The 110845-nt window shown below is 65.9% G+C and carries 108 protein-coding genes, 1 other RNA gene and 2 pseudogenes (1 of these 111 cut by a window edge); 59 read left to right on the plus strand and 52 right to left on the minus strand.

From position 1 onward, the window contains the following. A pseudogene (locus tag A7D17_RS23175) lies at nt 1-434 on the minus strand (transposase); the annotation flags it as partial. A 95-nt stretch (nt 435-529) separates the two neighbouring features. Here A7D17_RS23175 and A7D17_RS23180 point away from each other — a divergent pair. Continuing rightward, nucleotides 530-920, plus strand: a pseudogene (locus tag A7D17_RS23180) (IS3 family transposase); the annotation flags it as partial. Between the two features lie 64 nt (nt 921-984). Here A7D17_RS23180 and A7D17_RS16645 read toward each other — a convergent pair. Further along, on the minus strand, nt 985-1842 hold the full coding sequence (locus tag A7D17_RS16645; RefSeq protein ID WP_064510108.1) for an NmrA family NAD(P)-binding protein: 858 nt from the start codon (nt 1840-1842) through the stop codon (nt 985-987). 119 nt (nt 1843-1961) lie between these two features. Between A7D17_RS16645 and A7D17_RS16650 the strand changes: the two genes are divergently transcribed. From A7D17_RS16650 to A7D17_RS16675, 6 genes are all read left to right on the plus strand, one after another. Beyond that, the gene (locus A7D17_RS16650) at nt 1962-2948 is read left to right on the plus strand and encodes a GlxA family transcriptional regulator (RefSeq protein WP_064510317.1); all 987 of its coding nucleotides are present in this window, start codon (nt 1962-1964) and stop codon (nt 2946-2948) included. A 154-nt stretch (nt 2949-3102) separates the two neighbouring features. After that, on the plus strand, nt 3103-3648 hold the full coding sequence (locus tag A7D17_RS16655; protein WP_064510109.1) for a cysteine hydrolase family protein: 546 nt from the start codon (nt 3103-3105) through the stop codon (nt 3646-3648). 209 nt (nt 3649-3857) lie between these two features. After that, nucleotides 3858-4283, plus strand: coding sequence for a DUF2946 family protein (locus A7D17_RS16660; RefSeq protein ID WP_064510318.1), 426 nt, complete (start codon nt 3858-3860; stop codon nt 4281-4283). Nucleotides 4284-4346: 63 nt separating this feature from the next. Further along, entirely contained in the window at nt 4347-4562 is a 216-nt protein-coding gene (locus A7D17_RS16665) for a hypothetical protein (RefSeq protein ID WP_064510110.1), read from the plus strand. 185 nt (nt 4563-4747) lie between these two features. Then, nucleotides 4748-5209 (plus strand): SCO family protein, encoded by a 462-nt coding sequence (locus A7D17_RS16670; RefSeq protein ID WP_230439875.1) that lies wholly within the window; start codon nt 4748-4750, stop codon nt 5207-5209. A gap of 99 nt (nt 5210-5308) precedes the next feature. Continuing rightward, complete coding sequence (locus A7D17_RS16675; protein WP_064510320.1) at nt 5309-5854, plus strand: copper chaperone PCu(A)C; 546 nt, start codon at nt 5309-5311, stop codon at nt 5852-5854. Between the two features lie 4 nt (nt 5855-5858). On the opposite strand, the gene A7D17_RS16680 is transcribed toward A7D17_RS16675, so the two are convergent. Continuing rightward, nucleotides 5859-5934: non-coding RNA, sX9 sRNA (locus A7D17_RS16680), on the minus strand. A 147-nt stretch (nt 5935-6081) separates the two neighbouring features. On the opposite strand from A7D17_RS16680, the gene A7D17_RS16685 reads away from it, so the two are divergent. Then, complete coding sequence (locus tag A7D17_RS16685; protein ID WP_064510111.1) at nt 6082-6480, plus strand: winged helix-turn-helix transcriptional regulator; 399 nt, start codon at nt 6082-6084, stop codon at nt 6478-6480. Nucleotides 6481-6658: 178 nt separating this feature from the next. Here the strand turns inward: A7D17_RS16685 and A7D17_RS16690 are convergent, their stop codons facing one another. Together A7D17_RS16690 and A7D17_RS16695 are read right to left on the minus strand one after the other, a co-directional pair. Continuing rightward, a complete protein-coding gene (locus tag A7D17_RS16690) occupies nt 6659-8806 on the minus strand; it encodes a TonB-dependent receptor (RefSeq protein ID WP_425479638.1) in 2148 nt (715 codons plus the stop codon). A gap of 191 nt (nt 8807-8997) precedes the next feature. Next, nucleotides 8998-9363 (minus strand): DUF2946 family protein, encoded by a 366-nt coding sequence (locus tag A7D17_RS16695; protein ID WP_161946556.1) that lies wholly within the window; start codon nt 9361-9363, stop codon nt 8998-9000. Between A7D17_RS16695 and A7D17_RS24475 the strand changes: the two genes are divergently transcribed. From A7D17_RS24475 to map, 3 genes are all read left to right on the plus strand, one after another. Further along, complete coding sequence (locus A7D17_RS24475; RefSeq protein ID WP_161946557.1) at nt 9362-9619, plus strand: hypothetical protein; 258 nt, start codon at nt 9362-9364, stop codon at nt 9617-9619. The genes A7D17_RS16695 and A7D17_RS24475 overlap by 2 nt on opposite strands. Nucleotides 9620-9857: 238 nt before the next feature. After that, nucleotides 9858-10085 (plus strand): ParD-like family protein, encoded by a 228-nt coding sequence (locus A7D17_RS16700; RefSeq protein ID WP_064510114.1) that lies wholly within the window; start codon nt 9858-9860, stop codon nt 10083-10085. Further along, the gene (gene map / locus A7D17_RS16705) at nt 10082-10858 is read left to right on the plus strand and encodes a type I methionyl aminopeptidase (RefSeq protein ID WP_064510115.1); all 777 of its coding nucleotides are present in this window, start codon (nt 10082-10084) and stop codon (nt 10856-10858) included. Before A7D17_RS16700 ends, map begins: the two co-directional genes overlap by 4 nt. Before the next feature lie 37 nt (nt 10859-10895). Here the strand turns inward: map and A7D17_RS16710 are convergent, their stop codons facing one another. Then, a complete protein-coding gene (locus A7D17_RS16710; RefSeq protein ID WP_064510116.1) occupies nt 10896-11441 on the minus strand; it encodes a hypothetical protein in 546 nt (181 codons plus the stop codon). A 230-nt stretch (nt 11442-11671) separates the two neighbouring features. Here A7D17_RS16710 and A7D17_RS16715 point away from each other — a divergent pair, with 230 nt between their 5' ends. Further along, on the plus strand, nt 11672-13468 hold the full coding sequence (locus tag A7D17_RS16715) for a chloride channel protein (RefSeq protein WP_064510117.1): 1797 nt from the start codon (nt 11672-11674) through the stop codon (nt 13466-13468). Between the two features lie 121 nt (nt 13469-13589). Here A7D17_RS16715 and A7D17_RS16720 read toward each other — a convergent pair whose 3' ends face one another. Further along, nucleotides 13590-13805: a hypothetical protein gene (locus tag A7D17_RS16720; protein WP_064510118.1), complete on the minus strand. Its 216-nt coding sequence runs from the start codon at nt 13803-13805 to the stop codon at nt 13590-13592. Nucleotides 13806-14112: 307 nt separating this feature from the next. Here A7D17_RS16720 and A7D17_RS24630 point away from each other — a divergent pair, with 307 nt between their 5' ends. The 3 genes from A7D17_RS24630 (at nt 14113) to A7D17_RS16735 (ending at nt 15143) form a co-directional block, all read left to right on the plus strand. Next, nucleotides 14113-14277, plus strand: a complete 165-nt coding sequence (locus A7D17_RS24630; protein ID WP_064510321.1) for a hypothetical protein — start codon at nt 14113-14115, stop codon at nt 14275-14277. Nucleotides 14278-14538: 261 nt separating this feature from the next. Continuing rightward, nucleotides 14539-14769, plus strand: a complete 231-nt coding sequence (locus A7D17_RS16730; RefSeq protein ID WP_064510119.1) for a DUF1653 domain-containing protein — start codon at nt 14539-14541, stop codon at nt 14767-14769. 38 nt (nt 14770-14807) lie between these two features. Continuing rightward, nucleotides 14808-15143 (plus strand): hypothetical protein, encoded by a 336-nt coding sequence (locus A7D17_RS16735; protein ID WP_064510120.1) that lies wholly within the window; start codon nt 14808-14810, stop codon nt 15141-15143. Between the two features lie 95 nt (nt 15144-15238). Here A7D17_RS16735 and A7D17_RS16740 read toward each other — a convergent pair whose 3' ends face one another. Together A7D17_RS16740 and A7D17_RS16745 are read right to left on the minus strand one after the other, a co-directional pair. Next, the gene (locus tag A7D17_RS16740) at nt 15239-15523 is read right to left on the minus strand and encodes a YciI family protein (protein WP_064510121.1); all 285 of its coding nucleotides are present in this window, start codon (nt 15521-15523) and stop codon (nt 15239-15241) included. Nucleotides 15524-15526: 3 nt separating this feature from the next. Further along, nucleotides 15527-16168, minus strand: coding sequence for an FMN-dependent NADH-azoreductase (locus A7D17_RS16745; RefSeq protein ID WP_064510122.1), 642 nt, complete (start codon nt 16166-16168; stop codon nt 15527-15529). A 129-nt stretch (nt 16169-16297) separates the two neighbouring features. Here A7D17_RS16745 and A7D17_RS16750 point away from each other — a divergent pair, with 129 nt between their 5' ends. Next, nucleotides 16298-17230 (plus strand): LysR substrate-binding domain-containing protein, encoded by a 933-nt coding sequence (locus tag A7D17_RS16750; RefSeq protein WP_239692235.1) that lies wholly within the window; start codon nt 16298-16300, stop codon nt 17228-17230. A 42-nt stretch (nt 17231-17272) separates the two neighbouring features. Here A7D17_RS16750 and A7D17_RS16755 read toward each other — a convergent pair whose 3' ends face one another. From A7D17_RS16755 to A7D17_RS16780, 6 genes are all read right to left on the minus strand, one after another. Then, nucleotides 17273-18058 (minus strand): alpha/beta fold hydrolase, encoded by a 786-nt coding sequence (locus tag A7D17_RS16755; RefSeq protein ID WP_064510123.1) that lies wholly within the window; start codon nt 18056-18058, stop codon nt 17273-17275. A gap of 277 nt (nt 18059-18335) precedes the next feature. Continuing rightward, entirely contained in the window at nt 18336-19073 is a 738-nt protein-coding gene (locus tag A7D17_RS16760; protein ID WP_064510124.1) for a DNA/RNA non-specific endonuclease, read from the minus strand. A gap of 573 nt (nt 19074-19646) precedes the next feature. Next, nucleotides 19647-21779, minus strand: a complete 2133-nt coding sequence (locus A7D17_RS16765; protein ID WP_064510125.1) for a methyl-accepting chemotaxis protein — start codon at nt 21777-21779, stop codon at nt 19647-19649. Further along, nucleotides 21776-22204 carry a type 2 periplasmic-binding domain-containing protein gene (locus A7D17_RS16770; protein WP_064510126.1) on the minus strand — a complete coding sequence of 143 codons (429 nt, stop codon included), beginning with the start codon at nt 22202-22204 and terminating at the stop codon, nt 21776-21778. Before A7D17_RS16770 ends, A7D17_RS16765 begins: the two co-directional genes overlap by 4 nt. 10 nt (nt 22205-22214) lie before the next feature. Next, complete coding sequence (locus A7D17_RS16775) at nt 22215-23384, minus strand: hypothetical protein (protein ID WP_064510127.1); 1170 nt, start codon at nt 23382-23384, stop codon at nt 22215-22217. A 513-nt stretch (nt 23385-23897) separates the two neighbouring features. Then, nucleotides 23898-24299: a Rid family hydrolase gene (locus A7D17_RS16780; protein ID WP_064510128.1), complete on the minus strand. Its 402-nt coding sequence runs from the start codon at nt 24297-24299 to the stop codon at nt 23898-23900. Between the two features lie 123 nt (nt 24300-24422). Between A7D17_RS16780 and A7D17_RS16785 the strand changes: the two genes are divergently transcribed. Continuing rightward, nucleotides 24423-25349, plus strand: coding sequence for a LysR family transcriptional regulator (locus A7D17_RS16785; RefSeq protein ID WP_064510129.1), 927 nt, complete (start codon nt 24423-24425; stop codon nt 25347-25349). 64 nt (nt 25350-25413) lie between these two features. Here the strand turns inward: A7D17_RS16785 and A7D17_RS16790 are convergent, their stop codons facing one another. Further along, on the minus strand, nt 25414-27270 hold the full coding sequence (locus tag A7D17_RS16790) for a M14 family metallopeptidase (protein ID WP_064510130.1): 1857 nt from the start codon (nt 27268-27270) through the stop codon (nt 25414-25416). Between the two features lie 338 nt (nt 27271-27608). Between A7D17_RS16790 and A7D17_RS16795 the strand changes: the two genes are divergently transcribed. From A7D17_RS16795 to A7D17_RS16805, 3 genes are read left to right on the plus strand one after another with little or no spacing between them, the layout of a single operon-like run. After that, a complete protein-coding gene (locus tag A7D17_RS16795; protein ID WP_064510131.1) occupies nt 27609-28349 on the plus strand; it encodes an ABC transporter ATP-binding protein in 741 nt (246 codons plus the stop codon). Between the two features lie 10 nt (nt 28350-28359). Further along, nucleotides 28360-29796: an ABC transporter permease gene (locus A7D17_RS16800; protein WP_064510323.1), complete on the plus strand. Its 1437-nt coding sequence runs from the start codon at nt 28360-28362 to the stop codon at nt 29794-29796. Then, nucleotides 29796-31073 (plus strand): DUF3526 domain-containing protein, encoded by a 1278-nt coding sequence (locus tag A7D17_RS16805; RefSeq protein ID WP_064510132.1) that lies wholly within the window; start codon nt 29796-29798, stop codon nt 31071-31073. Before A7D17_RS16800 ends, A7D17_RS16805 begins: the two co-directional genes overlap by 1 nt. 379 nt (nt 31074-31452) lie before the next feature. Here the strand turns inward: A7D17_RS16805 and A7D17_RS16810 are convergent, their stop codons facing one another. Genes A7D17_RS16810 through A7D17_RS16825 form a run of 4 tightly spaced genes read right to left on the minus strand, consistent with a single transcriptional unit; the run spans nt 31453 to nt 36173 of the window. Next, nucleotides 31453-32109 (minus strand): DUF2894 domain-containing protein, encoded by a 657-nt coding sequence (locus tag A7D17_RS16810; protein WP_064510133.1) that lies wholly within the window; start codon nt 32107-32109, stop codon nt 31453-31455. Further along, complete coding sequence (locus A7D17_RS16815) at nt 32106-32771, minus strand: OmpA family protein (RefSeq protein ID WP_064510134.1); 666 nt, start codon at nt 32769-32771, stop codon at nt 32106-32108. The genes A7D17_RS16810 and A7D17_RS16815 overlap by 4 nt, the downstream gene beginning before the upstream one ends. Beyond that, nucleotides 32768-35425, minus strand: coding sequence for a DUF802 domain-containing protein (locus tag A7D17_RS16820; protein WP_064510135.1), 2658 nt, complete (start codon nt 35423-35425; stop codon nt 32768-32770). Before A7D17_RS16820 ends, A7D17_RS16815 begins: the two co-directional genes overlap by 4 nt. A 10-nt stretch (nt 35426-35435) precedes the next feature. Further along, nucleotides 35436-36173, minus strand: coding sequence for a DUF3348 domain-containing protein (locus A7D17_RS16825; RefSeq protein ID WP_064510136.1), 738 nt, complete (start codon nt 36171-36173; stop codon nt 35436-35438). Between the two features lie 433 nt (nt 36174-36606). Here A7D17_RS16825 and paoC point away from each other — a divergent pair, with 433 nt between their 5' ends. The 3 genes from paoC to A7D17_RS24955 all read left to right on the plus strand — a co-directional run bounded on the left by paoC (nt 36607) and on the right by A7D17_RS24955 (nt 40096). After that, a complete protein-coding gene (gene paoC, locus A7D17_RS16830; RefSeq protein ID WP_064510137.1) occupies nt 36607-38820 on the plus strand; it encodes an aldehyde oxidoreductase molybdenum-binding subunit PaoC in 2214 nt (737 codons plus the stop codon). Between the two features lie 448 nt (nt 38821-39268). Beyond that, on the plus strand, nt 39269-39481 hold the full coding sequence (locus A7D17_RS16835; protein ID WP_064510138.1) for a hypothetical protein: 213 nt from the start codon (nt 39269-39271) through the stop codon (nt 39479-39481). 42 nt (nt 39482-39523) lie between these two features. Further along, on the plus strand, nt 39524-40096 hold the full coding sequence (locus A7D17_RS24955) for a hypothetical protein (RefSeq protein ID WP_239692236.1): 573 nt from the start codon (nt 39524-39526) through the stop codon (nt 40094-40096). Nucleotides 40097-40347: 251 nt separating this feature from the next. On the opposite strand, the gene A7D17_RS16845 is transcribed toward A7D17_RS24955, so the two are convergent. Continuing rightward, the gene (locus A7D17_RS16845) at nt 40348-40563 is read right to left on the minus strand and encodes a hypothetical protein (protein ID WP_064510139.1); all 216 of its coding nucleotides are present in this window, start codon (nt 40561-40563) and stop codon (nt 40348-40350) included. A gap of 9 nt (nt 40564-40572) precedes the next feature. Further along, nucleotides 40573-40929, minus strand: a complete 357-nt coding sequence (locus tag A7D17_RS16850; protein ID WP_082862117.1) for a YkgJ family cysteine cluster protein — start codon at nt 40927-40929, stop codon at nt 40573-40575. Between the two features lie 110 nt (nt 40930-41039). Here A7D17_RS16850 and A7D17_RS24540 point away from each other — a divergent pair, with 110 nt between their 5' ends. Then, nucleotides 41040-41420 (plus strand): hypothetical protein, encoded by a 381-nt coding sequence (locus A7D17_RS24540; protein WP_153041983.1) that lies wholly within the window; start codon nt 41040-41042, stop codon nt 41418-41420. A 284-nt stretch (nt 41421-41704) separates the two neighbouring features. On the opposite strand, the gene A7D17_RS16860 is transcribed toward A7D17_RS24540, so the two are convergent. Next, a complete protein-coding gene (locus A7D17_RS16860; protein WP_064510327.1) occupies nt 41705-42868 on the minus strand; it encodes a zinc-dependent alcohol dehydrogenase in 1164 nt (387 codons plus the stop codon). A gap of 246 nt (nt 42869-43114) precedes the next feature. On the opposite strand from A7D17_RS16860, the gene A7D17_RS16865 reads away from it, so the two are divergent. Beyond that, nucleotides 43115-43744, plus strand: a complete 630-nt coding sequence (locus A7D17_RS16865) for a DUF4142 domain-containing protein (protein ID WP_064510140.1) — start codon at nt 43115-43117, stop codon at nt 43742-43744. Nucleotides 43745-44607: 863 nt separating this feature from the next. Here the strand turns inward: A7D17_RS16865 and A7D17_RS16870 are convergent. Then, complete coding sequence (locus A7D17_RS16870) at nt 44608-45474, minus strand: SDR family oxidoreductase (protein ID WP_064510141.1); 867 nt, start codon at nt 45472-45474, stop codon at nt 44608-44610. A 216-nt stretch (nt 45475-45690) separates the two neighbouring features. On the opposite strand from A7D17_RS16870, the gene A7D17_RS16875 reads away from it, so the two are divergent. Continuing rightward, nucleotides 45691-46332, plus strand: a complete 642-nt coding sequence (locus A7D17_RS16875) for a DUF6766 family protein (protein WP_064510142.1) — start codon at nt 45691-45693, stop codon at nt 46330-46332. 101 nt (nt 46333-46433) lie between these two features. After that, complete coding sequence (locus tag A7D17_RS16880; protein WP_064510143.1) at nt 46434-46619, plus strand: hypothetical protein; 186 nt, start codon at nt 46434-46436, stop codon at nt 46617-46619. 385 nt (nt 46620-47004) lie between these two features. On the opposite strand, the gene cydB is transcribed toward A7D17_RS16880, so the two are convergent. From cydB to A7D17_RS16895, 3 genes are all read right to left on the minus strand, one after another. Next, entirely contained in the window at nt 47005-48027 is a 1023-nt protein-coding gene (gene cydB, locus A7D17_RS16885) for a cytochrome d ubiquinol oxidase subunit II (protein WP_064510144.1), read from the minus strand. Beyond that, nucleotides 48018-49427, minus strand: coding sequence for a cytochrome ubiquinol oxidase subunit I (locus A7D17_RS16890; RefSeq protein WP_064510145.1), 1410 nt, complete (start codon nt 49425-49427; stop codon nt 48018-48020). Before A7D17_RS16890 ends, cydB begins: the two co-directional genes overlap by 10 nt. 289 nt (nt 49428-49716) lie before the next feature. Next, nucleotides 49717-49998 (minus strand): hypothetical protein, encoded by a 282-nt coding sequence (locus A7D17_RS16895; RefSeq protein WP_064510146.1) that lies wholly within the window; start codon nt 49996-49998, stop codon nt 49717-49719. A 520-nt stretch (nt 49999-50518) separates the two neighbouring features. On the opposite strand from A7D17_RS16895, the gene A7D17_RS16900 reads away from it, so the two are divergent. Then, nucleotides 50519-51799: a sigma-54-dependent transcriptional regulator gene (locus A7D17_RS16900; RefSeq protein ID WP_064510147.1), complete on the plus strand. Its 1281-nt coding sequence runs from the start codon at nt 50519-50521 to the stop codon at nt 51797-51799. Then, nucleotides 51799-52038 carry a hypothetical protein gene (locus A7D17_RS16905; protein ID WP_064510148.1) on the plus strand — a complete coding sequence of 80 codons (240 nt, stop codon included), beginning with the start codon at nt 51799-51801 and terminating at the stop codon, nt 52036-52038. The genes A7D17_RS16900 and A7D17_RS16905 overlap by 1 nt, the downstream gene beginning before the upstream one ends. A 101-nt stretch (nt 52039-52139) precedes the next feature. Here the strand turns inward: A7D17_RS16905 and A7D17_RS16910 are convergent, their stop codons facing one another. Then, entirely contained in the window at nt 52140-53039 is a 900-nt protein-coding gene (locus tag A7D17_RS16910; protein WP_064510149.1) for a manganese catalase family protein, read from the minus strand. Nucleotides 53040-53169: 130 nt separating this feature from the next. Next, entirely contained in the window at nt 53170-53676 is a 507-nt protein-coding gene (locus A7D17_RS16915) for a YciE/YciF ferroxidase family protein (protein ID WP_064510150.1), read from the minus strand. 425 nt (nt 53677-54101) lie between these two features. On the opposite strand from A7D17_RS16915, the gene A7D17_RS16920 reads away from it, so the two are divergent. Further along, nucleotides 54102-54296, plus strand: a complete 195-nt coding sequence (locus A7D17_RS16920) for a hypothetical protein (protein ID WP_064510151.1) — start codon at nt 54102-54104, stop codon at nt 54294-54296. A gap of 12 nt (nt 54297-54308) precedes the next feature. Here A7D17_RS16920 and A7D17_RS16925 read toward each other — a convergent pair whose 3' ends face one another. Beyond that, a complete protein-coding gene (locus tag A7D17_RS16925; protein WP_064510152.1) occupies nt 54309-55526 on the minus strand; it encodes an FAD-dependent oxidoreductase in 1218 nt (405 codons plus the stop codon). A 281-nt stretch (nt 55527-55807) separates the two neighbouring features. Between A7D17_RS16925 and A7D17_RS23720 the strand changes: the two genes are divergently transcribed. The 5 genes from A7D17_RS23720 to A7D17_RS23190 all read left to right on the plus strand — a co-directional run bounded on the left by A7D17_RS23720 (nt 55808) and on the right by A7D17_RS23190 (nt 60457). Then, nucleotides 55808-57106, plus strand: coding sequence for a sensor histidine kinase (locus A7D17_RS23720; RefSeq protein ID WP_095522626.1), 1299 nt, complete (start codon nt 55808-55810; stop codon nt 57104-57106). Continuing rightward, nucleotides 57103-57879 (plus strand): LytR/AlgR family response regulator transcription factor, encoded by a 777-nt coding sequence (locus A7D17_RS16935; RefSeq protein ID WP_064510154.1) that lies wholly within the window; start codon nt 57103-57105, stop codon nt 57877-57879. Before A7D17_RS23720 ends, A7D17_RS16935 begins: the two co-directional genes overlap by 4 nt. Before the next feature lie 35 nt (nt 57880-57914). Further along, a complete protein-coding gene (locus tag A7D17_RS16940; protein ID WP_064510155.1) occupies nt 57915-58286 on the plus strand; it encodes a hypothetical protein in 372 nt (123 codons plus the stop codon). Nucleotides 58287-58544: 258 nt separating this feature from the next. Next, nucleotides 58545-60140 (plus strand): APC family permease, encoded by a 1596-nt coding sequence (locus tag A7D17_RS16945; protein ID WP_064510156.1) that lies wholly within the window; start codon nt 58545-58547, stop codon nt 60138-60140. 29 nt (nt 60141-60169) lie between these two features. Further along, entirely contained in the window at nt 60170-60457 is a 288-nt protein-coding gene (locus A7D17_RS23190; RefSeq protein WP_082862098.1) for a hypothetical protein, read from the plus strand. Between the two features lie 220 nt (nt 60458-60677). On the opposite strand, the gene A7D17_RS16955 is transcribed toward A7D17_RS23190, so the two are convergent. Next, nucleotides 60678-61277 carry a hypothetical protein gene (locus A7D17_RS16955; protein ID WP_064510158.1) on the minus strand — a complete coding sequence of 200 codons (600 nt, stop codon included), beginning with the start codon at nt 61275-61277 and terminating at the stop codon, nt 60678-60680. 380 nt (nt 61278-61657) lie between these two features. On the opposite strand from A7D17_RS16955, the gene A7D17_RS16960 reads away from it, so the two are divergent. Beyond that, nucleotides 61658-62584, plus strand: coding sequence for an oxygenase MpaB family protein (locus A7D17_RS16960; protein WP_064510159.1), 927 nt, complete (start codon nt 61658-61660; stop codon nt 62582-62584). A 32-nt stretch (nt 62585-62616) separates the two neighbouring features. Here A7D17_RS16960 and A7D17_RS16965 read toward each other — a convergent pair whose 3' ends face one another. The 5 genes from A7D17_RS16965 to A7D17_RS16985 all read right to left on the minus strand — a co-directional run bounded on the left by A7D17_RS16965 (nt 62617) and on the right by A7D17_RS16985 (nt 68933). Beyond that, entirely contained in the window at nt 62617-64686 is a 2070-nt protein-coding gene (locus tag A7D17_RS16965; protein ID WP_064510162.1) for a M13 family metallopeptidase, read from the minus strand. Between the two features lie 148 nt (nt 64687-64834). After that, complete coding sequence (locus A7D17_RS16970; RefSeq protein ID WP_064510163.1) at nt 64835-65530, minus strand: glycosyltransferase; 696 nt, start codon at nt 65528-65530, stop codon at nt 64835-64837. A 244-nt stretch (nt 65531-65774) separates the two neighbouring features. After that, a complete protein-coding gene (locus A7D17_RS16975; protein ID WP_064510165.1) occupies nt 65775-66770 on the minus strand; it encodes an aldo/keto reductase in 996 nt (331 codons plus the stop codon). A 600-nt stretch (nt 66771-67370) separates the two neighbouring features. Next, nucleotides 67371-67940 (minus strand): flavodoxin family protein, encoded by a 570-nt coding sequence (locus A7D17_RS16980; RefSeq protein ID WP_064510167.1) that lies wholly within the window; start codon nt 67938-67940, stop codon nt 67371-67373. A 96-nt stretch (nt 67941-68036) separates the two neighbouring features. Next, nucleotides 68037-68933: a LysR family transcriptional regulator gene (locus tag A7D17_RS16985; protein WP_064510169.1), complete on the minus strand. Its 897-nt coding sequence runs from the start codon at nt 68931-68933 to the stop codon at nt 68037-68039. A 105-nt stretch (nt 68934-69038) separates the two neighbouring features. On the opposite strand from A7D17_RS16985, the gene A7D17_RS16990 reads away from it, so the two are divergent. From A7D17_RS16990 to A7D17_RS17005, 4 genes are all read left to right on the plus strand, one after another. After that, nucleotides 69039-69449: a DoxX family protein gene (locus A7D17_RS16990; RefSeq protein ID WP_064510171.1), complete on the plus strand. Its 411-nt coding sequence runs from the start codon at nt 69039-69041 to the stop codon at nt 69447-69449. A 28-nt stretch (nt 69450-69477) separates the two neighbouring features. After that, a complete protein-coding gene (locus A7D17_RS16995; protein ID WP_064510172.1) occupies nt 69478-70284 on the plus strand; it encodes a dioxygenase family protein in 807 nt (268 codons plus the stop codon). 113 nt (nt 70285-70397) lie between these two features. After that, the gene (locus tag A7D17_RS17000; RefSeq protein WP_064510328.1) at nt 70398-71642 is read left to right on the plus strand and encodes a putative DNA modification/repair radical SAM protein; all 1245 of its coding nucleotides are present in this window, start codon (nt 70398-70400) and stop codon (nt 71640-71642) included. A gap of 597 nt (nt 71643-72239) precedes the next feature. Continuing rightward, nucleotides 72240-73685 (plus strand): UdgX family uracil-DNA binding protein, encoded by a 1446-nt coding sequence (locus tag A7D17_RS17005; RefSeq protein ID WP_064510173.1) that lies wholly within the window; start codon nt 72240-72242, stop codon nt 73683-73685. A 367-nt stretch (nt 73686-74052) separates the two neighbouring features. On the opposite strand, the gene A7D17_RS17010 is transcribed toward A7D17_RS17005, so the two are convergent. Further along, nucleotides 74053-74610 (minus strand): fasciclin domain-containing protein, encoded by a 558-nt coding sequence (locus A7D17_RS17010; protein ID WP_064510175.1) that lies wholly within the window; start codon nt 74608-74610, stop codon nt 74053-74055. A gap of 454 nt (nt 74611-75064) precedes the next feature. On the opposite strand from A7D17_RS17010, the gene A7D17_RS24960 reads away from it, so the two are divergent. The 4 genes from A7D17_RS24960 (at nt 75065) to A7D17_RS17030 (ending at nt 80166) form a co-directional block, all read left to right on the plus strand. Next, nucleotides 75065-75700, plus strand: coding sequence for a hypothetical protein (locus A7D17_RS24960; protein WP_239692237.1), 636 nt, complete (start codon nt 75065-75067; stop codon nt 75698-75700). 662 nt (nt 75701-76362) lie between these two features. Beyond that, entirely contained in the window at nt 76363-78000 is a 1638-nt protein-coding gene (locus tag A7D17_RS17020; protein WP_064510176.1) for a Na+/H+ antiporter, read from the plus strand. 463 nt (nt 78001-78463) lie between these two features. After that, the gene (locus tag A7D17_RS17025; RefSeq protein WP_064510177.1) at nt 78464-79408 is read left to right on the plus strand and encodes an ABC transporter ATP-binding protein; all 945 of its coding nucleotides are present in this window, start codon (nt 78464-78466) and stop codon (nt 79406-79408) included. Then, a complete protein-coding gene (locus tag A7D17_RS17030; RefSeq protein ID WP_011348694.1) occupies nt 79405-80166 on the plus strand; it encodes an ABC transporter permease in 762 nt (253 codons plus the stop codon). The genes A7D17_RS17025 and A7D17_RS17030 overlap by 4 nt, the downstream gene beginning before the upstream one ends. A gap of 726 nt (nt 80167-80892) precedes the next feature. Here the strand turns inward: A7D17_RS17030 and A7D17_RS17035 are convergent. Then, nucleotides 80893-81159: a DUF3297 family protein gene (locus A7D17_RS17035; RefSeq protein ID WP_064510178.1), complete on the minus strand. Its 267-nt coding sequence runs from the start codon at nt 81157-81159 to the stop codon at nt 80893-80895. A 164-nt stretch (nt 81160-81323) separates the two neighbouring features. On the opposite strand from A7D17_RS17035, the gene A7D17_RS17040 reads away from it, so the two are divergent. Next, a complete protein-coding gene (locus A7D17_RS17040) occupies nt 81324-81872 on the plus strand; it encodes a DUF6630 family protein (RefSeq protein WP_064510330.1) in 549 nt (182 codons plus the stop codon). A 210-nt stretch (nt 81873-82082) separates the two neighbouring features. Here the strand turns inward: A7D17_RS17040 and A7D17_RS17045 are convergent, their stop codons facing one another. From A7D17_RS17045 to msrB, 6 genes are all read right to left on the minus strand, one after another. Beyond that, entirely contained in the window at nt 82083-82367 is a 285-nt protein-coding gene (locus A7D17_RS17045; protein ID WP_064510179.1) for a DUF4031 domain-containing protein, read from the minus strand. 8 nt (nt 82368-82375) lie between these two features. Continuing rightward, nucleotides 82376-82960 carry a hypothetical protein gene (locus tag A7D17_RS17050; protein WP_064510180.1) on the minus strand — a complete coding sequence of 195 codons (585 nt, stop codon included), beginning with the start codon at nt 82958-82960 and terminating at the stop codon, nt 82376-82378. A gap of 268 nt (nt 82961-83228) precedes the next feature. Beyond that, nucleotides 83229-84425, minus strand: coding sequence for a flagellar motor protein MotB (motB, locus tag A7D17_RS17060; RefSeq protein WP_064510182.1), 1197 nt, complete (start codon nt 84423-84425; stop codon nt 83229-83231). A 10-nt stretch (nt 84426-84435) separates the two neighbouring features. Further along, nucleotides 84436-85290 carry a flagellar motor stator protein MotA gene (motA, locus tag A7D17_RS17065; protein ID WP_003489127.1) on the minus strand — a complete coding sequence of 285 codons (855 nt, stop codon included), beginning with the start codon at nt 85288-85290 and terminating at the stop codon, nt 84436-84438. Nucleotides 85291-85387: 97 nt separating this feature from the next. Continuing rightward, nucleotides 85388-85858, minus strand: a complete 471-nt coding sequence (locus A7D17_RS17070) for an MliC family protein (protein ID WP_082862102.1) — start codon at nt 85856-85858, stop codon at nt 85388-85390. A gap of 242 nt (nt 85859-86100) precedes the next feature. Beyond that, entirely contained in the window at nt 86101-86565 is a 465-nt protein-coding gene (gene msrB, locus A7D17_RS17080; RefSeq protein WP_064510185.1) for a peptide-methionine (R)-S-oxide reductase MsrB, read from the minus strand. 464 nt (nt 86566-87029) lie between these two features. On the opposite strand from msrB, the gene A7D17_RS17085 reads away from it, so the two are divergent. Beyond that, nucleotides 87030-88421, plus strand: a complete 1392-nt coding sequence (locus A7D17_RS17085) for a M28 family peptidase (RefSeq protein WP_064510186.1) — start codon at nt 87030-87032, stop codon at nt 88419-88421. A gap of 417 nt (nt 88422-88838) precedes the next feature. Further along, nucleotides 88839-89267, plus strand: coding sequence for a hypothetical protein (locus A7D17_RS17090; protein ID WP_064510187.1), 429 nt, complete (start codon nt 88839-88841; stop codon nt 89265-89267). Nucleotides 89268-89509: 242 nt separating this feature from the next. Here the strand turns inward: A7D17_RS17090 and A7D17_RS17095 are convergent, their stop codons facing one another. After that, complete coding sequence (locus A7D17_RS17095; protein ID WP_005992148.1) at nt 89510-89989, minus strand: Lrp/AsnC ligand binding domain-containing protein; 480 nt, start codon at nt 89987-89989, stop codon at nt 89510-89512. A gap of 147 nt (nt 89990-90136) precedes the next feature. On the opposite strand from A7D17_RS17095, the gene A7D17_RS17100 reads away from it, so the two are divergent. After that, nucleotides 90137-91426, plus strand: a complete 1290-nt coding sequence (locus A7D17_RS17100; RefSeq protein WP_064510188.1) for a D-amino acid dehydrogenase — start codon at nt 90137-90139, stop codon at nt 91424-91426. Continuing rightward, complete coding sequence (alr, locus tag A7D17_RS17105; protein ID WP_064510189.1) at nt 91426-92526, plus strand: alanine racemase; 1101 nt, start codon at nt 91426-91428, stop codon at nt 92524-92526. The genes A7D17_RS17100 and alr overlap by 1 nt, the downstream gene beginning before the upstream one ends. Before the next feature lie 184 nt (nt 92527-92710). On the opposite strand, the gene A7D17_RS17110 is transcribed toward alr, so the two are convergent. Beyond that, nucleotides 92711-93286 (minus strand): DUF3016 domain-containing protein, encoded by a 576-nt coding sequence (locus tag A7D17_RS17110; protein WP_064510190.1) that lies wholly within the window; start codon nt 93284-93286, stop codon nt 92711-92713. Nucleotides 93287-93534: 248 nt separating this feature from the next. On the opposite strand from A7D17_RS17110, the gene A7D17_RS17115 reads away from it, so the two are divergent. From A7D17_RS17115 to A7D17_RS17135, 5 genes are all read left to right on the plus strand, one after another. Beyond that, nucleotides 93535-93981 carry a hypothetical protein gene (locus A7D17_RS17115; protein ID WP_064510191.1) on the plus strand — a complete coding sequence of 149 codons (447 nt, stop codon included), beginning with the start codon at nt 93535-93537 and terminating at the stop codon, nt 93979-93981. After that, entirely contained in the window at nt 93968-94258 is a 291-nt protein-coding gene (locus A7D17_RS17120) for a hypothetical protein (protein WP_064510192.1), read from the plus strand. The genes A7D17_RS17115 and A7D17_RS17120 overlap by 14 nt, the downstream gene beginning before the upstream one ends. A gap of 125 nt (nt 94259-94383) precedes the next feature. Beyond that, a complete protein-coding gene (locus tag A7D17_RS17125) occupies nt 94384-96417 on the plus strand; it encodes a hybrid sensor histidine kinase/response regulator (RefSeq protein WP_064510193.1) in 2034 nt (677 codons plus the stop codon). 223 nt (nt 96418-96640) lie between these two features. Beyond that, nucleotides 96641-96946 (plus strand): DUF3247 family protein, encoded by a 306-nt coding sequence (locus A7D17_RS17130; RefSeq protein ID WP_064510194.1) that lies wholly within the window; start codon nt 96641-96643, stop codon nt 96944-96946. Nucleotides 96947-97034: 88 nt separating this feature from the next. Continuing rightward, nucleotides 97035-98372, plus strand: a complete 1338-nt coding sequence (locus A7D17_RS17135; RefSeq protein ID WP_064510195.1) for a PQQ-dependent sugar dehydrogenase — start codon at nt 97035-97037, stop codon at nt 98370-98372. Nucleotides 98373-98803: 431 nt separating this feature from the next. Here A7D17_RS17135 and A7D17_RS17140 read toward each other — a convergent pair whose 3' ends face one another. Continuing rightward, complete coding sequence (locus A7D17_RS17140) at nt 98804-99064, minus strand: hypothetical protein (RefSeq protein ID WP_082862103.1); 261 nt, start codon at nt 99062-99064, stop codon at nt 98804-98806. Between the two features lie 147 nt (nt 99065-99211). Between A7D17_RS17140 and A7D17_RS17145 the strand changes: the two genes are divergently transcribed. Genes A7D17_RS17145 through A7D17_RS17155 form a run of 3 tightly spaced genes read left to right on the plus strand, consistent with a single transcriptional unit; the run spans nt 99212 to nt 101666 of the window. Beyond that, nucleotides 99212-100279, plus strand: coding sequence for a class I SAM-dependent methyltransferase (locus A7D17_RS17145; RefSeq protein WP_064510196.1), 1068 nt, complete (start codon nt 99212-99214; stop codon nt 100277-100279). Further along, complete coding sequence (locus A7D17_RS17150) at nt 100276-100989, plus strand: pseudouridine synthase (RefSeq protein ID WP_064510197.1); 714 nt, start codon at nt 100276-100278, stop codon at nt 100987-100989. Before A7D17_RS17145 ends, A7D17_RS17150 begins: the two co-directional genes overlap by 4 nt. Continuing rightward, entirely contained in the window at nt 100986-101666 is a 681-nt protein-coding gene (locus A7D17_RS17155; protein ID WP_064510198.1) for an HAD family hydrolase, read from the plus strand. The genes A7D17_RS17150 and A7D17_RS17155 overlap by 4 nt, the downstream gene beginning before the upstream one ends. A gap of 437 nt (nt 101667-102103) precedes the next feature. Here the strand turns inward: A7D17_RS17155 and A7D17_RS17160 are convergent, their stop codons facing one another. Next, the gene (locus A7D17_RS17160; protein ID WP_064510199.1) at nt 102104-102910 is read right to left on the minus strand and encodes an SDR family oxidoreductase; all 807 of its coding nucleotides are present in this window, start codon (nt 102908-102910) and stop codon (nt 102104-102106) included. Between the two features lie 243 nt (nt 102911-103153). On the opposite strand from A7D17_RS17160, the gene A7D17_RS17165 reads away from it, so the two are divergent. Beyond that, the gene (locus A7D17_RS17165; RefSeq protein ID WP_082862104.1) at nt 103154-105757 is read left to right on the plus strand and encodes a TonB-dependent receptor; all 2604 of its coding nucleotides are present in this window, start codon (nt 103154-103156) and stop codon (nt 105755-105757) included. Next, the gene (locus A7D17_RS17170; protein ID WP_064510201.1) at nt 105757-107166 is read left to right on the plus strand and encodes a CehA/McbA family metallohydrolase domain-containing protein; all 1410 of its coding nucleotides are present in this window, start codon (nt 105757-105759) and stop codon (nt 107164-107166) included. Before A7D17_RS17165 ends, A7D17_RS17170 begins: the two co-directional genes overlap by 1 nt. A gap of 112 nt (nt 107167-107278) precedes the next feature. Here the strand turns inward: A7D17_RS17170 and A7D17_RS17175 are convergent, their stop codons facing one another. From A7D17_RS17175 to A7D17_RS17190, 4 genes are all read right to left on the minus strand, one after another. Next, the gene (locus A7D17_RS17175) at nt 107279-107839 is read right to left on the minus strand and encodes a DUF1415 domain-containing protein (protein ID WP_064510202.1); all 561 of its coding nucleotides are present in this window, start codon (nt 107837-107839) and stop codon (nt 107279-107281) included. Nucleotides 107840-107993: 154 nt separating this feature from the next. Further along, nucleotides 107994-108824, minus strand: a complete 831-nt coding sequence (locus A7D17_RS17180) for an alpha/beta hydrolase (RefSeq protein ID WP_064510203.1) — start codon at nt 108822-108824, stop codon at nt 107994-107996. After that, complete coding sequence (locus A7D17_RS17185) at nt 108808-110541, minus strand: ATP-binding response regulator (RefSeq protein WP_064510204.1); 1734 nt, start codon at nt 110539-110541, stop codon at nt 108808-108810. The genes A7D17_RS17180 and A7D17_RS17185 overlap by 17 nt, the downstream gene beginning before the upstream one ends. Continuing rightward, nucleotides 110534-110845 carry the 3' portion of a hypothetical protein gene (locus A7D17_RS17190; RefSeq protein ID WP_064510205.1) on the minus strand. The gene runs 153 nt beyond the window's last position, so only the last 312 of its 465 coding nucleotides appear in the window; the start codon falls outside the window, past its right edge — the gene reads right to left on this strand; its stop codon occupies nt 110534-110536. The genes A7D17_RS17185 and A7D17_RS17190 overlap by 8 nt, the downstream gene beginning before the upstream one ends.

The raw sequence follows: 110845 nt of genomic DNA on the forward strand, positions 1-110845 counted from the left end.
GTGCTTGATCAATCCCAGCAGGCGTTGGTCTTCCTTGGCGCGCTCACTGTCAGGCGAGCGTAACCAGGCGTAATAACCCGCCCGGTTGACGCGCAATACCCGACACATCGCGCATACCCTGAATTCCCTGCGATGGTCTTGCATGAACGCGTACTTTGCCTTCACCCCTTGGCAAAGTACGCGGCGGCCTTTTTTAGGATGTCGCGCTCCTCGGTCACGCGACGCAACTCTGCCTTCAGCCGCCGAACCTCGGCGCTCTGGTCCACCTCGGCGCGATGCACCACGCCAGGCTTGCCGAACTTGCGCAGCCAGGCGTACAGGCTGTGCGTCGTGACACCCAGTCGCTCGGCGACCTCTGCCACCTTGAACCCACGATCGGTCACTTGCCGGACCGCTTCGATCTTGAACTCATCCGTATACCGCTTGCTGCTCATGGACACCTCCGAATCTGCCATTTTCCATGGCCTTGAGATGTCTAGGAAAGCCTGGGCGTATCAGGATCGGACGTGGACTTGGTGAACACTGAGACTTGACTGCGATCGGCAGGAGCGCCAGCGCGCCGCGCTATTGCCCGCGCGAAGACCGCAACATCGAGCCGTGCGAGCGCATTCTCGTTCTCACTCACCGCCGTCGCTGCTAGGGCTTGGGGACGATCTATCTCAAGCTGCGACAGAAAGGACGCCTCATGAACCACAGGCGTGTGGAGCGGTGGTACTACAAGCAGCAGCTGCACGCCCGACGCCGCAGCACGAGAAAGTACCGGTGGGCCAGCGTCAGCCGCTGCTGCGGCCAGCGCAGGCCAACCAGGTGTGGTCGATGAACGTCGTGTTCGACCGCACCGCAGATGGTTGGGTGATCAAGTGTCCGGTGATCGTGGACGATGCAACCATGAAGCGCTCGCCATCGACGTGGAGCTCGCACCGGACTCTAAACCCGACTGCTACTCAGAGCGCACGACGTCATCCAAGAATCTGCTGAGCCAGATCAGCCGATGGCAACATCCTTTAACCACTGCTCAACGCTGCGTGGTGTGCTGCCAAGCAATTGCTGGGCGCTGGTGGCGGGGTTGATGGTATTGGCAGGGGTTTGCCACAGGGCCTGGTAGAACCCGGCGACGGCCATGGCGGCGGGGCCGAGCAAGGGTTGCAGTTGCTCGCCGAAGGCGTTGGGTTGCACGGGCTGGAAATGAACATCGCGCTTGAAGTGTTTGGTCATTGCTGCGGCGAGGTCTGCGCCCAGCAGGCCCGGTAGCTGGCCGACGCCGACCACGCCGGTGATGGCCGGTCGATCGAACAGCTGCGCAGCGACGTCGGCGATGTCCAGGTGCGAGCTCCAGGACACCGGGAAATCTTCCCGGACCGGGTAACCGAGGACGCCATCGGCGTGCACGCCGCCGATGACCATCGGCAGCAGCAGGTTTTCCAGATACAGACGCGGGGCGATGACGGCGCTGGAGACACCACTGCGCTGCACGCCATCGATCAGCAGGGCGATGGCCGAGTCGGGGGCGGCCTGCAGCGGGTTGCCCGGGTCGTCGACGATGCTGCCGCTGGTGGAAATCAGCACGCGCGCGGGTTTTGCGGCGGCAATGGCCTGGACGATGTTGGTGGCATAGGCCACGCGCACCTCTTCGGGCGCCTGAGGCAGGTGCACGAAGACGCCACGCGCGCCGCGATAGGCGTCGGTCAACGACTGGACCGAGCCGTTGTCGATCTGCACCGAGGGGCCGGCGGCTGCGTCGGCGTTGCGTACTGCGGCCACGGCATGTTTGCCGGCCTGCAACAGCACGTTGAGCAGCGGGGCGCCTTGTGCGCCGGTGGCACCATGGATGATGTAGGTCATTGGCATACTCCTGTGGAGGTGAGAGGGAAGCTGAGGCGCGGGAGCATGGATGGCGTGCTTCGGTTACTTCAACTGCACTAATGGCATGTCGCTGAATGCAAACCGGCGTGGAGAACGAGATGACGGCCAGACGGGGGATCGAGGTGGGCGTGGTGCTGTATGCCGATGCGCAGCAGGCGGCGGTGCTTGGCCTGACCGATCTGTTCGCGGTGGCCAACCGGCTCGCGGACGCTAGCGGTATAGCGGAGGGCACGGTGATCCGGGTCACGCATTGGCAGCAGGCAATGCCCACCGCTATGCCGTCGCGTGTGTTCGAGAGCGATACGCACGCCGATGCGCGCCTGTATGCCTTGATCCTGCCGCCAAGCCTGGGCGATGCGCCGGAGCAGGAGCGCAACGCCAGCCTGATCGACTGGTTGCGCATACGGCATGCACAGGGCGCGATGCTGTGCTCGGTCTGCGCGGGGGCGTTTCTGCTGGCTGGCACCGGTGTCATGGACGGACGTCGCATGACCACCCACTGGCTGCATGCAGCGGCGCTGCAGCAGCGCTTTCCGGCGATCCAGGTGGATTCGGACGAGATGCTGATCGACGCCGGCGATGTCATGTCCGCCGGTGGCGTGATGTCGTGGACCGACCTGGGTCTGCGGTTGGTGGACCGCCTGCTGGGGCCGGCGGTCATGCTGGAAACCGCTCGGGTGCTGCTGGTCGACCCGCCGGGCCGCCAGCAGCGCTACTACAGCGTGTTTTCGCCGCGTTTGACGCATGGCGATGCGGCCATCCTGCGGGTACAGCACTGGCTGCAGGAGACCGGTGCGCAGGAGGTGGCGCTGCGCAGTCTGGCGGCACAGGCGGGGTTGGAAGCACGCACCTTTTTGCGTCGCTTCCAGAAGGCCACCGGCATGACCAGCACCGAGTATGGCCAGCGGCTTCGTGTGGGCCGGGCGCGTACGCTGCTGGAAGCCACTGCCATGACCATCGACGCGATTGCCTGGGAGGTCGGCTACCAGGATGCGGCGGCATTCCGTAAGGTGTTCAAACGCATTCTTGGGCTGTCGCCCAGCGACTATCGGCAGCGCTTTGCGGGTGCAAGCGCTACCGGGTGAGCTGAACTCACCGGTCACCTGCGTCTACGGAACGCCTCCGACACGCCCAGTGGCGGTGGAATGTCGCTACAGCACCGGTGATGTCGGCGGCGCCACTCGTCGTGACGACAGCGCCGGCGCATGCTGATGCATGGCATTCAACGCGAGAAGCAGCATGGCCAAGGCAGTCATCGTCATCGATCTGCAGAACGATTATTTCCCCGGCGGGAAACTGCCGTTGACCGGCATCGAGCCGGCCGTAGCCAATGCGTTGGCGGTGATCGCCAATGCGCGCGACACCGGCGTTGCGGTAATGCATGTGCGTCATGAGGCGGCTGCGGATGCCCCGTTCTTTGTGGCCGGCTCGCAAGGCGCGCAGATCCATGCTGCGGTTGCGCCACAGCAGGGCGAAGTGGTCATCGTCAAACAGCACGTCAACGCCTTTCGCGAAACGCCGCTTGCGCAGCAGCTGCAGCAACACGGTGTCACGGACGTGACGATTGTCGGCGCGATGAGCCACATGTGCGTGGATGCCTGCGTGCGCGCTGCCGCCGACCTGGGCTATACGGTGACGGTGCTGCACGACGCCTGCGCCACGATGGACCTGGAGTTCGAAGGCAGCAAGGTGCCGGCGGCCCACGTGCACGCGACGATGATGGCGGCGTTTCAGTTCGGCTATGCGACGGTGCGATCGACACAGGCGTATCTGCAGGGCCAGTGAGACAGCGGCGCGTATGCGGCGCCCAGTGACAATGGCGCGGGCCGATTGCGCGCAGTAAGCAGTTGGGCCGGATGCGGTGCGCGGTGCATGCAGCGCGCTGCAGCGCACGGCCCCGGGTGTCAGGCTGCGACGAAGGGTCGCAGGTGGCGCCGCGTTTTTTCATTACACTTTGCCGTGTGCGCTTACCTTCCTCGCCCTTGTTCAGCATGATGCAGCGCCTGGCTTGCCTGGCCGTGCTGCTGTTGCTGGCCGCGCCGCTGGTGAGTCGCACGCTCGGGAACGACGCTGGCGTTCTGGACGGGCCGCTATGTCATAGCCAGCCCTGGCAAGCTGGCCAGGCGCTGAATGCATTGGTTGGCAAGGCACGCGACGCGCAGCGCTCGGCAGACGCGCTGACCGCTCCAGCCGGGCGATGGTTGGGCGACAGGCAGGATCAGCGGCATGCCGCCGGTGGTCATGCGTTCGTCTGCGATTACTGCCTGCTCGCCGCACGGCTGCTGCCCTGGCTGCTGATGGCCTGCCTGCTATGGACGCTGAGTCGGGGCCGGCTTGCGGTCTCGCGTCGTACCGCTGCGTCTCCCCTCGCGGCACGCTGGTGGGCACACGCGCCACGCGGTCCACCGCGATCGGCCTGAAACATCGTGTATGGAGCCGCACCCGTCAGCGGGTGTGACCTTGGATGTTCTGGAGCGTGTTAGATGACGTACTTTGCCTTGCCGCCCCGCGCGGCTGCGACGCCTTGCCTTGCCCTTTTGACGCTGGTGCCGACACTGGCGCTGATGACCCCCACGCAGATGCGCAGGCTCGCCGCGGGCGAACCGCAACACCGGTATCGAGCCGCTTCGAGCGATGACGCATCGCACCTGGACAGCTGCGATCAGGCCGTTGGCGTACAACTGCAGGATCAGCGGTGAACGGCATACGCAAGGCCGCTTCGCGCGGAAGGGTGGGAATCAGCATGCAAACGCTGCGAGCTGTATGGAAGCGACGACTGTTGCAGGCGATGCTGGGGTGCCTGGTCTGCATCCTGGCCGGGTGTGGGCAACGGGGCAGCGGGTTCGCTCCCGATGGTGCAGACCTCAGCCCGATGGCGCGCGGAATGGATTTTTATCTCTACGACACCGAAGGCGCGCCGCGGCCGTTACGCAGTTTCCGTGGCAAGGCCCTGGTGCTGTTCTTCGGTTTCACCCATTGTCCGGATGTGTGCCCGACAACGCTGGCGCGTGCGGCGCAGGTCAAGCGCAAGCTGGGTGCGGATGCAGCCAAGGTGCAGTTCGCGTTCGCGACGCTGGACCCGCAACGCGATACACCCAACGTGCTCCGGACCTACGTAAAGGCATTCGACCCGGACTTTATCGGCTTGACCGGTAGCGAAGGAGATATCCGGGTGGCAGCGGGAAATTTAAAGGTGAGCTATGCGAAGGTGCCGATGGGGCCGACCTACACCATCGATCACTCCACGCGCAGTTTTCTCTTCGATCGCGATGGACAGCTGCGCGTGGGCCTGGCACACGAGCAGACGGTGGACTCGGTTGTGCACGATATCCGGCAAGTGCTCTAACTGACGCAAGAGCGCGCTGCCGGCTTCCCGATGATCAACGTCGATGACCGCTATGCACGGCGCCGTGGCGCCCGCACGGCTCGACCCAAGGAGAACGAAATGAAATTGCATCTGCTGCTGGTGAGTGTGTTGTCTGCCTTGTCGATGGTGGCTTGCGAGCGCGCGCCTGCGCCTGAGGCCAACCCGGCGCCGGCTGCCCCGGCCTCTGCTGCGACCGCGGCGCCGGCTGCTGCCCCTGTGGTGGTGGCGAGCGGGGCGTGGTCGCGCGCAACCCCGCCGGGCGCACCGGTGGCGGGCGGCTACCTCACCTTGCGGAATCAGGCGGCAACGCCGGATCGTCTGGTGGCGGTGGAATCGCCGGCCAGTGCACAGGTGGAAATCCATGAGATGACGATGGATGCGGGCGTGATGAAGATGCGCCATCTCGAGCAGGGGCTGGTCTTGCCGCCGGGCAAGGACGTGGTGCTGGGTAATGGCGGCACGCATTTGATGTTCATCGCGCCGCACGCGCCATTCGAACAAGGCAAGCCGGTGGTGGCCACGCTGGTGTTCGAGCATGCGCCGCGCGTCGAGGTGCATTTCGACGTTCGTCCGCTGGGCGCATCGGCGCCTGATGCCGAATCGCATGACCAGCATATGCACTAAGCGTGGCTAACCAAACGTAGCGAGCAGTCGTCGGGTGGGGGTGGGCGGCGCGGAGGAACCGCAGTGTACGCCTGGGACATGCCGCACCGAGCACCGCCCGCGCCCGCCTGGCGGGGAGCGCAGTGGTTCTTTTGGCGGCTCTGAACCGCGTCAGTGGCACACCAATGCGCCAGTACCACCACGTGCGATGCCGCCACCGGCGGCTCACGATCAGGATCAGGTAACCAATGGAAACATCAAAAACTCCGTGTTGTGGTGTGGCGCGGTTTTTCCAGCTGCTGGAGGGGCCATGGGCGTCGCTGATCGTGCGCGAGCTGCTTGCGGGGCCGCGCCGATTCACTGAACTCAGGCAGGCCTTGCAGGGCATCAGTGCACATACATTGACCAGCCGCCTGCGACAGTTCGAGGCATCCGGTCTGGTGGTACGCACCGCCTATGCGCAGACGCCGCCGCGCGTGGTCTACGAACTCACGCCATTGGGCGAAGGGCTACGCAGCGTCTTCGATGCACTGCGCGAATGGGGCGAGTCGGTACCGGTGGAGGCCGTCGCGGTAACGCAACCCAAGGATGGCGTGGCAATGAGCATGCGGGAGATTGCGGCTGGCTGCCCGCTCGCCAAGCCCTGAGTCGGCGTTGGCATCAAACGCCACGGAGCTGTCTGCGGGTGCGGGCAGTGCCGTGGCGCTATTGCGGCGGTTGATCACTCAAAAGCTGCAACACCTGAAGCAGTGAGCGATGCGCCCCATCGATCGCTAGCCGCAGCGTGTTGCTGGAACGCAGCCACACGCTACGGCGACAGGTTGCTTAGAAACGATGGTTCACGGTGAGCTCCATGCGTCGATCCGGGCCGTACAGCCACTGCGTTTCGGTGTAGTACGCGGTGGTGAAGTACGCCTTGTCGAACAGGTTATAGATGCGTGCCGTCAGTGCCGTGTCCTGACCCACCTGCCAGCGTAGCGATGCATCGATGGTGGTGTAGCCGGGCAGTGCCAGCGCGTTGGCGGTATCGGCGTAGCGCTTGCCCACATAACGCAGGCCCGCGGCGGCTGTCCAATCGGGCTGAAAGTTCCAGCTGAGCCATGCATTGGCGAGCCTTGCGGCCACATTGGGCGGGACCTTGCCTGCCCGCGAGATGGCAATCGCAGGAGTACCGGTGGCCTCGGTGAAGTCGTCGTAGCGGGCACGTAACGCGGTTGCGTTGAGATCCAGTTGCCAGCCGTTGTGCGTGGCGAGCGAGAGCGCCGCCTCGATGCCTCGCGTGCTTTGTGCACCGACCTGCACGCGCAGATCGGGGTCGACGGCGTCGCGGGTGAGCAAGTCGGATTTGCGGATGTGATACGCGGCCAGCGTCCATTCGCCGCGTCCTTGCGCAAATGCCTGTTTGAGCCCCACCTCGGTTTGTCTGCCTTGCGACATCGCAAAGCGGCTGTTGGCCGGGCTGAGCATCAGCAAGCCGCCGACCGGGTCTGCGGCGCGCGCGTATTGCGCGTAGAGCGCCAAGCCGGGCTGAAGGTAGTAGACCGTGCCGATACGCCAGCCAGCGTTGTAAAACCTGGTGCTGAAGGCCTGCGTGCCGACGACAAGGTTCTGCCGATCGAGCGTGGTGTGGTCATAGCGCATCCCGCCGATCACCGACCAAGCCGTGCTCAGTGCGAGCCGGTTTTCCAGGAATAACGCGTACTGCCTGGCACTGTTGCGATACCGCGGAATGGTGGGAATGTCGCTGCTGAAACGCCCGGGCACCGGTGCGTACGGGTCCACCGGGCCGGCGCTGCCGACATAAGTGTTGTTGGTGTGCTGAAAGCGGCTGTCATTGGCATCGACACCGAACGAGAACGTGTTGTCGAACCCTCCCACGCGTCCTCGCACGACGCCATTGGCGGTAATCCCGGTCTGTTGTTGGTCGTGACCGATGGCCGTGTTGTCGGAGCGGTCGATCAACCGCGTGGCGGTGTCGTAAAGATAGGCTTCGGCGTTGCGCCAGTCGCGCTGGCTGTCGATGTGGTACAGGCGCATGGTGAGCGTGAGTGCGGAGGTGGGCGTCCACACCGTATCCAGCTGGGTCCACTGGTCGCGGAAGCGGATGACACCATCGCCGATGTTGTAATTCTTGTGGCGCAGCGCGGGTAGCTGGCGTCCATCCACCAGCGGCGTACCGAAGTAGCGCATCGGCGTTTGATAACCATAGGCGTAACGCAAGGTGGTGTGCAAGGTAGGGGCGATCTGCCAGCGTAGTGCGCCGGAAAAAGTGGCATCTGCGGCGCGGCCTCGGTCGACCCAACCGCCGGTGGCATTGCCGCTGACATCCATGCGGTAGGACAGTGTGTCGGTCAGGCCGCCACCGCTGCCGAAGGCCAGGCGTGCGGTGTCCTGGGTCCCGAGAGTGGCCTGGATGTCGTTTTGAATGGCACCGGTGCTCGGCGTTTTCGGAATGATGTTGACGACGCCGCCAATGGCGCCATCGCCATAGATCACCGAGGCCGGGCCACGCAGGACTTCGATGCGTTCGATGGACCAAGTGTCGAATGGAAAGGTGACGCCCACGCCGCCGTACTGGCGCAGGCCGTCATAGAGACGCATGACCGATGCGCTGTCGGTAAAGCCGCGGGTGGAGAGCGCGCTCAGCCCGTTGCCTGGATGCGCCATGGCACTGATGGCGCCGGCACGGGTAATGGCGTCGGTGACGTTGCTGTCGCCGCGTGCCTCAAGTTGATCGCGAGTGATGACATCCAGGCTGGCCGGTGTCTGGAACGGGCTCAGCCCCAGCGAGGTTCCAGTGGATGCAGGTGTGTCGCGTATGGCTTGGTTCTGGCTGACGAAGATGGTGGACAGCGTGTTGGGCGTGTCCTGTGCGATTGCAGAGAACGCAGTGCAGAGCAGTGGCGCGGCCAGGGCGCTGCGCAGCGCCATGGAAAGGCGGTGTGGGTGGGGCAGGTCGGTGTGCATGGACAGATCCAGGCAAGCGGCTCCCGTAGCGGGTGCCGGTATCGAATAAGGAACAGGTGCGCGAGTGCTGCCGCATGCACTGGAGCCCGTGTGCAACACAAGGCAGCCAGGCACCGCGGTGGTGTGGTCGGACGCGCGGGGCAGCGACACGTGGGCGGCGACGAGTGCCGCCGATGCCATCCCTGTCGGTTGGACGTTTAAGCGCTGGCCGGCGGCCCGCGTGGAGCGTGCGCGTAGCGGAATCGCCCGGTATCGATCGGCAGCGTATCGGGCGAGGCGAACACCGGCGGAGCGGGCGCAGCAAGCGGCAACCATACGGCAAGCAGCACCGGCAGCATGCGCGCCGCCAATGCGCAGTAATCGCATGCATCGTGTTGCCGGGTGTGGTCGCTGCCGATTGGCGCGTCGCCCCATGCGTGTGCAGTGGGTGTGGCCGCTTCGGCAATCGCCGCAACTGCTGTCTCGCCGTGGTGGCAAAGCTCGCTGACGATGGGAGATGCGACGGCAGCCGCCTGCGCCAAGCGTGAGACAACCGGTGCCACGGCCATCAGCATCGCAGCCATGATGGCCAACCAGGCAAATGTGCGCAGAGGTGTCCGCCGCTGTCTCATACTGCGGATTCTATGTCAGCTGCGCGCGCGCGCGGTGCGGCAAGGCGATGCGTCGGCTGCATTTGGCGTGTTGATGACAATGCTGCTTTGCGTCGTGGTCGCCCGTGCTCACCGCCCGGAGTGTCTGTTCGGTCTTGTGCTGGGCATGACCTTCGTGCTCGGCGCGGAGCTGCCGTGCATCGTGTTCATGGTGATTGCAACACTCTGAGCCGTTGCGCTTTTCATGCTGTGGCCGGCGCTGCAGTGGGGCGTCGGCAACGTGCGCGTGCGCCAGCTGCAGGTCTGATCCTGCGTCGGCATGCAGGGCTTTACGGATGAGCGCCCTCAGGCCACCGCCGATGCGTACCGAACCCTAATGCACCGGCTGCTCATCCCATCGCGTGGCTTGTCGTCGAATATACGGTTCGTATACGATGTGTATATTCCGCAATCCGCCAGGAGCCATCATGGGCATCGTCAATATCGATGACGACCTGCACGATCAACTGCGACGCGCCTGTACTGTCACCAGCCGGTCGATCAATGCGCAGGCCAGTTTCTGGATCAAGGTGGGCATGTTGTGCGAGATGCATCCGGACTACTCGTTCCAGGACATCGTGGCGCAGGAACTGCGCGCGGCGGGGGTGAGGCCGCAAGCCTTGAAGCCGCAGACCGCAACACCAGGGCGCGCATGATCAAGCACCCGGATGAGATCGCATTGATGGCGGTTTCCGGGCAGCTTCTCGCGCAGGTATTCCATGCGCTGGATCGGCTACCGCTGGAAGGGCGCAGCACGCTCGAGCTCAATGCCTTTGTCGAACGCATGATTGTCGATGAGCTCGCCGCACGGCCCGCGAGCAAGGGGCAATACGGGTTCGAGTTCGTGCTCAACGCCTCGATCGACGACGTGGTTTGCCACGGTGTGCCCTCGGCCGCCGATGTGTTGCGCAGCGGGCAGATCGTCAATCTGGATATCACCCTGGAAAAGAACGGGTTTATCGCCGATTCCAGCACGACGTACCTGGTGGGCGAGGTGGCCTACCCGGCGCGCCGGCTGGTGCAGGCCGCGCATCAGGCGATGTGGAAAGGCATTGCCGCGGTACGGCCGGGCGCGCGCCTGGGCGATATCGGGCATGCGATAGCGCGGCATGCGCGCGATCACGGCTATAGCGTGGTCAAGGAGTACTGCGGGCACGGCATCGGGCGAGAGATGCACGAAGAGCCGCAGGTTCTGCATTACGGCCATGCGGGAACCGGCCTGGCGTTGCAGGAAGGCATGGTGTTCACCATCGAGCCGATGATCAACCAGGGGCGCGCGGCGATCCGCTCGGATCCGGATCAGTGGCCGGTCCGTACCCGCGATGGCAAGTTGTCGGCGCAGTTCGAACACACGGTGGCGGTGACGCGCAGCGGTGTGCGGGTGCTGACGCTGCGGCCGGGCGAGACGCCGTTGTGCCCGGTGGAGTGAGCCCGGCAACATTGCGCTGTGGGCAGGCGCTGCATCACTACGGGCGCGCTGGTCCGGCTCCGGCAGGCGGGCGCGGGATCAGCGGGACGGTGTTGGTCTGCAGCAGCCTGCGTACCGTGGCTTCAACGCTGCCGAATCGCCAGCGCTGTACGGCGTAGGCCAGTCCGATGCCGGCGAGGAACATCGCCACCAGCGCCGGCTTGATGGTGGCCGCCGGTATCAGGATGGCGGCCACCACGTACACCACCGTCCAGTTGCACAGGCCGGTAATCACGATGCTGCGTTGCTTGCGATCGATCTCGATGCGCCCGCGCATGATCATCGGGTAGACGGGGCCGACAAAGATCAGGAACGTCTCGCGAAATCCGTAGACATGGTCGGACAACCGATGGAAGCGCAGGTCCGGCAAGCGCGATTGATCCAATGCAGGCTCGATCTGTGCCAGCGAAAAACAGGCCAGCGCATCGCGGCTGACCGGAATGCGCCGCACGAAGAGCGGCAACCCCCAGCCGAAGTACAGGCGGTTCCAGCTGATCAGCAAGATGCCTTCGATCACAATTCCTACCAGCAGCAGATAGAACATCGCGCTTCCCCGGTCGACTGATCGCACTATCGCATGCGCGCTGCCTGCTGGCTGCAGGTGGTGGAACGGCGCCGCAGCCGATCCTGACGTGCGGGCCCAGGTGAGGCCTGCCGTGCGGCTGCCACGTCATCGCCGCGCCGGACTGGCCCAGGTCAGCACCGCTCATGCACACTGGGCGTCACAGCGGATGCCGGCTCTGCCGGCGTGCTGATCCAGCCATCACTGGTGCCATGCAGCCACTTCCCCACACCACGCCGGCCTTGCACGCCACGGCTGCGCAGCTGCGCCGGCCGCTGGACTGGCTGCGCCGGCAATTGCGCGCCAACGACATGTGGTTCATCGGCCTGGCTGCCATGGTCGGTTTGATCGCTGCAGCGTCGATGGTGGTGCAGGCCGGGATCGCACACGCGCTGCAGGCCTGGCTGTACGGGCTCGGCCCGGAGGCGCGGCTCAGTACGGCCAGCAGGATCACGCCCACGCAGCTGCTGGTCCTGCCGCTGGGCGGCTTGCTGGTCGGGCTGGTGGCGTTGATGGCGCGGCGGCGCAAGCGCGCGCTGGTGGATGCGGTGGAAGCCAACGCGCTGCATGGCGGGCGCATGTCGATGCGCGACAACCTGATCGTTGCGGTGCAGACCGTGTTGTCCAACGGCTTCGGCGCCTCGGTGGGACTGGAGGCGACGTACACGCAGATGGGGTCCGGTGCAGGCTCGCAGCTTGGCCGGATCTTGCGGGTGCGTCGCGCCGACATGCGCACCCTGGTGGGAGCCGGTGCGGCGGGCGCGATCGCCGCTGCCTTTGGCGCGCCGCTGGCCGGAGCGTTCTATGCGTTCGAGATCGTGATCGGCGCCTACACGCCGTCGGCGCTGGCACCGGTGGCGGCGGCGGCATTGGCCGGCGCGTTCATGGCCAATGCGCTGGGCGCGGCGCCGTACTCGTTGCCGGCGGCGGTGGCGTACCAGTTGCAACCGCGCGACTACGCGATCTACGTCGCGCTGGGGCTGGTGTGTGCGTTGATCGGCATCGCCGTGATGCGCCTGGTGGCCGGCATCGAACGCGGCGTGGGGCGCATCAATCTGCCGCTATGGGGCCGCCCGGTCATCGGCGGGTTGCTGTTGATTCCGTTGGCGATGTATTCGCCACAGGTGCTGTCGTCCGGCCACGGCGCCCTGCACCTGGATATGACCAGCAGCACCACCTTGCAGGTGCTGGCCACCCTGTTGGTGCTCAAGTGCATTGCCTCGGGCATTTCGCTGGGTTTCGGCTTCCGTGGCGGGCTGTTCTTCGCGTCCCTGTTCATGGGCTCGTTGGTCGGCAGCTTGTTCGCCGTATGCGTGAACCTGTTGGTGGGCGCGGCGGCGGTGGATGCCACCAGCGCATCGCTGGTGGGGATGGCCGCACTGGCGGCGGCGATCGTGGGCGCACCGATGACCATGGCGATGCTGATCCTGGAGGGCACGCACGACTTTGTGCTGGCCAGCGCCGTGATGGCGGCGGTGTTGGTGGCCAACACGGTGGTACGGCAGGTGTTCGGCTATTCGTTCTCCACCTGGCGGCTGCATCTGCGGGGCGAAAACATCCGCAGCGCACGCGATGTGGGCTGGGTGCGCACGCTGTCGGCCGGCAAGATGATGCGCAAGGATGCCAACCACACCGCGCAGGACATCAGCGTGGGCGAGTTCCGACGCCGTTTCCCGCTGGGGTCGACCCAGCGCGTGGTGCTGGAGGATGCGGCCGGCCACTACGCCGGCGTGGTGCCGCTGGCAACGCTGTATGCCGACAACGTGCAGCCGGATGCGCCGGTGAGCGACTACGCCAGACATCGCGATGCGGCATTGCTGGCAGACACCGACATCGTGGCCATCATGAAGGTCTTCGATGCGACGCAGGCCGACGAACTGGCGGTGATCGACGCTGACCGCCATGTGCTAGGCGTGCTGTCAGAAGGCTTTGTCCGCAAACGCTATGCCGAGGAACTGGAACGACGCGAACGCGAGTTGATGGGCGAGCGGACCAGCGGCGACGATTGAGGCCGTCTATCCGGAGGCGGTGTGCCGCATGTTGCCAAGGTGGGATGGACCGGTGGAGCGATACGCCGCAGGCGCCGGCCGGCGACGTCACCGCGAGCCATGTGAGGCGATGCGCGTGCCACTACACGGCAGCTTCCGAGTCGGCTCTGTCATTGGTGCTCGGGGTGGTGCCGGATGCGTTTGGTACAAGCGCATGCGCGCCCAGCAGGGCGGTGAGCCGTCGGTGGCAATCGCGCACGGCAAGCGCGGACGCCGGCATGTTGCAGGCGTCGAAGGTGTGCGCTTCCGCCTTCCAGGCGTCGAGCAGGTCTTCCAGATCGCAGAGCAGGCTCGGCATGGGCGTTTCTCGATGGGCTTGCCGTACTTACGGCGGCAGGCAGCGCGCGGATGCACGGCCGCTCTGCTGCAGGCTGACTCAGTTACCTAATCACCCCGCGTGGCAAGTCGCCGCCAAATGCGCGGGTCGCCACCGCCACTCGGCGTGGGTCCCGTTCGCCTTGCCTCCCGCCAAACGTCGCCAACCGACCGCAGCGTCAGCGTGTCCGTGCGGTGATGACGATGCACGCCGATGACGCAGGCCACACGTGCGCATCACGGTACCGGGAGGAGGGTGGCCAGGCGGCCTTCTGCCGCAGGAGATGAGCATGCGCACCCAGGAACACGGCAACGAGCGGATCGACGACCCCAGCCCGCCCGACGGGATCAAGGCACCCGGCAAGAACGAAGACCTGCTGCAGGATGGCCCGGCGCAGGACAGCGAGATCGACGACGACGACAGTATCGAGGGCGAGATCGACGACGACCACTAGCCCCGGCAGACACGGCTGCGTGCGCAGGTGCAGCCAGATGCATAAGGCATCAGCAATGCTGCGCCGAGGCCGAGGCAGGTTGTCGCCACTGGCTAGGCGTCGATCGTCCAGCCGTCGCCATTGGCCTGCGCCCGTCTGCCGTACGGCGCGGCGCCGTCGTGCAACATGTAGGGACGCAGATGCGGCCGATCCGCACGCGTCCGGCTCGTCACGACACAAGGCCCGCTCTACACTGCACAGCCGCCGAGACGGTTGAATGCCATGGATACGTTGCCGCCCTTACCGACCATTGCGCTGGGCGAGTATCGCCACTTCAAAGGCGGCCGCTACGAGGTGCTGGGCGTCGTGCGCAGCAGCGAAACCCTGGAGCCGCTGGTGCTGTATCGGCCGCTGGACAGCGAGATCGGCCTGTGGGTGCGGCCTTACGGCATGTTCGTGGAGTCGGTGGACGTGGATGGCGTCAGATGGCCGCGCTTTGCGCCTGTGGCGTGACCGGCGCTGGTGGTGATGCCGGTGTTCGGTAAGCGGCCATGAGCGCCGCCAAGCCGCCGCTCACCACGCCAGATGGGCGCTATCTCGTCGTACGTGGCCGGCTCTGGCGCACGTCCAATCCGCATTTGAACGCAGAGGTGCGAGCGGCCCTGGTCGGCGAGCTGATGGATGCACGCCGTGCGGTCAAGGCGGCCAGGCGCCACGACGATGCGCAACAGCTGGCGAGCGCACGCGCCAAGGTCGATGCGTCCAAGATCGCGTTGGGAGAACGCGGCCCGGTGTGGTGGAGTGACGGCATGAAGGACTTCAATCGGCATCTGGTCAAGAACACGCCCTACGCCGGGTGGTTTGCTGCACGCGACATCGCGACCTAGGTCTTGGCCGCAGCGCTGTCGTGCGTCACTCAACCACGCACGACGAGCGTATCGTTGGCGTTGGCGTTGGCGCCGCGTTACGTGCGCCAGATCTTTCAGCCGTTCAAGAACCCTTCGGCACGCACGACGGGGGTGAAGCCCTGCACGCTGACATCCACCAGTTGATGCACCACGAACGGATCTGCCGCCACCGCGCGCTCCAGCGCCGTACGGTCGGTGGTGTGCGCCAGCACGATGCCGCCCATGCCATCGTCCGACGGACCGGCCGCCAGAAAGAGCCCGGCGTCGAGCTGCGCGCGTAGCCACTGCTGATGGGCTTGCAGGTGCACGCTCAGTGCCTGCGCAGCAACGCGATAGGTCAGGGTGATGATGTACACCATGGCTCAGGCCTCCCCGTGTGTCTGGGCCACGCAGCGGCGCACCACTGCGGCAACGCAGGCCTGTGCGTTGGTCAGCGATATCGCTGCGAGCTCGGGACCGCGCGACAGGTTTTCGGCACGCACGAATTGCACATCGTGCACGCCCAGGAAGCCGAAGGCTGCAGTCAGGTACGCTTCCTGGAAGTCCAGCGCGGCCATCGCGCCTTGCGTGTAGATGCCGCCGCGCGTCGATGCCACGATCAGTCGCTTGCCGACAGCCAGGCCTTGCGGCCCGGTGGCGGTGTACTGGAAGGTGCGGCCCGGCTGGGCAATGCGGTCGATCCAGGCCTTGAGCTGGGTAGGCACCGAAAAGTTGTACATGGGCGCACCCATCACCACGATTTCGCTGGTCAGAAACTCTTCCACCAGCTGCTCAGACAAGGCGTGCTCTGCGACCAAGGCCGTGTCGCTGGCGGGTTGCGGCAGTGGTCGGAAGCCGGCGGCAATGGCGCCGGTGAGATGGGCAACGGGCGCGGCGGCCAGATCTCGGTAGCTCACGCTGAGTGTGGGCAGCGAGGCGCGCAGCGCCTGCACCAGGTGTGCGGTGAGCTGACGCGAGACCGAGGCGGTGGACAGGATGCTGGAGTCGAGATGGAGCAGGCGCATGGTGGGCTCGTGGGGCTGTGGTCGGTACGGCGGCACTCTACGCAGCGGCCGTGGTCGCCGGTAGCTTGTGGCCGGATGACAAGCTGTCATGATGAGCAGGACAATGCGCATCTTCTGGCGCGGGATTTGATGCAAGTGGAAGACCTCAACGACTTTGCGCTGCTGGTGGCAGTGGTGGACCACGGCGGCTTCTCGGCGGCCGGTCGCGTCCTGGGATTTCCGCGCTCCAAGGTGAGCCGGCGGGTGGGCGACCTGGAGCAGCGGTTGGGCGTGCGGTTGCTGCAGCGCTCGACCCGCGCGGTCAGCCTCACCGAGATCGGCGCCGAGTTCTACACGCACTGCAAGTCGATCACGCGCTCGGCGCAATGGGCGCTGGACGTGGTCGAGCGCGCCACGCTGCAACCGTCCGGTCGCATCCGTGTGAGTTGCCCGACCGGTGTCGCGCACCTGTTTCTGGCCGATCTATTGCCGCGCTTCGTGCTGGCATATCCGGACGTGCAGCTGGATCTGGAGTTGACCAGCCGCCGCGTGGAACCGATCGCCGAAGGCGTCGATGTTGCAATCCGCGTGCGTTCCAGCCTGGACGATTCGGGGCTGATCCTGCGCTCGTTCGGCGCGAGCCGGCAGGTGTTGGTGGCAAGCCCGGCATTCGTTCAAGCCCATGGGCCGTTCGCCTCTGCCGCGGCATTGCACGAGGTATTGGGAATGGGCCCGCGTGGCGTCAATGGCGAGCCGCCCCGGTGGCGACTCGCCAGCCCGCAAGGCACGAGCGAATGGGTGGACTACCGCTCGCGCCTGTTCACCGAGGATGTCGAGTTGCTCCACCACGCTGCGTTGGCCGGCCTGGGGGTGGCGCAGTTGCCGCTGGGGCTTTGCAGGGGCAGCATCGCCCGTGGCGAGCTGGTGGTGCTGTTGGGCGACCACACATTGCCCGTGCATCAGTTACATGCCGTGTATCCCTCGCGTCGTGGACTGTCGCCGGGCGTACGCGCCTTCATCGAGTTCCTGGTCGACGCAGTGCCCGAGGTGCTGGAGACCGCCGAACACAGCGTGTCGTGCTGAGTGCATGCAGGTCACACGCAACACGCCGGGTCAGGGTAGCGCTCACTGCGATGGAGTACCGATGGAGCGCGCGGCATGCGCGATGAATTCTGCCACCTTGGTGGGCTGCGCAACCGGCGAGAGATGGCTGGATGCGATGGTGCTGGTGGTGGCGCCGATCTGTTTGGCGATGGCACGCTGCACATCCGGACGCAACGCATTGTTGTTGTCGGTGATCAGGTACCAACTCGGCTTGCGATGCCACGCGGCCTGCGTGATCGTGTCGTCGAACGCTGCGGCGGTCATCGGCTGCTGGACGGCGGCAAGCTGCCTGACCTTGCCCAACGGCACATCGGCGGCCATCACATGCTGGTAGGTCGGCGCATCGTCGAGCCAGACTAGTCCTTGCGTATCCGGCTGCAGGCCTTCCATCGGCGCCTTCAGGCGTGCCAGCAGCGTGCCGACCGATTCGCCGGTATCGGGCACCAGGGCCGACAGATAGACGATGCCTTTGACGTTGTCGGCGTTGCCTGCCTCGGTCACCACCGCGCCGCCCCAGGAGTGCCCGACCAGCAGCACGTCGCCGCGTTGTCGCTGCAGCACGCGGCGGGTGGCAGCGACGTCGGCCGCCAGCGAGGTGAGCGGATTCTGCACCGCAGTGACGTGATAGCCCTGGCGCTGCAATGCGTCGATCACGCCAGACCAACTGGAGCCATCGGCAAACGCGCCATGCACAAGCACGATGGTGGGCCTGCCCTGCTTAGCTGCGGCCGTTGCTGGACTGGCGGCGAAGATCGACAGGGCGCTCAGCAAGGCAAGGCCGGCGCCGGCAGACAAGGATGGTGGCACGGTGTGATCGCACTGGGAGTGGCGGGAGTGCGATCAAGCATACGTCGGCTTCTTACCGTGACGCAGCGCAGACCTCGCCAGCAGATGTTGCAGCGCTGACACATCCGACAAATTGCTGGCCCCGGTCGGACAGTGCGATTCATTCCACAAGCACGCCCGCGCTGCGATGGAGCCGTGGAGGCACGCGAAGGCAATCACCTACGCATGGTCCACCACGCCGTGACCCGACCCGACCCGGCACAGGCCGGGTTGGGTCACAGCGTGGATGCAACGCAACTTAGCCCAGGTCGCAGTTGCTTGGCTGCGGCCAGGTGGTGGCGGGCAGCATCGCCTTGACCGCGGCCGGTGCGGTGATGCCGATGGTGCTGGCGCCGTACAGGTCTTCGAGTTCGTCGATGCTGACGATGTAGCTGTCGAGCGACCCCAGGTTGGCGCTATTGGGAATCAGCCAGCTGATGGCACGGGTGCCGCCGCCCGGGTTGGCGGTGATGATGGTCTTCCAGAAGAAGTCCGGGGTGCGGATGCCGTGGCTGGCCAGGAAGTAATCGTTGCTGGTATCGCTGTAGATCACGCCGCCGTAGACCTGCACGCTGGCGATGTCGCGATAGCACTCGGCCACGTTCTCGGCACGGACCCAGATGCCCTGATTGAAGCTGGATACCTGCGGCACGATGTTGGACATCAGGTTGGCGCGGCGGATATAGGTTGCGTTGTAGTCCATGTGGTTGGAGGTCACCAGGTGGCCGCGGTCGTAGCCGCTGCGCACGCTCGCATACGACGCGGTGGACGTCTGTCCGGCGCAGCCGCTGGGCAATTCGGTATCCAGGTTGAAGCTGGACGGACGTGCGGCCGAGCCAGTGTCGGCCTGCAGCACGTACTCATAACGCAGCGCGGTGCGGTTGGTGCAGTCATATCGCAGCGTGTAGCCGCCCTTGTTGAGGGTGACAACCTGGGCATTTGCGGTGGCACTGACAGCGGCAAGCAGCAGAACGACAAACAGGGTCCGTAAGCGCATGGGAGTGAATCTCCTGGGAATCAATCGGACGCACGACGCCACCGCCGACTGCGGGAGAGCAGGTCGACGCTCAGCGAACGCGCGCTGGAAGGGGACAGTTGGCTCGTTGTCTAGCGAGCACAACAGCTATCGCATGCGAATGTTGCTTATTGGTGACGTATGCGTGAGGAATGTGCGGTCGCACCATTTTTCGCGGTAAAAACGTGATGGTTGCCGCATATTTTTCGATTTCAGCGGAAGGGCAATAAGCGTCTGGTTATGCCTTGCGCGCGGAAGCGGCTGCAGATCACGCGTTTTGCCGCAATGCGCCACTGCGCCGGTGGCAAGCGCCCTCGCCGCCAGCGGACCCCCACGCCTGTAGTGGGCAGGGCTACGCCGGTATCCGATCGGAGATGGGCCAGGCCAGCAGCTCGGACGGCAGGCGCCACCGCGTGGACGATGCCCGGCGCGTCAGGAATCGCTGGCGTATCACCGTGTCATCAATAACTCTGGTCAGCGGATACAAAACGCCCTCCATCCGCAGGTTGAGCGGATGGAGGGCCGTGACGCATCTGAGGTTGATCGGTCGATCGACTATGCAACGTCTTTTTGCAGGTGCTGCGCGCTTGCAGGCTCCAGCTGGAACAGCGAAACCAGCTGGGTCAGGGTGCTGGACTGCTTTTCCATCGCACGTGCGGCGGCCATGGCTTCTTCCACCAGGGCGGCGTTCTGCTGGGTGGTTTCGTCCATCTGGATGACCGTCTGGTTGACCTGCTCGATGCCGGCCGACTGCTCGCTGGACGCTGCGGTGATCTGCCCCATGATGTCGGTGACACTGTTCACGCTGGCCACGATCTCGGTCATGGTGGCGCCGGCCTTGTGCACCAGCGCCGAGCCTTCGGCCACCTTGCCCACCGAGGCGTCGATCAATTCCTTGATCTCCTTGGCGGCACCGGACGAGCGCTGGGCCAGGGTACGCACTTCGCTTGCCACCACCGCGAAGCCGCGGCCCTGTTCACCGGCGCGTGCGGCTTCCACCGCGGCATTCAAGGCCAGGATGTTGGTCTGGAACGCGATGCCGTCGATGACCGAAATGATCTCGGCGATCTTCTTGGACGAGGCCTCGATGCCGGTCATGGTGCCCACCACCTGGCTGACCACCTCGCCACCCCTGGACGCCACGCCGGCGGCGTTGCGTGCCAGTTCGTTGGCCTGATGCGCGTGTTCGGCGTTCTGCCTGACGGTGGAAGTGAGTTCTTCCATCGAGGCAGCGGTTTCTTCCAGGTTGGCAGCCTGCTGCTCGGTACGTCGCGACAGATCCTGATTGCCCGCGGCAATCTCGCCGGCGGCAGTATCGATCTCTGCCGACGAATGCTGGATGCGCCCGACGATGTCGGTCAGGCGTTCCACCGTGGTGTTGGCGTCGTTGCGCATGCGCGCGAACACGCCGGCGAAGTTGCCCTGCATGCGCGTGGTCAGGTCGCCGCCGGCAATGGCCTGCAGCACCCGCGACAACTCGCCCAGGCTCTTGTCCGAGGTACTCATCAGGTGATTGAGGTCGATCACGATCTGGCGGAAATCGTGCTCGAAGGCGGTTTCGTCGCCACGTGCACTGAAGTCGCCGGCAGCCGCGGCGGCGGCCAGGCGCTTGATCTCGCCGTTGATCGACAGCAGGCTGGCGCGCACATCGTTGATCGACTGGCTGATCACCGCCTTCTCGCCCGGCAATGCCTCCAGCTGCTGCGATAGATCGCCAGCGGCATAGCGCTCGGTCAGTGCCACGATCTGCATGGTGACCGCGATATGGCTGGACACCAGCAGGTTGCTGGCGCGCACCATGCTGCCGAATTCGCCGGGAAATTCCTGCTCGGCGATCCGGTGGCTGACGATGCCGGCCTCGTGCTTGTGGCCCATTTCCGTCTGCGCCTGAATCACCCGGCGCAGCTGGCGCTGCATGCTGTCCATGGCCTGCAGCAGCTGGCCGACTTCATCGTTGCGGTCGATCGAGATCGTGTTGTCCAACTTGCCCGAGGACACCGCATGCGCGATGCCCACCGCACGGTTGAGTGGCTGGGTGATGGCGCGAGCGACGATCCAGCCAAACCCGATACACACCAAGGCGCCGACCAGGCCCAGCACCAGGCCACCGATACTGGCGGTCACCGAACTGTCCACTGCCTCCTGCACCGTCCCGCGAAAGCGCGCATCGGCACGCTTCTGCATGGCGGTGAGCGTGGTGCGGTAGGTCTCCAGCGCCGGTGCCATAGCACTCATCTGCTGCGCATCGGGCTCGCGTTGTTCGACGAATGCGGCAGCCACACCGTGGGCCAGGCGGTAGTAGTCGTCGAACTGCTTGCCCAGTTGGGCCAGCTCCTTGGCATTGGCCGGATCGGCCTTCTGCAGTTTCAGGTAGGACGCGTGGATGTCGTCGGCCACCGGCTTGGTGGCCGCCAACATGTCTGCATCGCCCGCGGCAGCCGCGCCATTGAGCCCGTTGATAAGCTTGTCCAGCGCGGCGACATTGCGGGTCATCGCATCGAGCATCGGAAAATGCACGTCGCGTACCGCTTCCAGGCGGTCGTTGTTGCGGTGGAACACCAGCGTGCTGAAAGCGACATAGCTCGATAGGCAAATGATTGCCACCGCTGCCGGCATCAGGATTTTCCAGAACAACGGTAACGACAGAATGCGGCGCATGATGTGGCTCTCGAGCAGGTGGGCGATCACGGCTTCAGGACGACCTTGACGCTGGCGTCGACAGCGGCGGCGCTGATGTAACCAATCGCCCCCGGCGTGGCGGCGACCGCCTTCTTGACCGCATCGTCGCCGCTGACGCGCTTGGGACGCTGCGCCTTGCCGGTGAACATCAACTGGGACCAGTACGATTTCAGCTGCGCCGAATCGCGCGAGGCGACCTTCTTGTAGAACTCATCGCGCGTGGCAGCGCCTTCTTCCTGGTCGATCGGCACGGCAGCGCCGCCGCCGGGCAGGCTGTTGGACTTGGCCAGAAAGATCTGCGACACCTGCGCCGCGCTCAGGCTGTCCGGGCCGCCCTTGGCCGACATCACCACCACCACATCGGCACTGGCCGAGAACGCAACCATCGACAACACGGCAAGCACGCAGCCTGCGAAACACTTGGAAAGTTTCATGGGGGCTCTCTTAGAACACGAAGTCGACGGATGCCGACAGCAGGTTGTAGCTGCCGCCCGGACGGAAGCCCGGCTGGATGTTGTTCAACGACCCGAACGAGCCGGCGTTGTTGTCGATATGGCTGGCCTGCAGCTTGAACGCCATGCTCTCGCGCGCGTCCCAACGCAGCGAGGCGGTGAAGCTGTGGCGGCCGCTTTCGGCCTGTGCCAGCGCACGCGTCATGATGCCGACCGGGTCCTGGCCGCGCGCGATGGTCGGGCCCTTGCGATCGACGCTGCCGTAGGTGACCGACGGGGTCAGCGTGCCGAAGCGGCCGCCGACGCTGAGGTAACCGGAGGTGGTCTTGCCGTTGAGCGAGGGCGAGTAATCGGCCTGGATCACTTCGCTGCGCAGGAACCACTTACCCGGGTCGTAGGCATAGCCCACGCTGGCGAAGCTGCCGTCCACACCGTAGGTGGTCAGGCGATCGGCCAATGCCGGGTTGATGCGCTGGTACGCCGAGAACAAGCGCTCCAGTGACGGACTCGCGAAATCGGTGGTGCCCACGATGTAGGCAGCACGGAAGGTCGACGCACCCGATTCCAGGCCGAGTGCCAGGCCGCGCATGGCATACACATCGGCCTTCTTGGAATTGATGCGGCCGTAAAAGCCCTGCACGCTGACCACGCTTTCGCCGGCATTGATGGTGTACACGCCTTCGATGCCGTCCATCGGCAACAGGTAGTTGTAGACCTCATACGGCGGGCGCACCCATGGGGTGGCATAGCCCACGCGCTGGTACTCGGAGAGCATGTACAGCGGGGCGGTGATGCGACCCAGGCGGGCAGCGAACTGCGGGCCGAACTGGTACTTGACGTGTGCCAGGGTCACCTTCGGATCGTAATCGCCGCGCTCGGCGTATTCGCTGGTCACCTGCAGCACGCCGGTGAACTTGTCGGTGAAGTTGGCATTGACCTGCCCGGCGATGCGCGAATCCGGGCGGGCCGAGGTGGAGTGGCTGGCGCCGGCGCCTTCCACGGTCTGGATGTCGGGCGTGAAATCGGCCTGATCTTCGGTCGAATGCACCACGCCCAGCGTGCCGAAGCCGCTGAAGGTGAACATGGACTCCTCCTGCGCATAGGCGCAGGTCGACGCGGCCAGGGCGATGGCGCCACTGAGCAGTTTGACGGTCAATTTCATTGCGGTCTCGACTAAAAAGAGGATGGACGCAGCGCCGGGGCGCAGCGGGCAGAACGGTGATGCGCGTCTCGTCGCGCTGATCCCCGGTAGCGGCCGCCTGTGTCCTCGCTTTAGCGAGATTTTTACAAACCGATGAAACGGTTAAGTTGCCAGAAAAGTATGCAAATGAACGATAGATGGGCGCTATCGCGCCGATTCATAAAGATGCGCAAACGTCGCTTCCGGCTTGCGGCTAACAGCAATGTCCGCCGGTGTTGACGGGTCGACGTACGCTGCGAAGGGCATGCAAAACACACAGATCGCGCGTTCGATGCAGCACGAGCGCGCTGCATCCGCGTCCCGGGGGTGGACGTCGTCAGCAAGATCGCCACGTCCAGGCAAGCCGGACGTGGCGGGTTGGTCCAGCGAAGCGACCCACGGTACGCATCCGTTGTCGCTGGCGTTGCCGGGGCCATCGAGCGAGCGCGATGGCTGCCGACCCGGCTGCCGTGCGGGCGGCAGGTGATGCCGCGATCACCGATCGGCGCTGGGCACTTTGACTACCACCTTGATCTCGAAGCGGAAGCCGGCCAGCCAGGTCACGCCGACGGCAGTGACGGTGGGGTAAGGCGCCGGGCCCCAATAGCTGGCCCACCGCTCCCATGCAGCGTCGAATACGACCTCAGGGTCGACCATGAACAAGGTGACGTCCACGACGTCCTGCGATGTGCAGCCGGCGGCGCTGAGGATGGCATCGAGGTTGTCGAACGCCCGTGCGATCTCGGCATCCAGGTCCGGCTCGGGTGAACCGTCCTCGCGGCTGCCGACCTGACCGGCGACAAACATCAGGCCATCGGCACGCACCGCCGGCGAATACCGGTGGCGTTCGTACAGCGCATGGCGGGCCTGCGGGAACACAACGTCACGTGTGGCCATGGAACTCTCCTTGAAGTGCGACAGAACGGACGTCCACCCTAAGCGCCCGGGCGTGCGCGATAAATCCGCAGGCGCGACCAACACTATTTGTAGAATCCAAACAATCTTGGTGCAGGAGGGGCGATGGACCGGTTCGATGCGATGCAGGCATTTGCGCGTGTGGTTGAGACCGGCAGCTTCACCAGGGCGGCCGACACGCTGGAGATGAGCCGTGCCAGCGTGACGCAACTTGTGCAGCAACTCGAGGCGCGGCTGCGGGTGAGGCTGCTCAACCGCACCACCCGCCGGGTGCAGGTGACCGCCGACGGCGCTGCCTATTACGAACGCGTGGTGCGCCTGCTGGCGGACATGGACGATGCCGAAACCAGCCTGTCGGCTGCAGCGTCGTTGCCGCGCGGACGCTTGCGGGTGGATGTGCCCAGCCCCTTTGCGCGCCTGATCCTGATGCCGGCGGTGCCGGCGTTTCATGCGCGGTATCCGGATATCCAGCTGGATATGGGCGTCAGCGACCGGCGTGTGGATCTGATCGGCGAGAACGTGGATTGCGTGGTGCGCGGCGGCACCATCGCCGATCAATCGTTGATCGCGCGCCGGGTGGGCGACCTGCAGACCGGTGTGTATGCGGCGCCGAGCTACCTGCAACGGCTCGGCACGCCTTCGCATCCGTCGGAGCTGGAAAATACCCGGCACCGCTGCGTCGGTTTCATGCGTTGGGGCACCACCACCACGGTGCCCTACGCGATGCGGCATGGCGCCGAAGCGGTCACCGTGCACGGCCGACATGTCGTCGCCGCCGACGACGGCAATGCCTATCTTGCGGCGGGGCTGGCCGGCATGGGCGTGTTGTGGCTGCCGGTGTACATGGCTGCCGCGCACGTGGCCAGCGGCGAGCTGGTACCGGTGTTCGAGGACTGGAAGCTGGAGCCGATGCCCTTGTCGATCGCGTTTGCGCCCAATCGGCATGTCAGCGCCAAACTGCGCGTCTTCATCGATTGGGTGATCGAGCTGATGGCCGCACATGTGCATGTGGTGCGCCCGACGCTGCGTTGACCGGCGCGCGCTGGGTTTGGCGCGCACGCCGCGACGCGTTGAGTGCACGACCGATCCCATCGCCTCACTCTGCCAGTTCGCGCCGGACCGGATAGCGCCAGCCGCTGATCGCCGCGAACGGCGAGCGGGCGTAGATCCATTGCAGACGGGCATCGCCGTCGGCGCGGAAGGCGTCATCGCTGGCGAGCTTGCGTTCGAATTCGGCACGCAGCGCGGCATCGTGTTGCAGCAGGCCTTCGGTGAAGGTCACCAGCTCGGTGCCGGATAACCCGCTGTCGGGACTGCCGGCATTGCGGAAGCGTCCGCTGGCGAGCAGCGAGTCGCTGCTGCGCGGTTCGAGCAATGCGGCGGCCAGCATGCGCATGGGTTGATCTGCCGGCACGCGGATGCTCCCGGCCGGGAAGGTTTCTTCCACGCGGTAGGCATGCGGCTGTTGCGTGCCGGCGTCGGCGACGATGCGGATCTGCTGCACCAGGCGGGTGCGCGACTGCGACAGACGCTCGTAAGCGATGCCGTGCGCCTTGAGCAGGTCCACCACGTCGTCGTTGCCCGGTGGAATCCACCATGCCAGCGGATACTGCACCGCCTGCGTTTGCCGGTATCCGATCACCGGCATCGTCCAGGTTTCGTCGCGGCCTTCCCAGCGCAGCTCCTGGCGACCGGACACCGGCGACAGCGCACGGGTATAGGTCACGCCCTTGAACGGCACCTGCGCAATCGGCTGCGGCAGGCGTTCCCACGCCACCATCAGCGCCTGCGGCCGTGCCGCGCGATCTGCCCGTTTGGCTGCGTCGATGGTTTGCGCATCGCGGCCGACCAACTGCAGCGCTGCTTCCAGTAGCACGTAATCGCCGAGCACGCGTTGCCGGTAGGACTTCAGATGGTGATTTTCCACCAGTACGGTGGGGATGCCGGCAAAGTCGCCGTAGCCGGTGGAGTAGCGCGGGCCCTCCGGCGCGTAGCGTAGCCCGGCACGCGGGTCGTCCTTGTCGATCAGGCTGGGATAGATCGCCGGGGAGTGGCCCTGCTTGCGCAGTGCGTCGCTGACGACCGGGGTAAAACGCTGCTGCAACCAGTCGGCGGTGGCGCGCGAGCGCGCATAGGTGCCCCAACCTGCGTAGGTAAAGGTGATGTCGTATTGATGATCCAGCCCGTCGCTGACATGCAGATCCACATACAGCGCCGGATCGAGTGCGTGCAGCAGCGCCACCATCGCGCGGGTTTCCGGCGCTTCCAGAGCAAGGTAATCGCGATTGAGGTTGATGCCGCGCGTGGTGCTGTTCCAGCCCATCTGCTGCGGGCCGCGCAGTGCCGCGCCGATCAGTGGGCCGCGTTGTTCGTGCCCGTCGATATTGAGGATCGGCACGAAGACAAAATCCACCTCGTCGAGCAGATGGTCCTTGCCACGCTGTGCGATATCCCGCAACAGCATCAGCCCCGCATCCTTGCCGTCGATCTCGCCACCATGGATGCCTGCCTGCGCCAGCACCACCGGCTTGCCGGGCCTGCCCTTGTGCGCACGGACCAGCAGCAACTCGCGTCCTTCGCCGGTCGTGCCGAACACTTCCAGCGATAACACCGGCGAGGCGGCGACCAGGCGCTCCAGCCATGCGCGTGTCTGCGCGTAGCTGGGCGTGCTCGCAAAATCGCTGCGTTCCACTGGCGTGCGCCAGGGGTCGCCCGGCGCGGCGATCATTGCCTCGCTCGCGCCGTGCCATGCGCGTACCGGCGGAAGTAGCGCTGCGGTGTCGATCGGCTGCGCGCCGAGCGGTGTGGCGCTCAACAGCGTTGCGGCCAACAAGGTGGCGGCGGCGCGTCGGGCGCTGCGCGATGTGCGGTGCGCAGTGGCGTTGTCGGGAGCGTGTCGGTGCAACGCAGGAAGCGCGTCGTGCGGGAGAACGTGGCGCGTAGCAGAAGTCATGTAGGGCGTAAGGATATCGAGGGGGAGGGCGGTGGTCTGTGTCGATACCCAAATGCAGCACCGGCGCACTGGGTTCCGGATAGGGCACGGATGTTACGGAGGTGCTGAGCACCTGTGCACAGGACGGCGTGAGCGGAACGTCGGTCCGCAGGGCCGCCACAGATGCAAGCGGGAATGCGTAATAGAATAACATTTGCTCGAGGGTGCTTCGGTCGGCACGACGTAGCATCTTCGAGTACACGCATCGCCGCTTTACCTGGACGCCGCCGCTTGGCTCACCAGCTTCGGGCTATGCAAGCAATGTGATAACGTATCAATTTGTTACCATCGTTGCCGTCATGTCCCTCAGCGTTCCCACGCCTTGCGCGATTGCCATTTCCGACCTGCATGTGGCCTACCACGGCCGCGCCGTGTTGAAGGGGTTGAGCCTGCACATCGCGCCCGGCAGCGTGTACGCGCTGCTCGGTGGCAACGGCGCGGGCAAATCCTCCACGCTGTCGACGCTGCTGGGCTTCGTCAAACCCACGTCCGGCAGCGTGCGGGTCGACGGCATCGACCCGGTCGCCGCCCCCGGCAGGGCACGCGCACGATTGGCATATTTGCCGGAAAACGTTGCGCTCTACGAGCATCTGAGCGCGCTGGAAAATGCCGACTACCTGCTTGCGCTCGCCGGGCAGCGCTGCAGCCAGGCCGACATCGGCCAGGCCTTCGCAGCCGCAGGGTTGCAGCGCGAGGCATGGAGCCAGCGCCTTGCCGGCTTTTCCAAGGGGATGCGCCAGAAGGTGGCCATTGCCGTGGCCACGCTGCGCCAGGTGCCGGTGCTGCTGCTGGATGAACCCACCTCCGGGCTCGACCCGCGCGCCATTGCCGACTTCAACCAGTTGGTCAACGGCGTGCGCGCGCGCGGCGGCGCGGTGCTGATGGTCACCCACGATCTGCTGGGAGCCGTGGACGTGGCCGACCGGATCGGATTTCTCGAAGACGGGCGCATCGTCGAAGACATCGGCGCCGGCGACGGCGGCTTCGATGTGCGCAGCCTGCACGCGCGCTTTGCACAACCGCCCGGGCGCGCTGCATGAGCGTGCATGCATGAGTGCTGTGTGGCTGGTCGCGCGCGAAGAACTGCGCTTCATGGCACGCAATCGCTCCGCTGCCATCGGCGTGGTGTTGCTGATGCTGTTGACCCTGGTGGCGGCGTTGACTGCCGCGCATCACCAGCGCGAGGTCACCGAGTTCCGTGCGCGCCAGCAACAGGCTGCGCAGCAGGCTTTCGATGCGCAGCCGGACCGTCATCCGCATCGGGTGGTGCATTACGGGCATTTCATCTATCGCCCGTTGCCGGCCCTGGCTGCGTTCGACTCCGGCGTGGATGCCTTCACCGGCAACAGCATGTTTCTGGAAGGCCATCGTCAGAACACCGCCAATTTTGGCGATGTCCGTCAGAGTTCGCTGCTGGTGCGTTTCGGTCAACTGACGCCGGCCTTCGTGCTGCAGGTGCTGGCACCGCTGATGCTGGTGTTTCTGGGCTATGGCGCCGTGGCCCGCGAACAGGAGACCGGCACGCTGCGCGTGTTGCTGCTGCAGGGCGCCACGCGTCGGCAACTGCTCGGCGGCAAATATCTCGCGTTGGCCGCCGTGGCCGCTGCCTGCCTGTTGCCGGCCCTGGTCGGCCTGATCCCGATCGCGTTGTTGCCGGGCCAGGCAGTGCTGGTGGCGTTGCTGGTGCTGGCCTATGGCGTGTATCTGCTGGTGTGGTGCGGGCTGGTGCTGGCGGTGTCGATGCTGTGCCGGCGCGGCCGCGATGCGCTGCTGGTGTCGCTGGCGCTGTGGGTGTGGCTGGCCCTGCTGGTGCCGCGCGTGGCGCCGGATGTGGCCAGTGCCGCGTACCGGCTGCCCACGCGGCTGGAGACCGACGTGGCCATCCAGCGCGATCTGCGCACGCTAGGCGACAGCCACAATCCGGACGACCCGCACTTTGCGCAGTTCAAGCAACAGGTGCTGGCGCGTTACCGCGTGCAACGCGTGGAAGACCTGCCGGTCAATTACAAGGGCCTGCTGGCGCTGGAAGGCGAGCGGCTCACCGCCAGCCTGTTCGAGCGCTATGCGGCGCGCGATGCACGCATCCAGCAACAGCAGAATCTGCTGGTCCGCACGTTTGCGGCGTTGAGCCCGACAGTGGCATTGCGCGAGGTCTCGATGGCCCTGGCCGAAACCGACCTGCGTGCGCACGAGCGCTTTCTCGCGCAGGCCGAGCACTACCGTTACACGCTGGTGCAACGGCTCAATCAATTGCAGGCCGATGCGGTGAGCATGGCCGACGACACCGCGCAGGATGCCGGTGCCGACCAGCGCAAGCGCATCTCTGCGGCGCATTGGCAGCGCATCCCGGTGTTTCGCTTTACTCCGGCGTCCAACGCCGAGGTCGTGCGCGCGGCGGCTGTGCCGCTGGGTCTGATCGCGGCCTGGATGCTGGCCGCCTGGTGCATGTTGCTGGCCGCCGGGCGGCGCGTGGGAGTGGCACGCTGATGGTGCTGTGGAAATACGAACTGCTGTTGTTGCTACGCGCACGCGCGGCCGTGGCGGGGTTGCTGCTGCTCACGCTGTTGACGGTGTGCAGCCTGCTTTCAGGGCAACACGTCATCGATGCGCAACGCGCCAACATCGCGCGCATCGCGCCGCTGCAGCAGGAAGACAGCGCGGCAGTGCAAGCCTATGTCGCGCGCTCCAACGATGCCGGCAGCGCGGCGTACTACAGTTTCCACCCGACCTGGGACACGCCATCGCCATTGGCCTTCGCCGCAGTGGGCATGCGCGATGTGGCGCCCTACATCTTGCGCATACGCGCGCTGGGCCTGGAGGCGCAAATCTACGATGGCGACAGCTATAACCCCGAGCTGGCGTTGGCCGGACGCTTCGACTACGCCTTTGTGCTGGTGTTCCTGCTGCCGCTGTTCGTGATCGCGCTGCTGTTCGATCTGCGCTTCGGCGAGCGCGAGGCCGGGCGTGCGCGCATGCTGGCCGCGTTACCGGGCGCCGGCACCGCATTGCTGGTGCGCCGCGTCGTGGTGCGTGCGGTTGCAGTGCTGGCGTGTCTGGGCGTGCCGTTTGCGCTGGCCGCGACGTTCAATGCGGTGCCGTTGCTGCAGCAACTGGCGGTGCTGGCGCTGACGTGCCTGTATCTGCTGTTCTGGGTACTGCTGGCAGTGGCGGTGGGCCGTCTCCATTGGCGACCTGCCGCGCATGCCACCGCGTTGGCCACCTGTTGGGTGGTGCTGGCGCTAGTGGCGCCGGCCCTGGCACATGTGGCGATCAATCAGGCCGTGCCGGTCAATCAGGGTACCGAGATCGCCCGGCTGCAACGCGAGGCGGTGAACCACGCCTGGGATATTCCGCGCCAGGCCACCATGCAGCGGTTCTACGCAAGCAATCCGCAGTGGGCAGATTCGCCGCCGCTGACCGATGCGTTTCACTACAAATGGTATTTCGCCTTCCATGAAAACGGCGATCAGCAGGTCGCCCTGCAGGTGGCTGCCTATCGCCAGGGGTTGCTGCGCCGGGAAAGGCTTGCCCGGCGCGTGGCCAGTGTGTTGCCGCCGGTGGCAGTGCAGGCCGCACTCACGCACCTGGCACGCACCGACCTGCAGGCGCAGCTGGCCTATCAGGATCGCATTCGCGCCTATCACCGGGCATTGCGTGCGTTCTACTACGAATACCTGTTCCGCGACCGGCCGTTTACAGGCGACGACTTCCAGCGTGCGCCGCGTTTCGATGCTGCCGCAACGCCGGCGCTGCAGGGCAGCTGAGCGCGGCTGACGAAACGGCTGCACTCACCATCAAGCGGGCGCGGTCGCTGCTGCGCGCGGCAGGCATCACGCATCACTCGTACGTACTGATGCTGGGTGCGCCATCCACACTGAGTCGAGGACGGCGCGCTGCGTTCAGCCGCGCTGTGTGTTCGGCTGCGCTGTGTGCATGCCTTGCGTGTTGCGCAACTTATGCGCGGACCTCACGCTGCAGTTCGTTCCGATCTGTCGATCTTTCGATCGGTCGGCGTCTCTATCAGCTGTGGACGTCGCAAGCGTCAGCGCATCGATCAACAGGTGCTGGCGCTGCGTCCTATGCATCGCATGACGCGCCGTGGTCGCAAGTGTCGCCTGCACCGGCTGATACGCGCACCCGCAATCACCCCGTGCCACGCCGCTTCGATATGCCGCTACGGCTGCGCTTCTTGCCGGCTGCCGGCGGTGCGGCGGTTTCGTCGGCCAGTACGCCGCCGTGCTGCATCTGCTCCAGCCACGACAACGCATCGACATAGCCGAGGAAGTGCTGCAGATAGCCGGGCGAGCGCTCGCGCATCAGGGTGATGCAGCGATGCACCAGCACGCTGGAATTGAGTGGCCCGGCATTCTTGGGCGCGTCCTGCAGCGACTGACGCACCTGGCTGGCGGTGCGCACGGTGGTCCAGGTACGACGAAAATCGTCCAGCGCCGGCAGCTCCGGGAACAGCTGCGTATCGGCGGCCGCGGTCTTTCTGCTGTCCACCTCCATCAGCGCGGCGTGGCCTGCCAGCTGATCGGTCAGGGCGCCGAGCGGGCTGCGCTGCACTGCGGGCGATGCGATGCCGGCACGCGTACCGCGCGCAGTTTTCTTGATGGTGGCCGCATACGCATCGACCAGGCCGGCAAGCTTTTCTTCCAGCACCGCACGTACCGGGTCGGCCTGCGTTTCGGCACGCGTGGCCAGCGTCTGCATCAGATGGAAGCGCACCGGGTCCAGCCGGTCGGCGCCCTGGCTGCGCCAACGCTCCAGGCGCGCGCGTGCGGACGCTGGCGTGCTCATCGCGTGGCCGCGGCCTGCGCGGGGGCTGTGCGCTGCGCGCCGGACGGGCGTGCGATCGGTGCAATCTCCACCCGGCGGTTCTTGGCCCGGCGTGCTTCGTCGGCGTTGGAATCCACCGGTTGCTGCGAGCCGAACGCCGCAGCGAACACCGATGCGGCCGGCACGCCTTCAGCGATCAACGCGCGGGTCACGGTCAGCGCGCGCTGCGCGGACAGCTCCCAGTTGTCGGCGTAGCGGCGATTGCCGCCCAGCACCGGGCGGTCGTCGGTGAATCCGCTCACCATCAGGATCTCCTCGCGCGCGGCCAGGTAGTGCGCCAGCGGCGCAGCCAACGACTTCAACACCTCGCGGCCTTCCGGCTGCAGTTCATCGGAGTTGAAGGCGAACAGCACATTGCCGCGGATGCCGATGCGGCCATCGACCAGGGTCACGCGGCCGGCCGCCAGCGGCGCGGCCAGCGCCTGCTCCAGCGTCTTGCGGCGCTGCGCCTCGGCCTGCTGCTGCTTGACCGCCTCGTCCAGGCGGCTGGACAGCTGCAGCTGCACGCCGATCACCCCGACCAGGATGAAGACGAACGCGCCCAGCAGCACCGACATCAGGTCGCCGAACGCGGCCCAGATCGGGGTGCCCGATTCGCCGTCGATGTCGATCTCGTCGCTCATGCCGGCTCCGCTGCGCCGGCATCGCTGCGGCCACGGTCGAGCTGGCGCAGTTCTTCGATGATCTGCTTCTGCGACAGCATGCTGAGGTCGACCACCTCGCGCGCCTGCGCCACGTAATAGGCCAGCTGGTCATCGCTGCGTGACAGCGACGCATCCAGTGCGGCGGCCACATGTTGCAGGCGTTCGTTGAGCTCGCCGGTGGAGGTGCTGAACAACTGCACCGCCATGCCGAAGGCTTCGCCCAGGCTGGCCACTTCCACGGCGCTACCGCTGACGTGCGCGGCCACTGCGCCGAGCTTGCCGGTTTCGCTGCCGATCTGTTCGGTGAGCTGGCTGCCCACCCGCTGCAGCAGGTCCGCCGAGGTGGTGACCAGTGCGTCGACGGCTTGGCGTTGTTCGGTGGAGGCGTGATTGACCGCGTTGAGCAAGGTGTCCAGCGTGGCCAACAGGCGGCTGCGTTCTTCCAGCATGGCGGTGTCGCGCACCATGCTTTCCGACAGGTTCTGGCGCAGCTCGGCCACTATATCTGCCGCGGCTTTGGGCGCTTCGGAAGCAATCTGCATCAGCCGCGAGATCTCGGCAATGGTGGCGCTGGTCTGCGCCTGCGCTTGGGTGGACAGTTCGCTGGCGGTGCTGGCCAGGGTGTCGCAGATGGCTTGCTGTTGTTGAGTGACGCGCTCGCCGGTCTGTTCCCATTGCGTGGCCAGGGTGGCGCTCATCGCGGCAAAGCGCTCGCTCCACAAGGCAAGACGCTGCGCATCGCGCGCTTCCAGTGCGGCCTGCAGCTCGGTATGCGATTGCTGCAAGGTGCCGACCAGGCCCGCGGCATGCGTGTCGAAGCTGGCGGTGGCCGCGGCCAGCGCATCCTGGTGCTGGGTGGCCAATGCGGCACTGGCGTGTTGCTGCTGTGCCAGCGCATCGCTCCAGGCAGTGGCGGTCTGCCTGCTGGATTGCTCCATGCGCTTGGACACCGCATCCACCAGCGCGTTGGAGCGCGCATCGAAGGTGCTGGCGAACTGCGTCAGTGCGTTCTGTAAGTCGTGGGTGAGGGTGTGGTTGGCGCGCTGCTGTTCGGCCACCGCGGCGGTCCAGCTGGCGGCCGTGGTGGCGGTGCTGGCCTCAAAGCCGCTGGTCAACCCGTCCAGCTGCTGTTGCACGGCCTGCTGCACGCTTTGCTGCAAGGTGGAGGTCTGCGCGGCCAGCTGTTCCAGCGTGGCCTGCAGCTGCGTGCCGAGCGCTTGGGTGGCGCGTTGTTGTTCGGCAAGCACCGCTGCCCAGGTCTCGGCATTGGCGGCGGTGCTGCGCGCAAAGCCGTCATCGAGTGCGCGCAATTGGTGCTGCACGGCGGCGCCGACGCTGTCCTGCAGGGCGCTGCTGCGTTGCTCGACCTGCGCCAGCGTGGCGTGCATCTGCTCGCTGAGCGCCTGCTGCGCGCGCTCCTGCGCGGCCAGCGCTGCCTGCCAGTGCTCGGCCGCAGTGCGTGCGCTGTTCTTGAAGCCGGCATCGAGCCCATGCAGTTGCTGCTGCACGGCGGTGCTTACGCCGTCCTGCAATGCAGCGGTGTGCCGGGCGATCTGTTCCAGCGTGGTCTGCAGCTGCGTGCTGAGCGCCTGCTGCGCGTGTTCCTGCGCGGCAAGCGCGGTGGTCCACTGTTGCGCGGCGCTGCCGGCACTGCGATCGAACCCGCTGCTGATGCCGTCCAGTTGCTGCTGCACGGCGTGGGTGAGTTGTGCGTGCAGCGTGGCGGTGTCGCGTGCGATGCTGGCCATGGTGGCCTCCATCGCCGGCTGCAACGCCGCGCCAACCGCGCGCGCACTGTCTGCAACGCCGGCCTGCAGCGATTGCTCCATCGAGGCGGCCAGCCGCGCATACGCCGCTTCGGTTCTTGCGTGGAACTCGGCCTGCTGCGTGGCCAGACGTTCGTCGGCGGCGATGCTCTGCTGCTCGATGCTGCCCATCAAGGCCTGCAGGCGATCGATCAGCGCCGGCATCAATGCGCTTTGCTGCTGTTGCAGCTTGAACACTTCGCCACGCTGATGCGCTTCCGAATGCGGATGCAATTCGGCGGCGATCTTCATGTCCAGCTGCTGTACCGCCTGCAGGCGCTCGCGCCGGCACAGCGCCGACAACAGGCCCAGCATGGCCGAGGTGGCGACGCCGGCGATGGAGGTGCCGAAGGCGAAGGCCAGGCCTTCCACCGGTGCGGCCAGCGAACCGCGAATGGCCTGCAGGTCGGTGGCGCTCTGCAGCGCAAACCCGGTGCCCTTGAGCGTGGCCATCATGCCGAGCAGGGTGCCGAGCATGCCCAGCAACACCAGCAGGCCGACCAGATACGGCGTCAGCACCGGGGCCGGTAACGCCACGCGCGCACCCTGGATGCGCAGACGCACCGCATTGCGCAGGCTCGGGTGCAGCTGCTCCAGCCATGCGTCCAGCGCCGACGGTGCAGTAGTGAGCCCGGTCACTGCGGTGTCCAGCGTGGCGCTGGCCTGGCGGTAGCGATACAGCTCCAGCGCACCGGCGAGATAACACGCGCCGATCACCGCGGCGACGCAGGCGCCCAGCGGATTGTTGCCCAGATAGCCGAACCCGACCCAGCAAACCGCCAACAGGCCGACGAGAAACACACACACGTGTACAAGAGTTTTGAACATGACGTCCCAGTTAGCGGGTACGAAGCGCTGCAAGCAGGCCTTCGATCGGGTGAAAACGAACATCCAGTTCGGCGAGCAACACGCTCTGCATGTCTTTGCGAAATACATCCAGCCAACCATCGGACACCGCGCGCGGCGCGATCTCCTGATCGGTTGGCGCGCCGTGCGCGTATGCGGCCTCGCGCAGGCGGTCGAAATGTGTCCCCAGCAGGCCGGGCACGGTGTTCAACAGGCTTTGCTCGCGTGGGCTCAGGGTCAGCTCCATCACCGCATCCACTTCGGCCAGCCGTGCCATGTCGCTGGATACCAGCGCCAGCAGGTCGCGCAGCCGCCCGCGCAGATCACCGGTGGCAGTGCGCATGGCACGCTGCATCGCCAGGTAATGCTGCCGGAACGGCGCGTAGTCGGGCACCGGCAGCGCTGCACCCGTGTCGGTGACGTCACCTGCCTGGCTGCGCAGCCGCGCAACCAGCGCATCCAGATCGGCCACGCTGCTGGTCGCCAGACCCGCGCGCACGCGCGCGCAGGCGTCGGCATCGAGCGGACGCGGTTCGGGCAGGTCGTCGATGTCGGGCAACTTGCCATCCAGCGCCTTGGACACCGCCACCGCGTGGGTCCAGTCGATCCACTGGCTCAGCCGGTCGGCCAGCGCATGGTTGGACTGGGCGACGCGGACATCGCTGAGGCGTGCGAGCAGGCGAATGAACGCCGGGCCCGAGAGGGGCGCCCGTGGAGCAGACTTCGCCATTGTTCCGGTCAAAGACCGCCCATTTTACACGGGAATGACAGCGGGTCTGCCGGTGCGGCCGGGTAGGCGCTACGGTGGCTGGTGACGTTCACGGTGGGGCGGGACTTGCGCGGCCTGGGGGCATCCGGGAGCCGGCGCGGAGGGCGCGCCGGAACATCGGCAGCGAGGTGGCCGCTGCGCGGTCGCGCAGGCGCGGCAAGCCGAAGCGCCCACGGCGTCTGCGCTTGCGCCGATTCGTGAGCAGGGTTCATGACCCCATGCCGCCCGCGTGGCATCGCGCGGCGCCGGGGTTTGCTACAAACAGGAGAGCAGCCGGCACAGGTCATGCCAGGGCGCCGGTGCGTACCGGGCGATTGCCGGGGCCGGGTCGGGCGTCATGGCCGGTATGCCGCGACACGCGCCCGTCCGCCCGCACTCTTCGAGGAGCATCCGCATGAAGTTCGACACCCCCGCAGGCGCCAACCCCAGCGACCGACTCACGGTGCTTGGCCAGCCGGTCGACCGCGTGGACGGGCCGCTCAAGGTGACCGGGCAAGCCCGCTACGCCTACGAATGGCACGACCAGCCCGGGCAGATGGCGTATGGCTATATCGTCGGCGCGGCGATCGGCAAGGGCCGCATCACCGAGCTGGACACCGCCGCTGCACGGGCGGCGGCCGGGGTGATCGCCGTGCTCACCTATCAAAACGTGCCTACGTTGGGCACCGGCGAATTTTACGTGCAGCGGTTTCTGGCCGCGCCGCAGGTGGACCACTACCACCAGGCGGTGGCCGTGGTGGTGGCGGAGACCTTCGAGCAGGCCCGTGCCGGTGCGGCGCTGGTGCGGGTGCGTTACGCGCGCGAGCGCGGGCAATACGACCTGGCCGCCCAGCAGGCCAGCGCCCCGGTGGCGCCGCAGGCGCCGTTCGGCGGGCCGCCCCAGACCGCGCAGGGCGATTTCGCTGCGGCCTATGCCGCCGCGCCGTTCACCGTGGATGCCACCTACCGCACCCCCGACCAGGCGCACGCGATGCTGGAGCCGCACGCCACCATTGCGCGCTGGGAGGGCGAGCAACTGATCTGCCACACCGCCATCCAGCAGATGAACTGGGGCACGCGCGATCTGGGCAAGGCGCTCGGCGTGCCGAAGGAGCGCATCCGGTTGCTGTCGCCGTTCATTGGCGGCGGCTTCGGCGGCAAGGGCACCGCGCAGGCGGACCTGGTGCTGGCCGCGCTGGCCGCCCGCATCACCGCGCGGCCGGTCAAGCTGGCCCTGCAGCGCCCGTTGATGTTCAACAGCACCATCCACCGGCCCGCCACCATCCAGCGCCTGCGCCTGGGCGCCACGGCCGACGGGCGGCTGACCGCGATCGGCCATGAGAGCTGGTCGGGCAATCTGCGCGGCGGTCGCAGCGAGCCGACCACCTTGTCCACCCGGGCGCTGTATGCCGGTGCCAACCGCATGACGGCGGTACGGCTGGCAGTGCTGGATCTGGCCGAAGGCAACGCCATGCGCGCGCCCGGCGAGGCGCCGGGAATGATGGCGCTGGAAGTGGCGATGGACGAACTGGCCGAGCGCGTCGGCATGGACCCGGTGCAGCTGCGCATCGTCAACGACACCCAGGTGGACCCGGAGCAGCCGCAGCGGCCGTTCTCCACGCGCCCATTCGTGGCCTGCCTGCGCAGCGGCGCGCAACGCTTCGGCTGGTCGCAACGCCATCCCACCCCTGCCAGCGTGCGCGATGGCCGCTGGCTGATCGGCATGGGCATGGCCAGCGCCATTCGCGGTGCGCCGATCTCCAAGGCCGGCGCGCGTGTGCGGCTGGATCGCAGCGGCACGCTGACGATCGAAACCGACATGACCGATATCGGCACCGGCAGTTACACCATCGTGGCGCAGACCGCGGCCGAACTGCTCGGTGTGCCGCTGCAGCAGGTGGTAGTGCGGCTGGGCGACTCCAGCTTTCCGGAAACGCCCGGCTCGGGCGGGCAGCAGGGCGCTGCGTCGGTCACCGCCGGCGTCTATGCCGCCTGCATGCAGCTGCGCGAGACGGTGGCGCAGCGCCTGGGCATCGCCGCCGGCCAGGCCCGCTTTGCCGATGGCATGGTGCATGTGGGCAGCCGCGCCATCCCACTGGCGCAGGCGGCCGAGCACGGCGAGCTGGTGGCCGAGGACGCCATGGAGTACGGCACGCTCAAGCAGCGCTACGCACAGCAGACCTTCGGCGCGCACTTTGCGCAGGTGGCGGTGGATGCCGACACCGGCGAAATCCGCGTGCGCCGGTTGCTGGCGGTTTGCGCGGCCGGACGCATCCTCAACCCCAAGACCGCGCGCAGCCAGGTGATCGGCGGCATGGTGATGGGCGTGGGTGCGGCGTTGATGGAAGAGATGGTGGTGGATACGCGGCTGGGTCTGTTCGTCAATCACGATCTGGCCGGGTACGAAGTGCCGGTGCATGCGGATATCCCGCATCTGGAAGCGCATTTCATCGACGAGGTGGACCCCACCATGTCGCCGCTGAAGGCCAAGGGTGTGGGTGAGTTGGGATTGACCGGCGTGGCGCCGGCGCTGGCCAATGCGGTCTACAACGCCACCGGCATCCGCGTGCGCGACTATCCGATCACCCTGGACAAGCTGTTGGCGCAACTACCGCGCAGGGCGGGATAGGGCAGGAGAAACAGTGGCGGTGTGATGAGCTGGGGCAGTGCCGTCAGCGAGCCCTTGCATGATGCGGCAATGGATCAGGCCATGGCCGGTGCGTCCTGCGATAGCGGGTGCGTGTGCGCTGCAGGCGCACCCGACACGGAGCGGCAGCCTCAGCCGTGATGCCGATGTACACCTTGCAACACCGGAGCACATGGCACGCGTTTTGACGACGCCAGGCTGGCGATCGCACGCTGCCGAACGCGACCATGCAGTGCACGATCAGTGACAATCGCAGCATGAAAACGGCCGTCTCGGGGCGAATTGAGCCCGCTGGACACACCGTTCCAGCTGCTCTGCCGCGCTGTTCTCTAACCGATTCAGGTTGATGGCCGCTGTCGCCGCAGCGCCGCTGTTTTGTAAGGTGAACGGGTATAAGCTGCGGGCCGGGTAAATCCCAGCGAGGAACAAGATGGACCACTCCGACATACAAGTGTCCGATCTGCTGGTCTTGGAGCTGCAAGGGTTCCACGATGTCTATGGCAGTGGACCGGACTTCTGGGACGCCTACCAACGCATCATGAGCGTGGCAGCCCAGGCCGGCGGCAACATGATCAATCTGGCCAACGAAATGGCCTCACTGGCACAAAGGCTTGGCGCGATCGATCGCGCGCAGCTGCTGTAACTGTCTCTCACGGGGCGTGCGGCTGCCGCCCCACGGTGCGCGATGCGCCACCGCCGCATGCGTGATGGCCCATGCGCTCACCCGGTCGTTCTGTCGTTTTTACGCTCACCTGTGCGCATTTTTACGGTTGGCGCGTCGATGGCGCGCGTGTCCTTGTCGGTCACGCAGTGTCGGTCGGGGCGCGCTCGCAATGCGCTGGGCGGTGGAGAGCAATGCGCCTGCGTTGCCTGCCATTGCAGCGGCGCCCCCAACTCCGTGCTGGATGCGATGGTCCGGCACCTCGTTGAGGAGCCCGATGTGAGCGAAACAGGTGGAGGCGTGCGGATGCATCTGGTCGGTGGCCCGCACGATGGGCAGATGGTGTGTGGTGCGTCGTTGCAGGATGTGATGCCCCCGCAGGGATATCGCATGACGCCGTGGCCTGGCGGCCCTTCCGGCATTCATTGGCATCAGGAGCTCAACCTGGCCTGCGTACATGGGGCGCTGGCCGCCGATGAGCTGTATGCAGCCCTGGGAGCGCAATGGCGCACTTATCTGACGACACGGCGGCAGCAAGTGGCCGCAGGCAAGGGCGGCGATGCGCGCAGTGGATGCGTGGAAACAGTGCTCGCGTAATGCGGCAGATTCACCGGGATGCAGTGATGTCTTGCATCACTGGCGCGACGCGGTGAACGGCAGGCGCTAGAACGGCACATCGCGTCAGCGCTAGATCCATCACGCATGCGGGCAAACGAAGTGTGCAAGAGGCAGGTGCTCGGCGACCTGCGGCCGCGCTATTGCGACGCCTGAAGATCTTCGTGGCGCAGCTGCGCGTCCAAAACGAACGCAAGCGCAAGCTGGAGTGCACTGCACTTGGCGGTCAAGGCTTACTCTGCGTCGTCGGGCGCCTTGACCGGCGTCACCGCGGCAGTCTCGGGTGCACCGCGCTTCTTGTCGCGACGCAGCGGCGTGTCTCCCAGGCGTTCGATCGCACCGCCGGATTGCTGAAACGCTTCCAGGTCGGCGGCCAGGCGCTGTTCGGACAGGCGCGGCTTGCCCGGCTGGTTGCTCACGGTCATCGACTGGCGGCGGGAATTATTCATCGCGAATCCTCATGCGTTGTACAGCGTCAAGGGAATGCCCCGCCGGCGTTGATCGTCGTAGGTAGCACGCACGTCGCGGCAATACGGGCCGGACATGACGAAACGCCGGCAGATTGCCGGCCGCGTGTCGTAGATCGAGCAACACATGCGGGACGCGTCGATGGCCACGCACCAGCCTTCCTCGTCGCGCGCCATCACGTGCCAGCCTTCCGGCGTTACGCTGGTCAGATGGTGTGGGATGCGGTCGGATGGGTCGACCATGACGGTGAGCCGGCAACAGACGGCGTCGCAGCGTTCGCAGAGAGTCTTGATGGAAAAGGCCAGGTAGAGTGAGGGCACGCCGGAGCCCGGGTGCCTCTGCACCATACACCCTGGGTGGGCATGGATGTGAATCGACGCTGGCGCGACCGCTTGCTCACCCATGCAGCCGCGTCGCATTTGCCCTTGCGCCATCCCGATGTGCATGTCCCGCGACGGTGATCGCCGTCGCGCATGGGTGGCGGCTCGTGCAGATTGATTGGCGCGCAATCGGCGGAAGCGCATGGCACGCGATGCGCCGGCGATCAGGAGAGCAACTGGTGAAGCGCATACCTGTATGCGTTGGTTTTGTCGTATCGATGCGAAAGCAGGATTCACTTCTACCGTCGCTTGTACGCCGTAGCGTGTTGTGCATCAACACGGATCAGGAAATCGGCATGACCACGCATCGCATTGACGGCCGCGTATCCCACAGCGCGCAAGAGGAAGTCCAGGACGAGCACGCCAAGCAGGATGCATTGCAGGACGAGGCAGTGGAAGAAACATTTCCGGCCAGCGATCCTGTCTCGCCCTTCGTACCGGCTAAACCGCTGGACTGATAATGGGGATGCATCCAGCAACGTCGTGAGCGCCGCGATGGTCGTTGTAGGCAGCGGCCGGCGGCAGTTGCCGACTCCATCTTGCCTTCGCAGCGGGAGTCCCGCCTACGGTCGTCACTACGTGGGACTGGATGACACCAGGATGGGACGCATCACAGCAGCTACTGCACCGACACAGCAGCTACTGCACCGACACAGCAGCTACTGCACCGACACCGCCTTCGGTGCGGTGCAGTAGCGACCAGCGTTGCGGCCTTCGGCGCGCGGTGCAGTAGCGGTAAGCATTACGGCGTCAGCACGACCTTGCGGCAGTCGTCCTGTTTCTTGTCGAAAAGTTCGTAACCGCGCGCAGCATCGGCCAGCGACATGCGGTGCGAAATGATGGCACTGGGCTTGAGCTCCCCGTTGCCGATCCGCTCCAGCAGATACGGCATATGTTTTTGCACATGGGTCTGACCCATCTTGAAGCTCAATCCCTTGTCGAATGCGTCACCGAACATGAAGGCGTGGATGAAGCCTGCATAGACCCCAGGCACGCTGACCACGCCACAGCGCCGGGTTGCTGCAATGCACTGGCGGATGGCGACGCCGCTACTGCCTTCCAGTTTCAGGTTGGTCAGCGCAGTTTCGAGCGTGCTGCCTTCGGCTTCGAACCCGACCGCCTCGATGCTGACATCCACGCCGCGGCCATCGGTCTGCGAGACGATTACATCGGCTGGGTCGTCGATCTCGTCGAAGTTGATGGGGATCACGCCGTATGCCTTGGACGCGAAATCCAGCCGATACGCGTGGCGGTCGACCATGAAGATGCGCTCTGCGCCCAGCATCCTGCAGCATGCCGCGGCCATCAGGCCAACCGGGCCTGCGCCGAAGATGGCCACCGTGGACCCCTGCTTGACGCCGCCATCGATCACCGCCTGGTATCCCGTTGGCAGGATGTCGGACAGGAATAGCACCTGCTCGTCATGCAGTGCGTCGGGCACCACCAGGGGCCCGACATTGGCCTTGGGAACGCGCACGTACTCGGCCTGGCCGCCAGAGAGGCCGCCGTACAAGTGGCTAAAACCGAACAGGGCAGCCGGCGGGCGAATATCCTTGTGATTCAACGCGGCGCCCTTGCCGGTATTGGTGGTTTCGCAGGCAGAGAACTCCTGCAGCATGCAATGAAAGCACTGCCCGCAGGCCACAACGAATGGAATCACCACGCGGTCGCCCCGCTTCACCGCGGTCACATCCGGGCCAACGTCTTCGACGATGCCCATGAATTCATGGCCGAGAATGTCGCCTTGCCGTAGGTCCGGAATCTTGCCGCGATACAGATGCAGGTCCGAGCCGCAGATAGCCGTGGCGGTTACGCGCAGGATGAGGTCGTCGCGTTCGACCAGCACCGGATCGGGAACGGTTTCGACCCGCACGTCGCGGGAGCCGTGATAGTTGAGGGCACGCATGGCGAACTCCAAAAAGCCGTTGCAGTCACGGCGACGGCGGTCAGTGTTGGCATCAGAGTGTTAAGCCGATCAATGCGCAGCGTGCGTGCGATGTGCATGTGGCACTACGCCGACGCCGCGTTGATGCCCAGGTCACGCCTGGATAACTCGTGCGCTCTCACCCTGGCCTGGCGCGCTGTTGTTATCGGCAGCGCATCCACATCCACTTCATCTCAACGCTTCAGGGCGACTAATCAGGAGGCAACGATGGGACTTTTCAGAATGGTGACTGCAGGCGCAGTGGGCTACGTCGCTTACAAGGCGTGGCAGCGGCGCCAGGAGCAGGCCGCCCAGGCGCCACGCACCCAGGCCGTGTTGCAGGATCGCCAGGACGTCGCTGCCCGCGGCACGACCCCACCGCATGGTGATCCATTGCGCAATGCAGATGGTGCACCTGCCGGACGCAAGCAGGCGCTCGGTGCCCTGGCAATCTTCAACGAGCAGGAGCGCACCCTGGCTCAGTTGGCAGTGGTCAAGGGCGTGGACGGTCCCCTGCTGGAATTCGCCCGCAAGATGGACGAGGTGCATAGCGCCGCGTTGACCGACCTCAGCCGCTTTGCGCCTGATCGTACCGGTGCACAGGCCCAGGCTGCGGCGGCCCGCTCGGAAGGCACGCGCAAACAGCTTGAGCAGTTGCACGGCCAGGCGTTCCAGACCCAGTATCTGCAGGCCAGCATCGCCAGCCACGAGCGTGCGCTCTCCCAGCTCGATACGCAGCTCAGTAGCGAGCCGGGCTCCAGCGATCTTGGCAAGGAGCTACAGCGTATGCGCGCGACGATTGCCGAGCATCTGGAACATGCGAAGACCCTGCGCGCGAAGCAGAGCCAGCCGCACTAAGTTGTTCCAGCACGGCGTGTCACTTGCGATGACACGCCGTGCAGTGCCCGGGTATCAGGTCGATGATCGGATGGTGTGAACGGCATGACGCCTACGCCTCCAGCTGGGGTGCGCGGATACGCTCTCATCCGTTCCATTAGGTTTGCCAGGTGTGCGACACCAGAGGTCGAGACGGATGGAAATGCAGGCGGCGAATGACGCCCGCGCGCCATGACTCAGCTCGTGGACCGCCTGCCGAAAAGGCAGTTGATCGTTGTGCCAGGCGACTGGGAGCATTCGAACTCGGTAGGTGGATGGTCGTATGAAGCACACAGCACCGGCTCCCTGCCTTTCCATTGCCAATGTGATCCTGAGAGTGCGATTTAAATTTTAGAAGTACGGTGTTGGTCGATTTTTTGGGGGGGGGCATCCCTCCCTACAGATGTCTTGCGTATCGCATGGCTCGCACTTGGACATGTGCAATGCACGGTGGTCACATTGAAGGCGCGGTGCTTTAAGTGACCAGTGATGTCATCAACACCGGCGCGACGCAATGGAGTGCTTGAGCGGATCTTGATCAGCAATCAGGTCAATCGATTAGCAAAGTGAGTCGCCCGTTGTCTCCAGGAGAGCGTTCGGCTACGTCAAGCTTTTTTGTGAGCACGTTAGGCGCCTCTACTCCCAACGTCGCTTGCGGCTCATTCCCGGAAGCAAACCCGCGGGGCACCACCTAAAATCTCCGACGGCCGCCTGCTGGTACCCGTGCCGACGGGCTTCGCGTTTCCTTTCCTGTCGTGTTGGCTGACCCTCGCTAGAAACGCAAAAGCCCACTCCGCTTGCACGGCGAAGAGGGCCGCGGTAACGCGTTCTACGCCTGACGCCGGCTACAAGGTCACTGCACCCCCGGAAATCGTCAGCAAGGTCCCGGAGGTGTAGCTTGCTGTATCGGCTGCCAGCATGACATACGCCGACGCCAGTTCTACAGGTTGTCCCGGTCGGCCCATGGGCGTCTGCTCACCAAAACTCTGTACCGACTCCTCGTCCATGCCGGCCGGGATGAAGGGTGTCCAGATCGGCCCCGGGAGTACTGCGTTGACACGAATCTGCTTCTCGGCGAGTACGCCCGCCAGGCCAATGGTGAGATTGGCCAGCGCTCCCTTGCTGGCGGCATAAGGCAGGATATTGGGCGTAGGTTTCTTGGACTGCACCGAGGCGGTATTGATGATGGAGCCACCAACGGGCATCAGCGGGACGGACAAGCGCACCAGGTTGAAGGCGGCATGGATATTGGTCTCGAATGTCTTGCGCCATTCGTCCATGGTGATGTCTTCGAAGCGTTGGTAATACGCTTGGTAAGCCGCGTTGTTGACCAGAATATCGAGGCCGCCAAAGGCATCCCGCACCTGTTCGACCAGCGCCTGGGCCTGGCGCTCGTCGCTGATGTCGCACGCTACTAGTAACGCTTTCACACCGGCCTTTTCGATGAGTGAGCCGATCTTTGCGGCGTCTTCTTGCTCGTCCGGCAGGAAGGCGATCGCCACGTCTGCACCTTCGCGCGCGTAGGCAATTGCCACCGCGGCACCAATGCCGCTATCGCCACCGGTAATCAGCGCACGCTTGCCCTGTAGCTGACCATGGCCGACATAACTGTCTTCGCCATGGTCCGGGCGTGGGTCCATGCGGTCGGTGCGGCCAGGGAAGGCTTGCTGCTGCGGCTTGAAGGGCGGCTGCGGATAGGTGGGTACGGACATGGTCGTCTCCTGATGTCGAGGCACGTGGATGACGCCGAGTGTGGTTGGGCAAACGTAAACGCGCGGGATAGGCAATGTCGTCGCCATGTGTGCTTGCACGTGGCTCCAGGGCGTACGTTCTCAGCGGATTTCCGCATAGCGTGCAGGGGTTGTCCGCATTTCATGCACCACGTGCGCCAACGCTCGATACTGCCCCCCTTGTCCGGAGGGATTGCCATGTTCTTACGTCGCAATGGGCTGTCGCTGTGCCTGCTCGCGCTGACCCTGGTGTTCGTCGGGGCGCAGATCTACGCGGGGGTGCATGCCTACAACCAGGAGCTTGCAGAGCAGGGTTTGCCGGCGTTGCAGTTGGCCGCCTACCTGCAGAGCCCGCATTTCATGTCGGCGTTGTTCGAAAACTGGGAAAGCGAATTCCTGCAAATGGGCATGTACGTGCTGCTGACCGTCAAACTGCGGCAGGTGGGCTCGGCGGAGTCGGGTCCGCTGGATCCCGCGCAGGAGCGCGAGCGGATCGACCCGGGCAAGGCGCCCTGGCCAGTACGTGCCGGCGGCTGGTGGTTGCGACTCTACGAACACTCGCTGGCGATCGCCTTCGGGGTGTTGTTCCTGATGAGCTTTTTGCTGCACCTGATCGGAAGTTGGCGCCTGGAGCTGTTGGAGCGCGCGCAAAAGGGCTTGCCTCCGATCAGCGTGCTCGACCACCTCGCCAACGCCAGTTTCTGGTTCGAGTCGATGCAGAACTGGCAGAGCGAGTTCCTGGCTGTGTTCGCGCTGGTTGTGCTGACCATCTGGCTGCGTCAGAAGGGCTCACCGCAGTCCAAGCCGGTGCAGGCGCCGCATTCGCAGACTGGCGGCTGAGCGATCTCCAGGTGCGGCGTTCACGCCATCGCGCGGCATCGTTCACTGCCGTGCAATACGCGCCGGCCTAGGGTGGGACACCAACAACGCAGGAGAGCGAGATGGGACGCGAACCGAAGAAGCCGTGGGGTCCCGAATCGGACCAGCAAAAGCCGTTTACGCCCCAGGAACAGCGCAACGAGCGCGCGGACTGGAAGGTGCACGACATGCCCGATGAAGACCGCGACATCAATCAGGCCGATCCCGAAAATGACTACGAACGGCCAGATGGCTCCGAAAAGCGCTGAGTGGGGCCAGATGGGCTTGGAAGTAGTCAACAGGGCAGGTGCGCGGCACGCGCGTGCCTGAGAGCAGGAATGCTCCATCAGCAGTTCGTAGAGCAGTTGCACTCACCCGATGAGTGCGAGGTGGTGTTGTCAGCCGCCTTATCACAGACGGCTGGCCGAATTTGGCCTGCCTGCATACACGAGCTTCCTGATAATCGCGGCTCCTGGCTCCTGGCTCCTGGCTCCTGGCATATGGCCAAGCCAAGATCTACGTGTGCGAACGAAACCAAGCGACCAGCCGCAACTCAGCCGGCGATAGGCCTTTCCCGCGCGGACAAGCCGGTTGAGCGGTCAAGCCGTATCGCGCACCTAAGCGCCCGGCCACCACCCCGGTGACGAGTTCTACTCAGTGATGATGGTGATACCCAACATCGGCGGCAATCTTGCCGCGGAACACGCGATACGACCAGACCGTGTAGCCAAGCACCAGCGGCAACAACACGATCAGCCCCACCATTGGGAAGATCTGCGATGAAGGCGGTGAGGCGGCCTGCCAGATCGTGAAGCTCGGTGGCACCAGATACGGCCACATGCCCAGCACCAGCCCGATAAAGCCCAGGACGAAGATCGCCAACGTCAACAGGAAGGGTGAGGCATCGCTGCGCGAGCTGTCGCTGCTGCGCCACAGCGCCAACGCCACCGCGGAAGTGACCAGCGGTATCGGCGACAGCCACCAGAAGTTGCCGTGTTCGAACCAGCGCGCCATCACATGCGAGCTCAGGAACGGCAGCCAGGCGCTGACCAGGACAACAAAGGTGATCACCACGCCGACCAGCGGCTTGGTCAGCTGCCGCGCAAGCGCATGGGTCCGGCCCTCGGTCTTGAGAATCAGCCAGGTGCTGCCGAGCAACGCATAGCCGAACACCAGCGCCGCACCGGTGAGGATGGTGAACGGGCTGAACCAGCCGAACACGCCGCCGGTGTAGCGACCATGTTCCAGCGGCATCCCTTCCACCAGCGCGCCCAGGATGATGCCTTGCGCGAATGCGGTCAGGATCGATCCGCCAATGAACGAAAGCGTCCACAGCCGCCGCGATCGATGCGCCTTGAAGCGGAATTCGAACGCCACGCCGCGAAACACCAGCGCCATCACCATGAGTAGCACCGGCAGATACAGCCCCGACAGGATCACCGCATACGCCGTCGGGAAGGCGGCGAACAGGCCGGCGCCGCCGAGCACCAGCCAGGTCTCGTTGCCGTCCCAGATCGGCGCGGCCGTGTTCATCATCAGGTCCACTTCCTGCTCGTCGCGGGCGAACGGCGCCAGCATGCCCAGCCCGAGCACAAAGCCATCCAGGACCACGTACATCAGCACGCCGAAGCCGATCACCCCGAACCACACCACCGGCAACCAGTAGCTCAGGTCCATGGTGTGTTCTCCTGTTCCAGGGATGCATCTGCGGCCGACAACGGGCGTGCCGGCGTATGTTCGCCACCGGCCACGTCCGGGCCATCGCGGCTGGCTTGCGGTCCGCTGCGCACCAGCTTGGTCAGATACCAGATGCCGAAACCGAACACGAAGGCGTAGCCCAGCAGATACACCAGCAGGGACACCGCAACGGTCACCGTCGATTGCGGGCCCACCGCATCGGCGGTGCGCAGCAATCCGTAGATCACCCACGGCTGGCGGCCGATCTCGGTGACGAACCAGCCGGCGACCAGGGCAATGAAACCGGCCGGCAGCATGGCATTCCAGGCCAGTATCAGGGCCGGCGCATGCAGTCGTCCACGCCACCACGCCAGGGCAGACAGCCAGGCCAGCAGCAACATCGCCATGCCCAGGCCGACCATGATGCGGAATGCGAAGAAGACCGGTGCCACTGGCGGCCGCCGATCGCGCGGCACCGAGGTCAACGGCGTGATGTCGCCGTCGGTGCTGTGGGTCAGGATCAGGCTGCCCAGACGCGGGATCGCCACTTCGTAGTCGTTGCGCTCGGCCTCGGCATTGGGCAGTGCAAAGACCACCAGCGGCACGCCGGCATCGGCAGTGGCGCGATGCCAGTGCGCTTCCATCGCTGCCACCTTGAGCGGTTGATGTTCGAGCGTGTTCAAGCCGTGCTGGTCACCCGCCAGGATCTGGATCGGCAACACGATGGCTGCAAAGGCCACCGCCAGCCGCAACATGCGTGCAGCCGCATCCACATGCACGCCCTTGCGCAGGTAATAGGCGCCCACACCGCCGATCACGAAGCAGGTGGTGATGAACGAACCCAGCGCCATATGGACCAGGCGATACGGAAACGAGGGGTTGAAGATGATCTGTGCCCAGCTCACCGGCTGCACGATCCCGTTGACCATGGCGTAGCCCTGCGGCGTATGCAGCCAGCTATTGGACGACAGGATCCAGAACGTGGAGACCAGCGTACCGATCGCCACCATGCAGGTGGCAAAGAAATGCAGCCGTTCCGAGACGCGGCCCCAACCGAACAACATCACCCCCAGGAAGCTGGCCTCCAGAAAGAACGCAGTGAGCACCTCATAGCTCAGCAGCGGCCCGATCACGCTGCCGGCGATGCGGCTGAGCTCCGGCCAGTTCGCGCCGAACTGGAAGGCCATCACGATGCCGCTGACCACCCCCATGCCAAAGGAGGCGGCAAAGATCCGCAGCCAGAAAAAATACAGCCGCTTCCAGGCCTCATCATGCGTGCGCAGCCACCGCCATTCCAGAAAGCCCAGGAAGTTCGCCAGCCCGATGGTAAAGGCGGGGAACAGCACGTGAAACGAAATGACAAAGGCGAACTGGATACGGGACAGCAGCAGCGCTTCCACGTGGATCTCCCAGGACTGAATGCGCGTGAGCGCAGTGACGGTGGCGGCGGCGGGCTACATCGGTGCCGCTACAGCAGGGCGGTGCTGGCAGTACCAAACATTGACTCGCGTGCGTTTGATCGTGAGCGGTGCCGAACGCTGACCCAGGTTGGCAGCTTCAAGCGTGCGCGCATGCAGCGCAGAAAGGCGTGACCCAATGCACCGGCCGACACTGCGGAGCGCTTACGGCTGGAACGGGCGCACGCCAGTTTCAGACGTGCGCTGCATCAGCATTTCGCCGCACGCCGGACTATGGGGTGCGCAGATGCTGCAGGCACCGGGGAGCCAGCCAGTCGGCAAGCTGTGCATGCATCGACCCGGGAGTCAGGCACAGCGACTGACGCACGGCCCTGATGGCGTCATGCTCACTCAGCTGCGGGTGCGCGTTATAGGCCTCGCAGACGGCGCGTACCGTTCCTTCCGGAATACCGTCGAACGGGTGATAGCCAAGCTGTCCACGTCGGTGCTGCTGGCGCCAGTAGTCCAGCTCATCCTGGATATCGGCCTGGCGAGGGATGGTCACTGCTTGCATAAGGCACCGAACGGTCGCTTTTTTGAGGAGTGTTGACCCAGCGAAAGAACGATGCCGTGAGTGCGATGTGCACGCGCTCTACACATCTGGTGCGTAGGGTAGTGACGGAGCGCCTGCATCGCGTTGCCCAACCGCAGCGCGCGCCTGGCTCGATCCTCCGGGCCACGTGCAGCCTGGCTGCGATGCAGCAGCAAAGCGACCTGATCCGTTGATCGGGTCGCGACCGGAGTTAACGGAAACGACCAGGCGAGTCACGCAAAACCTTGCACTGCGTGGCGTTTCGACAGTCCCGATGCGGCTGCCGACCCCGACCATGACGCTTGGCACTGGCAAATTACCGGCCGGCCGTGCGTACTGCGAGCACACCTCACACGGCGAGCTCGACTAGGGGGAAGAGCGCCGTCCAATCATCGCCACGATGGTTGCGCATCCATTCTCGTGGTGACAGGCAGGCGCGCCTTCGCGCGGCCGTCACAATTCTCAACTGAACATGTACTAGTCATTGCGGACAGAAGCGCTCATGGACCGTCTTTCCTGCGCCATCATCGACGACGACGTGGAGTTTTGCGATCAGGTGGTGGAGCTCGCCACCGATAGCGGATTCCGCGCCAAGGGGATCCACACCCTGGGCGAGGCCAGCCGTTGGCTGGACAGCAATTTCCCGGACCTGCTGGTGGTGGACGTCGGCCTGCCCGACGGCAGCGGCTTCGACCTGATCGAACGGCTGGACCCGGACCACACCCCGCAGATCGTGGTGGTCTCGGGCGACTACGCCTATGAGACCCAGGGGCGCGCGCAACAGTTTGGCGTCAGCGAGTTCCTGACCAAGCCTTTTGCGCCGGAAAGACTGGAGCGCGTGCTCGGCGGCCTGCGCGAGGCGCAGCAGGGCAACCTGGGCATCATCGGCAATAGCGACAGCATCGCGATCCTGCGCAAGGACATCGTGCGCGTGGCGCCGACCGATCTGAATGTCCTGGTGACCGGTGAGACCGGTACCGGCAAGGACCTGGTGGCGCGTGCCATCCACCGGGTGTCCGGCCGTCGCGGTCGCTTCGTGCCGGTCAACTGCGGTGCAATTCCGGAAGAGTTGCTGGCCAGCCAGCTGTTCGGCCATGAGCGTGGCAGCTTCACCGGCGCCGATCGTCGGCATGCCGGATTTCTGGAGCAGGCAGCCGGTGGCACCTTGTTCCTGGACGAAATCGGTGAGATGCCCAAGCGCCTGCAGGTCTACCTGCTGCGTGCGATCGAATCGCGCAGCTTCATGCGGGTGGGTGGCAACGAAGAGATTCCACTGGACGCGCGCGTCGTTGCGGCTACCCATCAGCATGTGCAGCGCGAGCAGGCGGTGCTGCGCGAGGACCTGTTCTACCGACTCAACGAGTATCCGATCCAGGTGCCACCGCTGCGCGAGCGCCGCGGCGACGCGCGCGTGCTGGGTCTGCGCGCCATCGACGAACTCAACGTCAAGTACGGCAAGCGCAAGCTGCCGACCAAATCGCTGCTGCGCTACCTGGCCTATCACGCCTGGCCGGGCAACGTGCGCGAGCTACGCTCGTTCATCCATTATCTGTATCTGCGATCGGATGGCGATCTGCTGAGCGCGCCGGACGTGGAGCAGACCGTGCCGCAGGCCGCCGAAGACGGGTTGCTGATTCCGGCTGGCTGGACCATGCGCCAGGCCGAGGACGCCATGATCGAATCGGCACTGGCACGCACGCGCTTCAACAAGAAGGCGGCTGCCCGCGAGTTGGGCATCAGCGTGCGTACGCTGCATAACCGGCTCAGCGACAAGGACGCATAGTGTCCGACGCACCGCTTGAACGACGCGAACTGCTGCATCAGCTGCGCAACCGGCTCAACGTGATGGGCTTTGCGCTGTATGCATTGCGCAGCGACAGCTCCAAGCCGATGGAGACGCTGCGCAGTGCGCATCAATCGGCCACCGCTCTGCTCAACCAGTTGGGTGAGCAAGAGCGTGCCGCAGAGCGAGGCCAGGACGCGCCGACAGATGCCGCATCCAGGGACACTGTCGGCAACTGACCGCGCTGCCGGCTACGGTGTAGGTCGACTGGGTCCATGCAAGCCAGATGTGTGCTGGCACCCACACCTGTGGAAAGTGGACGCGAGGGCGTCCACTCATGTCAGCGTTGGATATCGCCGGTGGTGGACCCGGCGCCCGGGCCTGCGCCCAGATCCGCGCCAGTAACACGGTCCAGCTCCGGATTGGACATCAGCCGCTGCGACATAGCCGCGACGGCCTTGGCCTGCGATGCATCGAGGTTGACCGATGCTGTCCCGTCTCCCCCATCCACGGCGGCCTGCTCATCGCGATCGGCCACCATCTCCCATTGTTCGCCGGTATTCCAGGGACCAGTCGCATCACCTTCGCCCTGCGACATGTTGTAGTACGTGTCGGTGAAGCGCGGGTCGCCCGGCAACTTGCCCGGTGGGAAGTTCGGCTCGATCGCGTACAACGCTTTTTCGAAGGATTTTTGATGCGCTACTTCGCGTGTCATCAAGAAGCGCAGCGCATCGACGATGCCAGGGTCGCTGGTCACCGTAATCAGGCGCTCGTACACGAGCTTGGCGCGCGCCTCAGCCGCGATGTTGGAGCGCATGTCGGCCGTGGGGCAGCCGATCGAATCCACGTACGCGGCCGTCCACGGCGCACCGGAGGAATTCACCAGAGCCGGTCCACCGCCATAGAGGATCTGCTGGGTATGGCTGGTGCTGTTCTGGGTCATGCGACGCATGTCCATTGCTTCTTCCATGCCCTCGGACAGCACCGCCTTCGGGCCCTGATTGAGCATGGCGATGATGGAGCCGATGATCTCCAGGTGGCTGAGTTCTTCGGTGGCGATATCGAACAACAGGTCCTTGCGGCCCGGGTCGCTTTCGCCCAGCGCCTGGGTGAAATAGCGCATGGCGGCGGCGAGCTCGCCCTGCGGCCCGCCGAACTGCTCGAGCATCAGCGTGGCCAGCTCCGGGTTGGGCTCGGCGACGCGTACGGTGTACATCAAACGCTTGTTATGCATGAACATGAAGGTGTTCCTTGGCTGGCGCCCGCCAATGACGACGCCTCAGTGAGCGTGCAGACACGTGGGGGCATTGGCTGAGAGGCCCGCACGGAGAGTGCGGGCCAGTGCAGGGCGTCGCGCCCTGCAGGGTGGATCAGGCCGCCTCGCGGGCCTTGGCGGCTTTCTGGTTGCCGCCCTGTTCGGCGAGCAGGGTCAGCTTTTCATCGGTGGATTTTTCTTCTTCCAGCGTGGCCAGCAGCAGCGGCAGAGCATCGGCATAGCCCAGCTGCTTGGCCATGGCGGCGATGGTGCCGTACGAGGCAATCTCGTAATGCTCCACTTTCTGTGCCCCGCCGATCAGTGCCGCATCGCGTACCGGGCCAGCCTCGATCTCGTCGATGACCTCGCGGCTTTCTTCCACCAGGCCTTCCATCGCCGCGCACTTGATGCGCTTGAGCTTGATGCCGAGCAGCTCGACGACCTGGTCGATGCGTTCGATCTGGCCCTGGGTTTCTTCCAGATGGGTTTCGAATGCGTCCTTCAACGCCGGCTCGGTTGCAGCGCGGGCCAGACGCGGCAGCGATTTGGTGAGCTGCTTTTCTGCGCTGTAGATGTCCGACAACTCGTGAATGAATAATTCTTCGATAGTCTTGATCGCCATGGGTGGCTCCTGGAATGGTCAGAGGGTGGGTTGTAGGGCGTCCCGTGGAGGCAGGAGCGCCGTCTTGCGGATCGCGTCGAGACCAACGCGAGCGTGATTGCTGGCAGTACTGCGATGTCAGGCCCAGCCGATGCGATCTGCTGCAGCAGGCAGTGCGTGTCCAAGGCGGTGCGGCGTGATCGCTACGCTAGCGGCGCGCGTGTTAGCGGGATCGGTGCATACGGTGATCCCGATGCGACAACGGCCTGTGCCGTAGCGTGGCCGTACCTGCTTGCTGTCCAACGAACGCAAGCGCGGTGGTGTTGCATGCGGGCAACCAAGCTGTCACGCGAGGCGGCGCCCGCGCAGCTGCAGTGCACTATGCGGCCGCACGCCAATGCGCGAATGCGCTACAACACCGCATCACCGTCAGAACGAGGCGCTGCATGACACCGTTGGATAAACCGTTACGCCGCGAGCTTCACATCGGCGACCAGGCCTACACCCTGGTTATCGATCCGGAGGGCATGACGCTGATGGAGAAGGGCAGGCGCAAGGGCGTGCGCCTGCGCTGGGACGAATTGGTCAGTGGCGATGCTGCAGTGGCCCGCGCGCTGCAGGCCTCGCTGGAAGATCGCTAGGCGCGCGCTGACTCAGGCAGTGGGAAACAAACGCGACAGCTCGCGCACAGCCGCCTCGCTGGCGGCGCGGTCGGGTGTGGCATCGGCATTGTTGAAGTCGTTGGCACCTTGCGATTGCACCAGCAATCCATCGCGGCGCGGCACTACATTGAGGTTATGTCCGCGCCAGACCAGCCCGTAGGTGACCTCCGGTTGCGGGATCAGGCGTGCGGTCTGCCCGCGCACCGGGATCACGCTCGGATCGCCCAGCAGGGCGCGTGCGCCGTAGCCGGTGGCATTGACCAGGATCTTTTCGTGCAACTGGCCGAACTGGCGCGGGTCTTCGAAACTACGCGTGTACAGCTCGCCGCCGGCCTGCAGAAAGTCTTCCATCAGCAGGCGCGCGTAGGCGCTGATGTTGAAGGTCAGCTGGCCATAGCGGCGCACGAACGGCACCGGGAACGGATGGCTGCCGGCCGCCAGTGGCTGCGAACGGGGGCCAAGGTCGCGCAGTAGCGTGCGTTCCAGCGGGGGATAGTCCGGTTCGTGCGCTTCGGCCGATGCGATCGGTTGGTCGAACGGCAGGTCCGACAACACGTAGCCGTCGCGCCATTCGATCGGCTCGCCGGGCAGGCCGAGCAGGGTCTGGTACCGGCGAAAGGAGATCCGCGCCATTTCTTCCCAGCGGGTCTTGAAAGCGGCGTCGGCGTACGCGCTGGTGCAGACGCGCGAATCGGGCGACCACACCCCGGTGGCATAGAACGAGCGCACGTCCGGCAAGCGCTCGCGCGCGTAGATGCGCACGCGTAGGCCGGCGCGCTGGGCGACCACCGCCGTGGTCAGGCCGATCGCACCGCAGCCGATCACCGCCAGTTCGCGTGCGTCGGCATCGGCGACGCGCACCAGCCGCAGGGCATGCTCTGCAGCGCCCCAGGACAGCGACCAGCCGCTGCCGCCATGCCCGTAGTTGTGCACCACCGTCTTGCGGCCGATACGTTCGGCCTCGATGCGCGGGCCTTGCGCGCGGAACGGCCGGGTGCAGCCATCGATGGCGATGATGCGATCGACCGACGCACGCATCGGCACCAGCGGCGGTGCGGCGGCAAACGGTAAAGGCACCGCTGTCGGCGCCTGGGGTGCGGGCACGGACGCAGACGGCGCGATGCCCGTCTTGCCGGTGGCCGCCCGGCTGCCGGTCGAAGCAGCCGCGAGCGCAAGCCCGGCGCTGTGCAGGAAATGACGTCGGTGCATGCGACTCCAGGGAGTGAGGATGGAGGTGGCCAGGGCAGCTGGTGCGCAGCAGCGCTCCCACGCCAGGACCCGATGGTAACGCCTGGATTGCGGCACGGTTGCGCCGGGCAGGCACGCCGGCAACCGCGACGCGGCCACGCCCGCAGGTTGCCGGGGTTACCCGATTTCGTCCGCCGAATCCGGCATTTGAGGTCACGTCGGCGGCCATTCGTCGCCTGGGGCTTTCGTCGCCACGCGCGGCGGCTATGCTCGCTCCCGTCCACTCAACGAGCGCCTTGTCCGTGTCCGCCAGCGTTTTTCTGATCGTGCGTATCGTGTTCGCCTGGGCTGCCGCATTGGTGGTGGCGGCGATCATGTGGTCGCAGCTGTTCGGCTCGACCGGCGCGTTCTTCGGGCTGGCATGCATCGTGCTGCTGACACTGGCCTTGATGAGTGCGATCACCCATGTACGGCGCGTGCGCCTGATCGCCGGGCGGCTGGACCACGACACCTTGTCCACGCGCCAGCGGCGTCAGATCGAAGTGCCGCTGGAAGTGCGGGCCAGTTTTGCGCTGGTGGAAGAGGCGGTGCGTGCGCTGCCACGCGTGCAGGACATCGAGTGCGCACCGGGCAGCCTGCTGATCCGCGCCCGGGTGCGCCGCATCGACCCGTACGAAGGCCGCAAGCCCTCACGCTGGAATCTGTTCGCGCGCTTTGCCATCACCCACAACCAGGTGCTGGTGACGATCACGCCAGGGCAGGGCACCAGTAGCGTCACGGTGTTGTGCGAACCCGATGCCGGTGCCTGGGTGGATCTGTTTGCGGTGGACGAAGGCAGCAATTACGAGAACGCCGAGGCGATCAACCGCGCGGTGGTGCGCAGGGTTGGCGAACAACGCCGCGACGAGCAGGCGGCAGTCGAGCAGTCGGTGATGGAAAAGGAGCTGGCGGTGGCGCGGCTGAACCTGCTGCATGCGCAGGTGGAGCCGCACTTCCTCTACAACACGCTGGCCAGCGCGCAGGTGCTGGCGCGGACCGATCCACCGCGCGCCGACATCATGATCGGGCACCTGATCCAGTACCTGCGCCGCTCGCTGCCCAGCGCCGACGATGCCACCTCCACCCTGGGCGAAGAACTCGAACGCACCCAGGCCTACCTGGAGATCCTGCGCATCCGCATGGGCGCGCGGCTGGCGCTGCAGGTGGAAGTGCCTTACGAGCTGCGCAGCCTGGCGCTGCCGTCGATGATGCTGCAGACCCTGGTGGAAAACGCCATCAAGCACGGGCTGGAACCCAAGCCCGGCGGCGGCACCGTGTGGATCCTGGCACGCCGTCTCGACAACCAGGCCACGCTGACGGTGGCCGATGACGGCCAGGGCTTCAACACGCACAGCCATGGCACCGGCATCGGCCTGAAGAATCTGCGCGAGCGCCTGCAGCTGATCTACGCCGACCAGGCGAGCTTTGCCATCGTCTCCAATTTCCCCAGCGGCGTGGCGGCCACCATCACCCTGCCGCTGCCGGCCTCGCTTGTGGGTGGCGTGCGGCAACCGCCGCCGTTGCCCGAGACTGCGGTTTCCAGCGCAAAGGTGCAGGCATGAGCGCGCTGCGTGCGGTGATTGCCGAAGACGAGGCGCTGCTGCGTCAGTCGCTGCTGGCGCTGCTGGCCGAGGTCTGCCCGCAGCTGCAGGTGGTGGGCGAGTGCGAAGATGGCGCCGGCGCGCTGGAGGCCATCGCCACCCAGCAACCGGATGTGGTGTTCCTGGACATCCGCATGCCCGGGCTGACCGGCATCGAGGTGGCGCGTGCGATGCGCGAGGTCAGTCCGCGCACCCAGGTGGTGTTCGTCACCGCCTACGACCAGTACGCCATCGATGCCTTCGAACACGGCGCGGTGGACTACCTGCTCAAACCGATCAACCGGCAGCGCCTGCAGGCCACCTGGCAGCGCGTGCAGCAACGCGCCGCCGCCGGCCAGCCCGATGGCGGCCTGCTGGATGCCTTGCTGCAGCGCCTGTCCGCACGCCCGGCCGCCGCCAATGCGCCGGCGCCGCTGGCCTGGCTGACTGCCAGCAGCGGCCGCGAGACGCGCCTGATCGCACTGGACGAAGTGGCGTATTTCCAGGCCGACCAGAAATACACCACGGTGATGACCGCCGCCGGCGAAGCGGTGCTGCGCACCCCGCTGCGCGAGTTGCTCGACGCACTCGACCCGCAGGTGTTCAAGCAGATCCACCGCTCGACCATCGTCAACATGAAGGCAGTGGCCTCGGTCATCCGCGACGACACCGGCAAGGGCCGACTGCATCTGCGCGGCCGCAGCGAGACGCTCACCGTCAGCCAGCCCTTCATGAGCCTGTTCCGCGGCATGTAATTCCCCCGTTCGCATCGACTGAAAGGACTGCCTCCATGCGCCTGCTCGCCTCCCTGGTCTATTGCCTGCTTGCCCTGGCCGGCTGCCACGAACGCACCGGCACGACCTCGATCACCCGCGCCATCAGCGATGGCCGCGATGTGATCTTCAGCAAGACCCTGGTCACCGACACCGAGACCAACGTGCATTGCCTGGCCAGCAGCAGCGGCCAATGCCATTACCTGGTGTACGAAGAACAATGCCCGGTTGCCGCCTCGGGTGGCAGGACGCCGGCACCGGGCTGCGCACGCCGGACCCTGGACCAGTTCGCGCTGTTGCCGGGCCAGATGCGCGCCCTGCGCGGGATTACGAAGGCCGCGCATACCTGCGTGGATGCCACGGCACCCGGCGCCGACTGTCACGGCTAGGAGGCGTCCATGGTGTGGAGACGGCCGGTGCCCGCACGAGCATGCACCGCGAGCGCGGGCGGCAGCGGTGTCTTGCGTGTGCTTCCCGCCCGTGTAGGCGAGCGCCGTAGCGCCGCAACCGTGACACCCAGGTCTGCCAGGGCTGTCGATGGCGGCCAGTCTGGTAGGCGCCTGAATACGCACTGACGGCAAGCGGTCGCTTCTGCGATCATTGCCGGCTTGTGCCGATGCACGGCGCCATCACTGTCAGGCTTCTTCATGTCCGAACATTCGTTGCGCCGCGACGTCGGCCCCTTTGCGCTCATGCTCACCGGCCTGGGCTCGATCATTGGTTCTGGCTGGCTGTTTGGCGCCTGGCGCGCAGCCGGGCTGGCCGGTCCGGGTGCGATCTGGGCCTGGATCCTGGGCGCGGCGATCATCACCACCATTGCGCTGTCCTATGCCGAGCTGGGCGCCATGTTCCCCGAATCCGGCGGCATGGTGCGCTACAGCCACTACTCGCACGGTTCGCTGGTGGGCTTCATTGCCGGCTGGGCGAACTGGATCGCCATCGTCTCGGTCATCCCGGTCGAAGCCGAGGCCTCGGTGCAGTACATGGCCTCCTGGCCCTGGGCCTGGGCACAAGGGCTCTACGTGCAGGCGCCTGGCGGAGCGGGCGAACTGTCGGTGCCCGGGCTGCTGATTTCCGCGGTGCTGGTGCTGGTGTACTTCTTCCTCAATTTCTGGAGCGTCAAGCTATTCGCGCGCTCCAACACCCTGATCACCGTGTTCAAGCTGGTGGTGCCGGCGGCGACCGGCGTGGCCCTGATCGCCAGCGGTTTCCATAGCGAAAACTTCAGCGTCGGCATCCACGGCGATGCGCACGTGATCGACCTGGCCGCGGTACTCACCGCGGTGGCCACCGCCGGCATCGTCTTCAGCTTCAACGGGTTCCAGAGCCCGGTGAACCTGGCCGGCGAAGCGCGTAATCCCGGTCGCAGCATTCCGTTCGCGGTGCTCGGTTCGATCGCGCTGGCCACGGTGGTCTACGTGATCCTGCAGGTGGCCTACATCGGCGCGGTACCGCCGGAGTTGCTGGCCAAGGCCGGCTGGCACGGCATCGATTTCCGCTCGCCGTTTGCCGAGCTGGCCATCATCGTCAACCTGCACTGGCTGGCGATGCTGCTGTACATCGATGCCTTCGTCAGCCCCAGCGGCACCGGCATCACCTACACCGCCACCACCGCGCGCATGGTCTACGGCATGGAAAAGAACGGCACCATGCCGGCTGCGCTGGGCAAGCTGCACCCGGTGTGGGGCGTACCGCGCATGGCGATGTTCTTCAACCTGGCGGTGTCGTTCGTGTTCCTGTTCTTCTTCCGCGGCTGGGGCACGCTGGCAGCGGTGATCTCGGTGGCCACCATCATTTCCTACCTCACCGGCCCGATCAGCGCGATGGCGCTGCGTCGCCACGCACCGGAACTGCATCGCCCGCTGCGCATCGCCGCATTGCCGGTGCTGGCTGGCGTGGCGTTCGTGATGGCCACCGAGCTGCTGTACTGGGCGCGCTGGCCGCTGACCGGCGAGATCATCCTGCTGATGGTCGTGGCGCTGCCGGTGTACTGCTACTACCAGGCCAAGCAGGGCTGGCCGGACCTGCGCCGCAACCTCAAGGGGGCGGCCTGGATGATCTGCTATCTGCCGGTGATCGCGCTGCTGTCCTGGGCTGGCAGCACCGATTTCGGCGGGCATGGCTATCTCGGCTACGGCACCGATCTTGCGGTAGTCGCTGCAGTCGGCGCGGTGTTCTACATCTGGGGTGTGCGCAGCGGCTGGCGTACCCCGTCGGTGGAACAGGCGGTTGCGCGGGCGTAAGTTGGGCTGTGCATCTGGACTGAAACGCAATGCAGAATCCGCGCAAGATCGTCCTGCATTCCCTGCACGGCGAACGCCCAGGGCTAGCAGCTCTGGTCGCCGACTGGATCGCTGAAGGTGTCAACTACGTCGGTGTGGTCGGCGTCGATGCCGAGCGCATAGAGGACCTGATCGATGACGTGTGCGTGGGAGATGGTTCGGCACCATCTCATGCTACAGCGGCGCGTGGTCCTGACGAGTCTCTGGAGGATGCGGTGTTCTTGGCGGAGCACCTGTCCGATGAATGTGCCGGCCCTGTCCGTGTGATTGCGTTCTAGTCGTTCGAACACGCTGGCGCCACCGCGTCATTCGACTCCTGCTTCAAGTGACTCCTGCTTCAAAGGCTCATCAAAGCGGCGAACCAGTGGCTCGGCACACCTGGCGTGCGTTCGGATCAGGGTGAATGGCCGGTGTTGAAATGCAAAACGGCCGATGGAGTTCCTTCGGCCGTTTTGCAGTTCAATCGCGCGTTCTGGTCTGCGATCTGTGCGCAATGCTTCAGGCGTTGGCCACCAGCCGTGGCGCGCCATCGAAACGGTCCAGATCGCGCAGCAATTCGGTGTAGCGGCGCAGCCGGCCCATCTCGCGCATGTTGACGATGTCCTCGTGGCGCAGCTCGCGCCGGGAGGTCACCTCCTGCTTGTAGCGCAGCACCTCCGGGTAGCGCCGCGTCATGTCCAATGCGTCGGCAACGCACTCGACCGAGTCGGCATCCGGCGCGACGCGTGCCCGGCTGTTGAAGGCGCGTAGCCAGCGCTCGAAACCGGCGCTGTGATCGAACAGGTCGGCGATGTACCACATGATGAACAGGATCGAGACCCAGGACGTGAAAATGATCACCACGCGACTGAAGGTCAGGTGGTAATCGTCCTGCCACAGCTGATGGGTGATGACACCGAGCAGGACCAGCGAGATCGCCTGCCAGCCAATGATCGAGGCGATCACCCACTGCTTCTTGGCCACCTTGAGCAGATTGAGCTCTTCGTCGAGCTGCTCATCGGTCTTGTCACGCCAGAAGGCGACCTGCTCGTCGAAGGAGCGCCGATGGAGTGCGTTGTCCTGCAATAGCAGGCCTAAACCCTGGAACAAAGCGATCATGACAAGCTCCTGACGGATGGCTGGTACGAGCGGCTTGCTGCACCGGTGGTGGCCGGTGCCCTGGAGCGACCGACGCGCCGTACAACGATCCGGCGCGGATATCGGACGCCTCTAGTTCTAGCACTTTCGCTGTGCATGGCAATGCCTGGAGCGAACCGATCGCCGCGCAATCCTGCGCACTCGCGCACAAAACGCTGAATTCAGGCGGTTTGGCCGCCGCAGCGCAATCCCGGGCGTCGCCTGGGCGGTCGATCTTGTTGCACTGCACACCGCGCGGCGCGGCGGGTGCGCCATTTCGACCGCTTCCGCCAGGCGCGGTACGCCTGGTCGGCGAGCACCTGCACGCCACATGACGACAGGCAAGCCGGTACTATCGCGGCATGTCTTCGGTTCTACGCACGTTGTCCTCCCCCGCCGCCGAACAGATCCGCCGCTGGGTGCTGGGCGCATTTCCGCGCGGCCAGAGCACCATCGAGTACGACCAGCCGCTGGGCGACCCCGGCCTCTTCGGGCCCGATAGCGTCACCTGGCGCGTGCATTCGGAATTTCCGGGCATGCTGTCCGGCGGGTTGTGCGCATTGATGCTGCAGCTGCTGCACCCGCGCGCGCTGGCCGGTGTCTACGACCATTCCAACTTCCGCGCCGACCTGATCGGTCGGCTGCGGCGCACCACCAATTTCGTCGCCGGCACGACCTACGCGCCGCAGGCCGAGGCCGAACAGCTCATCGCGCGCGTGCGGCGTATCCACGCGCACATCCGCGGCCATACCGCCGACGGCGTGCCTTACGATGCCAACGACCCTGCGCTGCTGACCTGGGTGCATGTCACCGAGGCCTATGGCTTCCTGCAGGGCTGCCGTCGCTACTGTCGCGACGTGCCGGCGGCCATTGCCGACCGCTACTACGACGAAGCACGGCGCGTGGCCGAAGCGCTGGGCGCTAGCGAGGTGCCTGCCAGCGAGGCCCAGGTGGAGGCCTACTTCGCCTCGGTGCGCGGCGAACTCCGCATGGACGCCCGTTCCCGCGAGGTACTCGACATCCTGACCGGCATCCAGTTGCCGGTGCCGGCGGCCGGCCTGTCACGCGGCGTGTTTCTCGGCGCCGGCGCGGCGCTGCTGCCCGACTGGGCCGGCGACATGCTCGGCCGCACCACCATCCAGCGCGCACAGGCGCGTGCATCCGCCCGGCTGCTGCGCGGCCTGTCGCCGTTGTTCCGCACCGCGCTGCGCGATGGCCTGTCCGCGCGCGCATGCCGTCGCATGCAACTGCCGCCGGCCATGTTGCTGGAGTGGCCTGAGCGGTCGTGACGGTGGTGGATGGCGCCTGCGGCAACCGTCCACTACCAGATCTTGACCCGCTGCTCCGGTGCCAGATACAGCTGTTGATCTTGCTTCACATCGAAGGCCGGGTACCAGGCGTCCAGGTTGCGCACCGTCTGTGCCCGGAAGCGTCCGGGTGCATGTACATCGGTGAGCACCGCATTACGCAACGCGGCGTCGCGGTATTTGCCGCGCCAGGCCTGCGCGAAGCCGAGGAAAAAGCGCTGATCCGGGCTGAAGCCGTCGATGGTCTGTGGCTGCTTGCCCTGCAAGGACAACTGATAGGCGTCGTAAGCCGTGGCCAGGCCGGCGACATCGGCGATGTTCTCGCCCAGGGTCAGCTTGCCATTGACCGATAGATCGTCGAACGGCTTGTAGGTGCCAAACTGCGCGGCAAGCGCATTGCCGGCGGCTTCGAACTTCTTCAGATCCTGTGGCGTCCACCAGTTATGGAGTTCGCCGTGCTCGTCGAACAGGGCGCCCATGTTGTCGAAGCTGTGGCTGATCTCGTGGCCGATCACCGCACCGATGGCGCCGTAGTTCACGGCATCGTCGGCGGCCGGGTCGAAGAACGGCGGTTGCAGGATCGCGGCGGGGAAGATCAGCCGATTTTCCAGCGGTACGTTCAGCGCGTTGACTTCCTGCGGCAGCATGTACCACTCACGGTGATCGACGGCCTTGCCGAGCTTGGCAAGATTGCGGCGGTACTCGAACAGGCCGGCGCGTTCCACGTTGCCCAGCGCATCGTCGCGCCGCACATCCAGCGCACTGTAGTCGCGCCAGCTGTCAGGGTAGCCCACCGCCACCGTCAATCCGGCGATCTTGGCCTTGGCGTGCTGCTTGGTTTGCGGTGTCATCCACTCCAGCGCATCGATGCGCTTGCCGAATGCGGCGATCAGGTTCTTGACCATCTCTTCGGCGCGCGCCTTGGTCTGCGCGCTGACGTATTTCTGCACGTAGCGCTTGCCTACCGCTTCGCCCAGTGCGGCGTTGGTGGCGTCGATGCCGCGCTTCCAGCGCTGGCGCTGCTGCGGCGTGCCCTCCAGGGTGCTGCCGTAGAACGCGAAGCGCTCATCGGCAAACGCCTTTGACAGATACGGCGAGGCGCGATCGAGCGCGCGAAAACGCAGATAGTCCTTCCAGGTCTGCAGCGGTTCGGAGTGCACCAGCGCCGACAGCCCGCTGATCGCCTGTGGCTGCCATACGATGAAATCCTGCTGTGCCTTGAGACCTGCGGCATCGAAGAACACGCCCCAGTCCAGGCCCGGTGCCTGTCGGGCAAAATCGGCCTGCTTCCAGGCGTTTGCACCGGCCTGGACGTTGTTGGTCTGCTCGGGGCTGGCATGCACGCGCGCCATCGCCGTTTCGAGCGCCAGGATGCGCTCGGCCCTGGCCTGTGCGTCGTCGATGCCGGCCAGCTCCAGCAGTTTGACGATATGCGCGCGGTAGGCATCGCGTAGCTGTGCCATGCGCCCGCCGTCCAGGTAGAAGCTGCGCTCGGGCATGCCCAGGCCGCCCTGCACCAGATAGGGAACGTAGCGGCCGGGGTGGTGCAGATCCTGCGAGACCCACAGGCCGAACAGACGGTCGGTATGGAAATTGGTCGCGTTGAGCAGATCCACATCGGCGCGTAATTGCCCGCCCAGGGTGCGCGCCAGCGCCTGCTTGTCGTCCAGGTGTGCAATGGCATCCAGTTCCGGTTGGACCGGATGCAGCCCCTTGGCCTCGATGCTGGCTTCGTCCATGTAGGCGGCGTAGTAATCGCCGATCTGCTTGTCTTCACCGGTGACGCGGTCGTTGGCGGCGGCGCCTTCGATGATGTCGCGGCTGTGGCGTTCGGTTTCGATGGCGATGCTGACGAAGCTATTGAAACTGGAGCGATCGCCGGGAATCTGGGTGTGCTTGACCCAGCCGCCATTGGCATAGCCGAAGAAGTCGTCGCCAGCGGCCACGCTACGGTCCATGCCTGCGGTATCGAAACCGAACTGGCCAAGCTTGGGTGCGCTGGGCGGCGGCGTGGCATGCGTGTCGCCCGCAGGCGCGGCGCCCTCGCGGTGGCACGCTGCAGTGCTCAGGGCCGCGGCAGCCATGGCAGCGATCAGGACAGGGCGATGCAAAGAAGCCATGCGGTGCAACTCGAAACCGTAACAAGAACGGCAGTGTAAGTGGCCTGCGGTGCCACGTCCCGATTCGAGGGCAGGCACCGGTGCGAGATCGCCGGCCATGGACACGCCCGGTTCAGCGCCGCCGCTGGTACCAGAAGCCCAGCGCGTCCCGGGTCTGCAGCATGCGTCGCCCGCGCCACAGAAAGCGCCACAGCAAACCCAGATGCTCACGCTTGGAAAAACTGCGCAATTTGCGGTCCGAGGTATGCACGGTCTGGCGCAGGATCACGAAGCGTCCGCAGCGCGCCAGTGCGCGACTCAAGGCCACATCTTCGCCGGCGTAATAGCGTGTATCGAAGCCGCCCGCACTGATGAAGGCCACGCGGGTGCAGAACAGAAAGCACCCTGGCGCGATGCCGGCAATGCGGAACAGCCAGCCGAAGATGGCTTGCGCAGTGCGTTCGAACCAGACGCGTTCGCCATGCAGGTGGACCTGCGCGCCGCCACCCACCGCGCCAGCATCCAGCGCCTGCAGCGCTGCGCCAACCACCTGCGGGTTGACCTGGGTGTCGGCATCCAGAAACAGCAGGCGCTCGCCGTGCGCGGCCTGCGCGCCTGCGTTGCGGGTGGCGGCGATATGCCGCAGCTGCACTTCCAGTACCTGTGCACCGGTGGCGCGTGCGATGGCGGCGGTCTCGTCGTCGCAGGCATCGGCCACCACGATCACTTCGTAGTCCAGCTGCATTGCCTGCGCGCAGGCATGCAGGCAGTGCAAGGTTTCGCCGATCAGGGCGGCCTCGTTATGGGCGGGGATGATGAAGGACAGCATGGCTGCGGCCCGTGGAAAGATGGCGGTCAGTGTGAGGGCGGCGGCGATGCGGTGGTGTGAGTGAGTGGCCACCGTGCTGATCCGCTACCGCGATGTGGGCCGGACCCGGTTGGATGGTGCAGCGCCTGCCATAGGTAGACCGGCTGCAAGGCCTGACGCTCGACTTGCTGCAAATCACTATCTCCAACCGATTACACAGGCCCGACCGCATGGCCGCCGCGACGAGGCGGCCATGCGGTGGTTCTCAGCGATGCACCGAGCCCATGGTCGCTTCCGGATACCGGGTGCCGGACGCGGCCTGGGGCGGAAAGATCGCATCGATGCGCGCCAGTTCGTCCGGCATCAACGCCACGTCGAGCGCGGCGAGGTTCTCTTCCAGGTAGGCCAGGCGCTTGGTGCCGGGGATCGGGACCAGGTCCTGGCCCTGTGCCAGCACCCAGGCCAGGGCCAGTTGCCCGGGCGTGATGCCCTTGTCGGCGGCAATCGCCTTGACCTGCTCCACCAGCTGCAGGTTGCGGGTGAAGTTTTCGCCCTGGAAACGTGGCGAATGGCGGCGGTAATCGTCGGTATCGAAGTCGTCGGGTGACGAGAACGCACCGGTGAGGAAACCGCGCCCCAGCGGCGAGTAAGGCACGAAGCCGATGCCCAGTTCACGCACGGTGGCGAACACGCCGTTGTGTTCCGGCTCGCGCGACCACAGCGAATATTCGGTCTGTACCGCAGTGATGGGATGCACCGCATGCGCGCGGCGGATGGTGGTGTCGGCCGCCTCGGACAACCCGAGGAAGCGCACCTTGCCCTGTTCGACCAGGCGCGACATTGCCCCGACGGTGTCTTCGATCGGCACGTTGGGGTCCACACGATGCTGGTAGTACAGGTCGATGTGCTCTACGCCCAGGCGACGCAAGCTGGCCTCGCAGGCCGACTGCACATAGGCCGGGCTGCCATCGATGCCGCGCACCTCCGGGTTGTTCGGATCGAGTTTGATGCCGAACTTGCTGGCCAGGAAGACTTCGTGCCGGCGCGTGGCAATCGCCTTGCCGACCAGCACTTCGTTGGTGTGCGGGCCGTACATGTCGGCGGTGTCGAGCAGGCTGACGCCACGGTCGAGCGCGCGATGGATCACCGCGATCGACGCCGCTTCATCGCTGCGATCGCCATAGAACGCGCTCATGCCCATGCAACCCAGGCCAAGTGCGGAAACGGTGGGGCCGGAACGGCCAAGCGTACGGGTTTGCATGAGGGGGAGGGCTCCGTGCAGCAGGGTAGGCGGGCAGGGTGGTGGGGTGTGCGTTAGCGCGATGTGGTTCGACTGCTAAGGCATGAAGGTATCGCGGGGTCGTGGTGAAGAACTGATTGGTGCCTGAGTCAGGTTGCTTCCGGATTCGACAGTCGCCGGGGCAAACCGCACACATACGCGCCGACGGCCGCGCATGCTGATTTCCGTGTGGAGGTCGCTGTCACCGCGTGCGGGCAGGCACGTGCACAGGAGAATCATGGAACGAAGAATGCCGCAGCCCTGACCGCATCGCCGCGCGTGGGCAGTGAGAACGACGCTGCAAGCGGCACTCAGGACAAGGTCAGGTCGATGGCAAGTTCAGTAGTCACCGGCCCGCAGCAACCGTCGAAGCCAAGCGCCTCATCAACCGCAGCCGCGCGCGGTGTGAATCGCGGCCAGCCCATCGCCGGTGGTCTGCAGGCCGCCATGTCGTGCCAAGGCTATCGATTCTCCGCACCGACAAGCTTGCGCGCTCGCCCCAACCACGCAACCCGCAGGTGAGCACCACCTGCGCGCATCCGCCTGCGCCAAGGCAGGCAGACACGCGCAGCTGCCGCTGGCTCAACTGCTGAGCTTGTTGGCGAATTCGGCAACGCGCTTGCCGAACAGCCGGGCAGTTTCCAGATCGCCTGCGCGCGGCGCCTCGTCCGGCGAGGCGTCCGATGGCGAAATGGCCAGCGCACCGCCCCAACCGCCGGTCCAGTTCACGTCCTGCGGCCCATGCGCCTTGGTGTTGGACGGCGGCAGACCGGTGCCGACCCAGACCTGCCCGTGTTGCTGGGACAGCGTCCACAGGTACTGGATGGTGGCGTACTTGTCGCCATTCGCCGAGGCGGAGTTGGTAAAGCCGGCCGCGACCTTGTCCTTCCACGCCTGCGCAAACCACGGCTTGGAACTGTCGTCGGCAAATTTCTTGAACTGCCATGCCGGGCCGCCCATGTAGGTAGGGCTGCCATAGATGATGGCGTCGGCGGCAGCGATGGCTTCCCACGCACCGTCGGGCAGGTTGCCATCCTGGCCGATGCGGTACAGCGTCGCCTCGCCCACACTGGCGGCGCCTGCATGCACGGCTTCCGCCTGTTTTGCGGTATGGCCGTAGCCGCTGAAGTACACGATGGCGATCTTGCTCATGGACGCTCCTGTTGAACAAAGGGGGGGCCCGATTGTGAGCACACCAGCCGCGACAGGAAAATGACCGCGCACGGGACGAACTGTTGTCGGAGCCGTTCAGCCGGGCGCCGGGTCGGCCAGGCACTCGATCAGGTAGTCGATGAAGCTGCGAACCTTCGGTGCCAGGTGGTTGCGGCTGGCGTACACGGCGAAGATCCCGACGCCGGCAAGTTCGTACTCGGGAAGAATGCGTTGCAGGCGGCCGCTGGCCAGATGCGCATCGGCCAGGAAATCCGGCTGGATCACGATGCCCTGGCCGGCCAGCGCCGCCGCATTGAGCACATGGCCGTTGTTGGCGCGCAGCCCGCCGTGGACGCGCACGGCGACATCGCCGTCCGGCCCGTGAAAGCGCACGTCGTCGCCGCTCGGCGAGTAGTGGTAGAGCAGGCATTCGTGGCCGGCCAGATCCGACGGGTGCTTCGGAGTGCCGGCGCGTGCCAGATAGGCAGGCGCTGCGCATGCCAGCAACCTGGCCTTGCCCAGTTGCCGCGCGATCAGCATCGGCGCCGGCTGGCGGGTGATGCGGATGGCGACATCGAAGCCTTCTTCGACCATGTCGACCAGGCGATCTGACAGCGACAGGTCCAGTTCCACCTGTGGATAACGGGTGCGAAAGCCGGGCAGCAACGCGCCCAGGCGCTCGATCCCGTAGCTCACCGGCGCATTGACCCGCAGGACACCGGACGGCTCCAGCGCCTGTGCGCCAATGGTGGCTTCCAGGTCGTCCAGGTCAGCCAGCAACTGCAGGCAGCGCTGGTAGTAGGCGGTGCCGGCGCTGGTGAGGCTGACCCGGCGCGTGGTGCGGTTGAGCAGGCGGGTGCCCAGCCGTTGTTCAAGCGCGGCAACCTGCCGGGTGACGCTGGCGGTGGAGCGATCCAGCGCGTCGGCGGCGGCGCTGAAGCCGCTGCGCTCGGCCACGGCGGTAAATACACGCATCGCATCCAGGGTATCCATGGGCGTCTGATTGTTGCCTTCGTTGCAATAAAATATCTGAATTAAACGTATTTATCAGAAATTTGTAGGTAATACGCTAGGGCGGTCCTCAACGGAGCGCCCGTCATGCCCACTTCGCGTGTCCTGCCCGGTACAGCTGCCCACGGCGCGGCGCTCTTGCGCATCAGTCTGGGCGCCCTGTTCCTGATCCACGGCTTGACCAAACTGCTGGTGTTCACACCGGCCGGCACCGTGGCCTATTTCCACTCGCTGGGCCTGCCGGCCGCAGTGGCCTACATCAGCATGGCGCTGGAACTTGGCCTGGGTGTGTCGTTTCTGTTGGGAATCCAGGCGCGCTGGGCGGCACTGCTGGGTGTGCCACTGCTGCTGGGCACCATCGTCAGCGTGCATGGCGCCAATGGGTTCGGCTTCTCCAACCCGGGCGGCGGCTGGGAATACCCGGCGCTGTGGGCGGTGTTGCTGATCGTGCAGGCATTGCTGGGCGATGGCGCGTTTGCGCTGAAGCCAGCGCGCTGACCCCTGTCACTTTTTCAAGGAGCCTTGCATGCACCGCCTGCCATCGCTGTACATCTCGCACGGATCGCCGATGACTGCCCTGCAGCCGGGGCAGGTAGGGCCGCGTCTGACGGAGCTGCGTGAGCTGCTGCCGCGGCCACGCGCCATCGTCGTGGCAAGCGCGCATTGGCTGGGGCGCCGCCCACTGGTCAGTGGCGCGGCGCGGCCTGGCACCATCCATGACTTCGGCGGCTTTCCTGCGCCGCTATACGAGCTGAGCTATCCGGCACCTGGCGATCCTGCACTGGCGCAGCAAATTGCGCGGCGGCTGGAGCGGGCCGGGCTGCATCCGCAGCTGGATCCGCAGCGGGGCTTCGACCATGGCGTGTGGGTGCCGTTGCGGCTGCTGTATCCGGCGGCGGAGATTCCGGTGGTATCGCTGTCGATCCAGCCAGAACTTGGCCCGGCCCATCAGTTCGCTCTGGGGCGCGCGCTGGCGCCGCTGCGCGAGGAGGGGGTGTTGGTGATCGGCTCCGGTAGCATGACCCACAACCTGCATGACTTCCGCCACGGTTACAGCACCGAGCGTGAAGCGCCGTACGTGCGGCCCTTCATCGACTGGACCGAGCGCAAGCTGCTGGACGACGACATCCCGGCGTTGCTCGACTACCGTCGCCAGGCACCGTTTGCTGCGCGGGCGCATCCCAGCGACGAGCACCTGCTGCCGCTGTATGTGGCGATGGGCGCCGCCGGGAGCGACCAACTCGGCGCACAGCGTATCGATGCCGGTATCGACCAGGGCTTTCTGGCCATGGACCTCTACCGCTTCGACGGTGACACTGCGCTGGCCGCCTGAGCCGACACGCATCGGGTGCAGCCGTGGCGGCTGCACCCGCATGCTCTGAAGCATTCACGATCAGCTGCATCGCAGTCTCATAGGCTGAGACGCCCAGGTTGCATGCTGCCCGCGTGAAAATCCTCGACAAGCTCGCCGTCCTCGCCGACGCTGCCAAATACGACGCGTCCTGTGCCTCCAGTGGCGCCAACAAGCGCAATTCGCTGGGCACCGGCGGTATCGGCAGTACCGAGGGCATGGGCATTTGTCACTCGTATACGCCCGATGGCCGGTGCGTGTCGTTGTTGAAGATCCTGCTGACCAATTTTTGCGTGTTCGACTGCGCCTATTGCGTCAACCGCGTGTCCAGCAATGTGCGCCGCGCGCGCTTCACGCCGGAAGAAGTGGTCACGCTGACGCTGGATTTCTACAAGCGCAATTACATCGAAGGCCTGTTCCTGTCCAGCGGCATCATCCGCAACTCCGACTACACCATGGAGCAGCTGGTGGAAGTGGCGCGGCAGTTGCGCGAAGAGCATCACTTCGCCGGCTATATTCATCTCAAGACCATTCCCGATGCCGCGCCGGACCTGTTGGCCGCGGCCGGCCGCTATGCGGACCGCCTGAGCATCAATGTGGAACTGCCCACCGAGCAGGGCCTGACGCAACTGGCGCCAGAAAAAAGCGTGGGCGGCATCCGCTCGGCCATGGGCGAGCTGCGCTGGCGCATCGAGGAAAACCAGCTCGAGCGCAAGGCCGAAACCGTGCGTCGTGCCAAGCCGCCGCGGTTTGCGCCGGCCGGGCAGAGCACGCAGATGATCGTTGGCGCCGACGATGCCAACGACCGCAGCATCCTGGACACCAGCCACAATCTCTACGGCAATTACCGCATGCGCCGGGTCTATTACTCGGCCTTCAGCCCGATTCCGGATGCCTCCTCCAAGCTGCCGCTGCAGGCGCCGCCGCTACAGCGCGAGCATCGGTTGTACCAGGCCGACTGGTTGCTGCGGTTCTACGAGTTCAGCGTGGAAGAGATCGCGCCGGCGCAGTCCAGCGGCATGCTGGATCTGGACGTGGATCCGAAGCTTGCCTGGGCGTTGCGCAATCCGGAGCGGTTTCCGGTGGATCTGAATGTGGCGCCGCGCGAGATGCTGCTGCGGGTGCCGGGCCTGGGCACCCGCAATGTGGAGCGGCTGCTGTTGTCGCGCCGGCATGCGCGCCTGCGCGTGGGCGATCTGGCGCGGTTGCGGGTGCCGATGAAGAAGCTGCTGCCGTTCGTGAGTGTGCTGGATCACCATCCGCGGCAACGCCTGGATGATCCGGTGCGGTTGCGGGCGCAGTTGGCGCCTGCGCCTCGGCAGGCGGGGTTGTTTGATTGAGGTGTGGGCGGGATGAGTGTGCGATGTGCGTGTGATGGTTGCTGCGGTTGAAGGGAGTGGGTGCGGAGCGCAACAAGTGCAGGGCACAGCGAGTGCAGGGCACAGCAGGTGCAAGGCACAGCAGGTGCAGGGCACAGCAGGTGCAGGGCACAGCAAGTGCAGGGCTTTCGCGCCTGCGGCGCGAGTGACTTTTGTCTTGGCAAAAGTCACCAAAACCGTTGTCGCCGACGCGATCCGGTGCGATACAGCCGCACCGGTCCCCTGCGCTCCTCGCCACGCGCGGCACGGCGCCCAAACTCGCTTCGCTCAGACAAGGGCGCCTCTTCGGCCGCGCATGACTGCGGTGCTCGGCTCGCTTTGAGGCGACAGGGTGAAGCAGGATCAACAGCAACAGCAACAGCAACAGCGACAGCGATAGCAACAGCAACAGCAACAGCAACAGTCGTAAAGTTTGCTTGTTGCAGCTGCCGCAAGCAGGGTGGGGCGTTAGACGCTCCCATGGAAACAGTCGTAGTAATTCCTTCAGTAGTGGCAGTAGCAGTCGTAAGACGGTAGCGACGGTGGTGGGGTTCATCTTTGTGGGAGTGTGGTGTAGCGATGTTCAGCGCTGAGGTGGAACCTGCGTGGAGTTTTGAGGCGTGGCGTGCATTGGCGCGGGCGGGGTGGTGTGCGCAGGTGGAGCCTGACCATGTGGCGTGGAATGGGGGCGCGCAGGGTGGGTTGCTGATGGGACAGGGGGTGTTGGAATTGCCGGTGCTGGCCGCGCCGCCGCGGGTGTCGGCGGATTTCATGCAACTGGCCGCATCGGTGCTGTGTCATCGGGATCCGCAGCGGCACGCGGTGCTGTATCGATTGTTGTGGCGGATTGCCTCGGGCGAGAAGGCGCTGCTGGAGCGTGCCACCGATGTGGACGTGCATCGCTTGCGGCAATGGCAGAAGGCGGTGCAGCGCGATACCCACAAAATGAAGGCGTTCGTGCGCTTTCGCCGGCTGCCGGGCGAAGAAGAAGACTTCGTGGCCTGGTTCGAGCCGGAACATCACATCGTGGACCGCGTTGCCCCGTTCTTCGCACGGCGCTTCGCCGGTATGCGCTGGGCGATCCTCACCCCATATCGCAGCGTGCGCTGGGATGGTCAGGCCCTGGCCTTCGGCGAGGGGGCCGTGCGTACGCAGGTGCCGGCCGACGACGCGCAGGAGACCCTGTGGCGCACCTACTATGCGCACATCTTCAATCCGGCGCGGCTCAATCCCACCATGATGCGGCAGGAAATGCCGCAGAAATACTGGAAGAACCTGCCCGAAGCAGCCTTGCTGCCCGAGCTGATCCGCGAGGCCGGGGTGCGCGTGCGCGAGATGGCCGAGCGCGCGCCCGAGCCGGTACGCCGCCGCGTGCCGGTGGCGCCGGTATCCGCTGCCGTCGAGGCGACGCAGAGCATCGCGCAGTTGCGCGCGGCGGCGCGCGATTGCCGGCGCTGCGAGTTGTGGCAGCCGGCCACCCAGACCGTCTTCGGCGAAGGGCCGGAGAATGCAGCGGTGATGGTGATCGGCGAGCAGCCCGGTGACGAAGAGGATCTGAGCGGGCGTCCCTTTGTCGGGCCTGCCGGGCGCTTGTTCACGATGGCCTTGGGCGAGTTGGGCGTGGATCGCAGTACGTTCTACGTCACCAATGCGGTCAAGCACTTCCGCTTCGAGCAACGCGGCAAGCGCCGCCTGCATCGCAACCCCGAGCGCACGCACGTGCAGGCCTGCAGCGGTTGGTTGCAGGCCGAGCGCGCCCAGTTGCGTCCCGCGCAGATCGTGTGCCTGGGCGCCACCGCGGCACAGGCAGTGCTGGGCAGCACGTTTCGGCTGATGCAGGAGCGGGGGCAGTGGCAACGCCTGGACGATGGCACGCCGGTGCTGGCCACGGTGCATCCCTCCTGGGTGCTGCGGCAGGGATCGGAGGTGGCGCGGGAGGAGGGGTATCGCGGCTTTGTGGAGGATCTGCGTCAACTGCTGTCGGTGCCCGGCGCAACACCACCGCGCGGCGCCAGCAACATCTAGACGGACCCCAACACCGCCTGGGGACATCCAGGGAACGCTTGGGCAAGCACAACGCCTGGACAAAAAAATGCGCGTGCATGTGCACGCGCACGGTGTCGCTGCTTGATTGACACCAAGGGAACGCGCGGCATGCCGCGCGTTCCGTCACCGCCGCGTTGCGGTGATGGTGCAGCCTGCGACGGCGTGCCTTGCGCAAGGCAAGAACGCGCACACCGCAGTTGCCGCGAAGGTGCAGGGGCGCCACGGCATGCGGTGAGGCATCCCAATGACGCATCGCGCGGGCCGGGGCGCCCCTGCATGACACGTTGCTCGAAGGCTGCACTGCGTGACCGGCCGCTCGTGCCGACCGGCCGACTGCATGCAGCGCTTACGGCATCAAGACCTTGTCGATCACGTGGATCACGCCATTGCTCTGCATGACATCGGCGGTGGTGACGGTAGCGGTATTGCCCTTGGCGTCGGTCAGGGTGACTTTCTTGCCGTTGAGCTTTGCGGTGAGCGATTCACCCTGCACGGTGGTCAGCATGGCGCTGCCGCCGCCGGCCTTGATCTTGGCGATCAGCGAGGCCGCATCCACCTTGCCCGGCACCACGTGATAGGTGAGCACCTTGGTCAGGGTGGGCTTGGATTCGGGCTTCAACAGCGTATCGACGGTGCCGGCCGGCAATGCGGCGAAGGCGGCGTTGGTGGGGGCGAAGACGGTGAACGGGCCCGGGCCTTTCAGGGTCTCGACCAGGCCGGCCGCCTTGACCGCTGCGACCAGGGTGGTGTGATCCTTGGAGTTGGCCGCGTTGTCGACGATGTCCTTGGTGGCCAGCATCGGCGCACCGCCTACCATCGGGTTGGAGGCGGCGTACACCGGCGCCGTTGCGGTGGTGAGGGCAATGGCGGCGGCAATGGCAAGCGACTTCAATGAGGTCTTCATGAGGCAGCGATCCTTTGGGTAAGCGGGCACCGGCTGGCGACCGTAGACCCTGATACGCCGCAAGATGCCGGCCGGATGCATCACGCGATTTTTACTTTATCTAAATTCCTGCCTGGGCTCGCCGCCGGCCATGGCATGGCGTCGAAAACAGCCGTCGGTGACGTGCGTACAGGTGCAAGAAAGCGCCACGGTGATTCACAGGGGCCTTGTGTTGCCCTGCACCGGGCGCATCGCTTTCGCACTTGCGTATTGCAAACCGCTGCGCTTGGCCGCAGCCCATCACATGCCGCGCGCAATGCAGTGGACGTTCTCAAGCGATGCGCTGGCGTCTGGTTGCAGGTACGCCGACGGACTCTAGAAGTCGTACCAATATTCGCTTCCACGCAGATGCAGTCAGCACGTCGGACGTAATCTCGTGCACCCCACATGTCTCATCGAACAAGGGTTGCCTGGAATGACTTCGACAACACCGCATCGCGCCACACCCGTTCTCACCGTCTGTCTGGCCGCAGCTTGCCTGATGCTGTCAGGTGTTGCGCGGGCCGCGACGGTATCGCCGGAGCCAACGGCTGCTGCACAGGCGCCCGCCGCTGCAAGCTATCGGCCGCACCAGCAATGGCGGGTTCTGGGGGAATGGGAATTCAATGTCGATTCGGTGCGCGTTGCCAACGTCAGGCTGCGTGACGAAGGGGGCGGCGCCTGGATGCCCAGGCAGGTGGTGATACTGACGTACAGCTACAGGAATCTGGGCTTCGACGACAGCGCCAACTTCCCCAATGCCGGGCCGTCGACGCTGGCGTTTTCAAAGGCCCATCTCGGCATGGTCGATGCGAACGATTCGGAGAATGTCGGCTCAGGCAGCTATCCGGTGCATATCGCGCTGGTGGAGGACGTCGATGGCCGCAAGATCGGGCAGGAGATGATCAAGGCGCAGTGGCCGTTCGCCTTTGCGAACAAGGTCAGGACGGTCAAGGTCACGGTGGGGCATTACGATTCCAGGCTGGTCCTGCATGAGGCCACGTTTGTGGTCCCGGTGCAGGCTGCGCGGCCTGCGAAGCAGGGCAGGCATACGCCTGCCCGGCACACCTGATCCGGCCATGCACATGCCTTGCGTAGGCGGTGCTGGTGCCGTCCGCGCTGGCGTGCGTGAGTTCCCTGTGGCTGTTAGCTGTGGGTGGTTGTGGTCCTGTCTGCGAACACGGCTGGTGACGCGCGTGCTCGGCATACCGGATCCCGCAGCGAGCGCGTGTCCCCTTGAGCAGGTGCTGCGCTGAAGCCGGTCCATCGCGCAGTGATCGGTTACTCATGGTGGGCCGCGCGCAGCAGTGTGGCCAGGCGAACCGTCGAGACCACGTGGCGCGATAGCGTCGGGTGAAGTCAGACATGGCGGCTTGCACTACAGACGATCCGATCGCTGAATCAGACCATGCAACTGCGCTGGACGTGGCTGCCCACGCCAGCGTCGCCGAAGAGATGAAGGCGAAGATGACCCGTGCATGACACCGCACGCCCCGGGGCGCGCGTGTAGTCAGGTTAGTGTCCAGTGGCGCCCACTCAGAGCCGCAGGATCCGATGCCAGCGACGGCATGTAGATGACGCGCGGGTGCCCGCGTGCAATGCAGCCCCAGGCGCAGCGCGTCCGCCAGCAGTGGTTTCATCACCGGTTGCAAACCGGTATGTTCCCGTAGGTGCGTTGCCTGGCGTCGCCATGGACGGTGCGGCGCGCGGCCATCTTTATCTTCCGGGTTTTGCATGCATTCGATCGATGTCGTCCTCGCCATGTTGCTGGCGGTCGCGGCCAGCGGTTACCTGATCCGCATCCTGCCGTTCTCGCTGCCGTTGCCGTTGGTCCAGATCGCGCTGGGCGCGGTGGTCTCCGGCGTGTTCGATGCAGGGCACGAGCTGGAACCGGAACTGTTCTTTTTGTTGTTCCTGCCGCCGCTGCTGTTCCTGGACGGCTGGCGCATTCCCAAACAAGGCCTGTTCCGCGACAAGGCGGCGATCCTGGAATTGGCGCTTGGGCTGGTCATCTTCACCGTGGTTGGCGCCGGCTTCCTGATCCACTGGTTGATCCCGGCGATGCCACTGGCGGTGGCGTTTGCGCTGGCGGCGATCATTTCGCCGACCGATCCGGTGGCAGTGTCCTCGATCGCCTCCAAGGTGCCGATCCCCAAGCGCCTGATGCACATCCTCGAGGGCGAGTCGCTGCTCAACGATGCGTCGGGCCTGGTGTGCTTCCAGTTCGCGGTGGCCGCCGTGCTCACCGGCACCTTCTCGGTGGCGACTGCTTCGCTGACCTTCCTGTGGGTGGCGCTGGCCGGGCTGGCGCTGGGCGTGGCCACCACCTTCGGCCTGAGCCGGATCCAGGCCTGGATCTGGCGGCATTTCGGCGAAGAGCCCGGCTCGGCGATCCTGGTCAACCTGCTCACCCCGTTTGCAGCCTACCTGCTGGCCGAAGCCTTCCATGCCTCCGGCATCCTGGCCGCGGTCGCCGCCGGCATCACCATGAGCTACGTCGAAATGGCCGGCAATGCGCCGGGCAACATGCGCCTGCAGCGTTCGGCCGTCTGGGACACGGTGCAGTTCACCTTCAACGGCATCATCTTCGTGCTGCTGGGCGAGCAGCTGCCGGGCATCCTGGATGGCGCGGTGCGCAGCGTGCAGGAGGCCGGGCACCTCAATCCCTGGTGGCTGGCGGTCTATGTGGCCACCATCAGCGCCAGCCTGATGGCGCTGCGCTTCGTATGGGTGTTCCTGTCGCTGCGCTGGAATCTCTTCAAGGCACAGCGGCGCGGCGAGGCGCACGTGAGCCCGCCGTGGCGCATTGTGGTTGCGGTGTCGCTGGCCGGCGTGCGCGGGGCAATCACCCTGGCCGGCGTGTTGACGCTGCCCTTGGTGTTGAACGATGGCTCGCCGTTTCCGGCCCGCCAGCTGGCGATCTTCCTGGCCGCCTCGGTGATCCTGGTGTCGTTGCTGGTGGCCAGCGTGGCCTTGCCGCGGCTGTTGCGCGGGCTGGAATTGCCGGAAGAGGAAGACGAGCAGCAAAAGGAAGACCTGGCGGTGAAGGCGGCCTCGCAGGCCGCGCTGGAGGCGGTGGAAAAACTGCGCCAGCGGCTGGTGGAAGACAGTGCGCATGCCGAGCGCTACAACGCCGCCGCCAACCAGGTCAGCCAGCGCTATCAGCGCAAGCTGGGCGCAGTGGACATGGCCGAGACCGATCCGGAAGAAGCCGGCGCTTACGAGCAGGCATTGCGCCAGTTCCGCCACGCGGCCCTGGTGGCCGAACGCAACGAGTTGTTCAAGCTGGCGCGGCGGCGCGAGATTTCCGACGACCTGTCGCGGCGGCTGGTGCGCAATCTGGATCTGATCGAGTCGCGTAAGCGCGCTTGAGCGCGCGGGAGTCGGGAATCGGGAATCGGGAATCGTAGAAGCAGAAGCCCGGGCGATGACAGTGGCCGTCGTAGGAGTGCGCCGGGGCGGGACCGGGCTGTCCCGATACACGTTCAGGGGTGCCGGCTCGGGAATCGGAGATCGTGGCGGCCTGGGCTATGACCACTGCTGTGGTAGCGGCTGATCCAGGCGCGAGAGGTGTTCTCTGGAGAGCCCCGTTGCGCCACGGTGCGCTGCCACGACACCGCGCCGCACGGATGTAAGCAGCGCGGCCCTTGCGCGGACGCAATGCGCAACCTGCGGGTCTTGTCCGTATGCAGCAGGCGCCAGGCACCAGGCAGCAAGCACCAGGCAGCAAATACCAGGCAAACCATGGGTCGGGAGACACCATCCCACCAGACCCCCTCCCATCGTCACGGCACGCGGCCTACCCTGTGGCGCTCATCGTTGCCGTGCACAGCCCATGACGCCCATCGTTTCCATCCAGGGATTGAGCAAGACCTACGCCGGTGGTTTCCAGGCCCTCAAGCAGGTGGATCTGGATATCCAGCGTGGCGAGATCTTCGCGCTGCTTGGCCCCAATGGCGCCGGCAAGACCACCTTGATCAGCATCGTCTGCGGGCTGATCAACCCCAGCACGGGTACCGTCCTGGCCGATGGCCACGATATCGTGCGCGACTACCGCGCCGCGCGCGCCAGCATCGGGCTGGTGCCGCAGGAGCTGGCCACCGACGCGTTCGAAACGGTGTGGGCCACGGTGCGTTTCAGCCGCGGCCTGTTCGGCAAGCCGGCCAACCCGCAGTATCTGGAAACCATCCTGCGCGAGCTGTCGCTGTGGGACAAGCGCAACAACAAGATCTCCACGCTCTCCGGCGGCATGAAGCGACGCGTGCTGATCGCCAAGGCGCTGGCGCACGAGCCGCGCATCCTGTTCCTGGACGAGCCCACCGCGGGGGTGGACGTGGAGTTGCGCCACGACATGTGGCAGATGGTGCGCCGGCTGCGCGAACAGGGCACCACCATCATCCTGACCACCCATTACATCGAAGAGGCCGAAGACATGGCCGACCGCGTTGGTGTCATCAACCGCGGCGAGCTGGTGCTGGTGGAAGACAAGCACACCTTGATGCGCAAGCTCGGCAAGAAGCAGCTGACGCTGAGCCTGCAATCGCCGCTGCAGGCGCTGCCTGCCACGCTGGCGGATCTGCCGCTGGAACTGTCGGCCGATGGCAACAGCCTGATCTACACCTTCGATACGCAGGCCGAGCAGACCGGCATCGGTGCATTGCTGCGCCGGCTCAACGAGCACGGCATCGACTTCAAGGACCTGCATTCCAGTGAGAGTTCGCTGGAAGAGATCTTCGTCAATCTCGTGCATGGCGCACGCAACGCGGAGGTGCGCGCATGAACCTGCATGCGATCGCGGCGATCTACCGCTTCGAAATGGCGCGCGCCTTCCGCACGCTCACCCAGTCGATCGCCTCGCCGGTGTTGTCGACCTCGTTGTACTTCGTGGTGTTCGGTGCGGCGATCGGCTCGCGCATGGGCGATATCGACGGCATCAGCTACGGCGCCTTCATCATCCCCGGCCTGGTGATGCTGTCGCTGCTCAACGAGAGCATCTCCAATGCCTCGTTCGGCATCTACATGCCGCGCTGGGCCGGCACGATTTACGAGGTGCTGTCCGCGCCGGTAGCATGGTGGGAGATCGTGATCGGCTACGTCGGCGCGGCGGCCACCAAGTCGGTGATGCTGGGGCTGCTGATCCTGCTCACCGCGCGGCTGTTCGTGCCGTACGAGATCGCCCACCCGGTGTGGATGCTGGGCTTTCTGGTGCTCACCGCGCTGACCTTCAGCCTGTTCGGTTTCATCATTGGTATCTGGGCCGATGGCTTCGAGAAACTGCAGGTGATTCCGCTGATGGTGGTGACGCCGCTGACCTTCCTGGGCGGCAGTTTTTACTCGATCAACATGCTGCCGCCGCTGTGGCAGAAGGTCACCTTGTTCAACCCGGTGGTGTATCTGATCAGCGGTTTCCGCTGGAGTTTCTATGGCAAGGCCGACGTGCACATCGCGGTGAGTACCGGCATGACGTTCCTGTTCCTGCTGGTGTGCCTGGGCGTGGTGGCGGCGATCTTCCGCAGCGGTTACCGGCTCAAGGCCTGAGTGGTGAATGCAGTGGTTTTCTCGGCCGCATCCTGGTGGATGTCGTCGGAAGTTCAGGTCAAACGCATTGGAAGTCCAGATCAAACGCTGAGTGGATCGAGGGCGCGGTGCCCTCACCGCTCGCGGGACACGCCGCAGGTACGTCCATGTAGGTTAGGTGGCGGCATCCATGCCGCCACACGGCCCCGCAAGCGGCGAGGACACCGCACCATAGAGTTGATCGGTAGCTTTGTTTAAAACCCTGCACACCGACCATTTCCACTGGTCCTTGCCCGCCCACCATCGCGGGACCTTACGCGGCATGGATGCCGCGTAAGAGCCTACACGGACGTGCTTGCGGCGTGTCCCGCGACGGTGGGCGGGCAAGGGCCCTGCAGCCACGTCGCAGATCAGCTGCCAATGCGGCAGTCATCGCTGCTACACGAAGGTACTTGCAGCGTGTCCCGCGCGGTGGGCGGGCAAGGGCCCTGCAGCCACGTCGCAGATCAGCTGCCAATGCGGCAGTCATCGCTGCTACACGAAGGTACTTGCAGCGTGTCCCGCGCGGTGGGCGGGCAAGGGCCCTGCAGCCAAGTCGCAGATCAGCTGCCAATGCGGCAGTCATCGCTGCTACACGAAGGTACTTGCAGCGTGTCCCGCGATGGTGATGGGCAAGAGGCCCTGCAGCCAAGTCGCAGATCAGCAGCTCTGCAATCGAACAATGAGAAGTAGTTTGGTCAGTCGCTCTTACTCGGCAGCAGGCTTGGCGTCGCCCCTGGCGTCCAGGAAGTAGGCCACCACCTCGCCCTTGACCTTCATCGTCATCGGGTTGCCGCGGCGGTCGCGGGCCTTGCCGACCTGCACCTTGATCCAGCCTTCGCTCATCGAGTATTCCTCCACGTTGTCGCGTTCGACACCGTTGAAGCGCACGCCGATGCCGCGGTTGAGGGCATCGGCATCGTGGAACGGGCTGCGTGGGTCGATGGCCAGATGATCGGGAGGGGTATCGCTCATGGGAAAGGCGTCATGACCGGCCGGGATGGTGGTCTTCGGCCGCACAGGATACGGGCCTGTGCCGGGAAGACCAGCCCCGCCCTCGCAGATGCGTGCGGCGGCCGGTTTGCTTGCGCGGCGTCAGGCCTCACACTTCGCACCTGCAATCCTTGAGCGAGACCGCCATGCCCGACAACAGTGCCGATTACGAAGACGACGAAGGCCTGCAGCCCGAAGGCGACGAAGACGATGTCGACGACCATCCGGCGCGGGTTTGGAACCTGCTGGTACTGATCAACCCAGGCGACGAAGACACCGCCTTGGGTCAGTTCGATGCCTGGCGCGAGGCGCAGGCCGACGCAGACGACGAAGGCGATGACGCCTGGCTGTGGACGCTGAAGGACGTGATCGACTGGCGCTCGGGCTTTTATGTCGACTGGAAGGACACCGATTCGTTCATCGCCGCCATCGATGAGCTCAGCGCGCGCTGGAACCTGCGCATCGACTGGGGCGGCGACCTGGACGACGAAGACTTCGCCAGCAACCTCGACGTGCCCGACCTGATGGCCGTGGCGTTCGACCGCCTGCGCGAACACGGCTATTCGCTATGGAACTGGAACACCGGCGGCGACGCCTATGCCGGCTGGGTTGCGCTCAGCCGCGACGACGACGCCATGCTGGCACTGACCTCGTTGCTGGGGGTCGAGGTGCGGCTGGGGAATGAGGCGTTCTGAGCCACGGGAATCGGGAATCGGGAGTGGGGAATCGGGAATCGCAAGAGCGAAAGGGGCTGCTACACCAAGACGTTCTTGCGTAAAAGCGCTCCGTATCGGGCTCTCTCGAGAACACTGCAGCGCATGCAAGCGCCCTTGACGAGGGCGCAGCCCACGACGACCCCGCTCTTACGATTCCCCATTCCCCATTCCCCATTCCCCATTCCCGATTCAAGGCACCTCACCCCGCGCCTGCGCCCGCGCGTTGGCGATCAACGCCTTGAGCAGTGCGCGATCGGTATGGCGGGAAATGGGAATGGCGCCCAGGGCAATCGCCTCGGCGCGGAGCGGGGCGGGCACGTCGTAGTGCGCGCCGCTGAGTTTGTTCTGGAAGGCGCGGCGGGGGATGCCCAACCGCGCCGCCATGGCATGCAGCTCGTCCAGGGTGTCGCCGAGCAGGTGCGCCCAGCGCTGATCGCGCCACAGGTGCACCGCATCGTCGACGTAGACGGCCATCGGCCGGGTCAGGCCTTTTTCTTGGAGGTCTTGGACTTCTTGCCGGCGCTGTCGTCGCTTGCCTCGTCCGTCGCTTCCTCGGCCGCGTTGTCGCCGGCGTCTTCGGCGTCGCTGCCTGCGTCCTCGCCAGCGGCGTCGTCGGCCATGGCATCGCCGCCGTCTTCGCCTGCCTCGCTGTCGGCGTCTTCGTCGCCGTCTTCATCGGCATCGGCGTTCTGGAACTCGGACACCAGCTTGGTCAGGTATTCCTCGGCAGTCTGGCCTTCGTCGGCGGCCAGGTCGTCGATCATCTGCTGCAGCTGGGTCGAATATTCCAGCGAGATGGTCTTGCCTTCGGCTTCCTGCAGGTTGGCCAGGTGCTTGAGCATGGCCAGCATCGGCACCGGATTGTCGGCGCTGCCCATGGTCTGGCCGCCGATCGACAGCATCCACTCGCTGCCGCCCTGCAGGCCGATCGCAGCCACGACGCGCCCTTCGGCGTCCTGCAGCACGGCATGGTTGGTGACCTGGGGCGCCTGGCCCAGACGGGCGAAGGGGCGCTTGGGCTGCTGCTTCTTGCGCTTGTCGCGCTTGGCCTTGGAATTGCGGGACACGGTGTTCTCGACGCTGGGAATGGCCGGCCATTCTAGAGCGTGCGCCGCACGATGCGATGAGCGGCGCGTGGAGGCGGCGCTGCGGGGTGCTGGTGGGCCAGGTCGCGGCAGCCAGCGCCGGCGCGGCGGATCACCGCGATCAGGGCGCCGGTCTCGCCCGGATCCGCTCGGTTCATCCAGCCGCGTGGGCGGCCGGCCTGCGCCGGCAGATACGGCAGGGGAGCGCTGGGTACGCGCAACTGTCGGCGTCAGCCGCTGCTGCGGCGGGTCACTGTGCGGACGGCTTGGCTTCCACCGCGACCCGCGGCGCCGCCACGGCCGCTTCGGCCGCCTTGGCAAGTGCGGCAGCCGAGGCCACCTGCGCACTGGACGACACGCGCGGTGCGGGAGGGCGTGCCGCGGCCGTGCCGGGCGGTACCGCGGTGGTCCCCGCAGCACCCTTCCCGGCAGCGGGCGGTGTCGCCGCCGCGGCAGACGCAGTCGGCCCGGCACCGGTGACCGGCGCGCCCACGCTGGCCGTGCCGGTGGCAGCGGCGCTCAGGTCCGGCACCTGGGTGTCGGCGTCGTGCACCGACTTGCCCAGCGCCACGCCCTGGCCGGCACCGGCCAGCGCGGCCTGTTCGGCGTCCTGGGTCATGACCACGATGCTGATGCGGCGGTTCACCGGATTTTGCGGGTCGGCCTTGTCGAACAGCACCGACGAAGACAGCCCCACCACGCGCGTCACCTTGGCATCTTCCATGCCGCCGCCCACCAACGCGCGGCGCGCGGCGTTGGCGCGGTCGGCGCTGAGTTCCCAGTTGGTGTAGCCGGCATCGCTGCTGTAGGCGGTGGTGTCGGTGTGGCCGGTGATGCTGATGTGGTTGGGGACCTGATTGATGAAGCTGGACAGCTCGCGCAGGATGTCCACCGTGTACGGCTTGAGCTGGTCGCGGCCGATGTCGAACATCGGGCGGTTCTGCTTGTCCACGATCTGAATGCGCAGGCCATCGGGCGTGAGATCCAGCAGCAACTGGTCCTTGAACGGCTCCAGCGCCTGGCTCTTGTCGATGGCTTCCTTCAGGTCCTGCATCAGCGCTTCCAGGCGCCGCTTGTCCTTGGCACGGCTGTCCACGTCGGTGTCGGCCGCGTTGTCGCGCTTGCGGCCCATTTCGTCCTTTTGCCCCTTGGCCATGTCGGCGGTGCCGCCGAGCTTGATCATCGAGGTGCTGGCGCCGCCGGGGCCGTTCATGCCCGGCGAAGGCGCCGGCGACTTGCCGGACAACGGGCTGGGGTTGCGGAAGTATTCGGAGATCGCCGCGCGCTGTTCCTTGGTGGTGGCCGCCATCAGCCACAGCACCAGGAAGAACGCCATCATCGCGGTCACGAAGTCGGCAAAGGCCACCTTCCAGGCGCCGCCATGGTGGCCGCCGCCCTGTACCTTCTTGACCCGTCGGATGATGACGGTGGATTTGCCCTCGGCCATGACGGTGGCCCTACTTGATCGTTTTCAGGTGCGTTTCGAAATCACCGAAGCTCGGGCGCACGTTGGAGGGCAGGGTCTTGCGCGCGAATTCCAGCGCAATCTTCGGGTTGTAGCCACGCAGGCAGGCCAGCAGCGCGGTCTTGACCGCTTCGTAGATGCGCCCGTCCTGTTCGGCACGCGCTTCCATCGCCGCCGACAACGGCGACACGAAGCCATACGCCAGCAGGATGCCGAGGAAGGTGCCGACCAGCGCGGCGCCGACGTGGTGGCCGATCTCTTCGATCGGCCCGCCGATCGAACCCATGGTGATCACGATGCCGAGCACCGCGGCCACGATGCCGAAGCCGGGCAGGCCGTCGGACACCTTGCTCAACGCATGCGACGGCGCCAGGGCTTCGTGGTGGTGTTTTTCCAGTTCCAGCTCAAGCAGCGGTTCCAGCTCGTGCGGCTCGATGTTGCTGCCGATCATCAGGCGCAGGCAGTCGGTGATGAAGTCCAGCAGATGATGGTCGGCCACCACCTTGGGGTAGTTGCCGAAGATGGTGCTGTCCTGGGGTTTTTCGACGTGGTCTTCCAGCGCCATGAAGCCGTCGCGACGCGCCTTGTTGAGCAGCTCGTAGATCAGGCTCAGAGTGTCCTTGTAGTCGTCGGACTTGTATTGCGGGCCCTTGAACACGCCCATGATGCCGCTGAGGGTTTCCTTGACGATCTTGCCCGGCGTGCTGACCAGAAACGCGCCCAGCGCCGCGCCACCGATGATCATCAGCTCGTACGGCTGCCACAACGCGCCCAGCTTTCCGTGCGACAGCACGTAGCCGCCGAGGACGCTGACGATGACGACAATGAAGCCAACGATGATGAGCATGGCGCAGCCGGAAGCAAACTGGGGTTGCTAGAGGTTTCGGCTTGCGCGGCCGATTCTTGAAGCGCACGGCGTGAAGATGTGCGCTGTAACTGAACGTTTAGCCGATTGTCGTGGCGGCCTCATGCACGCATTTGATGGCCTCGCCACCGGCAAGTGACAGCGTCGCTTCGCCGGCATGCTCCCAGAACTGGTTGCCCTGGGCATCGGCAAACCGAGCGCCGGAGGCCGCCTGCGCACTGAGCAGGGTCAGCGTGCGGTCTTCCAGGGTCAGCTGGAGGGCATCGGTGGCCGGATCGAAGCGGGTGGTGATCGCGCGCTGGTCGCAGCGCCAGGCCACCGCCTGGGCGGGAAGGGATGGGCCAGCAGCAGCCGCGGCCGGTGCCGGCGTCTTGCCGGGACGCGGCAGCGGGCCGGTCACGCTGGCGTCGGTGCCGGCCGGAGGCAGGCGGGTAGGGCTGCTGCCGGCGGCGGCAGGCGGCGTGTCTGCGGGCCTGGCCGTCTCTGCGGCGGGCGGCGGGTTGCCTGCGCTGCAACTGGCGAGGGCAGTGAGCAGCAGGCCGGCGAGCATCAGGGGTGAGGACGTGTGCATCTGCGGACTCCTGCCTGGATGTGACCGTCACCGGGACGGCGGCGATCGGAACTTGGCATCCGCCGGGCCGGCATGCGGACCTGGCGCTGCCGATGCGCCAGCGCCCGTCCTGCCTGCGCTGCGCCACCCGGGCCCGCCCGCAACCGTCACGCCGGCTGCATCTGGACGCCTTCGCGCCCGGCTCCGCGCCGCCCCAGGCCTGACCAGGGGCGGCGCGGATGTCAGGCCGGCTGCGCCTCGGCGCCCTCGCGCTGTAGCGGATTGGGCAGCGCCTGGCCGTTTTCGGTGAAACCCAGCGACACCGAGTTGAGGCAATGGCGCTCGCCGGTCGGCGGCGGGCCATCCGGGAACACATGACCCAGGTGGCTGTCGCAGCGCGCGCAGACGATCTCGGTGCGGATCATGCCGTAGCTGGTATCGCGGATCTCGCGCACATGCGCAGCATCGTAGGGCGCGAAGAAGCTCGGCCAACCGGTGCCGGAATCGAACTTGGCGCTGGAGCGGAACAGCGGCAACCCGCACAGGCGGCAGGTGTAGACGCCCTCCAGCTTGTTGTCCAGGAACACCCCGCAGAACGGCGCCTCGGTGCCATGCTGCAGCAGTACGCGCTGTTCCTCGTCGCTGAGCCCGGCAATCAGGGCATCGCGCTGGGCGGGGGAGGGCGGGGTGAGATCGAACTGGCTCATAGGGCTCTCGCATACGCGCGCTGGCGGTGTGCCGGCGTCTGCCCCAGTGATGTGGGCGCGGCGGGCGCGGTTCAACCGATAGCGGTGGACCGGGCCGGCATGTACAGCGATGGGGGCGACAACGCCGGCGCATCACATGCCGCTCTGAAACGCGCGCCCCATGCCCGCGCCAGCGGCGCGTGTCCGGCACCAACGCAGCCTCGGCGGCGACGTACCCCGTGCGACCCCATCGGCGCAAGCCAGACTTGGTGCCGACGCTGCACCAACTTTCTCCCGCGCCCGCTCTACCGGCAGCCTTCGCATCGGCGGTGACCACCTCGCTGCCAACAGGGCAGCGGGAATGTGCAGGGGACTAGGGTGCTGCCTCCAGGGCGTGCGCGACCTGCGACGCCACGGGGCGCTCCGTATCGAGTGCGCTGTCGCGTGTTGCCGTGCTGCCTGTTGTCCACGACGAGGCATTCCCGATGGTCCGACCGTTCTTCTGCCGCGTCACGCTCGCCGCGCTGTTGGCGATGGTCGCGTGTTCGCCTGCGCTTGCACAGCACGCCGACCCGGCATCGATCGCCGCCGTGCGCGACCAGGCCCGCGATGGCGATGCCCTGGCCGTGGATCTCATTCGATCGCTCTCCACCGAGATTGGCCCCCGCCCCGCGGGTAGTGCGGCCGAAGCCCGCGCGCGCAACTGGGCAGTGCAGAAACTGACCTCGCTCGGTTTTTCCAACGTGCACATGGAAGTCTTCGACTTTCCCGGCTGGGAGCGCGGCGCGGAAACCGCCACCATCACCAGCCCCTACCCGCAAAAGCTGCTCGTCACCGCACTGGGATACAGCGCCGCAACACCGGCGCAAGGCATCGAGGCCGAAGTCGCGGCCTTCGATTCTTCGGAGGATCTTGCGGCAGCGCCGACGTCCGCAGTCCGCGGCAAGATCGTGCTGGTCGGTCATGCCATGCAACCGACGCAGGATGCCTCCGGGTACTTTCAATCGATCGGCGTGCGAACCGATGCGCCCAATCTGGCGAGCCAGAAAGGCGCAGCCGCCATTCTCGTCCGCTCCCTGGCAACCGGTAACGCGCGCGACCCGCACACCGGCGTGGTGTTCTTCAAGCCGGGAATCGCCGCGATCCCGGCAGCGGCGATCAGCCTCCCCGACGCCGATCAACTCCAGCGCATGATCGCGGCGGCGCATCCGGTCCGTCTGCGGCTGGTCCTCACCCCCGGCAGCGGCAGCACGCGTCAGTCGGCCAATGTCGTGGCAGACATTCCCGGCAGCGATCCGTCGGCTGGCGTGGTGCTGGTCGCCGCACACCTGGATAGCTGGGATCTGGGAACCGGAGCGCTGGACAACGCAACCGGCATCGGCATCCTGGTATCGGCTGTGCGCCGGGTGGCCGCGCTGGGCCAACCGCGACGGACGATTCGGGTGCTGCTGTCCGGCGCCGAAGAGATGGGGTTCATCGGCGGCAAGGCGTATTTCTCCAGGCATCAGCCGGACACTACCGTGGTGTTCGTCGGCGAGTCGGATTTCGGCTCCGGCCGTGTCTGGCGGGCGCTGTTCGGTCTGGGGCAGGACAATGCCGCGCTTGCCGATCGTATCCAGCTGCTGTTGTCGCCGCTGGGCATCGTGCGCGGACGCGATGCGGCGCGCGCCTTGGCGGACCTTGGTCCCTGGGCGGCCGCCGGGCACGCGGCGATCGATCTGAATCAGGACACGACCGACTACTTCAACTTCCATCACGCCGCTGGCGACACCTTCGACAAGGTGGATCAAGTTGCGGTTCGGCAGAACGTGGCGGCCTGGTTCGTGGTACTTGCCAGTGTTGCCAACGCGCCGGAGCCCGTCGTGCGCACGAAGTAGCCGCATGTCCGAATGCCGGGGTCGGCGGACCGGACAGCGAGATCAGGCTCCCGCCGGGCTTGAGCAGCTGCAGCGACTTGAGCAGCGTCGGTGTGTGGTGGATCGATGTCGTGGGTGCGCTTGGCGTCGGGCTCGCAACGGTGGATCGCGTCCTTGCCGGACGCACAAATCGCTTGCCGCTGCCTGGGGCGATTGCGCAGGCCGCCCGCGCCCTCACGCGTCCGGCGACCATCGGCGCGCCGTTGGCGCTGAGCGCCTGGGCCCGCCACGTGCCTGCCGCACCCTCGGGGCGGGTCCACAGCACATGGCACTCGCTGCGTGGGCCGACCAATTCAGCTCCAGGCCGGCGTGGGCATTGTCGCGGCACCGCGGTGCCCCCATCACTTGAGCAATCCCTGAGCGATAGGCGGTGCCGTCATGGCAACCCATTCCGTAACGCGCGCGATGATGCTGGCCGGCCTGCTCGGCATGGCCGGTGCGGCGCTGGCGCAGTCGGCGACCAGTACGCGCTCGTCCAATACCTTGCAGCCCATCGCCACCCCGGCACCGGCGCAGCCCAAGGTGACGCCGCCGCGTGCGCTGCAGCCGTCCAATACGTTGAGCCCGGTGCCTTCCCAGTTGAGCCAGCGCCCAGCCGCACCCAGCATTCCCACCCGCGGCCCGGCGGGCACGCCGGTTGCTCCGGCGGGCAGCGAGGTGCCCACGGCCACGCCGATGGTCTATGACCGCAATGGCCGGCTGCTACAGGGCATGCAGCCGGCCGGTCCCAACCGGGTGCTGGATACCAAGACCGGGCGCTACTACGACGCAGTACCGGCCGGCGACGGCATGCGCGTGGTGCGCTGACCACTGCGCTGCCAGCCGCACGCGACCGTCCGACGCGCTGCGGCGCGTCGGTGCAGCGCCCAAAGGCATTCAATGGGCGAACCTGCCCGCGCGGCGCAATGGTGGCCACCGGTCTCCCGAGAACCGATCGGATGTCGCCACCTTCAGCTGGTTCCAGCCCCCCTGCCTCCAGCGCCCTCCCAGCAGGCATCGCGACCGCTGCGACCTGCAACGCACCATCCGCCAATCCCGAATCCCGGATCTCAGCCCTCAATCGGCAACGCCAGGGTCTCCTTGACCTCTTCCATCACGATGTAGCTCTTGGATTCGCGCACATGCGGCAAGGTCAGCAAGGTGCTGCCAAGCAGCTTGCGGTAGGACGCCATCTCGCTGATGCGCGCCTTGAGCAGATAGTCGAAATCGCCGGAGACCAGATGGCACTCCAGCACGTTGGGCAGCTTCAGCGCGGCGCGGCGGAATTCCTCGAAGATGTCGCCGGACTTGTAGGCCAGGCTGATCTCCACAAACACCAGGAGGCTGGCCTTGAGGTAGTGCGGGTCCAGCCGCGCGTAGTAGCCGGTGATGGCGCCATCGCGCTCCAGGCGGCGCACGCGTTCGGTGCACGGCGTGGTCGACAGACCGACGCGTTCGCCGAGTTCGGTAAACGAAATGCGCCCCTCCTGCTGCAGGATGCGCAGGATCTTGCGGTCGATCTTGTCCAGTTCGCGCGCGCGGGTGGCCATGGGGTTTGTCTCCACAAGTTTTGGCAGGAAGTTTCACTGCAAAGGCAGCCGGATTCCAGAAATCGCACTGCCTGGCTCGCAATATACTGCGGCTAACTGTATCCCGCAGCGTCTGGTTGTGGGGGAATACCCTTTCAGGAGAGCGACATGCGGGTGCTCATTCTCGGTAGCGGCGTCATCGGCACCACCAGCGCGTGGTATCTGGCTCAGGCCGGCTGCGAGGTCACCGTGGTCGACCGCCAACCGGCAGCGGCGCTGGAGACCAGCTACGCCAATGCCGGCCAGCTCTCGTTCGGCTACACCTCGCCGTGGGCCGCACCCGGCGTGCCCGGCAAGGCGATGAAGTGGCTGTTCGAACAGCATGCGCCGCTGTCGATCCGCCCCACCCGCGACCTGCGCCAGCTGGCGTGGCTGAGCCAGATGCTGCGCAACTGCACCGCCGAGCGGTATGCGGTGAACAAGGCGCGCATGGTGCGCATGTCCGACTACAGCCGCGACTGCCTCAATGCATTGCGTGCCGACACCGGCATCGAATTCGAAGGCCGCCAGCTTGGCACCACCCAACTGTTCCGCACCCAGCAGCAACTGGACGCCGCCGCGCAGGACATCGAGGTGCTGGCCCAGTACGGCGTGCCGTACGAGCTGCTGAGCCCGGCGCAGATCGCCCAGTACGAACCCGGGCTGGCCGGTGGCGGCGCGCAGATGGCCGGCGCGCTGCGTCTGCCCGAAGACCAGACCGGCGACTGCCGGCTGTTCACCCAGCGCCTGGCCGAGCTGGCCGCGCAGGCCGGGGTGCAGTTCCGCTATGGGCAGCAGATCGAGCGGCTGCAGCATGCCGGCGGTGAGATCACCGGCGTGCAGATCGATGGCCGCATCGAGACCGCCGACCGCTACGTGCTGGCGCTGGGCAGCTATTCGGCCGACCTGCTGCTCTCGCTCGGCCTGCATCTGCCGGTCTACCCGCTGAAGGGGTATTCGCTGACGATTCCGATCCGCGATGCGCAGCGTGCGCCGACCTCCACGGTGCTGGATGAAAGCTACAAGATCGCGCTGACCCGTTTCGACGACCGTATCCGCGTCGGTGGCATGGCCGAGGTGGCTGGCTTCGATCTGTCGTTGAATCCGCGCCGGCGCGCCACGCTGGAAATGGTGGTCAACGACCTGTATCCCGGCGGCGGCGATCTGGCCCATGCCGAGTTCTGGACCGGCCTGCGCCCGGCCACGCCGGACGGCACCCCGGTGGTGGGCGCCACCCCGTTTGCCAACCTGTTCCTCAATACCGGCCACGGCACGCTGGGCTGGACCATGGCCTGCGGCTCCGGACGCTATCTGGCCGACCTGATGCAGGGCCGCACGCCCGAGATCGATACCGAGGGGCTGGACGTGTTCCGCTACCTGTCGCCGCGCAGCGCGCGCGCGCAACGGGAGGCCGCGTAGTGCGTCCTGCGCAAGCATTGATCGACCTGGACGCGCTGCGTCACAACTACCGCCTGGCCAAGCAGTTGGGTGGTAGCAAGGCGCTGGCGGTGGTGAAGGCCGATGCCTATGGCCACGGTGCGGTGCGCTGTGCGCAGGCACTGGAGCCGGAAGCCGACGGCTTTGCGGTGGCCTGCATCGAAGAAGCGCTGGAACTGCGCCAGGCCGGCATCCGTGCGCCGATCCTGCTGCTGGAAGGCTTTTTCGAACAGGACGAGCTGCGCCTGATCGCCGAGCACGATCTTTGGACGGTGGTGTCCACCCCGCAGCAGGTGCGCGCGCTGGCCGAGTTCCAGAGCCCGCGGCCGCTGCGCATCTGGCTGAAGCTGGATAGCGGCATGCACCGGCTTGGCCTGTCGCCGGAGGATTTTCGCGCCGCCTGGCTGCGCCTGCACGGGCTGCCGCAGATCGCCTCGGTGGTGTTGATGACCCACCTGGCGCGCGCCGACGAACTGGAGTGCAGCCGCACCGACGAACAGGCGGTGGCCTTTGCGCTCACCGCCGGCGGCATGCGTGCGGAAACCAGCATCCGCAATTCGCCCGGCCTGCTCGGCTGGCCGGCGCTGCGCAACGACTGGTCGCGCCCGGGGCTGATGCTGTACGGCGCCAACCCGTTTGCGCACGACACCGAGCTGACCGCGCAGCTGCGCCCGGTGATGACGCTGCGCTCGCGGATCATCTCAGTGCGCGAGCTGCCGGTTGGCGAGCCGGTGGGCTACGGCGCCCGCTTCGTGGCCGAGCGGCCAACCCGCGTAGGCGTGGTGGCGATGGGCTATGCCGACGGCTACCCGCAGTTCGCGCCCAATGGCACCCCGGTGCTGGTGGATGGCCAGGTCTGCCCGTTGATCGGGCGGGTCTCCATGGACATGCTCACGGTGGATCTGACCGATCATCCGCACGCCGATATCGGGACGCCGGTGCAACTATGGGGCGACGCCCCACGCCCCGGCACCCTGGCCGCGCACTGCAATGTCAGCGCGTATCAGCTGCTGTGTGGCGTGAAGCGGGTGCCGCGCGTCTATGTGGACGGAGCGGCGCCGGGAGAGGTTGCAGCGCGGTAAGGAGAAGTTGCAGCACGGTAATCTGCATTCCTTCTCCCAGCGGGTCATTGTCCTCCCTCATGGGAGAAAGTGACGCGCAGCGCCGGATGAGGGTATGTGCGCAGCCTCATGCGGTTGGACGTAGCGAGGGCTTCGCCGCGTACCCCCAACCCCCCTCCCGGCGGGCGAGGGGCTTTGGCGCCACCTACAACCCGGCGGTACTGCGATCGCCACGGAATTGCTTGCGCACCCAGTCGTCGATCATCGCTTTCTCAAAGCGCAGCGGATCGCTGTCGGTCAGCCGCGGGCCACTCATCAGGAACGCAGAATCCACCAGTTTTCGCTCGCCCTGGTCGATCACCCGGCCATCGGCGGCGGTGAGCGTGTAGGTGAAACTCAGGCGCGGCGGATAGATGTCCTTGACCACGCGCACGTCCTGCAACCGCGGGCCATGCCAGGGCTCGTACTGGCCAGCGCGGCAGATGTCGGTAATGGTCACGCTCAGGTGCTGGCCTTCGGGCAGCTGGCGCGCGGCGCTTTGCCGGAAATGGGTCGCCAGCTGGGTGACCCAATCGCCGCGCTGCGCTTCCCAGCGATTGCCGCTGAAACGGATATCGGAAAACGCGGCCGGGTCGGTCCAGCGCACATCCACCTTGCCATCGCTGGAAAGCGCACGTGGCGCCTCGGGGTCGGTGACGTTGCGGACGCGGGCCTGGACGCCGGTGGCGGCAAGCAACCCCGCCAGCAACAGGCCGGCGCCGGAAACACTGGAACGTTTCATGGAAAGCCTCCAAGCGTGCGGTACATCGCGTACCGTGCGTCCGTGCAGTGTGGGGGCGCACGGGAAGGCCCGCAACGCGCTCAATGCCCGGGCTGGCATGGCGTTGCCGCCCGGTTAATCCGCGCCCTGGACGCCGTGACGGTGGGTTCACCGCGCCTGCGCCTGCGCTTCACGGCTTGGCCCGGAAGATCAACGACATGGACACCCACTCTTACCGCACAAAGTCAGCTTCTTCGGCGCCGGCGCATATGCCGGCGGACGTGCGCCTGCAGTTCATCGACTGGGCAAAGCAGCATGGCCACAACCCTGCGACCGGGGCCGCCGCCTTCGTCGCCCTGCAGAGCGAGGTGGACCTGGATCTGGCCACCCGCACGCTGCGGCTGGACCCGGGTGCAGACCCGCGGGATGCCCTGCGCGACCACCTGGCCGCGCTGGCACGCCAGGTCGATGTGGCGGTGCAGTTTCCGCCGGTCTATGCCTACACCGCTGCGACTGGCCTGGAATACCGCTATTCGTTGATGCTGGTCATCGCCGAGGACTGCGTCGAGTGGACCGGGCGGGTCTGGCAGGACCTGGACTACCAGGGAATGCTCACCGGCCGCGGGCAGGGACCGCGTGCCAACTACACCCAACTGGCGCGCATGGCGCTGGAACACGAGCTTGATCAGGAGCGTCCCCGTTATGTCCAGGCATGAACTAGAGCTGGAGTTGCCCCTCGCCGCGCAGGTCGCCGCCGCCGAGGATGGCTTCAGCCAGCGCTGCCGCAGCGAATGCGCCGAATTGGGCTTGTCGCGGGTACGGTTGCTGCTGCTGGATGCCGACTATGCCCGCTCCACCGCCTGGCGCGAGGAAGCGCAGCGCTGGATGGACGAGCAGCTACGCCGCGAAGGGGAATGGGTGTTTCGCGGCGTGATTGCCGGCATCGTGGTGTTGGCGAGCTGTATCGCCCTGGCCGCTGCCACGTTGTGGTGACACTCCGGAAGCCCGGCGCTCCCGGGCCGCAGGTAACCGATCCGTGATTGCTGTCGGCCGCCTGTGCACCCGCTGACGACATCGGGCATGGTTTCATCTGCCCGTCATCCGCTCCGGCAGCATCCGTGGTTTCCGATTTGAGCACTTCCAGCCCCAGTTCCGATCTGGCCGCCGCGTTGCCGGCCGCCATCGCCGAGCCCTTCCTCGACCCGGCGATGTACCACGAGATCTTTCACAATATCGATGCGGGCTTCTGCGTCATCGATCTGGTGTTTGATGGTGACCACGCGGTTGACTACATCATCCGTACGACCAATGGCGCCTTCGAGCGCTACACGGGGCTGTCGAACGCACTGAATGTTTCCATCCGCGACATGCTGCCCGAGCATGAGCAGGAATGGTTCGACCGCTACGGGCAGGTGGCCCGCTCCGGCAACCGCATCCACTTTGAAATGCAGGCCAAGGCGCTGCGCCGCTGGTACTCGGTGGACGCGTTCCGGGTGGGACAGCCGGAACAGGCACGGGTGGCGGTGTTGTTCATGGACATCACCGAGCGCAAGCGCGTGGAGCGCGAGCTGGCCGAAAGCGAGGCGCGCTTCAGCGCGTTGGCCGACGGCCTGCCGATGCCGGTCTGGGTGCTGGATGCGCAGGGCGTGGTGCGCTTCGTCAACAGCGCCTACGGCGAATTCTTCGGCCTGGATATCTCTAGCGGCACGGTGTCGGCGTGGAGCGAGTTGCTGCATCCGGATGACCTGCCGATCTTCCAGTTCGAGCTGTCTGCCGCACTGGAAGAGCAGCGCGGGCTGCGTGCGCTGGTGCGCGCGCGCCGTCACGACGGCCAATGGCGCTGGATCGAAATGACCGCCACGCCGCGCTATTCGGCCGACGGGCGCTTCATCGGCCTGGCCGGCAGCAGCCCGGACGTGACCGAGCAGCGCGAGATCGAACTGGCGCGTGAGCAGCTGCTCGAATCCGAGCGCAGCGCACGTAACGAAGCCGAAAGCATGGCGCGGCTCAAGGATGAGTTCCTGGCCACCTTGTCGCACGAACTGCGCACGCCGCTGACCACCATCCTGGGCTGGAGCGAGTTGTTGCTGCAGCGGGTCGAAGAAGGGCATGCCAACTACAAGGGCCTGTCGGTGATCGCCAGCAGCGCACGCGCGCAAAAGCGGCTGATCTCGGACATGCTCGATCTGAGCAGCATGTTGCTGGGCAAGGTGCAGCTGGAAGTCGAATCGCTGGATCTGGCCGAGCAGGTGCGCGAAGCGCTCAACACCCAGGAACTGGCCGCCGAAGGCAAGGACCAGATCCTGCAACTGCATGCGCCGTCCACGCCGTGCCTGGTGCTGGGCGATGCCACGCGGTTGCAGCAGGTGCTATGGAATCTGCTCTCCAACGCGATCAAGTTCACCCCGGCACATGGCCGCATCGATGTCAGCATCGAGCGCGACGACGGCCATCTGCTGGTGGCAGTGCGCGATTCCGGCGACGGCATCGCCGCCGAATTCCTGCCGCATCTTTTCGGGCGGTTCCGTCAGGCCGACGGCACCACCACGCGGCAGCATGGCGGGCTGGGCCTGGGCCTGGCGATCGTGCAGCAGCTGGTGGAAATGCATGGCGGCCAGGTTGGCGCCACCAGTGGCGGCCGCGGCAAGGGCGCCACCTTCACCGTGCGCCTGCCCGAACATGTGCCCGACCAGGGCAAGCGGCCGCGGCGCGAGCTGCGCCGGCGGCTGATGTCCGAACAGATCGTCGAAGCCCGCGCGCTCAATGGCCTGCGCCTGCTGGCAGTGGAAGATCAACCGGACATGCTCGACTACCTGCGCCGGCTGCTCGAAGAGCAGGGCGCGGAGGTCGTCACCGCCGGTAGCGCCACCGATGCGCTGGCCTTGATCGATCATCGTGGCCACGCGCGCTTCGATGTGATGCTGACCGACATCGGCATGCCCGGCATGGATGGCTACGGCCTGATCCGTACCGTGCGCGAAAACCTGGGCCTGGACGCGCATGCCTTGCCGGCGGTGGCAGTCACCGCACTGGCGCGCGATGACGACCGCAAGCGCGCGCTGGATTCGGGCTTTCAGGAGCATCTGGCCAAGCCGTATAGCGTGGCGCAGCTGGTCACCGCAGTGCGCGCGGCGCGCGAAGTGGCCGAGTAAGGCAAGGCAGGTCACGGGAGGTGTACAGCAATCGTCGCGCACCTGGGTCGGCCATGTGGCGTCAGTGATGTGTCCAGTGATGTCTTTGCCCGAACGTTGCCGGGCGCACTGGCATGCCGCCTTTGCGTCATGCGGCGAGAGCTCGAGCGGGCAAGCAGCAGGTTTGCTGTGCCTTTCACGCACGCTGGCCTAGCGTGATGCTCCGCGCCGATGGATTGCCCCGATGCCCAAGTACGCCCCCCACGTGTATACCGAACAAGTGCAGATCGCCACCCTGGAGCATTGGGTCTCCCTGCTCGGTGGCCAGGAGCGGGTACGTGTTGAACTCGACGACGGCAGCCTGCTGAGCGGCACGGTCGCGGTGCGCCCCACCATCCAGACCTATCTCGACGACGGCGACAACGAGGGCCTCAATGGCCAGCTGCGACTGGATCAACTGGATGCGTCGCAGGAGCCCCACTGGATCTGGATGGACCGCATCGTGGCCGTGCATCCGCTACCGCCGGGTGCAGATCCACACGGCGTCTGACGCAGATGTCTTGACGATGTGTTTACTTCTCGCTGAGCTGTTGTCGGCATGATGACCGACCGTCGCAACGGTTCAGGAATCTTCCGCAATGAATGCACCCGTGTCCACGCTGGTTCGCTGGCCGCTGCCGCTGATGGTCATCGCCATTCTTGCCGGTTGCGGCGATACCGCCACGCTCGCCATCGAACAGGGGACCGGACCGGACCCGCAGCTGCCCGAACCGGTGAAACGCTTGATCCCCACGGTCAAGATCGCGCCAGTCAAGCGCTGGGCGGCCAATGCAAAGCCCATGGCTGCCGACGATCTGCAGGTCAGTGCGTTCGCGCGTGACCTGGATCACCCGCGCTGGGTGTACGTGCTGCCCAACGGCGATGTGCTGGTGGCCGAAACCGCCGAGCCGCCCAAGCCTGAAAATGCCGAGAGCGGTGGCGGTCTGCGCAAGAAGGTGCAGGGCGCGGTGATGAAAAAGGCCGGCGCGGTCGTGCCCAGCGCCAATCGCATCACCCTGCTGCGCGACGCCGATGGCGACGGCGTGGCCGAGGTCCGCACGCAATTCATCAGTGGGCTGTATTCGCCATTCGGCATGGCCCTGGTAGGCGATCGCTTCTACGTGGCCAATGCCGATGCGTTGGTGAGCTTCCCGTACATGCCCGGCGACACCCACATCACCGCCAAGCCCACCTTCGTGGCCAATCTGCCCGGCGGCTTGAACCATCACTGGACCAAGTCGCTGCTGGCGAGTGCGGATGGCAGCAAGCTGTATGTCGGCGTGGGGTCCAACAGCAACGTTGCCGAAAACGGCATGGAGGCCGAGCTCAATCGCGCCGCCATCCTGGAAATCGATCCGGCGACCGGCAGCAGCCGCGTGTTCGCCAGCGGCTTGCGCAATCCTGTGGGGACCGCATGGGAGCCGCAGAGCAAATCGTTGTGGGTGGTGGTCAACGAGCGCGACGAAATCGGCAGCGACCTGGTGCCGGATTACCTGACGTCGGTGCGCGATGGCGGTTTTTATGGCTGGCCCTACAGCTATTACGGGCAGCATGTGGACGAGCGGGTCCAGCCGCAGAACGCCGAGCTGGTGGCCAAGGCCATCAAGCCGGACTATGCGCTGGGCCCGCATACTGCCTCGCTGGGGCTGACTTTTGCCAACGGCACGCTGCTGCCGGAGCGCTTCCGCCAGGGTGCCTTTATCGGCCAGCACGGCTCGTGGAATCGCGACCCGCCCAGCGGCTACAAGGTGCTGTTCGTGCCGTTCGTGGGCGGCAGGCCCAACGGCGCTCCGATCACCGTGCTGGATGGATTCCTGGATGCCGAGGGCAATGCGCAGGGGCGTCCGGTGGGCGTGACCTCCGACAACACCGGCGCCTTGCTGGTGGCCGACGATGTGGGCAATGTGATCTGGCGCGTGACCCCGAAGACACGCTGAACCCGCGGACAGTTGGCCATGCAGGCAGGCAGCTGCGGTCTGCATGGGCCAACTCCTTTTCCCGCGGGACGTTGTCCTCCTTCATGGGCGCCACGGCGTCCCGCAGGGGCGAACGAGGACCTGTGCGCAGGCTGCACTCCTCCAGCGGGATGAGCATCTCTGGACCTGCTTCCTGATGCAGCACGCGCTATTTCCAACACCACAGGCCGCCATTCGACGTATTCGTCCATCCTCTTGGAGGGTGCATCTGGCGCAGACGTCTGCGCCAACGAGAGTCTGCGCGACAAAAAAACCGGGCAGATGCCCGGTTTTCGTTGACGCTGGCATGCCGGCAATCGCTCAGGCAGACGCTAGCGCGCATTGAAGATGCCGGTGCATCGGCACCCTTGACGTGAAACGTTTCAACACCTTGCACCCAACAACGTATCTGCTCAGCGTGGTGCTTCCGGTGACGCACTGAAACGACGCGCATAGCCACGCTCTTCGGTGATACGGCTGATGTCGTCGTCGGCCATTTCCGGCGCACCATAGACCGCATAGGCCACGCTGCCATCGTCGCGCTCGCCGACCTGGTGCAGGCGATAGCGAGGTCGGCCGGCGCCGGTATTTTCGGGGTAATGCATCGGTGGCGGGGTGTCGTCCAGATCCATCTCGCTGTTGTCGACGACTCCACCTACAAACAGGGCTCGCATCGCGTCTCTCCGGTGTGGGCGTGCTTCCAGCCTAGGCGGGCAGATGTTGCGTGGGCATCAATAGCCCGTATACACATTGGAAGGGCGGCCGCGGGCGGCTGGCACCGGTCCCTTACAATGGCGGCCCGTTCCCGACCCGATGATCCGATGGCTGGCCCGCACGATGCCCCGCTTCAAGCCCTGTTCCTGCCGTTCGCCCAGGGCGCGCTGCCATGGCCGCAAGGGCCGGTATTGTTCCTGCGTGCCCGCGATGGCGTTGCGCTGCGCGAACATGCCGCGGCCGATACGCTGATCTGCGAACAGAGCTTTCGCCCATTTGCGCAGGCGCTGGAGCATAGCGGCTGGCAGGTGCGCGAAGAGCGCGAGATCGAGGCCGACAGCACCCGCTATGCGCTGGTGCTGGTATTGCCGCCGCGTCAGCGCGACGAGGCGCGCGCGCTATTTGCGCGGGCGGTGGCATTGACCGCGCCGGGTGGGCGCGTGGTGGCCTGCCAGTCCAACAACGAGGGCGCGCGCTCCGGCGAGGCCGATCTGCGTCAGCTCAGCGGCCTGGCCGGCAGCCTGACCAAGTACCACTGCCGCACCTACTGGACCGCGCCGCTGCCGGCCGCCACCGATGCCGCGCTGCAGGCGCGCTGGGCCGCGCTGGATGCGCCGCGCAAGATCGTCGACGGGCGTTTCATCAGCCGCCCCGGCGTGTTCGCCTGGGATCGCATCGATCCGGCATCGGCGCTGCTGGTCGAGCATCTGCCGCCCACGCTGGCGGGGCATGGCGCCGACCTGGGGGCAGGCTTCGGTTACCTGTCGGCTGAAGTGCTGGCGCGCTGCCCCAAGGTCACCGCAGTGGACCTGTACGAAGCGGAAGCGCGCGCGCTGGATCTGGCACGGCGCAACCTGCAGGACAGCCCGCACCCGGCGCAGCTGCACTACCACTGGCGCGACGTCACCGCCGGGCTGGCGGCGCAGTACGATTTCATCGTCAGCAACCCGCCGTTCCACACGCCGTCGCGTGCCGATCGCCCCGATATCGGGCAGCGTTTCATCGCCGTGGCCGCGCAGGCGCTGCGTCCGGGCGGGCAGTTATTGCTGGTGGCCAACCGGCATCTGCCCTACGAACAGATCCTCAACGAAAGTTTCGGCCAGGTGCGCGTGGCCGCCGAGCGCGACGGCTTCAAGCTGATCGCCGCCACCCGCGGCCGTGGAGCGCGCGCATGAAGCTGGTCAAGCACATCGCCAACCTGGGCTACGGCAGCCGCAAGCAGGTGACCCAGCTGTTCCGCCAGGGCGCCATCACCGACGCGCAGGGCGAGGTGCTGTATGCCGACGATCAGGTGGAGCACGATGCCATCCGCATCGATGGCGAGCCGCTCGATCCGCCGCCGGGGTTCAGCCTGTTGTTGCACAAGCCCGGCGGCTACACCTGTTCGACCAAGGACACCGGCCGGCTGATCTATGAGCTGCTGCCACCGCGTTTCCGCCTGCGCGCACCGGTGCTGGCGCCGGTTGGCCGGCTGGACCGCGAGACCAGCGGCATGCTGCTGATGACCGACGATGGCGCGCTGCTGCACCGGATCATTTCGCCCAAGTCCTCGCTGGACAAGGTCTACGAGGTCACGCTGGCCGACGAACTGCGCGGTGACGAGGCGGCGCTGTTTTCCAGCGGCACGCTGTTGCTGGAAGGCGAGACTAGGCCGCTGTTGCCTGCCGAACTGGAGGTGCTTGGTCCACGCCAGGCGCGGCTGACCCTGCACGAAGGCCGCTACCACCAGGTGCGTCGCATGTTCGCTGCCGCCGGCAATCATGTGGTCGCCCTGCATCGCAGCCGTATCGGCGGGTTGTCGCTGGATGCGCTGCCGTCCGGGCACTGGCGCGCGCTGGAGGCGGCCGATTTGGAGGTGCTGTTCGGCCGCGGAGCTTCTGCATGACGCAGATCCCCCCATTGCCGTTCCGCCCGCAGGCGGTGATCTTCGACATGGATGGCCTGATGCTCGACAGCGAGCGCGCCATCACCGCCTGCCTGGCGCAGGCCGCCACCGACCAGGGCCTGCAGATCGAGCCGTCATTCTGGCTGCGCATGGTCGGCACCGGCGATGCGGCCTGCCGCCGGTTGCTGGGCGAGCGGGTCGGCGACACGGCTGCCGACACCATGCTGGCGCACGCGCAAGGGCTTTACGCCGCTGCGGTCGAATGCGGTATCCCGCACCGGCCCGGCATCATCGCGTTGCTGGACTACCTGGCCGCGCAGGGCATGCCGCGTGCGGTGGCCACCTCCACCCAGCGCCCGCTGGCGCTACGCAAGCTGGAGGCGGCCGATCTGCTGTGGCGCTTCGCGGCGGTGTGCACGGCCAGCGATGTGGTCCATCCCAAGCCCGCACCGGACATCTACCTGCTGGCTGCGCACACGCTGGCGGTGGACCCTGCGCACTGCCTGGTACTGGAAGACTCGCCCACCGGCGTGCGCGCCGCATTGGCGGCCGGCATGACCCCGATCCAGATCCCGGACCTGCTCGAGCCCGATGCCACGGTGCGCGCGCTCGGCCATCGCATCCTGCCTTCGCTGGGCGATGCGCAGCGCCTGCTGGAAGCGCAACTATCGGGCTGAGCAGCGTGTGTCTGTAAGCGACAGCGAGAGAGCATCCGGGCCGCAGCGTTCAAAGACAATGCGCAGCAACAGGCACTGGCGGTCAGTCCAAAATGCACTTGGGCGATCAGTGCACAACCATCAAAGCCCCTCTCTCACAAGGGCGAGAAGGCGTGGCGTGCGCGACATGAGTACGTGTGTCCTGGAGCTCCCGCGCCGCAAGTGCGCACCGGGGCGTTTGGGTGCAGGCACGAGCAAACCTACCCAACCCCCTCATGGACAACCAGAAAGGCGCAGCGACAGCGCACGTGGATGCACGACACGCGCACCGCAAGCCAAGCTCCCGCATCGCCGATACCAACGACTGCGGGGTGCATTGCGAAGCCCAGGGACCGACAAGCAAGCGCGGAACAGCGCATTGCAGACCGCAGCACCCAAGCCGCTTCAACAGCATGCCCTCATGCGTACTGCATCTTGCGCGACATGCCGCCATCGACAACGAAGTCCTGCCCGGTAACGAACCCCGACAGCTGTGGTGCCAGCAGATAGACCGCCAATTGCGCGATGTCTTGCGGGGTGCCCACCCGCCCGGCCGGATGCTGCGCATGGTCGCGCCGCGAGAGTTTGGGCGCACGCCGACGCTGCGGGGCGCGCCAGGCATCGGTGCTGATCCAGCCCGGGCTGATGCTGTTGACACGGACCTGCGGGCCTTCGCTCACCGCCAGCGCATGAGTGAAGGCGACCAGGCCGCCCTTGGCGGCCGCATAGGCTTCGCTGTGCGGCTCCGATTGCCAGGCGCGGGTGGAGGCGATGTTGACGATCGCGCCACCACCGGGCGCCTGCGTCAGCGCAGGCAGCGCGTGTTTACTGCACAGGAAGGCGCCGTGCAGGCTGGAAAGGCGGCGATTCCATGCATCCCAATCCAGCTGCGGCAACGCGGCGATATGCGGATCGGGCACGCCTGCATTGTTGACCAGGCCATCGATGCGGCCGAAGCGTTTGAGCGCGGTGGCGATCAGGCGCGCGGCGTGGGCTTGGCGCGCCGCATCGCAACGCACGAAGGCGCTGCGACGCGGCAGCGCCCATTCCTGCAGGCAGGCCTTGCCGGCTGCCGCGTCCAGGTCGCCGATCACCACGCTGCCGCCGGCCCCCAGCACCGCCTGCGCAATGCCGCGGCCGATGCCTTGCGCGCCGCCGGTGATCACCACCACACGGTCCTGCAGCGGTGACGGGTTCCAGGCGGAAACGGCGGGAATCAGCGACATCTGGGCATTACCGGCAATGAAGTCGCCAGCACTGTAACGCGCTGTCTGTCGTTGTCGCAGCAAGGCGCGTGCGCTAGCGGCCGTTATCGCGTTGCGCGAATGTCATCACCATTTCATACGAATTTCCTTTCATGTCGCGCGCCGACACGACAGCACCTGCGCAGTCCGGCTCCCCCACTACCCGGAAACCTCATGACCTCTTTTCCCGTGCATCCCGCGCGTCGGCCTCGCCATGCCGCGCTGATGCTCGCCGTTACTGCCGCGCTCATGTCCGTCGCCGCACAGGCACAGCAGGCGCCTGCCGCCGCGACGCAACCCACCGAGTTGGACAGCGTGCAGGTGCTTGGCAGCTACGCCTCCAGCCTGGAGCGCGCGCTCAACGACAAGCGCTATGCGCCGAGCGTGATCGACTCGATCGAAGCCGAGGACATCGGCAAGTTGCCTGCGCAGAACGTGGCCGAAGCCTTGCAGCGCCTGCCGGGCGTGACCATCGAGCGCGATCGCGGCGAAGGCGTGTATGTGCGTGTGCGCGGGTTGGGGCCGAGTTTCCAGGTCACCACGCTCAATGGCCAGACCATGGCGGTGAACGAGAACGTGCGCAATTCCGGCCAGACCGGCCGTCAGTTCCGCTTCGATACGCTGCCCGCCGAACTGGTGTCCGGGCTGGAGGTGATCAAGAGCCCCACCGCTGCGCTGGATGAAGGCGCCATTGGCGGCGTGGTCAACGTCAAGACGTTTCGCCCGCTGCAGCTGGGCAATGCCGAGACGCATTTGTCGGCCGAGCTCAGCCACCCGCAACTGGCCGATGAAAACGACCCGCGCGTCTCCGGCCTGTACAACTGGGTCAATGCCGACAAGACCCTGGGCGTGTTGTTTGCCGCCGCCTATGCCGAGCGCAGCCTGCGCCAGGACCGCGTCAACGAGACCTATTGGGAGCGCTACGCCGACGGCATCGACAGCAACGGCGATGGCCGCGCCGACACCGGTGCGATCTGGGCGCCTTCGGCGATCCGTCCGACCCTGGAGCTGGAGCATCGCAAGCGCATCGGCGTAGCCAGCTCGGTGCAGTTCAAACCCGGCGATGCGCTGGAGTTCAACCTGGATCTGTTCTACGCACGCCAGCAGGTGGACTACGACGAATTCGCAATCGGCACCGGGTGGGAGCCGGGCAACATGCGCAACCTCACCATCGCAGGCGATACGGTCACCGCATTCGACTACCGCAACGGCCAGGTGCAGCTCTCGCGCGAGACCTCGGGCATGACCGACGAAAACCGCAGCCTGCGGCTCAGCGGCGGCTGGCAGGGCGATGCGTGGAAGTTGCAGGGCACCGGTTTTCTGTCGCGTGCGCATAGCTGGAACGACGCTCCAATTCGCCGCACCCGCCTGCGTACCGGCGCCACAGTCGATCAGCGTGTCTCATTTCCACGCGCCTCCGGCGACAACGTGCCGAGCTGGGCCTTCACCGACGGCTACGACCCCACCGATCCGGCGCAGACGCCCGGCCGCCGCCTGGAGTGGCGGATCATCGATGCGGTGGATCGCGAACGTGCCCTCCAGTTCGATGCAGACCGCATGCTGGACGGCGGCTTCTTCAGTGCACTCAAGCTCGGCGCCAAGTACCGCAGCCGCGAGCGTCGCTACGACCGCACCGACCTGATCAACAACAGCATCGCCGGCAAGCGCTTTGACGCCAGCTATTTCTATCCGTCGCTGCCGGTCAACGACATGCTGGCCGGCGGCAACGGCCAGCTGCCGCTGCAATGGCTGGCACCACGCGAGGCGCCGTTCTGGGGCGACTGGCCCACCGGCGCGGATCTGGCCAACAGCCCCAGCAGCGATGACCTGCAGAATTCCTATCGCGTGCTCGAGGACATCAGCTCGGCGTACGTGATGGGCGAATTCGCCACGCCGCTGGCCGGTCACGAGTTGCGCGGCAATCTCGGCGTGCGCGGCGTGCACACCCAGCAGCGCACCGAAGGCCACGCCAACCTGGATGGCACCGCGCAGCCGGTGGTGTTCGAGCGCAGCTACAACGACGTGCTGCCGTCGTTGAATGTGGCGCTGGACCTGAGCCAGAGCATGGTGCTGCGCGGTGCCGCCGCCAAGGTGATCACACGCCCGGACCTCACCGACCTGTCGTCCAAGCTCACCTTCAATTCCAGCGGCGAAACGCTCACTGCCAGCGGCGGCAATCCGAATCTGGAGCCATTCGAAGCGCTGCAGTACGACCTCACCTTCGAGTGGTACACCTCACCTTCTTCGGCCCTGGTGGCCGGGGTGTTTTACAAGGACATCAGCCGGTTTGTGCAGACCCAGTTCTCCAACCTGGACTATCAGGGGCGCAGCTATCTGCTGTCGTCCAAGGTCAATGGCGGCAACGCCAGGGTGCAGGGCGTGGAGCTGGCCTGGCAGCAGGTGTTCCGCGGCCTGCCGGCGCCGTTCGATGGGCTGGGCATGCAGGCCAACTACACCTGGACCGATAGCCAGGCCAACTATGTCGATGGCACGCAGCACTTCCAGGATGCGCTGGAGGGTGTGGCCAAGAACAGCTACAACCTGGTCGGCTTCTACGAGAAGGGACCGTTGTCGATGCGGCTGAGCTACAGCTGGCGCGACGACATCGTCAACTCGGTGGGCACCGCCGATGTGGCGACCAACAACACACGCGCCTTCGGCACCCTGGATGGCAACCTCTCCTGGCAGATCAATCCCACCGTGGCGGTGTTCGTCAACGCCATCAACATCACCGGGCAAGTCCAGCACATGTACGTGGGCGAGCATCTGTTTTCCGGCTACACCGACTACGGGAGCACCTATTCGCTGGGCCTGCGGGCGAGCTTCTGATGCGCGCACTTGGCAAACCGATGGCGGCGCTCGCGATTGCGATCGCCTGCGCCGCCGGCGCCCATGCGGCGCAACCGCCCGGCAGCGACGATCAGCCGCACTGGCTGGCAGGCGATCACCACGTGCACAGCGAATGGAGCGTGACCTGGGACCGCTCCACCGCTCCGCCCACGCCGATCCGTGGCGGCGATTCGCCGTATACGCGTGAGCGCAATGCGCAGCAGGCGCTGGCCAATGGCCTGAGCTGGATCGTGCATACCGATCATGGCGGGCCAGGCCATTCGGTGGTAACGCGCGAGCAGGCCTGGCCGGCGTTGCAGCGTGCCCGGCGCACGGTGCCGCAGTTGATCCAGTTCCATGGCATGGAATTCGATGTGCCGGCAGCCGAACACGCCTCGTTGATCATCGCGCCCGGGCCGCACGAACAGGCGCAGCTGCAAGGGCTGGAACGCGACTACAACCGTGCCGAGCTGCTCGATGGCAGCACCCGCGATACCGAGCAGGCGATGCTGGATGCAGTGCGTGCGATGCAGGCGCTGCGCCCGCAGCCGGTGCTGATCGTCAATCATCCCTCGCGCACCGCCACCGCGCCGGGTCGCCGGGGCAAGGTGAGCCCTGCCGAACTACGCGCCTGGCAGGATGCCGCGCCGCAGGTGGTGATCGGCATGGAGGGCGCACCCGGCCATCAGGCCGACACGCAGCACCGCGGCCTGTACCGCAACGCGGCCGCGCCGACGCTGGGCGGCTTCGACCAGATGACCGCGCAGGTGGGCGGCGTGTGGGACGGGATGCTGGCCGAGGGCCGGCATTTCTGGATCACCGCCACCTCCGATTCGCACCGCAACTGGCGCGATGGCGGGGCCGAGTTCGATCCGGGCGAGTACAGCAAGACCTACGTCCTGGCCCGGCGTGATCCGGCCGACATCCTGCGTGCGCTGCGCGCCGGCAAGAGCTTTGCGGTGACCGGCGATCTGATCGATGCGATGGACCTGCAATTGCAGTCCACCGCTGCCGATGGCCGCATTGCCGGGTCCGCTGGCCTGGGCGAAACCTTGCGCATGGCAACCGCTGCATCGGCGCAGATTGCCTTGCGTCTGCACGAGCCGTCGCAGGCCAACCGCCACGGGCAACGCCCGCAATTGCAGCATGTCGATGTCATCGTCGGCACCACCGGCCATGACGGCGCGCTGCAGATGCAGGTGCAGCGCATCGAGCGCAACGCGTTGCGGCAACGCGATGGCTGGCTGGTTGCATCGATGGCCTTGCCGGATCTGTCGCGCGGCGGTTTCGTGCGCGTGCGCGGCAGCAGCACCGATCAGCAGGCACCGCTGCCGGACACTGCCGGGGAAGATCCGTGGCAGGACCTGTGGTTCTATTCCAACCCGGTATTCGTGGCGCCTGCGCGTTGACAGGCGGTTGGCGCGCAACGCGCAGCGCGTAGTGGCAGGTGCTGCCGGCGGTCCTGGCGTGGAGCAGATGCCGACGGTGGCAGCAGCAGGTGCTGCGCTGCGTGCGCCGCCCTCAGTGCTCGGCCCCGTTCAACACCCGCTCCCAGCCGGCATGGCCCAGCCGTTCCAGCGTGGCGATATTGCGTTCGACGATCACATCCGGGTCCGGGAACGCCGCCACCGCGCGCTCCACGCTGTCTTCGCGCAGCAGGTGCAGGGTGGGGAAGGGCGAGCGGTTGGTGAAGTTGGCCACATCGTCCGGCGCAGCACCGGCAAACTGATAATCGGGATGGAAGCTGGCCACCTGCAGCACACCCTGCAGATCCAGCGCTTCCACCGCCGCATCGGCGTTGTCGAGAAAGTCGTTGTAATCCAGGAAGTCGGTCAGCACGTCCGGGTGCACGATCAGCGTGGTGTCGATCTGCTCGGCCGGGGTGTCGCGCAACAGGACGAGCTCTTCGGCCAGTTGCTCCAGCAGTGCCTCCGGCGTGCTGGCGTCGCTGAGTACCAGGCGTACCTGTTCCTTGACGTACACCGCCTTTGCGAACGGGCACAGGTTCAGCCCGATCACAGCGCGCTCGATCCAGGTACGGGTGGCGGCCAGGGGATCGGGCAGGGTGGGCGTGGTGGTCATCGTGGCGGCGGCGTGATGGCGCGCCAGTGTATGCGATCGCTGCCGGCAGGGCCGCCGATGCCACGGTCGCGTCCAATCGCATTGTCCCCGGCCGACCGGTGCCGCAGGCGCAAGCGCATGGCGCCCGATCAGTCGCGGCTGTCGGCACTGCCAGCTAGCGCGGGTGGTTGTCACCGCCAAGCTGTCGACGCAGGAACTGCACCGACCTATGCGCCACGTGCTCGGCGATCGGGGACTTGTACGGCGAGCCGATGGCATGCGCGCCGCTGGCGAAGGCGATCGCCTGCTTGCGCGCTGGCGCCGTGCCCAGCGCCTCGAACATGGCCAGCATCGCCGGCACCGAGGAGATCGGGTCCTGCTCGCCATTGGGCGCGCGGTAGTAGCCCAGCATGACCGGGCAGTGCACCTGCGGCCACGGCGGGGAGGCCGCAAACAGGTTGCACAGACCACGCAGTGTGCGAAAGCCATCGGGATGGATGGTGTCCGACCAGCAGGCCTGCACTGCCGCGGTACGCGGGTACGGGTCGGTGACCGGCACCTGCGCCTCGCAGAGCCGATCCAGCAGGCCGGCGTTGACGGGCTGGATGCCGGGCGACCACGCCACCACCGCGGCAACCTGCTCGGGGCGCTGTGCGGCCAGCCATAGCGCCAGGCTGCCGCCCAGCGAGGAGCCGACAATGGCCACGCGCTCGCCCATGCGCTGCGCCTGGTCCAGCGCCTCCAGTGCCGAGGCCTGCATCGCGGCCGGGGTGAGCCCGGCCATGGCATCGGCTGCGCGCTGCCCATGGCCGGGCCAGCGGTGCACGTAGCCATTGGCGTCCAGCGCATCGGCCATCTGTTCGGGCAGCGCGCCGGCTTCGCCAGGGCTTGCGGAGAACCCGTGCAGGTACAGCAACGCCAGGTCGCGGCGTGTCGGCGTTGCGGTGCGCCAGTGCCAGCGCGCCGCATTGCCCGGTTTCAGGTCGGGGCTAGCGCTGTGCGGCATGCTGGGCAAGCAGCGCAAGCAGCTCGTGCGCGTTGATCGGCTTGGACAGGTAACCGGCCACGCCGGCAGCAGCGGCCTCGCGCATCGAATCGGTGCGCGTGTCGGCGGTCAGCACGATGATCGGCGGCAACCGGTCAATCGCATCGCGCGCCTGTCCCAGCGCGTCCCAGCCGGAGGTGCCGGGCATGTGCAGATCGAGAAAGACGATGTCCGGGCCGGCCTGGGCGATGCGCTGCACCGCATCGGTGCCATCGGCATGGAAGCTCACCCGGTGCCCGGCGCGGGTCAGCAGGTTGCCGATCACCAGGCGATTGGTATCCATGTCCTCGAACACCAGGCAATGCAGCGGCGGCACTGTCCGTGCGTGTTCGGCCAGCGCATCGCGCACATCGCGCGTGCGGCTGCTGTTGGCGGCGGCGGCCGGCAGCTCGAAGATCCAGCGGAAGATGCTGCCGCCGGCAGGGTTGTCGCTCACCGTCAGGCTGCCCCCCATCGCATCGGATACCGACAAGGCGATGTACAGGCCCAGGCCGACACCGCCTTCGGCACGGCTGAAGCCGGTGCTGAGCTGGGTGAACGGGGTGAAGATGTAGGCCTTCCTGTCGTCGGGCACGCCGATGCCGGTATCGGTGACGGTGGCCTCCAGCGTCCAGCGCCCATCGGCCTGGGTCGCCTCGATCAATAGCTCCACTGCGCCGCCGGCCGGGGTGAACTTGATCGCGTTGATGACCAGGTTGGTGATCACCTGCTCGATGCGGCCTTCGTCGCCTAGCAGGTAGGGTGTCTGGGCCGCTTCCATGCGCACGCCCAGCGACACGCCCTTGGTGGATGCGGCGGTCGCGCAGACCGCTTTGACGGTGGTCAGCACGTCCAGCATGCTCAACGGCTTGCTGTGCAATTGCAGGCGCCCGCCATCGATGCTGGCCACGTCCAGCACCTCGTTGACGCGGTGACGCAGGGCGGTGGCGTTGACCGTCACCGCCTGTATCAGATCGCGCTGTTCGGCCGGCATGGTGTCGGTGTCGATCAGCTGCGCGCAGTTGATGACGGCATTCAACGGCGTGCGCAATTCGTGGTTCATGGTGCTGATGAAACGGCTTTGCGCGTCGCGCGAGGCAAGCGCCTGCAATGCCACTTCCTGCATCGCGATCACGATGCGCGACACCAGCAGCGGCAGCACCATGCTCAACGCCACCGCATAGACAAAATACGCAGGCCGCGACAACCAGTAGCCGGCCGGTGCGGTCACCAGCATCAGCACGAAAGTGCTGAGCAGCACCGGCAAGGTGGCGCGTTGCCCGTAGCGCGCCACCGCGGCGATGGTGATGAACGGCAGGAAGGCGTTCAACGACATCAGCAGGATGAAGGCCTGGGAGGTCTGGATGCCGATGAACAGCAGGCTCATCGCAAAGCCCACCGCATCCAGCCATTCCCCCTGCGCGATGGTCTTGCGCCGCACCAGCACCATCCAGACCACCGAGATGACCCACAAGGCCACCGCGGTTGGAAACACCGCATGCGCATCCTTGACCAGCACCGGCTGCGGCCCATACAGCCAGCCCAGGCACCACAGCGTCACGATGGTCTGCACCACCACGCGGCCAACGCAGGCGCGGTATTCCAGAAAGGACTCGAGCAGCCGCACCAGTCTGTCGTTGCGCAACTGCCTGGCCGCCGGAATCAGGCCGGGCGCTGCGCGGTGGGAAGAGCTATGCATGAGGCTCCGCGTCGTCGAGAGGAAGGGTGCGCCGGTACTGTCTGACCAGTAGACCAGCGGCGGTTGCCACTGCAGTGAAGCGGTGCGCAAGCGTGTCGCCGAAGGCGTCGCGCTCCACGTCGCTGCGCAGCTGGTCGCAGGCCTTGAGCAACTCCTGCGAGCCGGTCAGCGAAATGGTGTTCTTCAACGAGTGGATCTGTTCCAGCGCCTGCGCCTGGCTGCTGGCGGCATCGCCCAGCGTGCACTGCGCAATGGCGCGATCGATCTCCGCCGCAAACGCATCGGCGAAGGCGGCTGCCTCGGT

Source organism: Xanthomonas floridensis (genome assembly GCF_001642575.1).
Classification (GTDB): domain Bacteria; phylum Pseudomonadota; class Gammaproteobacteria; order Xanthomonadales; family Xanthomonadaceae; genus Xanthomonas; species Xanthomonas floridensis.

Bases quoted from the DNA above. Each gene is read 5' to 3' on its own strand.
- A7D17_RS16645 (WP_064510108.1), bottom strand. From the start codon at position 1,842: ATGACCTACATCATCCATGGTGCCACCGGCGCACAAGGCGCCCCGCTG.
- A7D17_RS16650 (WP_064510317.1), top strand. From the start codon at position 1,962: ATGACGGCCAGACGGGGGATCGAGGTGGGCGTGGTGCTGTATGCCGAT.
- A7D17_RS16655 (WP_064510109.1), top strand. From the start codon at position 3,103: ATGGCCAAGGCAGTCATCGTCATCGATCTGCAGAACGATTATTTCCCC.
- A7D17_RS16660 (WP_064510318.1), top strand. From the start codon at position 3,858: ATGCAGCGCCTGGCTTGCCTGGCCGTGCTGCTGTTGCTGGCCGCGCCG.
- A7D17_RS16665 (WP_064510110.1), top strand. From the start codon at position 4,347: ATGACGTACTTTGCCTTGCCGCCCCGCGCGGCTGCGACGCCTTGCCTT.
- A7D17_RS16670 (WP_230439875.1), top strand. From the start codon at position 4,748: ATGGATTTTTATCTCTACGACACCGAAGGCGCGCCGCGGCCGTTACGC.
- A7D17_RS16675 (WP_064510320.1), top strand. From the start codon at position 5,309: ATGAAATTGCATCTGCTGCTGGTGAGTGTGTTGTCTGCCTTGTCGATG.
- A7D17_RS16685 (WP_064510111.1), top strand. From the start codon at position 6,082: ATGGAAACATCAAAAACTCCGTGTTGTGGTGTGGCGCGGTTTTTCCAG.
- A7D17_RS24475 (WP_161946557.1), top strand. From the start codon at position 9,362: ATGATGGCCAACCAGGCAAATGTGCGCAGAGGTGTCCGCCGCTGTCTC.
- A7D17_RS16695 (WP_161946556.1), bottom strand. From the start codon at position 9,363: ATGGCTGCGATGCTGATGGCCGTGGCACCGGTTGTCTCACGCTTGGCG.
- A7D17_RS16700 (WP_064510114.1), top strand. From the start codon at position 9,858: ATGGGCATCGTCAATATCGATGACGACCTGCACGATCAACTGCGACGC.
- map (WP_064510115.1), top strand. From the start codon at position 10,082: ATGATCAAGCACCCGGATGAGATCGCATTGATGGCGGTTTCCGGGCAG.
- A7D17_RS16710 (WP_064510116.1), bottom strand. From the start codon at position 11,441: ATGTTCTATCTGCTGCTGGTAGGAATTGTGATCGAAGGCATCTTGCTG.
- A7D17_RS16715 (WP_064510117.1), top strand. From the start codon at position 11,672: ATGCAGCCACTTCCCCACACCACGCCGGCCTTGCACGCCACGGCTGCG.
- A7D17_RS16720 (WP_064510118.1), bottom strand. From the start codon at position 13,805: ATGCCGAGCCTGCTCTGCGATCTGGAAGACCTGCTCGACGCCTGGAAG.
- A7D17_RS24630 (WP_064510321.1), top strand. From the start codon at position 14,113: ATGCGCACCCAGGAACACGGCAACGAGCGGATCGACGACCCCAGCCCG.
- A7D17_RS16730 (WP_064510119.1), top strand. From the start codon at position 14,539: ATGGATACGTTGCCGCCCTTACCGACCATTGCGCTGGGCGAGTATCGC.
- A7D17_RS16735 (WP_064510120.1), top strand. From the start codon at position 14,808: ATGAGCGCCGCCAAGCCGCCGCTCACCACGCCAGATGGGCGCTATCTC.
- A7D17_RS16740 (WP_064510121.1), bottom strand. From the start codon at position 15,523: ATGGTGTACATCATCACCCTGACCTATCGCGTTGCTGCGCAGGCACTG.
- A7D17_RS16745 (WP_064510122.1), bottom strand. From the start codon at position 16,168: ATGCGCCTGCTCCATCTCGACTCCAGCATCCTGTCCACCGCCTCGGTC.
- A7D17_RS16750 (WP_239692235.1), top strand. From the start codon at position 16,298: ATGCAAGTGGAAGACCTCAACGACTTTGCGCTGCTGGTGGCAGTGGTG.
- A7D17_RS16760 (WP_064510124.1), bottom strand. From the start codon at position 19,073: ATGCGCTTACGGACCCTGTTTGTCGTTCTGCTGCTTGCCGCTGTCAGT.
- A7D17_RS16770 (WP_064510126.1), bottom strand. From the start codon at position 22,204: ATGAAACTTTCCAAGTGTTTCGCAGGCTGCGTGCTTGCCGTGTTGTCG.
- A7D17_RS16775 (WP_064510127.1), bottom strand. From the start codon at position 23,384: ATGAAATTGACCGTCAAACTGCTCAGTGGCGCCATCGCCCTGGCCGCG.
- A7D17_RS16780 (WP_064510128.1), bottom strand. From the start codon at position 24,299: ATGGCCACACGTGACGTTGTGTTCCCGCAGGCCCGCCATGCGCTGTAC.
- A7D17_RS16785 (WP_064510129.1), top strand. From the start codon at position 24,423: ATGGACCGGTTCGATGCGATGCAGGCATTTGCGCGTGTGGTTGAGACC.
- A7D17_RS16790 (WP_064510130.1), bottom strand. From the start codon at position 27,270: ATGACTTCTGCTACGCGCCACGTTCTCCCGCACGACGCGCTTCCTGCG.
- A7D17_RS16795 (WP_064510131.1), top strand. From the start codon at position 27,609: ATGTCCCTCAGCGTTCCCACGCCTTGCGCGATTGCCATTTCCGACCTG.
- A7D17_RS16800 (WP_064510323.1), top strand. From the start codon at position 28,360: ATGAGTGCTGTGTGGCTGGTCGCGCGCGAAGAACTGCGCTTCATGGCA.
- A7D17_RS16805 (WP_064510132.1), top strand. From the start codon at position 29,796: ATGGTGCTGTGGAAATACGAACTGCTGTTGTTGCTACGCGCACGCGCG.
- A7D17_RS16810 (WP_064510133.1), bottom strand. From the start codon at position 32,109: ATGAGCACGCCAGCGTCCGCACGCGCGCGCCTGGAGCGTTGGCGCAGC.
- A7D17_RS16815 (WP_064510134.1), bottom strand. From the start codon at position 32,771: ATGAGCGACGAGATCGACATCGACGGCGAATCGGGCACCCCGATCTGG.
- A7D17_RS16820 (WP_064510135.1), bottom strand. From the start codon at position 35,425: ATGTTCAAAACTCTTGTACACGTGTGTGTGTTTCTCGTCGGCCTGTTG.
- A7D17_RS16825 (WP_064510136.1), bottom strand. From the start codon at position 36,173: ATGGCGAAGTCTGCTCCACGGGCGCCCCTCTCGGGCCCGGCGTTCATT.
- paoC (WP_064510137.1), top strand. From the start codon at position 36,607: ATGAAGTTCGACACCCCCGCAGGCGCCAACCCCAGCGACCGACTCACG.
- A7D17_RS16835 (WP_064510138.1), top strand. From the start codon at position 39,269: ATGGACCACTCCGACATACAAGTGTCCGATCTGCTGGTCTTGGAGCTG.
- A7D17_RS24955 (WP_239692236.1), top strand. From the start codon at position 39,524: ATGCGCCACCGCCGCATGCGTGATGGCCCATGCGCTCACCCGGTCGTT.
- A7D17_RS16845 (WP_064510139.1), bottom strand. From the start codon at position 40,563: ATGAATAATTCCCGCCGCCAGTCGATGACCGTGAGCAACCAGCCGGGC.
- A7D17_RS16850 (WP_082862117.1), bottom strand. From the start codon at position 40,929: ATGGTGCAGAGGCACCCGGGCTCCGGCGTGCCCTCACTCTACCTGGCC.
- A7D17_RS16860 (WP_064510327.1), bottom strand. From the start codon at position 42,868: ATGCGTGCCCTCAACTATCACGGCTCCCGCGACGTGCGGGTCGAAACC.
- A7D17_RS16865 (WP_064510140.1), top strand. From the start codon at position 43,115: ATGGGACTTTTCAGAATGGTGACTGCAGGCGCAGTGGGCTACGTCGCT.
- A7D17_RS16870 (WP_064510141.1), bottom strand. From the start codon at position 45,474: ATGTCCGTACCCACCTATCCGCAGCCGCCCTTCAAGCCGCAGCAGCAA.
- A7D17_RS16875 (WP_064510142.1), top strand. From the start codon at position 45,691: ATGTTCTTACGTCGCAATGGGCTGTCGCTGTGCCTGCTCGCGCTGACC.
- A7D17_RS16880 (WP_064510143.1), top strand. From the start codon at position 46,434: ATGGGACGCGAACCGAAGAAGCCGTGGGGTCCCGAATCGGACCAGCAA.
- cydB (WP_064510144.1), bottom strand. From the start codon at position 48,027: ATGGACCTGAGCTACTGGTTGCCGGTGGTGTGGTTCGGGGTGATCGGC.
- A7D17_RS16895 (WP_064510146.1), bottom strand. From the start codon at position 49,998: ATGCAAGCAGTGACCATCCCTCGCCAGGCCGATATCCAGGATGAGCTG.
- A7D17_RS16900 (WP_064510147.1), top strand. From the start codon at position 50,519: ATGGACCGTCTTTCCTGCGCCATCATCGACGACGACGTGGAGTTTTGC.
- A7D17_RS16910 (WP_064510149.1), bottom strand. From the start codon at position 53,039: ATGTTCATGCATAACAAGCGTTTGATGTACACCGTACGCGTCGCCGAG.
- A7D17_RS16915 (WP_064510150.1), bottom strand. From the start codon at position 53,676: ATGGCGATCAAGACTATCGAAGAATTATTCATTCACGAGTTGTCGGAC.
- A7D17_RS16920 (WP_064510151.1), top strand. From the start codon at position 54,102: ATGACACCGTTGGATAAACCGTTACGCCGCGAGCTTCACATCGGCGAC.
- A7D17_RS16925 (WP_064510152.1), bottom strand. From the start codon at position 55,526: ATGCACCGACGTCATTTCCTGCACAGCGCCGGGCTTGCGCTCGCGGCT.
- A7D17_RS16935 (WP_064510154.1), top strand. From the start codon at position 57,103: ATGAGCGCGCTGCGTGCGGTGATTGCCGAAGACGAGGCGCTGCTGCGT.
- A7D17_RS16940 (WP_064510155.1), top strand. From the start codon at position 57,915: ATGCGCCTGCTCGCCTCCCTGGTCTATTGCCTGCTTGCCCTGGCCGGC.
- A7D17_RS16945 (WP_064510156.1), top strand. From the start codon at position 58,545: ATGTCCGAACATTCGTTGCGCCGCGACGTCGGCCCCTTTGCGCTCATG.
- A7D17_RS23190 (WP_082862098.1), top strand. From the start codon at position 60,170: ATGCAGAATCCGCGCAAGATCGTCCTGCATTCCCTGCACGGCGAACGC.
- A7D17_RS16955 (WP_064510158.1), bottom strand. From the start codon at position 61,277: ATGATCGCTTTGTTCCAGGGTTTAGGCCTGCTATTGCAGGACAACGCA.
- A7D17_RS16960 (WP_064510159.1), top strand. From the start codon at position 61,658: ATGTCTTCGGTTCTACGCACGTTGTCCTCCCCCGCCGCCGAACAGATC.
- A7D17_RS16965 (WP_064510162.1), bottom strand. From the start codon at position 64,686: ATGGCTGCCGCGGCCCTGAGCACTGCAGCGTGCCACCGCGAGGGCGCC.
- A7D17_RS16970 (WP_064510163.1), bottom strand. From the start codon at position 65,530: ATGCTGTCCTTCATCATCCCCGCCCATAACGAGGCCGCCCTGATCGGC.
- A7D17_RS16975 (WP_064510165.1), bottom strand. From the start codon at position 66,770: ATGCAAACCCGTACGCTTGGCCGTTCCGGCCCCACCGTTTCCGCACTT.
- A7D17_RS16980 (WP_064510167.1), bottom strand. From the start codon at position 67,940: ATGAGCAAGATCGCCATCGTGTACTTCAGCGGCTACGGCCATACCGCA.
- A7D17_RS16985 (WP_064510169.1), bottom strand. From the start codon at position 68,933: ATGGATACCCTGGATGCGATGCGTGTATTTACCGCCGTGGCCGAGCGC.
- A7D17_RS16990 (WP_064510171.1), top strand. From the start codon at position 69,039: ATGCCCACTTCGCGTGTCCTGCCCGGTACAGCTGCCCACGGCGCGGCG.
- A7D17_RS16995 (WP_064510172.1), top strand. From the start codon at position 69,478: ATGCACCGCCTGCCATCGCTGTACATCTCGCACGGATCGCCGATGACT.
- A7D17_RS17005 (WP_064510173.1), top strand. From the start codon at position 72,240: ATGTTCAGCGCTGAGGTGGAACCTGCGTGGAGTTTTGAGGCGTGGCGT.
- A7D17_RS17010 (WP_064510175.1), bottom strand. From the start codon at position 74,610: ATGAAGACCTCATTGAAGTCGCTTGCCATTGCCGCCGCCATTGCCCTC.
- A7D17_RS24960 (WP_239692237.1), top strand. From the start codon at position 75,065: ATGACTTCGACAACACCGCATCGCGCCACACCCGTTCTCACCGTCTGT.
- A7D17_RS17020 (WP_064510176.1), top strand. From the start codon at position 76,363: ATGCATTCGATCGATGTCGTCCTCGCCATGTTGCTGGCGGTCGCGGCC.
- A7D17_RS17025 (WP_064510177.1), top strand. From the start codon at position 78,464: ATGACGCCCATCGTTTCCATCCAGGGATTGAGCAAGACCTACGCCGGT.
- A7D17_RS17030 (WP_011348694.1), top strand. From the start codon at position 79,405: ATGAACCTGCATGCGATCGCGGCGATCTACCGCTTCGAAATGGCGCGC.
- A7D17_RS17035 (WP_064510178.1), bottom strand. From the start codon at position 81,159: ATGAGCGATACCCCTCCCGATCATCTGGCCATCGACCCACGCAGCCCG.
- A7D17_RS17040 (WP_064510330.1), top strand. From the start codon at position 81,324: ATGCCCGACAACAGTGCCGATTACGAAGACGACGAAGGCCTGCAGCCC.
- A7D17_RS17045 (WP_064510179.1), bottom strand. From the start codon at position 82,367: ATGGCCGTCTACGTCGACGATGCGGTGCACCTGTGGCGCGATCAGCGC.
- motB (WP_064510182.1), bottom strand. From the start codon at position 84,425: ATGGCCGAGGGCAAATCCACCGTCATCATCCGACGGGTCAAGAAGGTA.
- motA (WP_003489127.1), bottom strand. From the start codon at position 85,290: ATGCTCATCATCGTTGGCTTCATTGTCGTCATCGTCAGCGTCCTCGGC.
- A7D17_RS17070 (WP_082862102.1), bottom strand. From the start codon at position 85,858: ATGCTCGCCGGCCTGCTGCTCACTGCCCTCGCCAGTTGCAGCGCAGGC.
- msrB (WP_064510185.1), bottom strand. From the start codon at position 86,565: ATGAGCCAGTTCGATCTCACCCCGCCCTCCCCCGCCCAGCGCGATGCC.
- A7D17_RS17085 (WP_064510186.1), top strand. From the start codon at position 87,030: ATGGTCCGACCGTTCTTCTGCCGCGTCACGCTCGCCGCGCTGTTGGCG.
- A7D17_RS17090 (WP_064510187.1), top strand. From the start codon at position 88,839: ATGGCAACCCATTCCGTAACGCGCGCGATGATGCTGGCCGGCCTGCTC.
- A7D17_RS17095 (WP_005992148.1), bottom strand. From the start codon at position 89,989: ATGGCCACCCGCGCGCGCGAACTGGACAAGATCGACCGCAAGATCCTG.
- A7D17_RS17100 (WP_064510188.1), top strand. From the start codon at position 90,137: ATGCGGGTGCTCATTCTCGGTAGCGGCGTCATCGGCACCACCAGCGCG.
- A7D17_RS17110 (WP_064510190.1), bottom strand. From the start codon at position 93,286: ATGAAACGTTCCAGTGTTTCCGGCGCCGGCCTGTTGCTGGCGGGGTTG.
- A7D17_RS17115 (WP_064510191.1), top strand. From the start codon at position 93,535: ATGCCGGCGGACGTGCGCCTGCAGTTCATCGACTGGGCAAAGCAGCAT.
- A7D17_RS17120 (WP_064510192.1), top strand. From the start codon at position 93,968: ATGTCCAGGCATGAACTAGAGCTGGAGTTGCCCCTCGCCGCGCAGGTC.
- A7D17_RS17130 (WP_064510194.1), top strand. From the start codon at position 96,641: ATGCCCAAGTACGCCCCCCACGTGTATACCGAACAAGTGCAGATCGCC.
- A7D17_RS17135 (WP_064510195.1), top strand. From the start codon at position 97,035: ATGAATGCACCCGTGTCCACGCTGGTTCGCTGGCCGCTGCCGCTGATG.
- A7D17_RS17140 (WP_082862103.1), bottom strand. From the start codon at position 99,064: ATGCGAGCCCTGTTTGTAGGTGGAGTCGTCGACAACAGCGAGATGGAT.
- A7D17_RS17145 (WP_064510196.1), top strand. From the start codon at position 99,212: ATGGCTGGCCCGCACGATGCCCCGCTTCAAGCCCTGTTCCTGCCGTTC.
- A7D17_RS17150 (WP_064510197.1), top strand. From the start codon at position 100,276: ATGAAGCTGGTCAAGCACATCGCCAACCTGGGCTACGGCAGCCGCAAG.
- A7D17_RS17155 (WP_064510198.1), top strand. From the start codon at position 100,986: ATGACGCAGATCCCCCCATTGCCGTTCCGCCCGCAGGCGGTGATCTTC.
- A7D17_RS17160 (WP_064510199.1), bottom strand. From the start codon at position 102,910: ATGTCGCTGATTCCCGCCGTTTCCGCCTGGAACCCGTCACCGCTGCAG.
- A7D17_RS17165 (WP_082862104.1), top strand. From the start codon at position 103,154: ATGCTCGCCGTTACTGCCGCGCTCATGTCCGTCGCCGCACAGGCACAG.
- A7D17_RS17170 (WP_064510201.1), top strand. From the start codon at position 105,757: ATGCGCGCACTTGGCAAACCGATGGCGGCGCTCGCGATTGCGATCGCC.
- A7D17_RS17175 (WP_064510202.1), bottom strand. From the start codon at position 107,839: ATGACCACCACGCCCACCCTGCCCGATCCCCTGGCCGCCACCCGTACC.
- A7D17_RS17180 (WP_064510203.1), bottom strand. From the start codon at position 108,824: ATGCCGCACAGCGCTAGCCCCGACCTGAAACCGGGCAATGCGGCGCGC.
- A7D17_RS17185 (WP_064510204.1), bottom strand. From the start codon at position 110,541: ATGCATAGCTCTTCCCACCGCGCAGCGCCCGGCCTGATTCCGGCGGCC.